Annotated in this window: 78 protein-coding genes and 3 pseudogenes; 37 read left to right on the top strand and 44 right to left on the bottom strand. The window is 41.1% G+C overall.

The features are described from left to right. Nucleotides 1–22 precede the first annotated feature (22 nt). Entirely contained in the window at nt 23–1,099 is a 1,077-nt protein-coding gene (locus tag OGM63_RS28605) for an aspartate carbamoyltransferase catalytic subunit (protein ID WP_263749129.1), read from the bottom strand. A 70-nt stretch (nt 1,100–1,169) separates the two neighbouring features. Here OGM63_RS28605 and OGM63_RS28600 point away from each other — a divergent pair, with 70 nt between their 5' ends. Continuing rightward, a complete protein-coding gene (locus tag OGM63_RS28600) occupies nt 1,170–1,937 on the top strand; it encodes an FkbM family methyltransferase (protein WP_263749128.1) in 768 nt (255 codons plus the stop codon). Between the two features lie 202 nt (nt 1,938–2,139). Here the strand turns inward: OGM63_RS28600 and mgtE are convergent, their stop codons facing one another. Then, entirely contained in the window at nt 2,140–3,498 is a 1,359-nt protein-coding gene (gene mgtE / locus OGM63_RS28595; RefSeq protein WP_263749126.1) for a magnesium transporter, read from the bottom strand. A 673-nt stretch (nt 3,499–4,171) separates the two neighbouring features. Beyond that, the gene (tnpA, locus tag OGM63_RS28590) at nt 4,172–4,576 is read right to left on the bottom strand and encodes an IS200/IS605 family transposase (protein ID WP_263749125.1); all 405 of its coding nucleotides are present in this window, start codon (nt 4,574–4,576) and stop codon (nt 4,172–4,174) included. A gap of 90 nt (nt 4,577–4,666) precedes the next feature. Here tnpA and OGM63_RS28585 point away from each other — a divergent pair. After that, nucleotides 4,667–5,101, top strand: a pseudogene (locus OGM63_RS28585) (nuclease/transposase family protein); the annotation flags it as partial. A gap of 889 nt (nt 5,102–5,990) precedes the next feature. Beyond that, entirely contained in the window at nt 5,991–9,212 is a 3,222-nt protein-coding gene (locus OGM63_RS28580; RefSeq protein ID WP_263749123.1) for a glycoside hydrolase family 15 protein, read from the top strand. Between the two features lie 134 nt (nt 9,213–9,346). On the opposite strand, the gene OGM63_RS28575 is transcribed toward OGM63_RS28580, so the two are convergent. The 3 genes from OGM63_RS28575 to OGM63_RS28565 all read right to left on the bottom strand — a co-directional run bounded on the left by OGM63_RS28575 (nt 9,347) and on the right by OGM63_RS28565 (nt 12,256). Next, nucleotides 9,347–10,129, bottom strand: a complete 783-nt coding sequence (locus OGM63_RS28575) for an ABC transporter ATP-binding protein (protein ID WP_263749122.1) — start codon at nt 10,127–10,129, stop codon at nt 9,347–9,349. Continuing rightward, a complete protein-coding gene (locus OGM63_RS28570) occupies nt 10,119–11,228 on the bottom strand; it encodes a branched-chain amino acid ABC transporter permease (protein WP_263749121.1) in 1,110 nt (369 codons plus the stop codon). Before OGM63_RS28570 ends, OGM63_RS28575 begins: the two co-directional genes overlap by 11 nt. An 83-nt stretch (nt 11,229–11,311) precedes the next feature. Continuing rightward, nucleotides 11,312–12,256: an NAD(P)-dependent alcohol dehydrogenase gene (locus OGM63_RS28565; protein ID WP_263749120.1), complete on the bottom strand. Its 945-nt coding sequence runs from the start codon at nt 12,254–12,256 to the stop codon at nt 11,312–11,314. A 1,105-nt stretch (nt 12,257–13,361) separates the two neighbouring features. On the opposite strand from OGM63_RS28565, the gene nifB reads away from it, so the two are divergent. The 7 genes from nifB (at nt 13,362) to nifD (ending at nt 21,239) form a co-directional block, all read left to right on the top strand. Next, nucleotides 13,362–14,798 (top strand): nitrogenase cofactor biosynthesis protein NifB, encoded by a 1,437-nt coding sequence (nifB, locus tag OGM63_RS28560; protein WP_318528563.1) that lies wholly within the window; start codon nt 13,362–13,364, stop codon nt 14,796–14,798. A gap of 178 nt (nt 14,799–14,976) precedes the next feature. Beyond that, the gene (locus OGM63_RS28555; protein ID WP_263749119.1) at nt 14,977–15,312 is read left to right on the top strand and encodes a DUF362 domain-containing protein; all 336 of its coding nucleotides are present in this window, start codon (nt 14,977–14,979) and stop codon (nt 15,310–15,312) included. Between the two features lie 296 nt (nt 15,313–15,608). After that, nucleotides 15,609–16,817, top strand: coding sequence for a cysteine desulfurase NifS (gene nifS, locus OGM63_RS28550; RefSeq protein ID WP_263749118.1), 1,209 nt, complete (start codon nt 15,609–15,611; stop codon nt 16,815–16,817). A 141-nt stretch (nt 16,818–16,958) separates the two neighbouring features. Next, entirely contained in the window at nt 16,959–17,867 is a 909-nt protein-coding gene (gene nifU / locus OGM63_RS28545; protein WP_263749117.1) for a Fe-S cluster assembly protein NifU, read from the top strand. Between the two features lie 141 nt (nt 17,868–18,008). Then, complete coding sequence (locus tag OGM63_RS28540) at nt 18,009–18,365, top strand: group I truncated hemoglobin (RefSeq protein WP_263749116.1); 357 nt, start codon at nt 18,009–18,011, stop codon at nt 18,363–18,365. 383 nt (nt 18,366–18,748) lie between these two features. After that, complete coding sequence (gene nifH, locus OGM63_RS28535; RefSeq protein WP_318528565.1) at nt 18,749–19,627, top strand: nitrogenase iron protein; 879 nt, start codon at nt 18,749–18,751, stop codon at nt 19,625–19,627. 169 nt (nt 19,628–19,796) lie between these two features. Beyond that, nucleotides 19,797–21,239 carry a nitrogenase molybdenum-iron protein alpha chain gene (gene nifD / locus OGM63_RS28530; RefSeq protein ID WP_263749113.1) on the top strand — a complete coding sequence of 481 codons (1,443 nt, stop codon included), beginning with the start codon at nt 19,797–19,799 and terminating at the stop codon, nt 21,237–21,239. Nucleotides 21,240–21,665: 426 nt separating this feature from the next. Here nifD and OGM63_RS28525 read toward each other — a convergent pair whose 3' ends face one another. After that, the gene (locus OGM63_RS28525; RefSeq protein WP_263749112.1) at nt 21,666–21,959 is read right to left on the bottom strand and encodes a BrnT family toxin; all 294 of its coding nucleotides are present in this window, start codon (nt 21,957–21,959) and stop codon (nt 21,666–21,668) included. Nucleotides 21,960–22,098: 139 nt separating this feature from the next. On the opposite strand from OGM63_RS28525, the pseudogene OGM63_RS30120 reads away from it, so the two are divergent. Then, nucleotides 22,099–22,284: pseudogene (locus OGM63_RS30120) on the top strand (hypothetical protein); the annotation flags it as partial. A 10-nt stretch (nt 22,285–22,294) separates the two neighbouring features. Here OGM63_RS30120 and OGM63_RS28520 read toward each other — a convergent pair. The 5 genes from OGM63_RS28520 to OGM63_RS28500 form a co-directional block, all read right to left on the bottom strand. Next, on the bottom strand, nt 22,295–22,759 hold the full coding sequence (locus tag OGM63_RS28520; protein WP_263749111.1) for a hypothetical protein: 465 nt from the start codon (nt 22,757–22,759) through the stop codon (nt 22,295–22,297). Next, a complete protein-coding gene (locus OGM63_RS28515) occupies nt 22,759–23,046 on the bottom strand; it encodes a type II toxin-antitoxin system HigB family toxin (RefSeq protein ID WP_263749110.1) in 288 nt (95 codons plus the stop codon). The genes OGM63_RS28520 and OGM63_RS28515 overlap by 1 nt, the downstream gene beginning before the upstream one ends. Nucleotides 23,047–23,177: 131 nt before the next feature. After that, nucleotides 23,178–23,777, bottom strand: coding sequence for a hypothetical protein (locus OGM63_RS28510; protein WP_263749109.1), 600 nt, complete (start codon nt 23,775–23,777; stop codon nt 23,178–23,180). A gap of 238 nt (nt 23,778–24,015) precedes the next feature. Beyond that, nucleotides 24,016–24,963: a M48 family metallopeptidase gene (locus OGM63_RS28505; protein WP_263749108.1), complete on the bottom strand. Its 948-nt coding sequence runs from the start codon at nt 24,961–24,963 to the stop codon at nt 24,016–24,018. Nucleotides 24,964–25,353: 390 nt separating this feature from the next. Then, a complete protein-coding gene (locus OGM63_RS28500) occupies nt 25,354–26,019 on the bottom strand; it encodes an Alr1449 family protein (protein ID WP_263749107.1) in 666 nt (221 codons plus the stop codon). A 69-nt stretch (nt 26,020–26,088) separates the two neighbouring features. Between OGM63_RS28500 and OGM63_RS28495 the strand changes: the two genes are divergently transcribed. Together OGM63_RS28495 and OGM63_RS28490 are read left to right on the top strand one after the other, a co-directional pair. Then, a complete protein-coding gene (locus tag OGM63_RS28495) occupies nt 26,089–26,259 on the top strand; it encodes a hypothetical protein (RefSeq protein ID WP_263749106.1) in 171 nt (56 codons plus the stop codon). A gap of 322 nt (nt 26,260–26,581) precedes the next feature. Next, nucleotides 26,582–27,013 carry a hypothetical protein gene (locus OGM63_RS28490; protein WP_263749105.1) on the top strand — a complete coding sequence of 144 codons (432 nt, stop codon included), beginning with the start codon at nt 26,582–26,584 and terminating at the stop codon, nt 27,011–27,013. A gap of 180 nt (nt 27,014–27,193) precedes the next feature. Here the strand turns inward: OGM63_RS28490 and OGM63_RS28485 are convergent, their stop codons facing one another. From OGM63_RS28485 to OGM63_RS28470, 4 genes are read right to left on the bottom strand one after another with little or no spacing between them, the layout of a single operon-like run. Further along, nucleotides 27,194–28,201, bottom strand: a complete 1,008-nt coding sequence (locus tag OGM63_RS28485; RefSeq protein ID WP_263749104.1) for an ATP-binding protein — start codon at nt 28,199–28,201, stop codon at nt 27,194–27,196. 54 nt (nt 28,202–28,255) lie between these two features. Beyond that, on the bottom strand, nt 28,256–28,828 hold the full coding sequence (locus OGM63_RS28480; RefSeq protein WP_263749103.1) for a hypothetical protein: 573 nt from the start codon (nt 28,826–28,828) through the stop codon (nt 28,256–28,258). 46 nt (nt 28,829–28,874) lie between these two features. Then, nucleotides 28,875–29,216, bottom strand: coding sequence for a hypothetical protein (locus OGM63_RS28475; protein ID WP_263749102.1), 342 nt, complete (start codon nt 29,214–29,216; stop codon nt 28,875–28,877). 28 nt (nt 29,217–29,244) lie between these two features. Beyond that, nucleotides 29,245–29,676 carry a hypothetical protein gene (locus tag OGM63_RS28470; protein ID WP_263749101.1) on the bottom strand — a complete coding sequence of 144 codons (432 nt, stop codon included), beginning with the start codon at nt 29,674–29,676 and terminating at the stop codon, nt 29,245–29,247. 192 nt (nt 29,677–29,868) lie between these two features. Here OGM63_RS28470 and OGM63_RS28465 point away from each other — a divergent pair, with 192 nt between their 5' ends. Continuing rightward, nucleotides 29,869–30,360: a helix-turn-helix domain-containing protein gene (locus OGM63_RS28465; RefSeq protein ID WP_263749100.1), complete on the top strand. Its 492-nt coding sequence runs from the start codon at nt 29,869–29,871 to the stop codon at nt 30,358–30,360. Between the two features lie 71 nt (nt 30,361–30,431). On the opposite strand, the gene OGM63_RS28460 is transcribed toward OGM63_RS28465, so the two are convergent. The 5 genes from OGM63_RS28460 to OGM63_RS28440 form a co-directional block, all read right to left on the bottom strand. Next, nucleotides 30,432–30,659: a type II toxin-antitoxin system RelE family toxin gene (locus tag OGM63_RS28460; RefSeq protein WP_263749099.1), complete on the bottom strand. Its 228-nt coding sequence runs from the start codon at nt 30,657–30,659 to the stop codon at nt 30,432–30,434. 32 nt (nt 30,660–30,691) lie between these two features. Beyond that, complete coding sequence (locus OGM63_RS28455; protein WP_263749098.1) at nt 30,692–30,838, bottom strand: hypothetical protein; 147 nt, start codon at nt 30,836–30,838, stop codon at nt 30,692–30,694. A 183-nt stretch (nt 30,839–31,021) separates the two neighbouring features. Continuing rightward, on the bottom strand, nt 31,022–31,390 hold the full coding sequence (locus OGM63_RS28450; protein ID WP_263749097.1) for a DUF5615 family PIN-like protein: 369 nt from the start codon (nt 31,388–31,390) through the stop codon (nt 31,022–31,024). Continuing rightward, complete coding sequence (locus OGM63_RS28445) at nt 31,387–31,671, bottom strand: DUF433 domain-containing protein (protein ID WP_263749096.1); 285 nt, start codon at nt 31,669–31,671, stop codon at nt 31,387–31,389. The genes OGM63_RS28450 and OGM63_RS28445 overlap by 4 nt, the downstream gene beginning before the upstream one ends. An 85-nt stretch (nt 31,672–31,756) precedes the next feature. Then, a complete protein-coding gene (locus tag OGM63_RS28440) occupies nt 31,757–33,175 on the bottom strand; it encodes a site-specific integrase (RefSeq protein WP_263749095.1) in 1,419 nt (472 codons plus the stop codon). A gap of 95 nt (nt 33,176–33,270) precedes the next feature. Between OGM63_RS28440 and OGM63_RS28435 the strand changes: the two genes are divergently transcribed. Together OGM63_RS28435 and nifK are read left to right on the top strand one after the other, a co-directional pair. Beyond that, nucleotides 33,271–33,444: a hypothetical protein gene (locus OGM63_RS28435; protein ID WP_263749094.1), complete on the top strand. Its 174-nt coding sequence runs from the start codon at nt 33,271–33,273 to the stop codon at nt 33,442–33,444. A 200-nt stretch (nt 33,445–33,644) separates the two neighbouring features. Continuing rightward, nucleotides 33,645–34,949 (top strand): nitrogenase molybdenum-iron protein subunit beta, encoded by a 1,305-nt coding sequence (gene nifK, locus OGM63_RS28430; protein WP_263749093.1) that lies wholly within the window; start codon nt 33,645–33,647, stop codon nt 34,947–34,949. Between the two features lie 167 nt (nt 34,950–35,116). On the opposite strand, the gene OGM63_RS28425 is transcribed toward nifK, so the two are convergent. Further along, complete coding sequence (locus tag OGM63_RS28425; RefSeq protein ID WP_263749092.1) at nt 35,117–36,334, bottom strand: macrolide family glycosyltransferase; 1,218 nt, start codon at nt 36,332–36,334, stop codon at nt 35,117–35,119. 89 nt (nt 36,335–36,423) lie between these two features. Beyond that, nucleotides 36,424–38,094, bottom strand: a complete 1,671-nt coding sequence (locus tag OGM63_RS28420; RefSeq protein WP_263749091.1) for an ABC transporter ATP-binding protein/permease — start codon at nt 38,092–38,094, stop codon at nt 36,424–36,426. A gap of 321 nt (nt 38,095–38,415) precedes the next feature. Between OGM63_RS28420 and OGM63_RS28415 the strand changes: the two genes are divergently transcribed. Continuing rightward, nucleotides 38,416–39,699: an MFS transporter gene (locus OGM63_RS28415; RefSeq protein ID WP_263749090.1), complete on the top strand. Its 1,284-nt coding sequence runs from the start codon at nt 38,416–38,418 to the stop codon at nt 39,697–39,699. 374 nt (nt 39,700–40,073) lie between these two features. Here OGM63_RS28415 and OGM63_RS28410 read toward each other — a convergent pair whose 3' ends face one another. Then, nucleotides 40,074–42,116, bottom strand: a complete 2,043-nt coding sequence (locus OGM63_RS28410) for an alpha-amylase family glycosyl hydrolase (protein WP_263749089.1) — start codon at nt 42,114–42,116, stop codon at nt 40,074–40,076. 481 nt (nt 42,117–42,597) lie between these two features. Here OGM63_RS28410 and OGM63_RS28405 point away from each other — a divergent pair, with 481 nt between their 5' ends. Beyond that, the gene (locus OGM63_RS28405; RefSeq protein ID WP_263749088.1) at nt 42,598–43,374 is read left to right on the top strand and encodes a class I SAM-dependent methyltransferase; all 777 of its coding nucleotides are present in this window, start codon (nt 42,598–42,600) and stop codon (nt 43,372–43,374) included. Between the two features lie 43 nt (nt 43,375–43,417). On the opposite strand, the gene OGM63_RS28400 is transcribed toward OGM63_RS28405, so the two are convergent. From OGM63_RS28400 to xisF, 20 genes and pseudogenes are all read right to left on the bottom strand, one after another. Further along, on the bottom strand, nt 43,418–44,800 hold the full coding sequence (locus tag OGM63_RS28400) for an MFS transporter (protein ID WP_263749087.1): 1,383 nt from the start codon (nt 44,798–44,800) through the stop codon (nt 43,418–43,420). Nucleotides 44,801–44,976: 176 nt separating this feature from the next. Continuing rightward, nucleotides 44,977–45,300, bottom strand: coding sequence for a cupin domain-containing protein (locus OGM63_RS28395; RefSeq protein ID WP_263749086.1), 324 nt, complete (start codon nt 45,298–45,300; stop codon nt 44,977–44,979). A 33-nt stretch (nt 45,301–45,333) separates the two neighbouring features. Further along, nucleotides 45,334–45,684 carry a Rossmann-fold NAD(P)-binding domain-containing protein gene (locus OGM63_RS28390; RefSeq protein ID WP_263749085.1) on the bottom strand — a complete coding sequence of 117 codons (351 nt, stop codon included), beginning with the start codon at nt 45,682–45,684 and terminating at the stop codon, nt 45,334–45,336. Between the two features lie 659 nt (nt 45,685–46,343). Continuing rightward, nucleotides 46,344–46,535, bottom strand: coding sequence for a hypothetical protein (locus tag OGM63_RS28385; protein WP_263749083.1), 192 nt, complete (start codon nt 46,533–46,535; stop codon nt 46,344–46,346). 441 nt (nt 46,536–46,976) lie between these two features. Further along, a complete protein-coding gene (locus tag OGM63_RS28380) occupies nt 46,977–47,210 on the bottom strand; it encodes a condensation domain-containing protein (RefSeq protein ID WP_263749132.1) in 234 nt (77 codons plus the stop codon). Next, a complete protein-coding gene (locus OGM63_RS28375; RefSeq protein ID WP_263749082.1) occupies nt 47,131–47,604 on the bottom strand; it encodes a condensation domain-containing protein in 474 nt (157 codons plus the stop codon). The genes OGM63_RS28380 and OGM63_RS28375 overlap by 80 nt, the downstream gene beginning before the upstream one ends. 81 nt (nt 47,605–47,685) lie before the next feature. Beyond that, nucleotides 47,686–48,552, bottom strand: coding sequence for a DUF4231 domain-containing protein (locus OGM63_RS28370; protein ID WP_263749081.1), 867 nt, complete (start codon nt 48,550–48,552; stop codon nt 47,686–47,688). Between the two features lie 195 nt (nt 48,553–48,747). After that, nucleotides 48,748–48,945, bottom strand: a pseudogene (locus OGM63_RS30000) (GtrA family protein); the annotation flags it as partial. 169 nt (nt 48,946–49,114) lie between these two features. Further along, nucleotides 49,115–49,588: an AMP-binding protein gene (locus OGM63_RS28365; protein WP_263749131.1), complete on the bottom strand. Its 474-nt coding sequence runs from the start codon at nt 49,586–49,588 to the stop codon at nt 49,115–49,117. 168 nt (nt 49,589–49,756) lie between these two features. After that, on the bottom strand, nt 49,757–50,302 hold the full coding sequence (locus OGM63_RS28360; protein WP_263749080.1) for a chorismate--pyruvate lyase family protein: 546 nt from the start codon (nt 50,300–50,302) through the stop codon (nt 49,757–49,759). A gap of 192 nt (nt 50,303–50,494) precedes the next feature. Next, nucleotides 50,495–51,529, bottom strand: coding sequence for a class I SAM-dependent methyltransferase (locus tag OGM63_RS28355; RefSeq protein WP_263749079.1), 1,035 nt, complete (start codon nt 51,527–51,529; stop codon nt 50,495–50,497). A gap of 84 nt (nt 51,530–51,613) precedes the next feature. After that, nucleotides 51,614–52,213: an acyltransferase gene (locus tag OGM63_RS28350; RefSeq protein ID WP_263749078.1), complete on the bottom strand. Its 600-nt coding sequence runs from the start codon at nt 52,211–52,213 to the stop codon at nt 51,614–51,616. Nucleotides 52,214–52,220: 7 nt separating this feature from the next. After that, a complete protein-coding gene (locus OGM63_RS28345) occupies nt 52,221–52,505 on the bottom strand; it encodes a hypothetical protein (RefSeq protein WP_263749077.1) in 285 nt (94 codons plus the stop codon). 189 nt (nt 52,506–52,694) lie between these two features. Continuing rightward, on the bottom strand, nt 52,695–54,335 hold the full coding sequence (locus tag OGM63_RS28340; RefSeq protein ID WP_263749076.1) for a glycosyltransferase family 39 protein: 1,641 nt from the start codon (nt 54,333–54,335) through the stop codon (nt 52,695–52,697). Continuing rightward, nucleotides 54,336–55,580, bottom strand: coding sequence for an SGNH/GDSL hydrolase family protein (locus tag OGM63_RS28335; protein WP_263749075.1), 1,245 nt, complete (start codon nt 55,578–55,580; stop codon nt 54,336–54,338). An 8-nt stretch (nt 55,581–55,588) separates the two neighbouring features. Beyond that, the gene (locus OGM63_RS28330) at nt 55,589–55,753 is read right to left on the bottom strand and encodes a DUF5989 family protein (protein WP_263749074.1); all 165 of its coding nucleotides are present in this window, start codon (nt 55,751–55,753) and stop codon (nt 55,589–55,591) included. Continuing rightward, nucleotides 55,753–56,157 (bottom strand): SxtJ family membrane protein, encoded by a 405-nt coding sequence (locus OGM63_RS28325; protein WP_263749073.1) that lies wholly within the window; start codon nt 56,155–56,157, stop codon nt 55,753–55,755. Before OGM63_RS28325 ends, OGM63_RS28330 begins: the two co-directional genes overlap by 1 nt. A gap of 18 nt (nt 56,158–56,175) precedes the next feature. Then, a complete protein-coding gene (locus tag OGM63_RS28320; protein WP_263749072.1) occupies nt 56,176–58,041 on the bottom strand; it encodes a carbamoyltransferase family protein in 1,866 nt (621 codons plus the stop codon). Between the two features lie 155 nt (nt 58,042–58,196). After that, nucleotides 58,197–59,225 carry a class I SAM-dependent methyltransferase gene (locus OGM63_RS28315; RefSeq protein WP_263749071.1) on the bottom strand — a complete coding sequence of 343 codons (1,029 nt, stop codon included), beginning with the start codon at nt 59,223–59,225 and terminating at the stop codon, nt 58,197–58,199. A gap of 1,044 nt (nt 59,226–60,269) precedes the next feature. Beyond that, nucleotides 60,270–61,838, bottom strand: a complete 1,569-nt coding sequence (gene xisF, locus OGM63_RS28310; protein ID WP_263749069.1) for a fdxN element excision recombinase XisF — start codon at nt 61,836–61,838, stop codon at nt 60,270–60,272. 47 nt (nt 61,839–61,885) lie between these two features. Between xisF and OGM63_RS28305 the strand changes: the two genes are divergently transcribed. The 19 genes from OGM63_RS28305 (at nt 61,886) to OGM63_RS28215 (ending at nt 87,094) form a co-directional block, all read left to right on the top strand. Then, entirely contained in the window at nt 61,886–62,149 is a 264-nt protein-coding gene (locus tag OGM63_RS28305; protein WP_375340534.1) for a nitrogenase component 1, read from the top strand. A gap of 206 nt (nt 62,150–62,355) precedes the next feature. Continuing rightward, nucleotides 62,356–62,706, top strand: coding sequence for a Mo-dependent nitrogenase C-terminal domain-containing protein (locus OGM63_RS28300; RefSeq protein ID WP_263749068.1), 351 nt, complete (start codon nt 62,356–62,358; stop codon nt 62,704–62,706). A gap of 147 nt (nt 62,707–62,853) precedes the next feature. Beyond that, nucleotides 62,854–63,444 (top strand): nitrogenase component 1, encoded by a 591-nt coding sequence (locus tag OGM63_RS28295; protein ID WP_263749067.1) that lies wholly within the window; start codon nt 62,854–62,856, stop codon nt 63,442–63,444. Between the two features lie 32 nt (nt 63,445–63,476). Continuing rightward, nucleotides 63,477–64,175, top strand: coding sequence for a recombinase family protein (locus OGM63_RS28290; RefSeq protein WP_263749066.1), 699 nt, complete (start codon nt 63,477–63,479; stop codon nt 64,173–64,175). Next, nucleotides 64,093–64,881 (top strand): recombinase zinc ribbon domain-containing protein, encoded by a 789-nt coding sequence (locus OGM63_RS28285; RefSeq protein ID WP_263749065.1) that lies wholly within the window; start codon nt 64,093–64,095, stop codon nt 64,879–64,881. Before OGM63_RS28290 ends, OGM63_RS28285 begins: the two co-directional genes overlap by 83 nt. A 975-nt stretch (nt 64,882–65,856) precedes the next feature. Then, nucleotides 65,857–68,385: a DUF7925 domain-containing protein gene (locus OGM63_RS28280; RefSeq protein WP_263749064.1), complete on the top strand. Its 2,529-nt coding sequence runs from the start codon at nt 65,857–65,859 to the stop codon at nt 68,383–68,385. A gap of 259 nt (nt 68,386–68,644) precedes the next feature. Next, the gene (locus OGM63_RS28275; RefSeq protein ID WP_263749063.1) at nt 68,645–69,211 is read left to right on the top strand and encodes a hypothetical protein; all 567 of its coding nucleotides are present in this window, start codon (nt 68,645–68,647) and stop codon (nt 69,209–69,211) included. Between the two features lie 233 nt (nt 69,212–69,444). After that, a complete protein-coding gene (locus OGM63_RS28270; RefSeq protein WP_263749062.1) occupies nt 69,445–70,995 on the top strand; it encodes a DUF11 domain-containing protein in 1,551 nt (516 codons plus the stop codon). Beyond that, complete coding sequence (locus OGM63_RS28265; protein WP_263749061.1) at nt 70,992–75,092, top strand: TonB-dependent receptor; 4,101 nt, start codon at nt 70,992–70,994, stop codon at nt 75,090–75,092. Before OGM63_RS28270 ends, OGM63_RS28265 begins: the two co-directional genes overlap by 4 nt. A gap of 164 nt (nt 75,093–75,256) precedes the next feature. Beyond that, nucleotides 75,257–77,410: an OmpA family protein gene (locus OGM63_RS28260; RefSeq protein ID WP_263749060.1), complete on the top strand. Its 2,154-nt coding sequence runs from the start codon at nt 75,257–75,259 to the stop codon at nt 77,408–77,410. Nucleotides 77,411–77,915: 505 nt separating this feature from the next. Continuing rightward, on the top strand, nt 77,916–78,578 hold the full coding sequence (locus tag OGM63_RS28255) for a transposase (RefSeq protein WP_263749059.1): 663 nt from the start codon (nt 77,916–77,918) through the stop codon (nt 78,576–78,578). Between the two features lie 210 nt (nt 78,579–78,788). Beyond that, the gene (locus tag OGM63_RS28250; RefSeq protein ID WP_263749058.1) at nt 78,789–82,139 is read left to right on the top strand and encodes a beta strand repeat-containing protein; all 3,351 of its coding nucleotides are present in this window, start codon (nt 78,789–78,791) and stop codon (nt 82,137–82,139) included. Between the two features lie 331 nt (nt 82,140–82,470). Continuing rightward, nucleotides 82,471–83,349, top strand: coding sequence for a nitrogenase component 1 (locus OGM63_RS28245; protein ID WP_375340533.1), 879 nt, complete (start codon nt 82,471–82,473; stop codon nt 83,347–83,349). Continuing rightward, the gene (gene nifN / locus OGM63_RS28240) at nt 83,349–84,656 is read left to right on the top strand and encodes a nitrogenase iron-molybdenum cofactor biosynthesis protein NifN (protein WP_263749056.1); all 1,308 of its coding nucleotides are present in this window, start codon (nt 83,349–83,351) and stop codon (nt 84,654–84,656) included. The genes OGM63_RS28245 and nifN overlap by 1 nt, the downstream gene beginning before the upstream one ends. A 58-nt stretch (nt 84,657–84,714) precedes the next feature. Further along, nucleotides 84,715–85,128, top strand: coding sequence for a nitrogen fixation protein NifX (gene nifX, locus OGM63_RS28235; protein ID WP_263749055.1), 414 nt, complete (start codon nt 84,715–84,717; stop codon nt 85,126–85,128). Beyond that, nucleotides 85,125–85,601: a NifX-associated nitrogen fixation protein gene (locus tag OGM63_RS28230; RefSeq protein ID WP_263749054.1), complete on the top strand. Its 477-nt coding sequence runs from the start codon at nt 85,125–85,127 to the stop codon at nt 85,599–85,601. Before nifX ends, OGM63_RS28230 begins: the two co-directional genes overlap by 4 nt. A gap of 146 nt (nt 85,602–85,747) precedes the next feature. Then, a complete protein-coding gene (locus OGM63_RS28225; RefSeq protein WP_039753371.1) occupies nt 85,748–85,966 on the top strand; it encodes a CCE_0567 family metalloprotein in 219 nt (72 codons plus the stop codon). Beyond that, nucleotides 85,963–86,280 (top strand): nitrogenase-stabilizing/protective protein NifW, encoded by a 318-nt coding sequence (nifW, locus tag OGM63_RS28220; protein ID WP_263749053.1) that lies wholly within the window; start codon nt 85,963–85,965, stop codon nt 86,278–86,280. The genes OGM63_RS28225 and nifW overlap by 4 nt, the downstream gene beginning before the upstream one ends. Before the next feature lie 10 nt (nt 86,281–86,290). Then, nucleotides 86,291–87,094 (top strand): HesA/MoeB/ThiF family protein, encoded by an 804-nt coding sequence (locus OGM63_RS28215; RefSeq protein ID WP_263749052.1) that lies wholly within the window; start codon nt 86,291–86,293, stop codon nt 87,092–87,094. Nucleotides 87,095–87,129: the final 35 nt, after the last annotated feature.

Below are 87,129 nucleotides of genomic sequence, written 5' to 3'. Positions count from 1 at the left end.
CCCCTTGTCCCCCTATCTCCCCCTAACTCTTCCCACTACCAATCAAATATAATAACGCCATGCGAACTGCAACACCGCTGGTTACTTGAGCTGGAATCAGGCTGAATTCTGGGTCATCCATTAAGTCAGAGCTAATTTCGACACCTCGGTTAACGGGACCGGGATGTAGGACTTTAACACTTGGTTGACATAATTGCAGCTTTGTGCGTGTAATGCCAAACATTTGATGATATTCTCGCAAACTTGGCAATAAATGACCTGTCATGCGTTCCTTTTGTAAACGCAACGTCATGACAAAATCAGCATCTTTCAAAGCGGGTTCTAATTGCCAATGTATAAATAGGTTGCGATTTTGAATATTCGATTCCGAATTGGGAATTTTCCCCCTCTCCCCCTCTCCCCCTCTCCCCCTCTCGTCTTCCCCCACTTCTTCATCCTTGACATAATCGGCAAATAATTGAGGTAATAAAGTAGGTGGTGCTGCTAGATGGACTTGGGCGCCACTTGCGGTTAAACTCCAGATATTCGATCGCGCGACACGAGAATGTAGAATATCACCAACAATAGCAATCTTTTTATTCTTCAACAGTTGGAGTCGGGGATTTTCTGGGTCAATCAGACTACAAATGGTAAATAAGTCAAGTAGTGCTTGGGAAGGATGCTCATGTTGACCATCACCAGCATTGAGGACACTAACTCTGACACCTAAACGATCCATTTCAGCAGCGATCGCCTGAGGTACTCCGGCTTCACGATGGCGAATTACCATAATATCAGTTCCCATCGCCAAATAAGTCTTCGCCGTGTCAAGAATTGTCTCTCCCTTGGTGATAGAAGAAGTTGCTGAGGCAAAATTTAGCGTATCTGCACTTAAGCGTTTTGCTGCAAGTTCAAAACTACTGCGAGTGCGGGTAGACGCTTCAAAAAATAAATTTGCCACCACTTGTCCTTGTAAACTTGGCACCTTTTTCGTCCGTCGTGATAACACCTCCTGAAAACTGGCAGCAGTTTGCAAAACGATATTGTATTCAGCTTTGGTGAAGTCAGCGAGTGTGAGAACGTGATGACGATTCCAAGTAGCAGTAGGCGTAGTAGGCATATATACTTTTTTCTTCAGCGTCAAAAGGCGATCGCTTCTCTACAGTTTTTGAATTTACAGAAATAAACAAATGATACCACCTGTTTTATCTCAAAATAGATATTTGTCAATGAAAAGTGAAATATTCGATTTAATCAAGCTTCTCTACTGTGGTGTAATGATGTTATTTTTTAACTTTAAAAATAACTTTTTTAGGTTAGACAATAAAAATTATAAATACCGAAAATTTCATTCTCAATTTGGAGAAGACAGGTATATTTGCGAAAATATACAATTACCGAAAAAAGGTATCTTTGTTGATATTGGAGCCGGACATCCAATTGCTTATTCAAATACTTACTTTTTTGAGAAAAACGATTGGCAAGGCATCTGTATTGATGCTGATATCAATCAAGTTAACTTATTAAAGACAGAAAGGTCAAAGGTAGAGTGGGCTGCTATTTCGTCAGCAGAAGGAGAAATAGAATTTTTTCCGGCTTTTTTGCCAGAACTATCAACGACTAAGCAAAAGGATGAATATGCAGGATTAATTAAGATTCCCTTCAAAGATAGTGTAAAAGTTCCGTCTTTTCGATTGGAAACTATATTAGAAAAACATGATATTGGTGTAATTGACATCTTAGATATAGATGTTGAAGGAACTGAATTAGAAGTATGGTTAACTTTTGATTATGAAAAGCATCGTCCCCAAATTGTGATTATTGAGTATTATGGATTGGGTTTAGGTGATAAGTCAGAAAAAATCAAAGACTTTTTTTCTAAGTTGCCTTATCAACTGGTTCATGTTACCTGTTCAAATTTGATTTTTGTGAATCGGGAAAGAGAAGTGATATCATGACAGATTTATTACATATGATGTAGAAACGTAGCTAGCTTACGTCTCTACAAGGATTTCGGATTTTTTTATCGGGATAAACTCCGTCTTTAAAGACGGGGTATCCGTTTAATTGACATTAAACGGATATGATATCGCTTTAATTGTATGTACTGTAGAGACGTTCCGACCGAACGTCTCTACGACGATTAGCAATTTTTTTCGGTTACTGTGGTAAATGCAAAACATTTAAAGCCACCCAAATCAGCGATAGGAAAGTTAAAAAGCCGATTGTATCGAGCATTGTTGTCACTAATGGACCACTGATTAACGCTGGATCGAGCTTCAACCGTTTTAAAGCCATTGGCAGCAAAGTTCCGAGAGCGACAGCAACAATTGTATTGCTTGCCATGACCATTCCAGCAATTAGCGCCACCCAGCGCTCTTGTGGACGTGCCCAAATCAATGAAAGCAACATCATAGTCGTGGCTAAAGCTAAAGCTGTACCCAAGCCTGCTAGAAGCTCTTTGCGGAGAATCTTTAAGGTGTCCTTGGGTGTAACTTCACCCACACCCAAGCTGCGGATTGTTACCGTTAATGCTTGAATACCAACAGTACCACCAGTGTTGGAGAATAGGGGCATAATTACGGCAAGCACTGGGACCATTGAAATTGTAGATTGAAAGGGCGCGATCGCACTTGATGCCCCGATATATAACAACATAATTCCCAGCAACCACGGTAAACGGTTGCGAATAGTGATTAGGGGAGATGATAAAGCAGTTTCATCACCACTTGCACCTGCTAGTTTTTGAATGTCTTCTGTGGCTTCTTCTTCTAAAATATCGATAACATCGTCAATGGTGACAATGCCAACTAATCGTTCTTCTCTATCAACTACTGGTATAGCAATTAAATCATAGCGCTTCATTACTTGCGCGACTTCTTCTTGGGGAGTTTCTGTTCTGACTTTGACGACGCGATCGCTAGAAATTTCGCGAATATAAACTTCCGGAAAAGTAAATAGCAACTGACGCAAAGAAACTACACTAACCAAGGTGCGGTTATCGTCTGTGACGTAAGCGTAGTAAATCGTCTCTTTATCTTCATCTTGACGCCGAATTTTACTCAACGCTTCCCCGACAGTCAAACCTTGACGCAACCTGACATATTCTGTTGTCATCAACCGTCCAGCGGTACCTTCTGGATAACCAAGAATTGTGGCTGTAGCTTGTCGTTCTTCGGGACTAAGTTCTTGTAAAAGCCGTTTAATTACCCCTGCCGGCAATTCGTCAAATAATTCTGCCCGTTCATCGGGACTCATTGCCTCGACAATTTGCGCTACTTGCACATCATGAAGCGAATTTATCAATTCTTCTTGGACATCTAGGGGTAGATATTCAAATACATCAATTGCCTGAGATTTGTTGAGTAAGCGGAATGCGATCGCTCGCTGTTTTTTCGGTAATTGTTCAATATATTCCCCGACATCAACCGGCTGTGAATGATTCAAATCCGATTTCAACTGGTTCAAGTCAGCAACATCAACGTCAACAACAGAATTGCGAACATCGTGTATAAGCATGATAAATACCTCCAAATGTCCCCCCCTCGCTGGGAGATGCTTCTCACCAGCTAGAGGAGGTTAATACTGCCATCTTGTGGACTGTAGTCCATAAAATCTCAAAAATTGAACATCGATATCCGATTCCCGGCATCGCTAAGTCATAATACTAACTCGGAAATTGGTTATCCGGTAAATGCTAAGATTCAGTGTGGTCAATCTGCGATCTTCCACACTCTTTTTGTGAAATGCCCTGATTATTGTTTACTTTGTGTTGATTTTACTACTGGGAGGATTTGTGTCAAGCACTTAGATGAATTAAATTTATAACTTCACAGAGTAATAATGTTTACAATACCAGAAGTAGTCTTTATTTTGCAAGAAAAGTATTCCTTGTGTAATCATACTTAAGATTGAAGATTATTCTACCGCTTTGATTAAAAACAGGCTGAACTCCGTATGATACTCTGACAGGAAAAAACTAACTACTAGACATCTCCAGAAATGAACTATACGTTGCCCGAAACCCTTGATTAGACGTAAGCTAGCTACGTCTCTACATCTTTTCTGAAGATGTCTACTGAAGAACCGTTTATAAGGTAGATGCCGAAAACCCCGGAAGAACAGGAACGTAGTTCTGCATTCTGTGCAACAGATGTGGGGATGAAGGCTGGTGGTAGGATTTATCCTACCGTCATGCCTTTTGTTGTTCAATATATCGCTTCACTGTTTCTGTGCAAACATTGCCTGCTGTGCTTACGAAATAGCTTGGTGTCCAGAGTGTTGGTAATTTCATTAACTCTGGAAAATCTTTTCTTAACACATGCGAGGCTCTACCTTTAATCAGTCGAATAATCTTACTTGGATCATCGCTTGGTTTTGCGTTTACAAACATGTGAACATGGTCTGGCATAATTTCCAGTGCAATAATTTTCCATCGGTTCTCAACACAAACCTCAAAAATAATCTCTTGTAGTTTTTCTGCAATAGCTCCTACTAGCACTTTTTTACGCCGCTTAGGTATAAACACGAAATGATAGTTTAGGAGCGAAACAGCATTACCCTCGTGCCGATACTCATCGGGAGAAAACTTAGCCATAACTTTACAATAATACTTGCTAATCTGTATATAGATATTGTATATTAGTAATAAGTCGAATACAAATAAGTTTAGCAAAAGGTTAACACGATGTTGGTTCTGGAGTACAACGTTAAAGGCAAAAAAGCTCAATATTCTGCTATTGATGATGCTATCCGTACCACCCAATTCATCCGCAATAAAGCGGTTAGATATTGGATGGATGCGGATAGAGAGTTGAAAGTTGACAAGTTTGCTCTTAACAAGTACTCTACCCAACTACGCAAAGAATTTGTCTTTGTTGCTGACCTAAATTCAATGGCTGTACAATCAGCCGCAGAGCGTGGATGGTCTGCTATATCAAGGTTTTACGATAATTGTAAATCTAAAAAATCGGGTAAGAAGGGATATCCACGCTTTCAAAAAGACTGTAGGAGCGTTGAATATAAAACATCAGGGTGGAAGTTGCATTCAACCAAAAGACGCATCACTTTTACTGATAAAAAGGGTATTGGTGAATTAAAGCTTTTAGGTAAGTGGGACATTCAATCTTACACAGAATCCCCGTCCATTTATGGCGGGGAGTGTCAATTTTGAGTATCTATTGTTTTGTGCTGTTAAACTGGTCAAAGTTTCAATCTCAAACATCCGCATTTTTTATTTCACGAGAGTTGATCGATACATGGGAGCATCTGTTGGGTATACTCGGCATCACCCAACTAAACTCTAAGAGCTTCTTACTTCACATGAAAGATTTGCCCTGTATAAAATAGACAAACGTCGTGAAAAAGAATGTAGAGACGTAAGCTAGCTACGTCTAATCAAGGGTTTTGGACAACGCATAATTAATTTTTACTCCTATGTCTAATATCTACTAAAAAAATCACATTTGCTGAATACAGATATTAAAAGGTTGATATACAGACATAAAATTTTACGTCTCTACTCATAGTTTTGGTTAGCATACTGCCAAATAAATAAATGTTTTTCTCCGTGTGTTTCCCTGATTGTGGGTATCCTTCGCGCCAAGGGTCTTCTCGAACCCTTGATATACTATACGCTTCACGGCTGGGCATTTATTTTTATGAATTACCCTTGTCAAACTAAGTAGGTGGACATAATTAAATATAAAATAAAATATGAGTTCGTAGTGAGCGATTTATCGCTCTGGAAAAGCATTTTAAGGACTAAAGTCCTTACTACGATCTGAAGTTTAATTTAGTTCTCCTACTTAATAACTTTCATTACTTAATTCAGCAACACCAAAATTCGCTAAACAAAACTGAGGAAGATTTGAAAAAAATTACAATTTCGGCTATAGTTCACTAAGAAGTTAAAAGCCAGAAGCCTCAGGCAAAAGTTATTCTGATATTTATAAGAAAATTCAATTCATCGCCATTAAATCGAATTTACACCCTTTGCGAAGAATCCGATTATGAAAACAATTAATGAATTACTAACTCGCCTTGAGTATTATTATGAGCAAATTAAGACAATTATCCTAGTACGTCAAAATGCAATTAGTGGCTTGCTTCCAGCGAGTACGGCAATAACGGCACATGGTGATTATACTGATGCTTGGGTGCGAGATAATGTATACAGTATTTTAGCTGTTTGGGGTTTAGGATTAGCATACCGCAAAGTGGATGAAGATAATGGACGCACCTATGAGTTAGAACACAGTGTTGTCAAACTGATGCGTGGGTTGCTGTTTGCCATGATGCGACAATCACACAAGGTAGAGAAATTTAAGCAGACTCAATCGCCATTAGATGCCTTACACGCGAAATATAATACCGAGACAGGAGATATTGTTGTCGGCGATGACGAATGGGGACATTTGCAACTTGATGCAACATCAATATTTATCTTGATGTTAGCACAAATGACCGCTTCGGGATTGCAGATTATTTTTACGATTGACGAGGTGAATTTCGTCCAAAATTTAGTTTACTATATAGGGCGAGCTTACCGCACTCCAGATTATGGCATTTGGGAACGTGGAAATAAAATTAATCACGGTAACGCCGAATTAAATGCTAGTTCCATCGGCATGGCAAAAGCCGCTTTAGAAGCGATTAATGGAGTGGATTTATTTGGTGTACGCGGTAGTCAAACATCGGTAATTCACGCGCTGCCAGATGAAATTGCCCGCGCTCGAATTACATTAGAATCATTATTGCCGAGAGAATCAGGCTCGAAAGAAATTGATGCAGCGCTGTTGAGTGTAATTAGCTTTCCTGCCTTTGCAGTGGAAGATGTGGAGTTACGCGATCGCACTTTTAATGATATCATCAATAAACTGGAAGGAAAATACGGTTGCAAACGCTTTTTACGCGATGGACACCAAACCGTTTTAGAAGACTCTCATCGCTTGCATTACGAACCTTGGGAACTCAAACAATTTGAGCATATTGAATGTGAATGGCCCTTATTTTTCACTTATTTACTTTTAGATGGATTATTTCGCGGCGATCAAGAACAAGTTAAGAAATATCAAGCAAGTTTAGAATCATTACTTTTTGAACGCGATGGATTACTATTATTACCAGAACTTTATTATGTCCCCGAAGCAAACGTAGAAGTCGAAAGATTAACACCCCAAAGTCAACCACGCTTACCTAACGAAAATATTCCCCTAGTTTGGGCACAGAGTTTATATTTTCTCGGTCAAATGTTAAGTGATGGATTATTAGCCGTTGGGGATATTGACCCTTTGGGAAGACATTTATGTATAGGTAAAGAACGTCAAGCTTTGGTACAAATAGCTTTGCTAGCCGAAGATCAAGAATTACAAGCAAAGCTAGAAGTTCGCGGAATTGAAACACAAACACCCGCACAAGTAGAACCGATTCAAGTTAGAGAAGCCGTAGATTTAATTGCTATTTATAAGCAAATTGGACGCTGTGATAAACTAGGTTTAACCGGACGTCCACCACGCAGTCCACGGAGTTTGACAACATCGAGAATTTTCCGTTTTGGAAACGAAACGGTCGTATTTTTACCTTCATTTTTAGATTCTGAACAGTTCTATTTAACTCTCGATTATCATTTTTTAGTCGATCAACTCAGAAGCGAACTTGGTTACATCCAAAAGTATTGGAGCGATTTAGGACGTCCAACTTTAACATTAATGTTGACTCACACCATGTTGGAAACAGGTTCAGAAGCTTTATTAGAACTGATGCAAGAATTAAAAGATGGTGTTTGTCAAGGTGTGCGCGTCAAATTAGGACGATTAAATCAGTTGATGTTGACTACAACCATAGAAAGAATTGATTTAGTCAAAGAAGAAGAATTTTTACTTTCCGCAGTAAAAAATGCCGGGTTACGTTGTCGTTATCTCGCTTATAATCCAGAGAAAAACTGGCATTTAGAACACACCCAAGAATTTCAAATGGAGTGTCAAACTAACCTGGGATTGTTGCTTTCATCATTGCGCTCATCAGAAAATCTTTACGAGCAAATAGAGTTATTGCAGACTTTAACTCGTTTGGAAGGATTGGAATTTGATACCGGCTTTGGTGGACCGGGACATCCTGCCACCGTAGCAGATTTACTTGACGAAGTATACACCAGAGCCGGAGAAATGGGGATTTGGGGGATAGTACGTCGCGCTGGGGGTTTGCAGAAGATGACTTATATTGCGCTGTCAGACGTGGTAACGAGTATTTTGGTCAGGGGTAAGCAAATCGCTGTGGGTAAAGCTTATAGCGAAGCGTCGCTGATAACTGTGCCATTATCTCATAACGAAATTGTCGAGAAAATAAATCACTTCTGTCGTGAGGATATAAGCGATCGCGTTCTCACTCAAGAAATTCTCATATATCTGGGTTTGTTAATCAAGTCAGAACCGGAATTATTTAAAGGGCTGCTGACATTGAGAGTCGGCTATTACATTTTATTGCTAACTAGCGAAATTGCTGGAGAAATGCATGTTACTCAAGACGAAGCTTATGAAAAATTGATGGAACTTTCACCTTTTGAAGTGAAAACGCGCTTGCAGAAAGTATTAACTGAATATGCCGGCATGAGTAACTTATTACGTAAACAAGAATCATTACACGTCAAACAAAAAGAAACTGATATTGAATGGGTAGTGCAACCAGCAATCGAAGCCGAAATAGATATACCAGCAGGTGGTTGGCGCCGATTTCGTCAAGCGGAAGGTGCTACAGGACGCGTCCCCAAAGACTTTTTTCAGCAAGTTTGGCTGGTGATGCATCATTGTAAAGGCTTAGTTATTGGGGATAAATTAGAGCGTCGCAATCGTTTGGATAGTGAAGTGATGATATCGGAGATGACAGCTGGTGAAAAAAACTTTGCTTTGCTAATCGAGCATTTATTAAATAAAATTGAGGCTCCAGAATACCGAGAACTTAATATTGAAGCATTAATGGAATTAGCAGCGATCGCTTCTAACAACCCAAGCTTACAAATTGAAGAATACATCGTTTTAGATGTGTTAATCGGTCATGCGGTGCGAGTCGCTTGGTTGGATGCACATCAAGAAAGAGGCGCAGAACGTTACGATGAAGATAAAGGTAGTGCGTGGAGGTCTTTTTACAATACTTCTCCCAGAGAATGCGCTAGTTATATTGTTAAGGCATTCCGCTTCTTAACTGAATTTGCTGAAGTTGAAGAAACAGCAGCTTAAAAGTCAAACGTTCATATAATATCATATCATGCAGCTTATTAAGACTAATGAAAAAATCGCAACCGTCGTAGAGACGTTCCGGCGGAACGTCTCTACAATATTATGTGATTAAAGGAACTGATTTGACTCTTTCTTCATTGCCCTAAATACGCTTGTAAAACTTTCGCATTGCTTTGAATTTCCGCTGGAGTACCGTCAGCGAGATTTTGTCCTTCAGCGAGAACCCAAACGCGATCGCACAACGACATGATTACATCCATATTGTGTTCGATAATCAGAAAGGTCATACCTTCCTCACGATTCCAAGTGATAATGCGATCGCATATATCATCAATCAATCTCGGATTCACTCCCGCTGCTGGTTCATCCAACAAAATCAACTTCGGATTGGTCATCAACGCTCTTGCCATTTCCAAGAGTTTGCGTTGTCCCCCAGATAACCCCCCAGCGTAATCTTGCGCTTTTGCAGCTAATCCTACCTTATCTAGCAAAAACATTGCCCTTTCCCGCAGTTGCTTTTCTTCCTTCGCAACTAACTGCGGTTGTAACTGTACCTGCCAAAAGTTCTCACCAGTTTGCTTTTGCCCTGCCAAAACCACGTTTTCTAACACCGATAACCGCGATAGAGTCCGCGCTACCTGAAAGGTGCGAATCAAGCCTTGCTGGGCAATTTTGTGCGGTTGTAGCTGCTGAATTTGTTCCCCATCAAAAACCACTCGTCCCTTATCTGGACGGATGAAGTTAGAAAGTAAGTTAAATAAAGTCGTTTTTCCCGCACCATTGGGACCAATCAACCCGGTAATGCTGCCTTTTTTAACTTGAATTTCTGCATCATTTACAGCTTTAATTCCACCGAAACTTTTTGCCAGACCACTTGCTGCTAATAGGGGTAATTCTGAAGATTGATTATTTGCCAAGGGTAAGTTCCTCCTTTTTCCCTAAAATACCTTGAGGACGCCAAACCATCAGTACAATCAAAATTAAACCAATTATCATGATGCGAAATGCACCTGCTTGTTCAGTGCTGAGACTGGGGAAAATATCATCTAAGTATTCACGGGTAAGAGCATCGTAAGCAAAGTAAATTACAGCACCTAAAATAGTACCGATATTATTACCAGAACCACCGAGAATGACCATAATCCAACAATCAAAGGTTAGCTGTGGTTGGAAATTATCCGGGTAAATAGCGCTGAGTTGCCATGCAAAAAAAGCACCAGCGATGCCTGCGATCGCACCACCCAACATTAAAGATTGTAGTTTATACCAAAAGACATTTTTACCCAAAGCCTTAGGAATTTCTTCATCTTCGCGGATAGCTTTGAGAATTCTACCCCAAGGCGATCGCACTAAAACTTGCAAGCGCCAAAATACCAAAGCTAATACTAGCAGCGACGACAGCATCAAACCTGCTTTGGGGTTGTAATCATATAACGCGATCGCTCCAGAAATATAAATTGCGATCGTCAACACTGCAAATAAAATTCCTACCCCTAAATGTGTAGCAAATTCTTGCTTGCTACCTAACTTTTTCGTCCTACGAATCCAACGCCATAACGAATATAAAGTTATACCACCCAACAGCGTCAGTAACCCAATCATGATTAATCTAACAATCAAATTAGGCGCTGTAGATAAAGGTATAGCATAACTTTGCACCCCAAACGCCCCAGATATCCAAGTCTCACCTACAGGTAGTTCTTGGTTATTCACCACCAACCGAACCAATTCCCCAACACCAATAGTCACGATTGATAGATAATCTTCCCGCAAGCGCAAAGTTGAGAAACCAATTACCAAACCTAACAAAGCCGCCAAAATTCCCCCAATTATCGCCGAAATCAACAGCGGAACCCCCTTTAAGCTCAACAACACAGTTGTATAAGCTCCCAAAGTCATAAAAGCAACATGTCCGAAGTTAATTAACCCCGTAAACCCCCACTGCAAATTCAGTCCCAAAGCGAACAAAGCAAAAATAGACGTAGAAATCGCCAAGAAAATAAGATAGTCAACCATAGTTATTAGTCAAGAGTCAAAAGTCATTAGTCATTAGTCAACAGTCAAGAGTTCCCCCCATCTCCCCCTCCTCCCCTTCTCTTCTAGCCGATCGCGATCGCAATTTTCCCGACGGTTCGACCACTTTCGCTGTATGTATGCGCTGCTGCTAATTCTTGTAAAGGAAATGTGCGATCAATTACTGTTCGCATTTTCCCAGCCTCAATTAAATCTTTAAGATAAGTCAAGTCCTGAGTATTGCAATTGAAAAGAATGAATTTAGCTTTTTTGCCAGGAATCAGCGCAGTCAAAGCACCTTGCACAAAAGCGTCAGGTGTAGGTAATGTAGTTATATAAATACCGTTGGGTTTAAGAACTTCTTTGCAGCTAGAAAACGATTCTTTCGCTACCGCATCAAAGATAATGTCATAGCGTGCAGCATCTTGAATGAAATTTTGTTGCTTGTAATCAATCAAGCGATCGGCTCCCAAAGACTTCACCAAATCAAAGTTTTTGCTACTGCAAACAGCCGTTACTTGAGCTCCAAAAATCTTTGCAAGTTGCACTGCAAAAATACCCACACCACCCGAAGCACCATTTACTAAGACGCTTTGTAACGGTTGGATGTTTCCCAAATCTCGCAAAGCTTGCAATGAAGTACCCGCAGCTACAGGTAAAGAAGCTGCTTCTTCATGGGTCATATTCGCCGGTTTCATTGCCGCAACTCTTTGGGGAACAGCAGCGTATTCTGCATAAGCTCCCCCCAAAGCAACACTTAAACAAGCATAAATCAAGTCTCCGGGTTTGAAGAGCGTCACATCAGAGCCAACCTCTACCACTTCACCCGACAAATCAAACCCCAAAATTTTCGGGAAAGAATAACCCGTAATCAATTGCAACATTCCTTGACGGATTTTCCAATCAACCGGATTAACACTAGAAGCGTGAACCTTGACCAGCAACTGATCTGATTTTATTTTCGGTGTTGGTAAATCCTCATACTGCAACACATCAACCGAACCGTAACCACGAATAGCGATCGCTTTCATAATTTCCCTTTTAACTACCGCAATTTTTTGACGTAACTAAGAAAACACTAGTTTGTTAATAACTATACGGACATAAATAAACACTCTTTAACGTAGTAACGGCTTCAGCCGTTAATTTGAGCGGTAAACCGCTCACTACGAACCAGGAGAGTATTTAACGTAGGTTATGCCTAGGATAACTTTTACAACATTCGCGGAACATTACAGATTTTATCTGGTAATCTATCATCTGGAATGGGATTATTACAAATACGGCAGCGCGATCGCCCAAAAAAATGCAAAATATCCGCATTGCTGCATCTCCCTACATAACCGGGTTTGCCCCATCAAAACCCACTTTTACGTGCAACTTAATCTCATTAACATTCCCCAAAACATTAAAAAAAAATAAACTGCATTTTTTCCCTCAAAAAAATGATATGTTGTATACAGAATTGATTTCGCAATAATCTGGAGTAGTCCAAATCAGTCTACTCCGGATTTTCGCTCCTTAAATATGCCAAAAATGGTATTTTTTGATGCATTTAAGGCTAGCTTGAGTACAACCTAAGAGAGATAAAAAAAAGGTAAAATTCTGCTTTAATCCTTATGAGGATTGAGTTAGAGTTGAGTACATCGAACCCCTGCACCCTACTCCCTAAATACTAGTACCCCGATCAGAAAATACTAGTACCTAACCCCGGAAAAATATTTTTTAATTCTTGAAACTCAGATGGAAAGTGGGTTTCATATTTTGAGTACAAGCTTAATTAATTCAATAAATTCTATCCATACTAGCCGCTTCAACGACCTTGAGAACGACTGATATAAATCTTATATCGCCAATCACTAAGCGCTCCGACAACGACAACAGCTTATTTTCCTCCCAGATAGAAGAGCGATTAGTGAGTGGAGGGATGAGATAGCAGCATATCCTGTAAATAGAAGTCGCGGGCTGTACAAACCAAGATTCAAACGTTGACACACACCAGCCGACGTCGCAAACCAGGGTTTTACGACCTGAGTCATCAGACAAAGTGAGTAGAAGACGCGACTTCGATTCTACAGGTAGTACTTCCATCTCCCATAGTGGCAGTCACAGTCCACCGATTTTTTGCGAGATTCAATGACACTACCGTCTACAGAAATTATCAACACCACCGTCATCACAGAACCAACCAAAGCAAAATCCGGTGGTTGCGGACGTAAGAGCGATACTAGCCACGTCGTCGAAATGGACGAAAAGACCAAAGAGCGCATTGCCAAACATCCTTGTTATAGTGAAGATGCACATCATCACTACGCTAGGCTGCACGTTGCAGTTGCGCCGGCTTGTAACATTCAATGCAACTATTGCAACCGGAAATATGATTGTGCGAACGAAAGTCGTCCCGGAGTAGTTAGCGAATTGCTAACACCCGAAGAAGCAGCACACAAAGCATTGGTAATTGCAGGCAAAATTCCTCAAATGACAGTTGTGGGAATCGCAGGTCCTGGAGATCCACTAGCGAATCCAGAAAAGACCTTCCGCACATTTGAGTTGATTGCCCAACAAGCACCAGATATCAAGCTTTGTCTGTCAACCAACGGATTGATGCTTCCCGAATACGTCGATCGCATTAAACAACTTAATATCGATCACGTCACCATCACCATCAACATGGTAGACCCAGAAATCGGGGTCAAGATTTATCCTTGGGTTCATTACAACCGCAAGCGCTACAGAGGCATTGAAGGAGTCAAGATTCTGCACGAAAAGCAGATGGAAGGACTCCAAGCTTTGAAAGAAGCTGACATCTTATGCAAAGTCAACTCCGTGATGATTCCGGGAATTAATGACGAGCATTTGGTAGAAGTAAATAAAGTCATTCGCTCCAAAGGTGCATTCTTGCACAACATTATGCCGTTGATTTCTGCACCAGAACACGGTACACACTTCGGCTTAACCGGACAGCGTGGTCCCACACCCAAAGAACTCAAAGCAGTTCAAGATGATTGCTCCGGCAACATGAAAATGATGCGCCATTGTCGTCAATGTCGTGCAGATGCGGTAGGATTATTAGGAGAAGACCGCAGCCAAGAATTTACCAAAGACAAATTCTTGGAAATAACACCAGAATACGACTTGGCTAAACGTCAAGAGGTTCACGCAGGAATTGAGAAATTCCAACAAGAAATCAAAGCAGCCAAAGAAAAAGCCAAAGCTGACAAGAAAATTGCTAACAGTCCGAAAATCTTAGTTGCAGTCGCAACCAAAGGTAGCGGATTAGTAAATCAACACTTCGGTCATGCCAAAGAATTCCAAATTTACGAAGTAGATGGTAACGAAGCTCGCTTTGTCAGCCATCGCAAAATAGACCACTTCTGCCAAAGTGGATATGGAGAAGAAGGCACACTAGAAAAAATTATAGAAGCGATCGCAGATTGCAAAGCAGTTTTAGTCTCCAAAATTGGCGAATCTCCCAAAGAAAAATTACAAGCAGTCGGAATACAGACTGTTGAAAGCTACGATGTCATCGAAAAAGTTGCATTAGAGTTTTACCAACAATGGAATAAGCAATAGTTAGTGGTTAGTGGTTAGTAGTTAGTAGATAGGCATAAATAAACGCTCCTTAACGTAGTAACAGCTTAAGCCGTTAAAATCCAAGAGCGACGAGCGGTAAACCGCTCACTACTAACTAACCACTAACACCCAACAACACTCCTACCACCATTCCCCTAATATAATAAGGAGAATAATCATGGCTTACAAAATTACCAGCCAATGTATTTCCTGCAATCTTTGTGAGACTGTATGTCCAGTTGGTGCAATAAAAATAATTGACGGAAAGCACTCAATTGACCCCGACCTTTGCACAAACTGCGTTGATAGTGTTTATAGCGTGCCTCAATGTCAAGCCGGTTGTCCCACTTGCAACGGTTGCGTTAAACAGCCAAACGATTATTGGGAATCATGGTTTGACACTTACAACAGTATAGTTAAAAATCTCAAAAAAGAACCAGATTATTGGGAAACTTGGTTTAACTCTTATTCCCAAAAATACTCCGAGCAATTGCAAAAAATCAACAGCAAATAACTAAAATTGAAGAAATCCCGACGATTAAAATCGCGGCTACACAAACGCTCGTTTGCCTTCGCGGACTAATCTGAAAATAGGGTTTCAAATTTAATCTGACGAGAGTAATAAAAGATCGCTAATTATTTGCTACTATTACACTTCATACACTACCAATCCTAAAAACTCTCTCCTTCCTCCTCCTTGGCGCTCTTGGCTTCTTGGCGGTTCGTTTCTCTTCAAATAGGATTGCTACACCTCTAAAAACCTTCAATATAAAGACAAATTTGCGCTATTCTTAAATTAAGTAAAAACCAATGCAAAAGAACTGCATTTATCTGGATAACAACGCCACAACCAAAGTAGATCCAGAAGTAGTAGAGGCAATGATGCCCTACATGACAGATTTTTACGGTAATCCTTCGAGTATGCACACCTTTGGTGGGCAAGTCGGTAAAGCCGTAAAGCAAGCGCGTCAACAAGTTGCAGCCTTACTGGGATGTGATGACTCAGAAATCATCTTCACCAGTTGCGGTACAGAAGGTGATAACGCTGCCATTCGTGCTGCATTGTTAGCGCAACCCGAAAAGCGTCACATCATCACCACCCAAGTTGAACATCCAGCAGTGCTAAATGTCTGCAAACAACTGGAAACTCAAGGTTACACCGTTACCTACTTATCAGTGAATGGTCAGGGACAGTTGGATCTAGATGAACTAGAAGCCTCCCTGACAGGTAACACCGCTTTAGTGACGATTATGTACGCTAATAACGAAACCGGTGTAATCTTCCCAATTGAGGAAATTGGCTTGCGCGTCAAAGAGTATGGTGCTATATTTCATGTAGATGCGGTGCAAGCGGTTGGTAAAATCCCGCTAAACATGAAGACCAGCACCATCGATATGCTTACGATGTCCGGTCATAAAATACATGCACCAAAAGGAATTGGTGTTTTGTATGTGAAACGCGGTGTAAGATTCCGTCCCTTCCTAATTGGTGGACAACAAGAACGCGGACGCCGTTCAGGGACAGAAAACGTTCCCGGAATTATCGCCTTGGGCAAAGCTGCGGAACTGGAAGCGTTACACTTAGAAGAAGCGACAAAACGAGAAAGAAAATTGCGCGATCGCCTCGAACAAGCCATACTCACCAAAATCCCCGATTGCGAAGTGAACGGCGATACAACGCAGAGATTACCCAACACTACCAACATCGGCTTCAAGTATATCGAAGGTGAAGCAATTCTCCTTTACTTAAACCAACACGGCATTTGTGCATCTTCCGGTTCAGCTTGTAGTTCTGGTTCTCTCGAACCCTCTCACGTTCTGCGAGCAATGGGCTTACCCTACACCATTTTACACGGCTCAATTCGCTTCAGCCTTTGCCGCTACACAACAGAAGCCGAAATTGACCAAGTTATCGCAGTAATGCCCGATATTATCCAACGTCTGCGCGATATGTCACCCTTCAAAAACGATCAAGCAGGTTGGTTGCAAGCACAAGAACAAACACTCGCTCATCGCTAATTATTAGGGAGTAGGGAATAGGGAGTAGGGAGTAGGGAAGAGTGAAGATTTTTCTTGTGTCTTGTCACCACTCCCCACTCCCCACTCCCCACTCACCACTCCCCAATCCAAAATCTAAAATCTAAAATCTAAAATCAACTTATGTGGGAATATACAGACAAAGTATTAGAACTCTTCTACAATCCCAAAAATCAGGGTGAAATTGAAGAAACTGCTGAACAAAATGTTAAAATTGCTACTGGCGAAGTCGGTAGTATTGCTTGCGGTGATGCTTTGAGATTGCATCTAAAAGTTCAAGTTGACACAGACAAGATTCTTGATGCACGCTTTCAAACCTTTGGTTGTACGAGTGCGATCGCTTCAAGTAGTGCTTTGACTGAGTTAGTTAAAGATTTAACTCTTGATGAAGCACTAAAAGTCACAAACAAAGACATCGCTAATTATTTAGGTGGACTTCCTGAAGCCAAAATGCATTGTTCGGTAATGGGACAAGAAGCTTTAGAAGCTGCTATCTTTAATTATCGCGGCATTGAGCGCGAAGTTCATGACGATGATGATGAAGGAGCGCTAATTTGTACCTGTTTTGGCATCAGCGATACAAAGATTCGCCGCGTAATCAGAGAGAATAGTCTTATCACCGCAGAGGAAGTAACAAATTACGTTAAAGCCGGTGGCGGATGCGGATCTTGTTTAGCGACTATTGATGATATAATTAGAGATGTGCAAAGGGAATCTGCACTGACCATCGCCGCTCCTGCAAGTCATAAAAGCGGGGTTGTTACAGAAATTGCTAAACCAGCGTTGACGACTGTCCAAAAAATCGCACTCATTCAAAAAGTATTGGATGAAGAAGTTAGACCTGTATTGCTAGCCGACGGTGGAGATGTCGAACTGTACGATGTCGAAGGCGATCGGGTCAAGGTTCTACTCCAAGGTGCATGTGGTTCTTGTTCTAGCAGTACTGCAACCTTGAAAATTGCGATTGAAGCGAGATTGCGCGATCGCATTTCTCAAAGCATAGTCGTTGAAGCAGTTGAGCCATTGTTTTAAGGTTTAAGTACTCTACAAATACGTCATAGTATAAGCCAAGTACAGAAAGTAGGATTTGACCCAAATAACTTGCGATCTTTCCGTCCTACTGACAAAAGACAGCACATATTAGTCATCCAACTCGCTTCAAAGGAGAAAGATATGGACAAGTTGTACGATAAACTTGGCGGAAAACCAACTCTGGATAAAGTAGTCCAGGACTTCCACAAACGTATTTTAGCAGATAACACCCTCCAACCGTTTTTTGCTAAAACAGATATGGAAAAGCAAGGCAAGCATCAAGTTGCTTTCTTCGCTCAAATTTTTGAAGGTCCCAACGAATACAAGGGACGCACAATGGAAGCAACCCACACAGGGATGAATCTACAGCAGTCACACTTCGATGCGATCGTTTCTCATCTGAAAGCATCAATGGCTTCTGTTGGTGCTTCACAAGAGGACACAAACGCCGCAGTTGCTCGTGTTGACAAATTGAAGGGTGCTATTTTAAACAAGTAGTCCCTGCTACCAACTCAAAATTCTAAATTCTAAAAGAAGATTGTAATTTTGAATTGGGGCAAAACGCGGGTCAAGTTCTACTTCTTATTAAGCACTGATACAGATTATGACGTATTTGTAAAGTGCCTAATTCTTAGGTTCATTGGTCATTAGTTAAAACTAATGACCAGTGATAAAAAATAATCATAAAACCAAAAGAAAACAAATTTAACGAGGAAACGACGATGCTTTCAATAATTTTAGTGGGAGAGCGATCGCCTCCAGGCACGTTCTTCAAAGCGGTCAGCGCTGTAAATCGGATAAGTGAACCCATCACACAAACGCTGCATACCCATTAATCAACCAATTGCAGGAGCAAAACAATCATGTCCGTTGATGAAAAAATTAGACAGATAGCTTTCTACGGTAAAGGCGGTATTGGTAAATCTACCACCTCTCAAAACACCCTTGCAGCTATGGCAGAAATGGGTCAGCGCATTTTGATTGTGGGTTGCGACCCCAAAGCTGACTCCACCCGTTTGATGCTGCACAGCAAAGCTCAAACAAGCGTTCTCCAATTGGCTGCTGAACGTGGTGCTGTTGAAGATATAGAACTTCATGAAGTCATGCTCACCGGCTTCCGCAACGTTCGTTGCGTAGAATCTGGTGGTCCAGAACCTGGTGTAGGTTGCGCTGGTCGTGGTATCATCACCGCTATTAACTTCTTAGAAGAAAACGGTGCTTACCAAGACGTTGACTTCGTATCTTACGACGTATTAGGTGACGTTGTATGTGGCGGTTTCGCAATGCCTATTCGTGAAGGCAAAGCACAAGAAATCTACATCGTTACATCTGGTGAAATGATGGCGATGTATGCGGCTAACAACATCGCTCGCGGTGTTTTGAAATATGCTCACACTGGTGGTGTGCGCTTGGGTGGATTGATTTGTAACAGCCGTAACGTTGACCGGGAAATCGAACTAATCGAAACCCTGGCAAAACGCTTGAACACCCAAATGATTCACTATGTACCTCGCGACAACATCGTTCAACACGCAGAATTGCGTCGGATGACTGTTAACGAGTACGCACCTGACAGCAATCAAAGTCAAGAATATCGTGCATTAGCTACAAAGATCATCGAAAACAAAAATCTAGCTATCCCCACACCCATCGAAATGGAAGAGCTAGAAGAATTGTTGATTGAATTTGGTGTTCTCGAAAGCGATGAAAATACAGAGAAGATGGTTGGCAAGAGTGCTATCGAAGCTCCTGTAGCATAAGTCGTTTTCAAAGAAAAAAGGAGTAAATTGCATAATTTCCCTTTTACTTTCTCCCTACCTTCTACCCCTTAGGGGACTACAAGTCCCCAACCCCTCAGGGGAAGATCAGCAATAAAATGTGCCCTTCCCTTCCTTATTCCCAGATCCTTAAGACCTACTGAGGCAGAATATGACACCTCCAGAAAACAAGAACATCATCGAAGAAAGAAAAGAACTAATTAAAGAAGTTCTCGAAGCTTACCCCGACAAAGCCAAGAAAAAACGGGAAAAGCACTTAAACGTATTTGAAGAAGGCAAAGCTGACTGCGGCGTTAAGTCTAACATCAAATCTCTTCCTGGTGTAATGACCGCTCGTGGTTGTGCTTATGCAGGTTCTAAGGGTGTGGTTTGGGGTCCCATCAAAGACATGATCCACATCAGCCACGGTCCTGTAGGTTGTGGTTACTGGTCTTGGTCTGGTCGTCGTAACTATTATATAGGCACCACAGGTATAGATAGCTTTGGCACCATGAACTTCACCTCCGACTTCCAAGAACGAGATATCGTTTTCGGTGGTGACAAAAAACTCTTAAAGCTAATCGAAGAACTCGATGTACTTTTCCCTCTCAACCGTGGTGTTTCCATTCAATCTGAATGTCCCATCGGTCTAATTGGGGATGACATCGAAGCTGTTGCTAAAAAAGCAGCAAAAGCGATTGAAAAGCCTGTTGTTCCTGTGCGTTGCGAAGGCTTCCGGGGTGTTTCTCAGTCTTTGGGACACCACATTGCTAACGACGCAGTGCGCGATTGGGTCTTTACTAAGGCAGATAAAGACAAGAAAGACGGCAAACTGCAATTAGAGTCTACCCCCTACGATGTCGCAATCATCGGTGATTATAACATCGGTGGTGATGCTTGGGCTAGCCGCATTTTGTTAGAAGAACTCGGCTTGCGCGTAGTCGCTCAGTGGTCTGGTGATGGCACCATCAATGAAATGATGATGACACCGAACGTGAAGATGAATTTGATTCACTGCTACCGTTCGATGAACTACATCAGCCGTCACATGGAAGAAACCTACGGTATTCCCTGGTTAGAATACAACTTCTTTGGTCCTACCAAGATTGCTGAATCTTTACGCGAAATTGCTTCTAAATTTGACGAGAAGATTCAAGCAAACGCTGAGAAGGTCATCGCTAAATATCAGCCAACGATGGATGCGATCCTGGCAAAATATCGTCCAGGTTTGGAAGGTAAGACTGTCGCGATGATGGTTGGTGGTCTGCGTCCCCGTCACGTTGTACCCGCATTCCAAGATTTGGGAATGAAGATGATTGGTACAGGTTATGAGTTCGGTCATAACGACGATTACAAACGTACCACTGGCTACATCGAAAACGGCACCATCGTTTATGACGACGTTACCGCATATGAGTTTGAAGAGTTTATCAAAGCGCTGAAGCCTGACCTCGTAGCTTCTGGTGTGAAAGAGAAGTATGTCTTCCAAAAGATGGGTCTTCCTTTCCGTCAAATGCACTCTTGGGATTACTCCGAGCTTGGCGATCGCTCTTCAACATCATATAATGCAAGGTTTTTTAGCGGTGGCAGAAAAAAGAGCCTATTTCTAGCCTAAATTTAGGTTGCAGGATTATCTAGGAACAATCTGTTTTGATGCTTTAGACAGTATAACTCTTATGGAGTATGGTTTTTAGATTTGAATTGCATTTTGCTTAAAGAAAAACTGTCAAATAAAAGACTATTTTTAATGACGATTTTTTAGATTAAATAGTGCGATCGGCTAGACCGTTGGTGCGATCGCGTTCATCTAGTAACTTTTTACTTTTGCCCCATTTGGTGAGCTTCTGCATAGATTCGCAATGCTGCTGCCATTCTCTTTCCATAATCTTCACCTTGAGACTGGAACCAAGCCAATGTTTCAGGATCTATCTCAACAAGAACATGACTTGACGCAACAGGCTTCCACCATCGAGACTTGCTAAAAAACTCTTCAGTTAAGGGAGGAATATCGGATGTATCAATCTCTTCTTCTGTCAGCGAATCAACTTTCTCCCAGTTCGTTCTTGAGATATTGTTCATAGCGTTTTCGTTCATAAGGTAAAGCTTTACGAAGTGAGATAATTCGGATTGTTTTCTCGTCTAGTTCTGTGAAAACCACAACTACAATACGTCCATCAAGCATTCCCAGCCCAATTAATCGATCTTCTCCATAATCTTGACGGTCATCGAGAGAAATCCGAAGTGGTAGTCTGAAAATCCGATACGCATCTGCAAAATCCAGTTCATGTTTTGCAATGTTAACCTCGTTTTTTTGCTGATCCCATTCAAACTTCATACACTAATTCTATCGAATTATGACAATTAATATGAAAACTGTAATGTGACTACATAGGGCTTGCTGAGGTAGCGATCGCACTTTAACATCATAATATAATGCAAGCCTTTTTTGCGGTGGCAGAAAAAGTAGCACCAACCGGACAGCAACCCGAAACATTTTGCATACGATTTATGTAAGTATTGAAAGAACCGCAGATTTCCAGATGACTCGTGGAATTTGCAATATTTTGGCGATCGCAGGTAATAAAGATGATTTAATTGCCTTTATGAGCGATCGCATCACAGAGATTTTGTGTGATATGCACTTATATCTTAAGCTCTAATAGAGAAGGGTTAAACAATGAAGCCATACTTTTCTTGGAGCATTGCTTTAGTGCTCTTGTCAGGTTCTTGCTCATAACAGGAGGCAACGACTTTTCCATAATCCTCAATATTAATGCTCTTATTAGACTCAAGTGCTTGCAGAAATGCCTGTTCTAACTCACTTTCTACTAAAACGAAATAATAAGCCCAACGTCCTGTGGAGTCTTTGGCTTTGAGTTTGTGAATTAAATGTTCGCGTTTTGAAATATATTCACTTAACTCCGGAATGTGTTCAGTTTCGTAGTTTTCAATTAAAACACCGATAACTTCCATTAAAGACGCAAGCGGATGCGTCTCGTCTTCACCAACTTGATCGATGAGACAATCAAGGATCTCAATCAAGCGTTCATATTCCTGTTCTGTGTGAGGAACAAAGACGTTTTCGGCAATGGATGACCAAGCAGTGATGGTTTTATCTAGGTTTAAGCTTTGCATTATTCCTTCCACTTTCCTTCATCATATTCTGAATGCGTTAACACAGCCCGAATGTAGACTTTTTGGCGGTTGTAGTGAATTGCGGCAATGAGTCGAACTTTGTTACCACCAATATTAAACACTGTCAATTTACCGACTTGATCTGCTGAGGCAAACATTTCGCGGAGTTCCACAAATGAGGCAAACTCATTTCCCTTGACCAATCGATACCACTGAACTAAGGCGTTATTTGTATCTGGATGAAGTTTAGCAAATTCATTCAGCCGTTTACGAGTAATAACGTGCATCTAAAAACCCCTGATGTCTTAATAATTCTGTCATCCATATAACTCACCTGCGATCGCTAATTTTATATTTTAATCATTGCCCCAACTCAAAAGTAAATTCATCCACTCGCGAGAACAAAGTGTTACACAAATTAACTACTGAATTGTTGAACAATTCTCTGTACAATTGCCAAAATAGCTCCTACGTTATCCAAGTAAAATCTTTGCTTATCAAGCAAAGCCACTTTTTGCGAAAGTTGCAGAAACTGCCATACTTCTCCTGTTGTCACACATCCATACACAGCTATTTCTGCTTGTCCAGATGAACGATTGAATAAATCCGCTGCCACCATTTGCGCGATGCACTGTCCTAACCCAGCTTCAACATCATTTTTCTTCGCTTCCACAATAGTGAGAATTGGCGATCGCAACGGTGGTAAAGGTGGAGCTATTGCTAAAATAAAATCACATTCCCCAATCAAACCTTGTGCAGGATCAACGTCAAGTCTTTGTCCAGAGAAAATAGCCAAGCTATGTTGGCTGAGATCGCGACAGGCTAGTAAAATCGGGACAATAATAAATTCGCTCCGAGCCTTTTCACTAATCAGAGCTAATTGGGTTCGCTTTCCTAAAGTTTCATTTAACCACGAAGGAATAGAAAGAGGTACAAGCTTGGGAAACAGATCGGCTTCTTGGGTGGTGATTCCCAAAACAGCCGCAGCTTTTTCTAGAGTAAAATCGCTGTACGCCATAGTTTTGCACAGAATGAGTATATGACGTTTTTAATAAAAGGGAATTGCTTGTATTTTACCCCTGTTGTAGAGTTGTCCTATGTGTAAAATGCGAAGCGCGATCGCGGTTAATTTGGGAAAGCGATTATGGTTGGGTTGAAAGTGCGATCGCTACCCATTTCCTGTATATCCTATAATTTAAAGTTTTTCATCTTCATTTTCGATGTAAACCCATGAACCTGAGACCATGTTACTTGATTTACCAATTCGTCAAGAAATTCCAATCCTTCTCGTTTTCGGCTTTATCCTCTTTTTCTAATTGATCTTCTTTCTCTAATTGGTCGTCTGTGTCTGACTGGTTAATTTCTGATATCTTTAGGTTAGGCTGGCTTTTCACCGCTTCGTACTCACCTGAATTGACCCATTTTAATAGTTCAGCTGCCCGGAGAATGATCCAGGAACTGTTCGATTCGCTAAAACTTAGCAGTTTCATCAGCTTATCCGGATTATCCAAATCCTTGCTTGTAAATTCCTCTACCTGATTGAGAAATTCGGTTTTCACCACTGGTGTCAAATGTTCGTTTGGCAGTCCCCCCAGTTTCATCAATGTGGTTACAGCTATATTCACATCCTGACAAGCCAGTAACCCCGCTCGATCGGAGGTAAACCTTGCCATCATCAACCAATTCCAGAATGCAACTTCCATCCCACTAGCTGCCAAGCCACCCAAGCCCAATGTTGCGGAGTTGATTAAGCCTTTTATGGTTGGCATCACTAATGCCATTTGGTGATAAAGCATATGCTGGCTTTTTATGTGAGCAATTTCATGCCCCATAACGTATACTAGTTCCTCTGGTGAGAGCCATTCGTATGTTTCTAAATTGACGTTGACGATCGGATTTTCCACCCCGATTGTGATAGTGCGGATATGTCCCGTACCGCGACACAGATACAGTTCCGGTAAAGGTGTCTCCAAAACGCGGCAAGCTTCTACCAACGATAAATGCAACACCGGAAAATTCTTGGATGTGACTCGAAAATCAGCACCCAAGCATCGAAGTCGAAGCAAGCGATCAATGCCATACTCGTTGACTTTTTTCATCAGCAAAGGCACTCCGGGCATTTTCTCCAAAGATGCCAGCGCTTTGCGGTCGAAGGGATGTTCATAAACGTCTGACTTTAATCCAGTTAGTACTTTTCTTGTCATAGAAGTTGCGCGCATTTGTAACTGTCTTTGGAGCCAATCAAAACTAAGTATAAAGTGCTTTCGTGTGGATGCGATCGCTAACTGAATTGAGCGATAACTCTGTTAATTAGAAAACGAAGGAATTTTTTACTTCTCTTGCTTCCACAAAAGTGTAAATTAAAAAACTTTTTTGCTTTATATTTTATTAAACTAAATACAGCGATCGCCTATTACTTAAATTACACTTGCTTTATTTGATACACAATTCAAACAAAAAGACACAAGAAGTGGAAAAAATGTAGAGACGTAGCATTGCTACGTCTTTAGGGGGTCTGGGTAACGCATAATTAATTTCCACATCGGTTGTCTAATGGATGACCAAGTAATGAATCATCTGTATTACCTTGTTGTTCAGTCTGGGAAAGCTACACCAGTCATTGGATCGCGGATATACAGCCCTAGGGTGAGACTACGCATTACTTCATCCCAAACAGGTATTAGTTGCTCTGCTTGATCTGCCCAATAATCGAATGTAATCAAGCACTGAACATTTGACCCCAAACCAATGCAAGTCCGCGAAAAAGCTTCCCGTGGTTCTGCTTGGGTGTCGATAAACTTAATTTCTGTCCAGACAATCCGGGCAGTTTGCCGCTTGATGGTGAATATTTCTCCCCGCTCAATGACATCACGACTGTCATCTTCCATCGCTTTTTTCAAGGCTGATTTTAGCGGAAACTGGCTCCAGTCGTTGGGTGGCAAGCGATTGAAAGATACTTCCAAACAGCAATCATCGTCTGGCGATTTTTTATCGAGAAACTTGAACGATTTTTCTTGTGGCTCCAAAACCCAATTTTGGGGAACATTGAAGCGAACAGATCCTCGATCTAGCACAAAAATATTATAGCCTGATGGAGATTCCCAACGATGGTCGGGTTTTAGTTCAAGCGTTTCTTTAATCCACTGGAGATTGCTTTTTTTACGCTTTGCCATAGTGTTTTTGCTTTCTTTGCCTAGATCGGTGCGATCGCTCACTTCGTTAATAATATCAAATTGGTAGTGTGTTGTCGCTCTTCGCAACGCACCATACCTCCTACTACTGCTGAGTGCAGCGCAAAAAGATAGATAAAGTCTAATTTAGTTAGCAAAATGGCATTTGACTTACTCAAAATGCCTTTTGACTTACTCAAAATGGTGTTTTACCCAAGCAAAATGGCATTTGACTTACTCAAAATGCCTTTTGACTTACTCAAAATGGTGTTTTCCCCAAGCAAAATGACATTTGACTTACTCAAAATGGCATTTGACTTACTCATTTAAGTAATTTGCACACTTAATAGACATCGACCGAATTTAATTATGCGTTACCCGAAACCTTTGTAGAGACGTAAGCTAGCTACGTCTCTACGTATGACTCTGGAGATGCCTAATAGACATAGGAGTGAAAATTAAATATGCGTCAACAAACCCCAAGAGACGCGAAATTTCGCGTCTCTACGTATGATTCTGGAAATGCCTAATGATAACTATCGCGCTTGTATCAAAAATCATTGCATATTTGCCGAAATTCTCTCAAGCCGATCTATACGGAAGTCTTTTAAAGTAAAGAATATTAATCGTACTGTATTACAAGGTGTATATCATGGCTCGTAGAAAAAGAACCTCTATAGTGTTAGAAAAAGCAGTGCGTCGTGCGGCTGGCATCAACTCAATTGATCCGAGTTTAGATTTAGGCAATGGACTCACCCTGACTGCTTTCTCAACCCTGATTGAGACGATGCGAACTAGAGAAAATGCGTACAACAGTGCTCTTTCCCATCTGGATAAATTATATCGTGAAATGCTGGAAACAGAAAGCGAGTTGGGAGATATCGCAGAGCATATGCTAATGGCAGTTGCTACTCGATATGGCAAAAGCAGTGTAGAGTACGGCATGGCAGGAGGAGTTCCCAAGAACCACCGTCGCAAGGCACTGCGAGGTGAATTGCCAACTCCTACACAGCAACCGTCATTGGTTGCCAGTGTGGACGGCAACGGCAGCAAAAATGGCAACAAAGCAACAACCACAAAGTAGGGTGGGTTATCGCACAGCGCAACGCACCACATTCTACTGCCCGATCACTTTCACACCCTATGGACTTTACCTGAAGGAGATAGCAATTTATCGATGCGAATGCTTTTAATCAAACGCTTTGGGACAAAATACTACACTCTAGGGATGCGATCGCGATCGCGTGAAAAACTCATCTAACAATTAATTAGCGATCGCGTTCAGCCTCTCTGGAGGTAAGTCTACTTGACCATTCACAGGAGTTACTTTAAATTCTGGTTTTACAGATGCCTGATTAGCGGCTATTATGTCAGTTATTGCCTCTATAAAATGAGATTGTGTAACTCGCTTTTGCTTTGTAGTTTCGTCTCCTTTGGCAGCAGAAACAACAGCCCTTAAAACTGCATTTTTAATATCTCTACCTGATACTTGATCAAATTTGGATGCAAGTTCGACAAAATCTACTGATTCAGCTAAAGGAAGTTGCGGAGGAATTTGAACTTGCCAAATTTTAGCTCTTGCGTCTTTATCAGGTAAATCAATCTGAATTTTCCAGCGAATTCTGCTAATAAAAGCCGGGTCATAGTTTTGGATTAAATTAGTTGCAAATATTACAATTCCTTCGTATGCCGAAAGCTGTAATATCATGACACTACGAGTTAAATTAACTGCTGTATCAGTTGACTGACTAACATTTTCTAGACGTTTACCTAAAAATGAATCAGCTTCATCAAAGAATAAAACTGCATTATGACTAGCAGCAAAATCAAAGGCTTTAGCAATATTTTTAGGAGTTTCCCCAACGTATTTGGATTCAAGCTGTTGGTAGGGAACAACTAAAATTTTCTGCTTCACTGCATGAGCAAATGCTTCAGCAGTAAGTGTTTTTCCTGTACCGGGTGGTCCAGATAAGTTGATAGAAAGGGCTTTATCCAACTTGTGTTTTTCACCCATTCCCCAGTCTTTGTAAATTAAATCTTGATATTGGAGTTCAGCTATGGTTAATTCGATTTGATTTTTGCTCTTTTGTGGCAGTATGACATCTTCAAGAGTATATTTTGGGTCTCTCAAATAAGGTGTGAAATCTATTGTTGATTCTGGTGATTTGCTCGATTCATCCAACTCTTTTTCATTCTTGCCTCTCTCATTTTGAGGAAGAGGTATTTCGCCAGATTCTCGACGAACTACGGGATATTTATCATATCTTGGCATTGCAATTTCTCCAATAAATATTCTAAATCAGGAATTAGAGTTAATGGGATTTTATCAATCGATCTGAATAATCAAAGAATTAAACAAAATCTTTTGTTTCATTTTTCCATAAGGATCTAAAGGCTCAAATAAAGAGCCAATAGTCTTGACGATAGGATTTTCAGCAATGATTTCTGGTGCTTCTGGAGGAGCTACAAATCCCAAAAATAAGGGTGTAAAAAGTTCTTCAGCAATACTCCGCCATTCCTGATATTCATCGCCTTTTAAATTATTATCAAGAACGTAAATTTGTTCTAAATTTGAATAAGGAACGTTTGAGCGTATTACTAAATCATGCTCGTCAATCTTAGGCAGATCATAACTCCTGTCTTTATTCATAATTTTAGTATCATAAAGCCATATTTTGAGACTTTTAAAGTCACATTTTCTGATGCGGCAACTTTGACGAAAAATTTTTCTAACTATTAAATCATCAAAAAAAGTTTGCGTCTTGGGGGTGACAACGACTTGATTATCGTTAATTCTTTGACCAGATAAGCCAAATATTTCAATTATTTTTAAACTTCCATCCGGTTCAGAGGAACGAAAACCAACTGCTGTGTAAATGTTCTCAGAATAGCCTGTCATAAATAATCCTGATTATATGTAAATGGTTGATAAATATCTAAAAACTTCACGCCCAATTTTCCAAAGCTACTTTTTTGGATTCAGATCGCTGAGTGGGTAAAGGAGAGTCTTGAGGTGCTTGCTTAATAGTAAAAACTTGCGAAGGTTTGCTGTCGTGGTATCTGGGGTCCCAAATCTCCATTAAAGTTTCGCCTGCTATTTCTCCTCTTATAAAGATTGCATATAAGACAGCATCTGCACCAAATACTGAAATTAAAACACTAGCAATTGCTACATCCCATACTGCTTGGATGGCATATAGCAAACCTTCTAGAAAATCAGCAACTTCTTTTCCTAGCCATGAAATCAACTCATCTAGGATGCTACCCAACCATGTAAATAAGCCCATTTTAAGATACCTTCAATATGATGTGAAATTATACAGTTAGTGCGGTTACAATTGGATTCTGAATTGTAGGTAGTTGTACCTCAGCTTGTTGCTTACTATCTAAAGCCGTGATAGAAATAACAACTGGATTTTTATGTTGCTGATTCGGATCAGCGATCGCAATTAAGATATCCAAACCATCTCGAAAAATTCCGATTAGCCACTCACTTCGATAACCAAACTCTTGTCGAAGATATGATTCAATCTCTGACCAGTTATTGTCTAAAAACTGAGCCACTAATGCCAAGTAATATTTAGTAGCTTCTCTGAGATATCCAAAAATTTCCTGAGATGCTATGACAAGATTTTCCCACAGCTTAGAAAAAGCTCTTGATAAAGCTTCAACTATGGTTGCAAACCCATAACTCACAGTTGCGCCGACGACAAATGCTGCTGCGGCTTGCAATAGAATATCCCACATAATTTCTTTCGATTTACTTGTTTTAGAACATACTGATTTTTCTTTTATTTTTTTCTATACTAAACCGATCGCAATAAACATGAAAAGCGGAAAATAGCGGATTGTAAAAAAAAATATTAAAAGGACGGAAAAAGTGTGAAAAATACGGATAAAGTCTGCTAAAATATTTTGTGATACTTTACATACCTAAGTATGCAAGTTCACGAACTATTACAATTTGTGGATGACGCTGTTTATCTTAAAACAGGTAAGCATCTCAATGATTTGCAGCGTGGAGTTATTGAGGGAACACTAAAGCATCAAACGTATTCTGATATTGCAGACATTTGTGGTTGTAGCGCAGGTCATGCAAAAGATATAGGTTACGAACTTTTGCAAATGTTATCTAATATTTTTGATGAGCCAGTTGATAAAGGTAATCTTAAATCAGTTCTAGAACGTCAAGGAAATGTCAATATTTCTTTGGGTGATAATAGTAGAATTAATAGTAATATAGTTGGCTGTATAAACGTTAGCTCCAAACAACCTAAAATTAAATCAAATAAAAATAATTCTGATATTTATAACTCCCTGCAACGTAGCAACAATCAAGCTAAAATTGATAAGTTACGGCAGTTTGGTTTAAATGACGAGCAAATTGCAGAAGCGTTAGATTTACCCTTAGAGGTCGTTAAGCAATTTTAATTGCAAGCATAATTATTCTATTTTGCTGCGGTGATAAGGTCAGATAATATCTAAACTTGCTAAAACAGTCCTTATTTATAAACATCTCCTCTCATGCCAATGGTATAAATTTCAATTTCACCCGAATCAATATTAACTGTAAAGATAATTCTCATTTTACCAATCCGCAGTCTATAAAATCCTTCCCAATCTCCCTTCATTTTTTTAATGTCAAGGTCTGTGAAGGGAATAATCCCCTGTTCCTCAACAAAAAGCAGAAGTTGGTTGAGTTGAAGAATGAATTTTCGCAGTATCTTCAATATTTGCCTTTTCTAAAAACTTAATCGCATTTTTACGAAATTTGATTGCCATATCTGACCCACTCTGTCATATCAACTGATTCCTCTTCTTCATAGTCTGATGGTGAACCAAAGATTTCATTCAGTTCTGCTTGTTCTTCATCACTCACATAGGGTATGAGAACTTGACAGAGCAACATTCGCTCTTCTCGCAAAACGGACCGTATGCTCTCTTTAATTAATGCTTTAAGTTCATGAATTTCCATTGTTACCTCTGTGATAGGAGTGCGATTCGTTATTCGATTATTCGTGCGTAAGTCCTAAATAAATAATAGTATAAGGCTTAAAATACAATCACATTTTACGTATATTATGAACTATATTTATATTTCTCCAGAGTAATTACTGAGAAATACCAATTGATTTATCATCTCTTCGGCTGACTTAGCTGCCATCAGCTTGAGTACTCTTCGCATTTGTTCACCAATCGAGTAATCCTGCGATGAAATTATAATCCCTGCATGACTTCGTTTCTCTTGTATGTGGATGCTGTGTAACTGGCAAAAATCACCAACATTGAATGTGTATAAAACTCTTTGCAGTTCAGTTGCTAAAGTCAGTTGTTCCTTATCGCTAGAACTGATCGTTTCAACCTCACCAACACTTGTAACGTCTACTCCCCTCGCTCTCAATGCTTTAATAAATCGCTGATCCATTGAGTCTTCATCAATAAATAATCGAATTGGACTCATATTGCTTGCTCCATTTCTGTAGCTAACCGCTTGTAATCTGCTTTTTCAGCAGAAATATACGCCTCAATTTCCTCTCGATTAGCGTGATAATAAGTTAGAGCAGCATAAACCTGTGTAAGATTTACATTTCCCATGCGTTCAGCAATTTCTTCTGCATTCAGCCCAAGTTTGTACCAAGCTGTGATGCGTTGAACAGAAACTCTAGTACCAGCAATGCGGGGACGACCCCCTAGAGTTTCAGGTGACTTAACAATCAGTGTTCCAATGTCAGTAGCCGGCATAAATATCTTAATGAGTTTATTTTGATGAGTTTTCACCCATAAATCATAGCAAATTATCTAAAATTGGTATGATTTATCAGTAAACTTAACTCCGCTTATAAACCATCTCCATTTTCAACTTCTCAATCTCCATTTTCAACCTTTCATTCTCCATCCTCAACTTAGCATTCTCCTCCCTCATCAACTCAACTTCATCCCTCTTACTCAAAGCTTGATTAATCGCTAACTTCCGCATATCTAACGAGAACCAACGTTGATAAGTTTGGGTGTGAACTTGCACACTATGTCCTAAATTATCTGCTGCTGCTTTAATTGGAATTCCTAAAATATGTGCCCTAATTGCCCACGCATGACGTAAATCATACGGCTTAAAATCCAATCCAATTTTCCGAAACCACCAACTAACTCGTTGTGTTAATGCCGTTATCTCTGCATGATTATTTTTATCTTTTTTACTAATTGTTATTGCCAGCATTTCTAAATATTTAGGATTTCTTAAATTAAAGTCTGCAATCCATTCTTTATGTAAAGGTAATGCTTGTCTTTCGCCAGTTTTACACTCTTTATTTACCTTCCATGTCATGTCTGCATTTTCTTCGTTTAACCACCAATCGATATCAGGATTAATGAAAAGTTCTCGTGGACGTAAACCAAAAGTTGCTAACATTCCATAAGTCCATCGCCAAAGCTGCCAACTATCTTTCACATCTGGATTAACTTGATTACCTCTGTTATTCAGATAATCTGCAAACTTGATAATTCCGGCGGATATTTCCACATCACTTGGTATATTCCGGGAATTATTCTCAGGCATTTTGGAAAACCTAGATAAATCAACTTCGATTTTGAATGTTATGCAAAATGCAGAAATAGCTCTCATTGCATTATATCTAGCCCATTCTTTCTCAATTTTTTCAATTGAATTTATCAGATTTTCTGGAGTAGCTAAATCTTGATTATTAGTAAATCGCTTAGTTCGAGAAAAATAATAAAAGAAAGTATGTTCGCTTTTTGTGGTGCGTTTATGAGTTTTGAAATACTCATTTTCAAATTCTTCTAATAACTCTCCTATTGTTTTAAAGTCTTTTTTAAGTGCTTCATTACCTAAATATTTCTCATTCCATTCAAATGTATGCCTTGCAATTAACTTTCCTAATTCGTATGCTTCTTCCTCAGCCGTTTTTAATCCATCCAAATTAGCAGGAATATTCAAGCTGATATTGTATTGTTTTCTTCCAGTGCCGTTTGTGTCTTTATCTCCCGGTTTAATGGGTAAGGTAGCTCGTAATTGCAGACTTCCATTTGATTCCCTGATTGTCACCTTTGCCTTTGCAGACTTCAAACGTTGATTAACTTTCTCTAACTCTAATAGTACTTTTGTTCTCATATGCTCTCTTTGCTGCTGTGCTTGCAGACTGGAACCAAGAAAACTGCCATCGGTAGATGAAAATGGCTCCAAGTCTGCAAAAGCTTGTTGATATTTGTCAAAATCCTGGTTATGCATCGCTGTATTTTTAGCCTATATTTAGCCTAAAAATAAATGTGTTATCAGCGAACAATGCTTAAAACTCACACTGCTTACTGTAAACATTAGGCTATTTGAAGCTATTAAATCATCAAAAGGATTACTCCGGTCCTTATCACGGTTATGATGGCTTTGCTATCTTCGCTCGCGATATGGATCTAGCATTGAACAGCCCAACCTGGGGATTAATTGGTGCTCCTTGGAGCAAAAAAGCAGAAGCTAAAACAGCAGAACCGGCGATCGCCTAAAAAAATCGCAAAAGGGATAGCCTGGGGCTAAAACCCCAGGAGAAAGTTGGGAATACAAAATTCAAAATTCAAAATTCAAAGTTCTGAGTTTTGCATTCTGACTTTTGAATCATATTCCCGCTTTCCATCCCTTGTAAGATGCGGGAAATCCCACCGCTCCTCCCCTCACGTAACGACTACAGCAGCTTGGAGAACTAGAAATGCCTCAGAATCCGGAAAATATTCAAGATCACGTCGAACTATTCCACCAACCGGAATACCAACAGTTATTTGAAAACAAAAAGCAATTTGAAAACGGACACAGCGCCGAAGAAGTTGCGCGTGTTGCAGAATGGACGAAGGGTTGGGACTATCGTGAAAAGAACTTCGCTCGTGAAGCATTGACCGTCAACCCCGCTAAAGGTTGCCAACCATTGGGTGCAATCTTCGCTGCTGTTGGTTTTGAAGGCACTCTACCTTTTGTCCAAGGTTCTCAAGGTTGCGTTGCTTACTTCCGCACCCACTTAACCCGTCACTACAAAGAACCGTTTTCTGGTGTCAGTTCTTCAATGACAGAAGACGCAGCGGTGTTTGGTGGTCTGCAAAACATGATTGATGGCTTGGCAAACTCTTACCAACTCTACAAGCCAAAGATGATTGCTGTCTGCACTACCTGTATGGCAGAAGTTATCGGTGATGACTTGCAAGCTTTCATCAACAGCTCTAAGAGTGCTGGTTCAGTTCCTCAAGACTTCCCAGTACCTTATGCTCACACTCCTAGCTTTGTTGGTTCCCACATCACTGGCTATGATAACATGATGAAGGGTATTCTTTCTAACTTGACCGCAGGTCAGAAGAAAGAAACCAGCAATGGCAAAATCAACTTTATTCCTGGCTTTGATACCTACGTTGGTAACAACCGGGAAATCAAGCGGATTTGCGACATGATGGGCATCGATTACACCATCTTGGCAGATAACAGCGATTATCTGGATTCACCCAACACAGGTGAATTTGATATGTACCCAGGTGGTACAAAACTGGAAGATGCAGCAGATTCGATTAATGGTAAAGCCACAATCGCTCTGCAAGCGCACTCTACCGCCAAAACCCGCGAATACATTGAAAAAGAGTGGAAGCAACCAACTGTTGTTTCTCGTCCTTGGGGTATCAAAGGTACTGATGAGTTCTTGATGAAACTCAGCGAACTGACTGGTAAACCCATTCCCAAAGAACTAGAAATCGAACGTGGTCGCGCAGTTGATGCGATGACTGACTCCCATTCATGGTTACACGGCAAGCGCTTCGCTATCTACGGCGATCCAGATTTAGTTTACAGCGTAGTTGGCTTCATGCTGGAAATGGGTGCTGAACCCGTGCATATCCTTGTCCACAACAGCAATGAAAACTTTGATAAAGAACTCAAAGAGTTGCTAGCTTCTTACTCTAACGGTAAGAGTGCTACTCTGTGGGCTGGTAAAGATTTGTGGCACATGCGGTCTTTAATGTGTTTGCTATCAGGTTAATTAAATATAGAACTATTCCTGACAGACGATTATATCTGCAAAGCCCAGGAGACGTTACATGTAACGTCTCTACATTAGACATCTGGTATAAATTAATTATGCGTTGCCCGAAATCCTTGTAGAGACTACCAAGTGCTACGTCTTTACATCTTTTCTGGAGATGTCTATTAGACATCTTTTGAGAATGTACTAGTGTTATGAACATATCGCAGAATTTCATCCACCGCTCGTTTTGCTCCTCCAGCAGAGCGACAAGCGTCACCTAAACGATCGCTGTTTGTGACAAAAGAGCGATCGCCTAGAATTTGCTCTGCCGTATGTCGCAAACGTTCGGCTGTCACATCTTCTGGTAAAATCATAATTCCCGCACCCTGCTCCTCAATGCGGTGTGAAATGATCTCCTGCTCATAAGTTTGGGGAACTGCAATCATCGGCACCGAGTACCAGACAGCCTCTCGCGCTCCCCCTCCCGCTCCGTGCATAATGAACAGACTAGCACGCTCTAATATCTTTAGTTGGGGAACAGTACCCGTAGGTCGAATTATAAAGTTTTCTGGGATATCTCCCAAAAGCGCAGCATCCATTCCCGGACTCAACAGCATTATCACCTGAGCATCAATGCTGCCAAAAGCCTGAATGCAGCTTTGATAAAATGCCAAACCTGGATCGTGAATGTTGCCAAATGAAATCAGAATTAGCTTGGATGAATGCAATTGCTCCATTGGGAAATCATATTCCATCGCCCGCACCGGATTGCACGGACCGACAAAATGAAACCGCTCGTCGAATTTATCGCTATGAGGCTGAAGTTCTGGTGGTAAATAACAAATATTTAGAGGTTCAATATTAGTGAAGGTATCAATAAATTTAATCGGGGACACACCGTAAGTTTTTCGTAGCTCTCGTTGATGTTGACGATAGTGCTTCATGCTGCCTGCTGCCTCTTTTAAGAATCGCGGAAGTTTCTTTCTTAGTCTGGGACATTCATAAAAACTTTGCGGAGTGAAAGCAGCGGTAGCAATGGAATTGACAGCGGGAATATTCAGCAACTGCGCTACTAATCTTCCCCAAAGACACAGAGAGTCATGAATGATGTAATCTGGCTTTTCTTCACGGACTGATTCTAAAAGTGCAGGCAGCATCTGGTGAGCGCACCAAGTTAAAGAGGACACCAGAGACATTTCGTTTTCGGCTGGTGGTGCTGTCTCAGGATTTAGCTGAGGATAGCAACGGAAAGAAGCTCCAAATATCTCGATTTCTTTCTGAAAACGGTCAACCTCGTAATAAATTACCTCTTCACCTCTGTTAATTAGCTCCGTCACCAATCCAAAGGTTGGGATAATGTGTCCGGCAGCCGAAACATTCATGAATATAATACGACTCATAGAAAAATAACTTGATTTGAAAATGAGGCATTGGGCATTGGGCAATGGGGAAGAAGAGATTTTTATGCTCTTTGAGTGTTTATCATAAATTACGAAGACACTGGCAACGAAACAGAGATAATAAGCTGATGAAATTTATTGAGAGTGGGGCGATGACCTACACTAATAAAGGTTGTCCCTGTCTCTAACAAAAGATTATAAAGATTTTCTTCATTGTTAACATCTAAAGCGCTCGTTGCTTCGTCTAAAATGGCATATTTTGGTTTTGTCACCAGTATCCGGGCAAAAGCGAGTCTTTGTTGTTCTCCTAAAGAAAGAACATCACTCCAATCTTTCTCTGCCTCAAAACCACCGAATCGTTTTGCTAAGTCTGACAGATTTACTCTGTGGAGGATTTGATAAAGTTCTTCATCACTCACATCAACTTTGGCGTTAGGATAAATTAACTGATCGCGTAAAGTCCCCAAAATCATGTAAGGACGCTGGGGTAAAAATAGCATTTCTTCTAATTCTGGGCGAAAAATCACACCTGTTCCCGAATTCCACAAACCAGCGATCGCACGCAACAGAGAAGTTTTCCCACTACCACTTTCTCCCATAATTAATAATCCTTGCCCTGGTTGCAGCGCTACCGAGAGATTTCTAAATAAGGTTTTTTGATAATTAGGTGTCTCTAAAGTTAGGTTTTCAACTGCTAAACGATTGTCTTTTACTATATCAAAAGTCCTTTGATTAGCGATTTCTTTTCTTGGATGTTTGAGATATTCATAAAAGATGTATAGACGATCAATTGAAGCCGCAAATTTAGTGAAGATTTCAAACTGATACATAATCAAATTCACCGAAAAAGCAACACTTCCAAACGCTCCCATAGCTTCTGTGACTTTTCCCACTTCCAATTCACCGATGAGAATCTGGCGTCCGAGAATTACTCCTGGTAATATTAAGGTGAGATTGCCAAACGGATATTTAAATATATTTAAATACAACTCTGACCATAAAATTAATCGTTTAAAGTTATTAAATACTTCATTGAATAGAAGTTTAATTTTGTTGGCTTCCTGAGAAGTGCCGTTATAGAAGGCAATAGACTCGGCATTTTCGCGAATGCGAACTAAACCAAAGCGAAAATTAGCTTCTTTTCTCAGTTGACTTAAATGTAGTTGAGTTAATTTTCTGCCGTAAAAACCAATAGTGAGGGAGTAAGCTAATATCGAATAAATTAATAAAGTAAAAACTAAATATTTGGAAATAGACCAGAGAATGAGGCTAAAAGCAATGACGATAAAAATCGATTCAATAATATTTACAAAAAGCTGAATAGATTGCTGGCAAAAACTGGCGACATTTTCGGCAATACGTTGGTCTGGGTTGTCAATGTCTTGGTTGGAATTACTCAACTCATAAAAAGCGCGATCGCTAAAATATTGATTGAGAAAGCGATCAGTTAACCAGCGGCGCCAATAAATTCCTATTGTCTCTCGCAGATAGCCATAGCCAGAATTAAGCAAACCATAAATGATTATCCCCCCTAATGCAATGATTACACCTTGCCAGAATCGAGGGCTATCACGAGCTGAAAGGGCAGAAATTAACTCTCCCTGTATGGTATTTAAGAACACCTTCACTTGAGTGGTGGCTAATAATAACACTCCGAGAAGCGCAAGTAGAGCATTAGCACCTTTTTTTTCATTACCTAGCCAATAGAGTTTAGCGATCGCCCAAAACCGCTTGACCACCTTGAAGTTGAATCGATTCATTTGTATAATTTCTAGATGTTTCTAATGATGAAGACAAACATAAAGCAAGCGATCGCTTGTGGATTTTCATACTATACCCTATAGTCACTTCGCTATAATTAATCGGGGTCTAGAAGAGGCAGCCTTAGCGCTAGTTTGGTCTTCTCGATTCGGGGAGACCCTAAAAGCGATAGCGCATTAGCGAGTCCTTTGAGCGTCTGGGGTTTCCACTCATTGGAGCATCTGGCTTGGCAGGGAGAAGGGAGCAGGAGGACAACCCCATGCCGCGCATAACACTTTTATTGCAGGATTATTGCCTAACTTCTAAATTTAGAGATAAATATGCGTATTTTCACACTAATTTGGTTGGGACAACTAGTTTCTCTGATTGGCACCTGGATGGCTGTATTTGCTCTGGATATCTGGGTTTTTCAGAAAACAGGCTCCGCCACCCAGTTCGCTTTAGTTACCTTGACTTGTACGATACCACCAATCATCATTTCGCCATTAGCAGGCACATTAGTAGATCGTTGGGATCGTCGCTGGACAATGATTATTAGTCATTTGTGTATAGGGCTGTCTACCCTAGTTATTGTGGCGCTATTAACTATCGGTCAACTAGAAATTTGGCACATTTACTTAAGAAATGTCTTCATTTCAACCTTCGGTGCTTTTCATTCGTCGGCTTATAAAGCTTCCATCAGATCCTTAGTTTCTGAAGAGGATTTAACACGCGTCAGCGGTATGATGCAACTTTCAATGGGCATTCAGCAAATTGTCTCGCCTTTACTAGCAGGTATTCTGTTGAATATTGTCCAGCTAAAGGGCATTCTCCTCATCAATTTAGCAACTTTACTAGTTGCCCTTGTTCCCCTTTTGTTAGTGCCATTTCCGAAAATTAGTCAGCCTGCTGATGAGAAGCAAGAGCCTTTATCATTTTGGGGAGAAACAGCCTACGGTTGGACTTATCTGACTGAGCGTCCTGGATTACTAAAGTTTTTGATTGTCTTCAGCATTTACCAATTTTTGCTGGGGTTCGTTGCTGTACTAATGTATCCCCTGATTCTTTCTTTAGCTACCCCAGCTAGCTTGGGACAAATTGCATTCGTTGGGGGTATTGGTACCCTCGTGGGTGCTTTGATAATGAGCGCTCAGAAAAATAGTTGGAAAAACTTGATAATCCCAATCCTGAGCGCGATGTCCTTAAGTGGACTGTGGATTGCTCTTGCTGGTTTGCGTCCCTCTACCATACAGATTGCGATCGCAACTTCACTTTTCTTTTTGACTGCTCCTTTCATTAACGGCTCAGTGCAGGTTATTTTTCAGAAACAAGTTGCCGAGCGGGTACAGGGAAGAGTCTTTGCTTTAATCGGATCGATATCTGGGATTGCTATACCGCTAGCTGCCCTTATTGCTGGTCCTTTGGCTGACGATGTTTTCGAGCCACTAATGGCATTTGATGGACCTTGGTCTAGAAACCTTATCGGTCAAGTAATTGGTTCTGGTCCAGGTCGCGGCATCGGACTGATATTTGTCCTCGTCGGGTGTTGTATATTGGTGGCAGCACTTCTTGGCTATCAATACCCTGGCATCAGAGAATTGGAAGAAAATTTACCTGATGCGTGAATCTTCATCAGACAAACAGAACTTAGGCAAAAACTCTTTTTAACCTATAAGTAGGAAATTTACAGCAGATTGCGTTGTGATGAAATACACGTAGAGACTACCAAGTGCTACGTCTTGGAGCGGGTGAGCGGGTTTTACGCATGTACCTCATCTACCTGAAATTTGCTGTATTACTCCCGAACCGCTCTAAAATTACCTATCTTTTCTTTCTCTGTGCCGGGAGCGTCTGGAGCGTGAGATCAAAAATATTTTGGTATTCTTCCACCGGGAAAGGAGTAGTTGTACAACCAAAACTTTTGTAGAGACGTAAAATTTTACGTCTCTACATCAAAAATTCATACCTGTATTTAGCAACGCCTCATTGCTTCCACTTTTTAACTTTTGTTATCATCCCGTAAGAGTCGCCCTAAGACAAATGTGAATGGTGCAAGTCGAATTCGCATACCACCTTCCACAAGATGCAATGCTCCACCGGAGGTAGCGATCGGCAGATCAACTCCGGAGAACTCACCATACAAATTAGGAATCTTTAAAGCCTGCTCAAATACTGGTCTAGGTCCAAGGTTCATAGCAATGAAGAGTGGCTGATCAACAGCCATATTATGAATAAGTACACACCAAAGACCATTCTTCCTAGAGCATAATAAAGTGCGGGTTCCACTTTGAATTAGTTTGTTTTGAAGCCTAATTTCGGCAAGCTGTTGAATCAGTATAAAGGTTGGGTGGTTTCTGTTATGGGGTTTGAAAGATTTTCGGTTAATCGGACCAAACTGCCAAGCACACGCAGGGTTCTCAAACATGTCCTCCCGCACATAGCAATCATGACCAATCCATTCTCCTGTATCCTCTGGTTGATGCATCCCTAAAGCACCAGAAAACTCTTGCTCGGTTCCTTGATAGATAGAAGGTATTTGAGGTCCAAGAATCAAGCAGGCAAGAGCAAAGTGCAGATGGACTCTAGCATCGTCTTGGCTTGGGATGCGACTTAAGAACTCATGAAAGATTCTAGTTGTGTCTTGGTTTTCGAGGAACATAATATTGTTCCTCCAACCTGCATAATATGAGTGTGATGGAGCAAGAAAACCACAAAAATAATCTGCTAAACCCCCTAGTAGCCAACTTCCATCAGCAAGAGAGTACTTGACGGCGGTATAATAAGTCGGGTAATCTATGATATTGGAGAATTTTGCATCGTTGTATTCAATCAATTCTTCGTGAGTACTTCCAGCGTGTTCCGCTATCTGAAGAAACTGCTTTTTCCCAAGATAGCTGGCATATTTTGATATCTCTTCAACGCAAGGCTTCCAAAAGTCAAGACCAACGTGACGTGCGGAATCGTATCGAAAGCCATCAATGTCCGTTTCTGCAATCCAGTATTTGAGATGCCCAATTAGCAATTCGCGGACGTAGCTTGTCTCTGTTCGCCAATCTTCCAAGAAGCCAAACAGTCTTTGATTCACCATATCAGTGTATTCCGGACCGTGGAAGAGTGATGTGTTACGTACTTCTACGGGAAAAGGCATGACTGTAGTATCATCACCTTGCAAGTATTTAAATTCCCCTCCAGCCGGACCACCATACTGCTCCCAGTTAATACTATCTGTGATGTGATTGTTGACGACATCTAAAATCACAGCGATGTCAGCTTCATGAGCTTTCGCGACAAGCTCACGCAGACACATAAGTGTACCCAGACGTGGATCGACCATCAATAAGTGAATCGGATGATAGCCATGATAGCCGTCAGCAGCGTTGACATACACGGGGCTGAGGATAATTGCTTTTATTCCCAATGACTTCAGATATTCTATCTGCTCAGTCACGCCACGAATTGTCCCACCGTGGCTTGCGTATGGGTCAGAAGGATTATACCTGACTGCGCCTAAATTGGTGCGATCGCTGTTGGGACTACGAGCAAAGCGATCGATGATTATAGAGTAAAACAGACGTGCGTCCCAATTTTGGGGGCTGGATGTCATTTGAACGCGTGGTATTGGTCCATACACAGGTTGGTTGTCAACAAACCCAAGAAAGACTGATTGAATCTCAGCCATTGATCGAGGTGATGTATCGCAGACAAGAAGAAAACGCGATCGCACACTTGTATGCTCCGAACCCGACATATCAACATAAGCCAGGCTATATCGATATCCTCCCCCACTACTGATAGGTGGTAAGATAGCCGAAAACATAAGATAGCCATTTTCGACAATGCCTTCAGTATGTGCCGTAATTCTACCTGAATCGCAATATCCTTGTCCATCATTCAACTCATAAGCTATTTGCCCATAATCTGGATCTTTTGATAAGCTAATCCCAAACTTTATACTGATTTTCTCATCACTTCTAAACACCCAAGTAAATGGTGCAATGTTCGGTTCAAGATGTACTTCACAGTATTCTTCAAAATAGCGCATATGATTTTTCTCCCACGAAGAAGGATAATCAGTTGACAATCAGGTTATCAGTAATGGAATTAGCGATTTATGAATCACAATTCATTTGTAGTGATTCTACTAATAGAGGGAAGCAATAGCAAGAGATTAAATTGTATTTCAGTCGAAAACGATGATAAAAAGTAACAAAATACCAGGGCTATTTCATTCTAAAATGTCACTTTTTATGTATGGCAATGGGTTAATTATCTCAAAATGGGCATTTTTCCGGAGTGGTTTCGGTTGTTAAATTTTTGCTTTTCACGAATATTTTTCGGAAACCCACGTTTAAAAATAGAATGAAATAGCCCTATACAAAATACGCTTTAGTGTTTAAGCCTATCCGCAACAATAAACCAGTTCTAAGTTATGCTGAGTAAATTACATCGTGTGGCAGCATTCGCGACAGTAAAGAACTAAAGCGTTCACAAAATTTCAACATAATTACATCAAGGAGAACCGCATGACTACCGGAGCTACCACAATACTTGTTGAGCAGATAATGCGAAATGCGACAAATTTAGCCGAGCAAGAATTTACTGAGGTTGCACCTGCCGCAGAATTACCAAAAGAATCCAATATCTTAGAGTCAGCTCCGCAAATCGTACATAAATTAGGAGAAAACCTCATAAAATGGACAATACCCGAAGAGCTATCTGTAGTTGAAAACTCCCCCTCACTAATGCCCTTGGCTCAGAGACTTTTTCTCTGGTCTTTTGTCTACGGTATTGGACCCAAACGCTATTTGGAAATAGGAACAGATGCAGGCGGATCGGCTATGATCGTCAAGAGTGCGATCGCAGCCCTGGGGTTGGACGATTTTCGTGGCGTTTGCATCGATCCTGAATTTAAGCTGGTTCAAACAACGCGCGACTATTTGGGTGAACAATTTACCTACATCGAACAGAAGAATTCGCCAGAGGCAATGATTGAAGCGGCTCGGCTGGCAGGGTCTTTCGACTTCATTCTGGTTGATGGAGACCATACCTACGATCATGCCCTGATTGATATTATGCTCGCCATACCTTATCTTAGTCGCGGTGGGTACATTTTGATTGACGATGCGGCACACCCCCAAGTTCGTGATGCCATCAGCTATGTAATTGATAATTGCCGATTGATCGACTGTGGCTTTATGTGTCGTCACACAATATCATACGAAGTATTAGTCCCATCTGGTGTATGGCAAGGAGAAAATATGCGTTCAGCAGGGCTATATCTGCTGCGTAAGCCTTTGTAATTCTAGGTGGGGTGCTGCACCCCACCCAAAAATCAAGAACTAATTAATTTCTCAGTTTATCAGGTTCATAATCTAAGATATTAATTGTTTTATTTTCTAGTATTTCTCCATCAGTAGCTAACAATTCTCCACCTATTTGTTTAAATCCAAAATAAGTGTAAAAGCTGAGTGATGCGAATACAACAAAGAATCCTGCCATAACCATTAAAAAACCAATTCCACGTCCTTCACCAGTTTCAAGCAACCGTCCCACAGTGTTCGCAAGTAGTCCATCAGGAGATAGCATTGGTTCTAAAAGTTTGTCCGCTAGTGGACTAGCACTAAGATTACCTAAAGACAATCCTAAGCCTGCCACAGTATAGAACAATGAAAGAACACGTCCTTGAAGTTTCGGGTGTACGCTAGTTTGCCAAATTGTAAAGTTAGTACCTAGAATAATCGGCAAGGTAAAAAACGAAAGAGTAATCCCAAAAGTTATTGTAGGGATAAAAGGTTTCATGCCAGCAATTATCAAACCTATTCCATTGACAACAGAAAACAGAAACAGAGTAGAAATGGATTTTTTTCCTCCTCCCCAGATACTCATAAAAAAACTGCCAGCAACCATACCACATCCAGCGACTGCCATAACATTACCAAATGTTGTAGCAGAAGAAAATGATAATATTAGAGGATCAATCAAGACAGTGGTCATCCCACTAATAAAAAAATGAATTGTCATGAATGCCAGTAATAGCACCAAAAAAGGGCGAGATGAAATATTTTCCCAGCCTGCAATAATTTCATCAATAATTGTTGTAATTCGTTTTTCAGATTTAGTGCTGCTTTCCGGTTGAGGAATTTTGATAAAGAGTAGTGTGAACAAGGCAATGACATAGGTAGAAAAATCTATCAGCAGCAAGCTCTGAAGTTGTAATTTGGCAATAAGTATACCTGCTAAAATTGGCGTTGTCAGTTGTGCTACTGCTGTGCTGAACTGAGTCAACCCGTTGGCTCTCCCAATTTGATTGCTCTTAATCATCATGGGTATGGCTGCTGATTTAGCAGTCATTTGAAAAGAACCACACAATGAAGTTAAAAATGCAGTAACATAAGTATGCCAAAGTTGCAGATTATGAGTTATTAGCAATAAAGCCAGTGTTAGTGTTATTATAGCCGCAAGTATATCACTAATAATAATTGTCCACCGCCGATTCCAGCGATCTACTAATGCACCGACTAAGGGAGTGATTAAGACACCGGGTAATGTAGTGAAAAATATTACTAAACTTAGTTGTGTTACAGCATGAGTGTTTTGATAGACCCAAATACTCAAGCCAAATCCTGTCAGACGAGTGCCAATTTCTGACAAAGACTGACCAAACCAGAAGAGAAGAAAATTCCTAAGTTCACGAGTTACTTCAATTAATTGATTGATTGGTTTCATATCTTCAAAGCGCTCTTCAAAATCTTGGGTATTTGTGCTAGCGATCGCCGTCCGTTAGCAGTAAACAATTGGCTAATAGGTGGCTGAGACCAAAAAATTACCGAAATATTTAGCTTCTTATTTAAATTTTCCAGTGAGTATACTTGATGCCACCAAAAAACCGTAAGAAATAAAATTTAACCAGCTTCGATAATACAGTCAAAAAATTTAGCTTTGGGAAAGATGAACTCGATGAAGTTGATTTTTTGTCTCCATTTAGCAAATCCATTATCTAAATTGCCAGTGAATAGACTGTTTTGGGAAACACTAATATCAACTTGTGTATTGCCGACGACGGTCTTCAGATAATCAGTTGTCCACAAATAGAGCGCATTCCAACTCATTGCCCCAGTGATAATGACGGGTTTTCTAAAAGAGAGAAAATTCCGTTGAAATACTTCTCTCGTCGGTTGTTCAATCCGTTCAATTTGCCTCACTGTGGTTAAGTCATTTTTTGTCATAAAATATTTTTAATTTTAATTTTTTGGAATTAGTCAGACTAAGTTAATAATACGCTTATAAAGATTCAGCGTCCCTACAGCATGGATATCAAAATCATCAAAGGGAATCGCTGCTGCAACGTCGTGGGTGGGTTGTGTTTCTGTATGGGCGATCGCATCAGGTCTAATATCGATTAAGTTTAGTATACCTGAGCGATCGCCTACATCTATCTGGTGATGGACAAAATCTTTAATTTGAGTTTCTAAGGGTTTTTGTTGAGAGCGAGTATCTCCTTGAGAGCCAAAGAAAATTGCTCTTTGATTATTATCGCTTTCCGTGAATTGCCCAACCTTGATTGATTGGCAAAATATAGGCAAACTTCGCAACCAATTAATCCTGACCATCCTGTTAGATCGAGGAGTGCATGATTAATTATAATACCCATTTAACCTCAACCTCACCCCCATCAGCTCTCCTTTTTAAGGAGAGCTGATGGGGAGCCACGTCAAAGGTGCGGGGGTGGAGGAGTTTGAGCAAGGTGGCGTGGTGAGGTAGTTTTTTGACACCTAATTAACCAGACATGATATTATATCATGATAGGCTGATAACCCATAATATTATGTCCGTTTAATTGACATTAATAAAAAAATCCCAAATCCTTGTAGAGACGTAGCAATGCGACTTTAGATCATATGTAATAAGCGCGGACGTGATATAATATGTCCGCCTTCACTCATTAGGGGAAAGGGGAAAGAATTTGGATTCGGGAATTGTGACCTCCCTCCAAATAAAACCTCCTTTATGAGGGGGCTTTAAACCCCTACAAGGGGTAAAGCTCGCTCCCACGAAGTTTCTGTCCGGCAGACTTGACGTCATATAAGAAAAAAAGTTTATGCGTTTTTAAATAACTTTTTCACATGCACCCCTTTTTTCATGAACCCCTTTCACCCAAACAGATTGGTGAGTGGAACGAGGCAAGCGAATTGCGTTTTTGAGATTGCTTCGCGACCATGGCAATGAGGGTTATTTAAACGAACTTGATATTACAAGTAATTTCTTCATCTTATTTGCCCTTTTCTTGGAGCAGTCTGGCTTTTTCTTCTGGTGTCATCTGTTTTAAGCGTAAAAATGCTTTGGCTATCTTCAGAGTGCGTCCTTCTAAAGTTTCTCGCTTCACTAGAAGTTGTGCCATTTTCTCAGCAGACAACCGCAATAGAATTAGGATTTTTTGCTGCTTGTTCGGCGAAAATTTCATGCACCCATTCATTAGGTTGCCAAGACGATTCTTCCTCAAAGAAAATTTCCTCAATGGGGGTAGAGGAACAAAAGCAACTTCGAGATTTTCCCGTTTAGTTTCCGGTGCGGGAAGCTCTTTGCCATCAATTTTGCCGTTGGGTGTTAAGGGACGCAGACTTGGCAGATTCAGCGCTTCCCCGCCAAAAATGATGTAGCGTAGGGAAGTTATATCATTTGCCCTTGGGTCGGAGTCCTCATTCGATATTTTCCCCTGAAAAACTCTGCGACCCTTTGCGTCAGCCTTTGCGCTTCTCTGCGTTTCAAAAATAGATAATTCCGATGCTAACGGATTTAATATTACCCCACCCCTACCCGTTTCTGCGGCTAATAGACATCTTTAGAAAAATACTAATACCGCTCTGTGACTGAATTTCACTCTTGCGATCGCCAATTGCAAACGTCAGCCAGTCTTAGAGGATGTTTTTAAAGGTAAAGAAATCGGCACTTTAGCGATCGCCTGTTGGTAAGCTTGGTGTAAATCTGCAATCAGAATCCGCCAAGATACGCCGTCTACAACTAAATGATGTCCGAAGAGATACAAAACGTTTCCGTATTCACTCAGGTTTTTGGCATACAAAAGCCGCAACAATGGGGCATGAGCAAGTTGGAAAGACCCATGTTCTTCTTCGACAATTGCTGTTAAAGCATGTTCTTGCGATGAAAGCTGTTAAAGCATGTTCTTGCGATGAAAGCGGATAGTTGCTAAAGTCTTCGATTCGCAAAGAGGGACTTTCCAGAGTCCCAGCAGAAAATTGCTCCCAGTTGCCCTGATTTTCGCAGAATCCCAAGCGAAAGACATCATGATGAGCAACCAAAGCGTTTAATGCAACCAAGAGCGCATTGATGTTCAACGGTTCGCTTAAACTAACTGCTACTGCTTGGTTCCAATAATGTGGATGCGGCAAATTTTGGGCAAAAAACCAATGCTGAATCGGAGCAAGGGAAACGTTTCCAGTTAACGGTTGGAGTTCAGACGCAAGCGATCGCGTCTCTACCAAACCTAATGGACAAGGGGGACAAGGGGACAAGGGGACAAGGGGGAATTACCAATTAGCAATTCCCCATTACCCATTTTCAAGGCAAATTTATTTTAGTGACTATTAACTTTGTTAACTTTGCTGAGATTTTGACTCGTTAGATGCAGTTGATTCTGTCTTCTGTGACTGCTTTTCTTCCATTGGTTGCAGTTGCTGGAGATGAATGTTATTCACTTGAACAATAAACTGTTCTATTGCCTGACTTGCCTTTTGTTGCCGTTCAGTTTCGTCAGATACATCATAGCAACGATAAGACGGAGTTACTCCTAATATAAACTTCTCTTGTTCAGCCTCTAACAATTCAATGGCTGTGTTAGCAGCAAGCGAATTCTTCTGAAAAGGAAAGGAGGTAACTATACTGGCAACTATAGAAGCAATAGCCGGACAGATTACGGGGAGCCACTTGAGCCAAGCTTGTCCGGCTTCCAATTTGTCTACCAAAACTAAAATTGGTGTGACTCCTGATAAAATAACAGTTGCAATTTGCAAAACATAGTAAAGGTTTCTCGATAGATTGCGAGTTTTTTTATAATCGTCAATCATATCTTGGCAATACTGTAAAGCCTTTGCCCTTGCTGGAATGAAGGTATTTTTTTCCAAGGAGTTATTATTGGTCAATAGAGAAGTATATAGTTCAGCTTTTTGGGCAATACCATACTGGTTAGCGGCATTCTTAGATTCTTCAAATGCTTGTTTGTTGATGAGTAACAAAAAAATCGAAATAGTCAGAGAAATTGCTCCAGCAATTACAGCACTTTTATTATCTGACAAAAAAATAACAATTATGCCAGAGCAGATAATAGCAGCTAGTAATAAATACTCAAGCGCCTTCAAGGTAAATAAGATTTTTTGACCTGATGAAGAGTATGAGTTTTCTCCCGTAGAGGAATTTCCTCTCTGGTTTTTCTGATCAACAGTAGTTATTTCAGAAGTAGTCATTACCTTTTACTCAATTTGTTAACGGTTGAAATGCTCGCCTCTATTAATAAAGGCGTATATATATGATATCGACATTTCAAAAATCCGCGTCCTGAGTATTATATTATAAGAATATCTGTCAAGATAAATATTATTTATCAATTATACTTATGTCTCCGTTATTTGCCAGTTTACCTTCCAGTTGAGCGAAAAATTCTAGAGGGTAACACAAATAATTGCTATCAATTTTGCCATGTATTCATTCATCTCGAACTTATAAAACAGCAAATTCACAATTAAACTATTGAAAATAAGTCCAAAAAAACAAATTAGGTTGAACTTGAAAAAACGCTGCAACCGCTGAGTGCCTAATTTTTGCTGAACAGACATATTACGAAAAGTCCATACATCATTCCAGAAAAAATAATTTGATTAAAAAATGCGGTTTAGATGCAGTTTTTCTGAAAATTCCGCTAATCAATCAATCAATTACTAATTTGCTAATAACAAAGGACTTAATAGTATTAACTGTTTCAAAATTCTCTGGTAAGACTTCTTCTGGGTTTATCGTTAAATTAAACTTTTATTCAAGAAAGGCTTGTAGTTGTAAGATGCTCATTGAATCTAATATTCTACTCTGGAGCCGGAGCAAATCTTTCGACAAAACTACTTTCATAATTACGCATTGTACATAGCTAAAAACTTTGTCTATAACTTCTTCTGTATAGAACTTCGTAATTGTTTGCCCAGTAGTAACCAGAGCTTTAATTCCGCAATTTTCAATCATAAAAGCTACTCGCTGGACAGGAGTATAGGAATCCATAGGGACGTAAGCCGCACCAGCTTTCAGGATGCCGTAAATGGCTACGACTTCCTCAATTGATGGGTCTAAGCAAATACCCACGCGATCGCCACGAATTACACCGTTGCTTTTGAGGACGTAGGCTAGCCGATTTGAAAGTTCATCTAGCTCCCGATAAGTAATGCTGCTGTTTTTATCGATTACAGCTTCATTATCTGGGTAATTCTTGGCGCAGACTTCTAAAAGCTGGTGCAGTAGATAGGGTATAATTTTTCTTCATCTATCTTTGTAATTGAACTTGTTTCTCTGCCCATAAAAAATTCATAACTCTGTCCACAAATAGTTTAAGAAAGAAGTGGTAGTCGATATCATTGAATCAGGCACTTATATCCAAGCTTTTTGATTGACTCAAAAGTGAATATTTCAGATAAAGTAGCTTTGCGGAAATTTTTCTGTAATCATCATGATAGGTTTCCGATTAGAAAAAACACGGTAAGTACGAAAAAGCAATTGGTCTTTTGGTTCCGTATCTAGAAAATAAGCAGACAGTTCATTAACAGGTTCTTTGCCGGAATCAATAATCTCTTTAAAAGTTTCCAATCGGAATTTTAACCAAAGATGACCTATCGGTGTTTGAGATTTCAATAATCCATTTTTGAAATCTTCATCTAGTCTTCCAAGAACAATTTTTGATTCGGCATAAAGGTAATTTTTTTTACTATTTTTTCCTTGTAAAAATATTCTTCTATCAATGATTTCGCTACCGGCTTCTAACTCTAATATCGGAATCTCTTTGGTAGTAACTTCTACTTTTTCGGAAACCTTTAAGACTTCAATATGTTCTAATAAATACGCTTCTAATATGTCTGTCAAGGTTCCATCGGTGATCAAGATAATTCTTTGTAAATAGCTAAGATTAGACAAATCTATATGATTGTGTTTTAACGTTTTCTGCAAATCGTTTTTCATTTGGTTCGCTTCAATTTATATTTTTGGCATTGCTATGTAGCTTGAAATACTTTGGAGATTTTAGATTAAAAAAGATTTTGTCTCACTTTTATGGATTTTAATAGACATCTCCAAAAATTAAATATGTCTTATCTAAAACCTTTCTAGAGACGTAGCACAGAATAGTCTCTACATTCTTTTTCACACCTATGTCTAATCACCATTTTTTTTCTTAGCAACCACGACCATATCATTCAAATACATCTTCTTTAACATTTCATTTTGATTGACTTGGTGTTCAAGTTCTAATATCTCCGCAACACTCTCTATTGGTTTGATTGGTCGATAGAGACGGGCTTGAATTTGCGGGACTTCGATATATGTGCCGACTTGCATGGTTTTATGAGTATAAAACTCAGAATGGTATGCCTCCCATTGCTTGATGGTAAATAGCGGTGAAGTTGGAAGTTGATAAGATTTTGATTGAGATTTAAACTCATCTCCAAATGTCTCTTGCAATGTGGGATTAAACGGGTTGGCAAGAAGGGTTGGGAACAGATCAAATGGCATGTATCGAATCCCCAACCCTGCGGAATGTCCATTTTTACAAATATCGAAAAATTCTTCCCGTGTAATCAGAATAAGTTGATTATTAAACTCTTTATCGTCACGGAAGTGATAGAGAATGGGAGACTTGCAAGCAAATATCACTAAAGAGCCGTTTGGTTTCAGAAAGTTATAAAAAGCAGCAATACTTTCTTGGATAACGTCCAAAGAAATATGTTCATAAATGTGTGAACAAACGATCAAATCAAAAGTCCCATATTGCGATATTGCTTTGCTTTGCATTACATCATTGAGCAGATGGACTTTCTCACTTTTTAGTGGTGATGAATTGATTTCTTGGAGCAAAAGATCGTATTCATCGGTTTGTAGAAAGTCATTATACTGTAATAATTTTTTTAGTAGTTCTTCGTCTTCCTTGATTAGACACTTGGCTACCACTGAAGCGTGCAAAAATCTCTTGATATCTGGTTCAACCAAGACAATCTTTTTAGCTGACCAGAGACGAGGAAGTAGTCTTCCTAGTCCACATCCAGCATCAAGAATAACTCCATCATCGGTGATCAAATCCTGAACGTTATTAACCCAGACTTCTTCATCTCTAGCTTTCCAAGCTTCATCAGCCAGAGATGCAACCCCTTTTGAAAAATTTGTTTCGTAGGTAGTAGCAGTAATTTTATTCATTTAAAGATACCTCAATGGTGTTGAAACAGAATCTAAATTGAGAAGCTTTAGTCAATACTTAGTATAGAACCGACGGGTACACCACTATATCGATTCGACCAACCAGGTGATGTTTGTCCGCACTACCTTGGCAGGAATGCCTATGGCAAGTGCATTAGATGGAACTTTTTTAGTAATAATTGATCTCGGACCAATCACCGTATCAGAACCGATGTCCGCACCTTTTAACACCATCACCTCGCGGGTGATCCAAACGCGATCGCCTATTTCGATACTCTCATCAGGGTTAATGCGATCGCCTTCCGCATTCAAAATCGAATGGCTATCTGTTGTACGGATCTCAGTCGAATCAGCTATCATACACCTCTCACCAATTTTGATTCGTTTTCCTCCATGTGCAAGCAGACGCACATTCTCGGAAATCTCTGTTCGACTGCCGAGTATAATTTCATTACCATTACCCGACATTTCCATAAACCCATTGATATCGCAATTTTTCCCGATGGAAAGTAGATTGTCGTTCCCATGAATGACAATTTTGAGATTGCGAAGCTTTGTCCCACTTGCAATGATAATGCGGTTGTTAGTTCCTTTAATATCGATCCGTCGATTAACCCCCACTTTGTCATACCACTGACGCTTGCTTTGCCGCCAATTCATAAATTCACTAAAACTCTTATTCATGGTTGTATTAATATCCTTCATCCCACATTGTCAAGGATACATGATTGCCATTAACAACGCAATCGCTTTCAATCTCTAGGCTATTACCGCTGCCTTTGATCACAATGTCGTAATTCAATATCCTTGCATTTTCCGCAATATTCAGATTGTTATCGACTCCTTGAATTGCGATTCTTGTTCTTAATATATATCCCGCGCAGTGGAAGACAGATTCTTTTGCAACCTCAATTTTGTTCGACCAGTGATAGTAATTTTTCATCCTATCCAGAAAAACTTGCAATTTTGAATTCATGCTTACTTTTACCCTTTTGTTAGAATTTTATCTAGATAAGTCGGCGAGAAAATTCAATGTATGTGAATAATTTTAAATTCGAGGTACATAAAACCTCACCCCTTCCCCTCTCCTTATAAAGGAGAGGGGTGTCCGGAAACGGACGGGGTGAGGTTCTGTATTGTATCCAAGTGCAACCCGTTATAGTGTTCACAATTTTTCAACTTTGTCGAATTGCCACAAACCTCCAGGTGGCGGATTAAGTACTTTAATTACTTTGAAGTGATAGCTTTTATCCTGCTCCAGTTGATGAAATAGACTGCTATTATTTTGCATAAAGAAAATCTGGTTATATTCATTAGAAATCGGCAGCAGTTCACTATCTGCTATTGGCAGTAGGCGAACTTTTGGTAAATAATGACGACTTAAGGTTAGAATTCCTCCTAAATTAACAGGAGAGTCATTAATTACCAGTAAAGCTTTCTCTGATTTACTGATAACTTGAGATGTTTCTTTGATAAATTGACTTTCTGATTGCGTCCACCAATTCTCAGCTTGAAAAAACGTGACATCAGAAACCAACCCGGCGATTAATAATCCCGTTATCATAAATTGACCGATTTTTTGCCGCCAAGTCTGTTCTTGGAAAATATAGAAAGCTAAAACATAAGCTACAAGAATTTCTAGGCTGAGATATAAAGGCAACTGGTAGCGAACTTGAAGGGAGCGACTTCCTCCAAAAAGCAGGTCATATATCACTAACAATAGACTAGGAAATCCTCCCAATAAAAACATTAATAAACTTGTTTTATTTTGAACAAATTTTACGAAAAATAATATCAAGTAAACAATCAAAAATAAACTGAATATTAATGCAGTAATACTATAAAATAAATCACCTTCCACAGCCAAACTATTAAACGCAAATATATCTGAAGTTAAATTAAGATCGAAAAATGTTCGGGTAACTCGAATCAGAAAAATAGCGATTAGCTCGAAAGGATTATCTATTCTTTTTATTGCCCACCCTGAAGTTAGCTCTAGTGCTGTGCGAATGTGGGTGATGAGCACAATCAGCCAGGGTGAAAGCATTAAGAAGGCAGCAATCGTACCAAGTAAATAATTGAGGAAGGTTTTGGTAAAGCGAAACTGTTGTTGAATAACTACATAAATCCCATGAGCTATCATTACTAAAACTGTGAATAAATGGGTGTATAATCCTAAGGCTAAGGTGAGGGTATACACAGCCCAATTTACTTTATTTTCTTGTCTGATAGCTCGTAATAAAGCAGCACTCGAACCTAAAATTTCTACCATCCACAAACTGTATTGACGTGCTTCTTGAGCAAAGAAGAGATGCAAGGGAGAAACGGCAATTAATGCCATCGCAACCCACCCCACAACTGGTGACTCAAACAACTCTAAACACAGCCAATACACGCTGGGAAATATCAACAGACTGATGAGTGCTGATAAACTCCTCACCCCGGTAGGCGAATCTCCAAATACTTGCGCCCACAATCTGACCATTACATAATACAATGGGGGATGCTGTGGGTCTGAGGTGATTAAGTAATTGACTGTATCAGCCACACCATGCTCTGGATTAATGTGTTGATATTTGTCGAAGGTGGTAATAGGAATTGTGCCTTGATGATGAGAAACTTCCTGTCTTAGCTCGGCTACCGTGTGCCCAGAAATTGCTACGGATGTCCAAGATTCATCACAGCAGTATATTTTTTGCCCTAGATGGGCAAAGCGAAAGAAAATGCCTAACCCGATGATGATTATTACTAAGATTTTTAACCAAGTTGGGGGATTTGATGAAGCTAGTAATTGCGGCTTATCCATTTATTGCACCTGATTGCTAGCTATAGAAGTAAGTTTTTCACACAGCTTAGAAGCAATCATTTTTCCTGCCAGTTCATGTCCCACGGCATTCCAATGCCCTCCACAGAGACCAGTCTTGGCAAATCCGCTTACGCAAACTTTATTCTGATCGGCATAAGCCTGAAAAGGTTCTCCCAGATTAAGCACACTGAACCCGGATTTCTCACCCAAATCTGTAATCCGCTTCTCTGGATAAAACAAATCAGTCACACCAAATGCTTGCATATATTGTTGGCGCACTGAAGGATCGGGATAAACTGGAGCAAACCCGCTCAAGGTAACAACTGTAAAATCTGCTCCCTTGGCAATTACCTCATGGTGCATTAAGCTAATTAATCCCTCTGTGACTTGCCACGCTTGCTGCCAGTCAGGGTCAGTAGGTTGTTTGTAGACATCGTGACCCCAAGATAAAAGTTTAACCCGTTCTTCGACACCAATTGACTGCAAGTCCCTGACTGTCGATTTTTTGACCGTAGGAAGACCCCTAAAATCAGTTCGTAGCTGGTTAAAAAGCTGTAAAATCCGCAAGTGACTTTTTATTTTGGCATAATTTTTGTTCCACCATGAATTCTTTGAGCGATCGTTCTCTGTGGTATCAAAGACTAGATTACCGTTCTTCATGATAAAATACGGTCTGAGTGAAAATAATTGATCAAACTCCAGTTTCTGGCTCAGACTATGGGAGTTGTCAATAACATCGTTTAAAGTTAAAAAAGCCAGCAATACTATATCAGGTGAATAGTTCCAGACTTTCTCCCGTAGGGTAATTAGTTCTTGGGCTGTTCCATAACCACTAATCCCAAAGTTAATCACTTCTACCTTCTGCCCAGCCAAAGTTGGGCAAGTACTTAATTCGCGTTCCGTTATTGCCCCAAAACCTTGTGAGAATGGCACTTGTAAAGCCTCTACCATCGAGTCTCCCAGCAGCGCTATTCTGAGGGTATTTTCTGGTTTAACTTTGGTGTGTTTTCCATCGCGAAAGCCATCAGAGTTAAACTGGGCATAGGATTCACCTTCAGTGCGATACCACCCAGAAACATTCGGTTGCCCTACCCAACCTCTATGTTCATCAACAACATAAAATGCCGGGTATTCAATCCCCGCAATGCGTAAGCCAATTTCTATGATTCCCAAACCAACAAGCAACCCGGTGAGAATTAATACTGCTGTTAACGCTACGGTTGCCCAGCGATTCAATTTAGTCATCTGGCTCCTCAAAATAGCGTGTAAATAAATGGTGCGATCGCTGAAGATTGAGCGAAGACAATCAACGCACCCAAGGATACCAGAGTGATAATCAGGGGAATCAACAAGTAGTTTTGCCGCTCTTTGACAAATCCACCCAGGTCTTTAAGAAAATCCACAGTGTCTTTTAGCATTAGAATGTTTTCTCCATACTTTCTTTAGTTCTTAGCTGACTCAATTGACGATAACTAGGCAAGTTTGCCTCAAACCGCTGCATCATTGGGTCTCGATTCCACAACCGACGGATCAGTCCCATTGGGGTAAGCATTGCATAAAATAAAACCCCTAAAATAATTCGTGTTTGTATCCAGCCTAAAACCAGTCCAATCCTCATCCAGATTTGGTAAACAACATTTAAAGTCGCTGGTGCAACTATTGCCCAAACCCAGAGTACGAGAGCGATGATCCACGGCACAATTGACAGCGAATGATGGCGTAATATTGGTAATACAAAACCGAATACAACCGCTACAATGGCACCACCAATGAGTCCAAATTCACGCAAACCTTTTTTATCAAGTTCTATTATCTCGTGCATAGGTGAATTTTTCGCCAGCTAATCTAATTCAAATTCTGTTTTCCACGACTCATCAAAATTGCCTTTTGGTTGTTCTGATTTGGCTAACAATAAATTCTCAATCACCAAATAGTCCATCTCCGTTCTCATAAAACATCGATAGGCATCTTCTGGAGTACAAACAATGGGTTCACCACGCACATTAAAGGAAGTATTCACGAGTACCGCACAGCCAGTTTGAGCCTCAAAATGACGAATTAATTCGTAGTAGCGAGAATTAGTTTCTTTGTGAACAGTTTGAATGCGAGCAGAGTAATCGACGTGTGTTACCGCTGGAATTTGGGAACGAGGAATGTTCAATTTGTCAATCCCAAATAGTTGCTCCTGCTCCTGGGTCATTTTAATATGGAGTTTTTCTTTGACTGGCGCTACCAACAGCATATAGGGGCTAGGACGGTCAATGTCAAAGTAGTCCGAGACTCTTTCGGCTAACACCGAAGGGGCAAATGGACGGAAGGACTCGCGATATTTAATTTTCAGGTTCATGACCGATTGCATTTTGGGACTGCGGGGATCGCCAATAATAGAACGTCCTCCCAAAGCACGCGGTCCAAACTCCATCCGTCCAGAGAACCAACCGACGACGTTACCATGTTCTAAAATTTCTGCTAGACGAGGCATGAGTTCGCGATCGTCGAGTTGCTGGTAACGGGCATCAAGGGTGTTGAGAGACTCAATAATCTCTGCGGTGGTAAAGCTTGGACCGAGATAACTACCCTTCATGCGATCGCCCTTGGCGGCTCCTTTAGGAGCATCGCCTGTTCCTGGGGTGCGTGGTTTTTCGTGGTACTGATGCCAAATAGCTAAGGCTGCTCCTACCGCACCACCAGCGTCTCCGGCTGCCGGTTGAATCCAAATATCTTTGAACTCGCTTTCTCTGACAATCCTTCCATTGGCTACGCAGTTGAGGGCGACACCACCAGCTAAACATAAATAGTCTACATTCAGCTCTTTTTTGACAGTTTTTGCCAAACGCAGTACTACTTCTTCCGTGACCTTTTGGATGGAACTTGCCAGATCCATGTCTTTTTGAGTAAGATTTCCTTCTCCTTGGCGTGGTGGACCTCCAAACAAAGCATGGAATTTTTGGTTGGTCATGGTTAACCCCACACTGTAGTTAAAGTAGTCCATGTTCAACCGAAAAGTGCCATCTTCTTTGAGATCCAATAGATGGTTGAGAATTTGGTCTACATATTTGGGTTCGCCGTAAGGAGCTAAACCCATGAGTTTGTACTCACCGGAGTTAACTTTGAACCCGATGTAGTAGGTGAAGGCAGAATACAGCAGACCGAGGGAGTGGGGAAAATCAATCTCCCATTGGGGTGTGAGTTGATGTCCCAATCCTAGCCAGACGGAAGTGGTTGCCCACTCTCCTACCCCATCTAAGCACAAAACGGCAGCCCGCTCGAAAGGGCTGGGAAAAAAGGCAGAAGCCGCATGGGCTTGGTGATGTTCGGTAAATAATACAGGGGGCAATTGGGAAGTTTTGCACTCTGCGAGTTTTGCCAGTTCTTTTCTTAAGAGTGTCTTGAGGTAAAGCTTTTCTTTGAGCCAGATGGGCATGGCTGTGATAAACGAGCTTAATCCCTTTGGCGCATAGGCTAAATAAGTTTCCAGCAGACGCTCAAATTTGACTAATGGTTTGTCGTAAAAAACAATTTGATCGATATCTTGTAAGGTGGTGGCTGCCTCTTTTAAACAGTAAGCGATCGCCCCAATGGGAAATTTCGCATCGTGTTTTTTCCTAGAAAAACGTTCTTCCTGGGCTGCGGCAACAATTTCACCATCAACAACTAAAGCGGCGGCGCTATCGTGATAGTAGGCTGAAATTCCGAGAATCTGCATTTTCACAAATCATGGGTAATTGACACCTGCTCAAATGATCAGTAGTTCGGCGTAAATAATTATCGCCCTTGTTAAGGCAGCGCGTGCTGGGGCAAAAAGGATTTGAGCCTTGTTTACTTTTCTTCACACAGTTTCGTTTTATTGTGCCGACTTACTTAACAATTTTTTTTGGCAACCACGACTATATCATTCAAATACATCTTCTTTAACGTCTCATTTTGATTGACTTGCTGTTCAAGGTCTAATATCTCAGCAACACTCTGGATTGGTTTGATTGGTAGATATAAACGGGCTTGAATTTGCGGGACTTCGATATATGTACCGACCTGCATGTTTTCATGAGTATAAAATTCAGAATGATATGCCTCCCATTGCTTGATGGTAAATAGGGGTGTAGCCGGAAGTTGATAAAATTCTGATTGAGATTTAAACTCATCTCCAAAAGTCTCTTGCAATGTCGGATTAAACGGATTGGCAAGGAGACTTTGCAACATATCAAAGGGCATGTATCGAATTCCTAACCCTTTGGAATGCCCATTTTTACAAATATCGAAAAATTCTTCTCGTGTAATCAGAGTATATCCTTGAGCAAACTCTTTTGTGGCACCTAAGTGATAGAGAATGGCAGACTTACAAGCAAATATCACTAAAGAGCCGTTCGGTTTCAGAAAGTTATAAAAAGCAGCAAGACTCTCTTGGATAATGTCCAAAGAAATATGTTCCCAAATGTGCGAACAAACGATCAAATCAAAAGTCTCATATTGCGATATTGCTTTGCTTTGCATTACATCATTGAGGAGATGGACTTTCTCACTTTTTAGTGGTGATGAATTGATTTCTTGGAGCAAGCGATCGTATTCATCGGTTTGTACAAAGCCATCATCCTGTAATTTTTCTAGTAGCTCTTGGTCTTCGTTGATTAGACACTTGGCTACCACTGAAGCGTGTAAGAATCTCTTGCGATCTGGTTCAACCATAACAATCTTTTTAGCTGACCAAAAACGAGGAAGTAATCTTCCTAGTCCACATCCAGCATCAAGAATGACTGTATCAGGTGTAATCAAATCCTGAATGTTGTTAGTCCAGACTTCTTTATCTCTAGCTTTCCAAGCTTCATGAACCACATCTGTAACCCTCTGGTATGGGTCAACTGTGTCGTAGACTGTAGCAGTGATTTTCTTCATTTAAAGATACCTCAGAACTGAATGGAGCATAAATCAAGGAGATTAGCCCTGTCAAGCTATTAGTGTTCCAAAATTCAAGGTGGGGTTATATAAGCTGTTTAAATATTTGAAAATTTTTCAAATATTTAAACAGCGTTGCTAAGACAATCGTCAGAAAAAACACTAATAAAACTTGAGCATTAGTTGAAAATGGAAAAATTTTAATCACCAATAGGTACAAAAAGCCATGTAAGCAATTTTTGCTCATAGTTTTCTGAAAATATTGCCCGGTAATGCTTCCAAACAATAATTAAGTTTGGTTTTCACACTAAATATACTATTAAAGCGGGCGCGTAAATAAACCACTCATTCAAAATCGACAAAAAGTCTGCCCTATAAGCTTTTTTACTTTTTACTTTTGAATGCATGACTTCTGCCTTGCGATACTAGAACATTCCAAATCTCAGAGAAAGATAACTTTTATACCTCATCAGAGAATTTAGTATTTTGTCAACCCCCCTTGGGCTGCTAGTTTATACTTATTCATCAAACATAAGTTATGGTTATAGTTTTTTACATAATATTCAGAAAATAAAAATTGATTATGTATCTAAAATTATTTAATGTATGTATCGCACCCTGGAACAAATAGCTCATTAGACATCTATGAAATTAAAAAATGTCGTAGAGACGTAGCACTTGGTAGTATCTACCTGTATTTGATTAGAGCGCAATCTGCAAATATGTAGCAATCAAAAAAGCTCATAGCTAACAGAAGTTTTTGACTTCGTAGTTATCGTGAAAGAAGCGATAAACATCAACTATGAAACGTGAAACCCTAGCAGAATTAGTTGCTCGTACTGTAATTGAGTTTGAGAAACGCGAGGCACTGCTACAAAAAAAACAAGTTCCAATACAACAACAAAAATAGGACAAACCTAAACCCCGCAAGTCGAAAGCTGCGTAGTAAACAAGGCAAAAGTAAAAAGTAAAAATAAAGAAAACTTATGCTGCAACTTTTTTACCTTTAAGATGGTAGCTTTATTTACGCCAAAGTATACTAGCTTAATATAAATGCAGCAATTTTACCGCAATGACTTTGTTACCATCTACCGTTATTTTTCTTATACATCCTTTAAGTAAAGCTTGTTTATCTTGCGGTTCTAGACTTTGCCAATACCTCTGGTTTGAAAATGCGAAAACAATCCGTTCTTTGGCAATTAGGTATTGTTTGGAGGTTTCGCTTGTGGTAGCGATGCCTGCGGCGGGCAATGCCAACGCATCCGCAATCTGGCTCAAAATATCTTCCTTCGCTTTTTCAATCGCTGGATTTGATGGTAAAGCATCGAGGGTATTCAAAGATGCTCGCAGGGTTTTAACTTCTGCGGGTTCTTCTGTAACCTGAACTTCTTGCTCTACTAGTGCTGCTAACCTTTCAGATTCCCGTACCAACCATTCGATGACTTGCTTTTCTAGTTCATCATTAGAAATCATCCGCTTGTTCTGGCAAGCTCCAGTGCGGTAAAAACTGCATTGGTAATGATGGCGAATTAATCCGGTGCGTTTTACCAATTTCTTCGATTGGCGACTGTAAGCAGCCCCACAATGAGCGCATTTAACTAGATTAGCAAATACGTTGGTGTATTTTTGTTCGTTTGCCCAGCGATTATTGCGATTTTCGCGAATCATCCTTTTTACCCGCTCGTGTTCCTCACGGGTAATAATAATTTCATCGTGAGTTTCCCAGGCAACTTTCCACTCATCAAAGGGCTTGCGATGCCCACCGCTGTACTGCACTGTATCATATGCTGTTCCCCCTGCATAGATGGGATTTACCAGCTGCGATCGCAAACCAGAAATTGACCATTTCAATCCCGTGTGCGGATAACGCAGATTTAGTCCAGAACCACGAGTTTTATTAATATTTTCAATGGCTATTTCTTCGATTTCTCCAAGTACATTATTTCTGTTATTTTTTGATTTGGAAACTGCCTGAGCCTGAATTCCAAAAATATCATGCAATTGTCTAGCAGTCTCTGACACTGTACCCACACTAAAAAAAATATCAAATACAAATCGCGCCAATTGGGAAACATTCATTTCTGACTTATTCGCAATTAAGCAAATGCACGGACGATTATCTTTGACGTACTTCTGTCCATCTGTTATGTACCCTAATGGTGCGTTCCAGTGGGGCTTTTTATTCGTCTTGCGAGTTTCGCGTTCCTTTTTTACCCGCATCGCTAACATTTTCACCTCATACTTCGCTGCTGCTAACCGCACATCAATTGTTAATTCTCCACCAATACTCGACATCTCAAACGGCTCATCAATTGCTGTCGGTTGAATACCCTTTTTCTTTAAAGCATCCATCAACCGATAAAACATTATTGATGACGACGTTAAACGGTCGATGCGGATAAATAACAACTTTGAGACTTTACCAAATGCCTTAGCGTCCACATCCTCAATTAACTGCAAAAGACCTTTGCGCTTATCGCTAGTACGACTCTCGACATCGTAATATATTTTCGTGGCTCCAGCACTCCGCAAACGACGCATCTGTTTAATTAACGCTCCTTCATCCTCCGCTTGTTCGTCAGTCGATACCCTCGCATAAGCCCAAACTTCCATATACCGCACCTCACAGCAATATCTAAATATTACCTGATAGTGAGCACATGCGGTCTCTGCTGTTCACCGAACCCGTAGACTTGCTCATCGGTAACTCCTACGGTAAGTACCTGTGGCGCGATTGCAAAGTTCCCCTGGTTCGCATCGGCTATCCCATCATGGATCGTCACCACATGCACCGTTACGCCACCGTCGGTTATCAAGGTGTGATCAACTTGCTCAGTTGGGTTGTTAATACCGTGTTCGAGGACATCGATCAGAACACCAACATTCCTTCTAAAACTGATATTTCTTACGACTTAATTCGTTAGAAATTTCATCTTCGCGTGCCACAAAAGGAAAAGGAGTAAGGTGACTGGGTAGTGGGTAGTGGGAGCGTAGTTAGTGGATAAATGTTGATTGTTAACCGTCAACGAGCAAATAACAATTAACAACTAACCACTATCCACTATCCACTAACAACTCCCCAGCACCTACTTTTCCTTTTTCCTTTTAACTATTTCTTGAGGTTTCTATTATGAAATCTATAACTCCCGCTCACGAACACAATCACAGTCACACTCATCCCCACCCTAACTTACGTCCACCCAAGTATAAGAAACCTGGCTCATTTGATATTTTATATCCTTTGCGCCGACTGGTGGATAACGCTGAAGTTAAAAATGCTCGCATCGCTCATTTAATCTGCCAAATCATTCCTTGCGGTTGCCCCTTTGAGCGAAGCATAAACTTATTTGGACGGACTTTACACATCCCGCCACTGTGCAAACTTAATCCCTTATACGATGAGTTTATCGGATTGCGTTTCCGTGCCTTATCTTATCTTACTGATGTTTGTGGCGAAGATGTCACAAAATATATTTGTTAATAGTTGAAGAGACGTTCCGCCGGAACGTCTGTACGGAAGTTAAGAGTTAGTTGTTTTTGACAACGCTCCACCCAACAACGCTCCAACGCTCCAACGCTCCACTCAACAATTAACTACTCACAACTTCCATCCAGCGCGAGGAATGAAATGAAAATTACCCAAGGCAAAATTAACGAGCTGCTCAGTGAAACCGGATGCGAACATAATAGCCAGAAACATGGAGAAAAGAAAAATAAATCTTGCACACAACAAGCACAACCAGGAGCTGCTCAAGGGGGATGCGCTTTTGATGGTGCAATGATTGCCCTAGTGCCAATTACTGATGCTGCTCATTTAGTCCACGGTCCGATCGCCTGCGCTGGTAATTCTTGGGGAAGTCGTGGTAGTCTGTCTAGTGGTCCTCAACTTTACAAAATGGGTTTCACCACCGATTTAACCGAAAATGATGTCATCTTCGGTGGCGAAAAAAAGCTCTACAAAGCCATTTTAGAATTGCAACAACGCTACAACCCGACGGCGATATTTGTCTATACTACTTGTGTCCCCGCTTTAACTGGCGATGATATCGATGCAGTTTGCAAAGCTGCGGCTGAGAAAACAGGAAAGCCTGTTGTCCCCGTAGTTTCCCCAGGATTTATTGGTAGCAAAAATCTCGGTAATCGCTTTGGCGGTGAAGCTTTATTAGAATACGTTGTTGGTACAGGTGAACCAGAGCACTCATTACTACACCTTTTGTGATATGATTTTGAGACTAATTCTAACGGATTCCCATGAGAGTTTACGGTTACGCCCGCGTTAGCACACAAGAACAAGCTGAGGAGTTTGACGCACTAAATCAACAAATAGCTCGATTAAAAACGGCAGGTGCAACGGAAGTATTGATAGATATTGAGTCGGGACGCAACGATGGGAGGAAACAGTATAACGAGTTGCTTAAGTTGGCACAACAAAACCAAGTTGACGAAATTATCATAACTCGCATCGATCGCCTGGGTAGGAGTGTTATTAGCATTCATAAGGCGATCGACATTTTCGTTAAGCATAATGTCAATCTACGGGTATTGGATGCACCTGTTGACCCCAATTCCCCTTTTGGCTGGTTTAGTATCAATCAAATGTCCGGGTTGGCAGAATTTGAATCAAGGCTGTTATCCCAGAGGATTAGGCATGGAAATAATTATTTTCGTCAACAACTAAAGTTTTGCGTTCCTCCATTTGGATATGGCAAAGACGAGAATCATCGGTTAACTCCTAATAAAAATATTCACGAAAAATCGGGGAAAACTTACTTTGAACTAGCCAAGATTATTATCGATTTAACGCTGTCGATGCGATCGCTTAAGGATGTTTGCGATTATATTTACAGCGAATATGAAGTAGTTTTTAGTGTCGCAGGCTTGCGAGATTGGGTCAAAAACCTGGCATTGCAAGGGCATACAGCTTATTTTATCAAAAAAAAAAGGTATTAATCGGGAACCAATCATAAATTTTAACACCCACGAAGCTTTAATTACCTCAGCAACAGTAGACGCAATCCAACGTAAGTTGTCAGCGAATAGGAAGTATCGGAGTTCTGCAAAATCAACCCGTGGAGATTATCCACTCGCAGGCTTAATTAAATGTGCCCATTGTGGAGGAGGTATGTATCGTAACTTTTCCCGACACAAAACAAGAACTGAGTACATGCGCTGCGTTAATTACAACAAACCTGGAAAGTATCACTGCGAAAATTCCAAATGTACCCGACTGCGGGAAATAATAGCCAAGACGATCGCTGCTTTATCTGAAAATGCACCGAATTTAATCGAGCATCTAGAAACTCAGTCAACAACAATGCAGGTCATTAATACCAAAGAAATTGAGAACTTAACCAATGAATTGTCCGTTCTGCGGGGACTTCGCAGCACCAACCCAGACATAATTCAAGCGATCGCCAAAATAGAGGTAACGATTAGTACCCTATCAACCCCCGTGAGAATTGTTGACAGGGATGCCTTTGAGAATGCCAAGAGAAAAATAACGATTGCCTCTCAAGCTACGTTTTGGGAATCATTGCATGACTCGGAACTGCAATCAGCGTTAGCTGAGTTCCTAGAGAAGGTTGAGGTGGATTCGTCGGGGACTATAACTCCTACTTTTAAATTGCCATTAACCCTATCCTCGATGCGTCCGTAGGTTTTGATGAATTCTTCGGGAGACATATTCCCAACCTTCAAGTCTCCGTAGTATCTTTCATAAGCTTCGAGTAACCTTTCGTTGAGCATTTTTAGCACTTTTTGAGAATGTGTTGAAGTCATAAAACATTCTGTAGCGATGTTTTTAGGTTATTTGTTGGCTGAAATTTTTCTGTTAGCAGCGAACGAATCAGCAGGAGCGCTTTTTTTCTCTACGAACTCAGCCAAGGTATTTGTTTTTAATTCAGCAATGCTCTGAGAGCGGCTAATAATAGAGATTGACAAAAACGTTAATTATGTGCTTACTGGCGAAATGCTGATTTATGGCTAAATATTCAGGTCTGGTTTTGGGCGATCGCATTCCAGCTATCATAGGCGATCGTATCCTTGATTCCCCTGGCGACATATTTAGTTCAAAGGTACTATAAATTCCCTCCTCAAGTTTTGGCTGGGTGCGCTTATATTTAACCTATATCAATCGCTGTAAAGGTTTGGAGTTTTGCACTCCTGACTCTAAACTCCAGTTGTCCTAATTGTGGTACAACAAGCCATAAATTAACTTTTTTTTAGTATTCCTACTGAGGGCAGATGCCAGAAATTTGTCTTAGATTTAATTAGTACAATGGCGTTCCTAAATGATAAATAAAGAAAAGTAAAAGCTTCATTTTTTTCAAATTATCGAATGTGAGAATATCTTCCAAAATAGAGTTTTTATAACTCTCAAATAAATCAAGATATGTCTTCAGCAAATTCATTAAAAATAGCTTCCAAGTAGGATATATCAACTTAAGTCAATAGCTTTGCTTGTCTTTTTCCCAGCAAGCTTCAGCTTCTCGCTGTGAAAATTATTTCACAGATATTAGATGAACTGAACAGAGCAGTATTGCATCAACTCCTGCTGCGAAAGTAGGAGATCGTTCTCATCAGTAAGTTAACAAAAAACATGAACGACTCTAGAAAAAAAGCCAATCCAAACGTGAATAAAAAACGATCAAAATCCTATCGCTCATTAGTCACAGCAGTATTAGTTGCTAACAGCTTATTCCAATTTGTAGCGCCAGTACTAGCAGAAGGAACCAAAGCGGGTGAATCTATTAGCAACACCGCGACTGCAACCTACGAAGACCCATTAGACCCAGGTACAAAAATAAATACTACCTCTAACACTGTTGTGGTGACAGTGGCAGAGGTAGCAGGTATCACCGTTACTGCATCGGGCGTTACAGATTCCACTCCAGCAACTCCAGTGTCAGTCGGCGATATAGTTAATTATAGTTACACAATTACAAACGTTGGTAACGACCCCAGCAAATTCCGTATTCCCAACTTGGCAAAAGTCACAGGTCCCGGTGTTGCTGGCACTTTGGAAGTCAGCACAGATGGTGGTACAACCTTCACACCAATCTCTGGAAGTGAATTAATTACGCTTTCTATTCCTGCTGGTGGCTCAGTTCAAGTTCGCGTACCAGTCACTGTCCAAGCTGGCGCACAAGCTAACGATATCATCAACGTTACCCTTGGTGATACCCCAGGTGACGCGCAAAACCAAGCTAGAGACCCGAATGGTGGTGACGTTTACACCGTTGATAACCCCAACGGAGGAGCTCCTGGAGAAGTTGATGGTATACCTGTAAACGGAGTCCGTGAAGCAAGTGCAACTCAGAAAGCAACCGTTAACCAGTCAGTGAAAACCTACGCACTCGCAACAGTTCTGAAAACCCGTAGCGACTACAACAACGCTGGAACCCCACTTATTGACGACGATAAATTAACCTACGGTTTAAGTCTGCGAGTTGAGTTAAATGACCCCACCGGAAATGGCATCACTCCCGCACCATTAGCTGGTACACTAGTCAAAGGCTTGGGTACGCGTATCTTAGTATCTGACGCGATTCCCGCAGGTACAGAACTTGCAGTCGCACCTACACCTCCTCCAGGTTGGCAAGCTGTATACACAATTAATCCAGTTGGAACCAACGCGAATGCTGCAACTTGGAGTTTGACACCACCTGCAAACCTCAACACAGTTACCCGCATCGGTTTTGTCAACGATCCAAGCGTTGTCACCTCCGTTGCACCTGGACAAACAGTCAATGGCTTTAATGTTCAAGTCAAAGTCAGGGCTGGAACAGCAGCACCATTAACAGTTAACAATATCGCTCAGTTATTCGGTCAAACATCTGGAGTACCACCCGTGGATACCAACGGTGATGGTGTCGCCGATAACCCGGTTTATGATGAATCCGGTGACCAAAACCCAAGTAACTACGATGGTAGGACAATTCCACCTGGTTCAACTGATACCAACACTGATGGTATTCCCGATACACCTTCAACAATTGCCGACGGCTTGATTGACACCCCTGCCGAGTTAGGCACAACAGGTACAGATACAGGTAACAATAACAGTGGTACAGGACCTGGAGGTGAAGCCAACAGCTTTGATCTCACAACACCAGTTCCATCTGCGGTTTTAAACGGTCCCGATCGCGCACCGGATGCAATTGGTCTTACAGGCAACAACGACGACTTCACCAACAAATCTTCATTCGTACCTGCCGACAAGAAACCAGGTGATACCATTGACCCATCAGGAGTAGCATTCACTAACACAGTTAAAAATAGCGGCACTGACCCCAGCAGTATTTCGCTTGTTCCCACACCACCCGCAACAGCTACTGATTTACCGGTGGATACCGTAGTCACGATTACCAACGGATCAGAATCTAAGAAGTATGTCTGGGATGGAACGACCTTTGTGTTTGACGCTGATGGCAATCCAGCAACAAAAGGCGATCAATCGCCAATCGATGCAACTACTGAATACATCACCGTTCCCAATGTTGCACCAGGTGCAACTGTGAACTACGGTGTGGAAGTTAATTTACCGACAGGTACACCATTATCTACCGACACAGCAAAAGGCTTCCCCGTACCCATTACAGCATTCATAGATGATGCAACACCTGGTCTGAGCGCTGAAACTGCGAAGAACATCACCATCGATCGCGTATACACTGGATTCTTGAAATTGCTCAAAGAATCTCGCGTACTTCCAGGAACTGGTCCTGCTGTTCAAGGAACTGACGGTACATTTAGTGTCGATCCGAAGAAACCTGCACCTGGAAACATTATTGAGTACCGCATCAGCTACAGCAATATTTCCGAAGCCCAATCCGGTACTGGTAACGTCACCCTGAAAGCTGACAAAGTAGTGATTGTGGAAGATGGAACCCTCAGCACTACTGCTGGTGATGGTAAGAATAACTGGGCAAAAGACAACGACATTAGCGGTCAAATCGATACCAGCAACATTGTTGGCACAGCGAAAGATACAGGTGCTTCAACAATTCAATTCTATAGTGGTGCGAGCGGTGCAAACTCTGCGATCGACCAAACTGGTACAACCGCAGATACCGATGTCTCCAAGTACGTGAACACTGTAACTGGTTCTGTCGCACCTGGTGAGAAGCGCGAATTTATCTTCCAACGTAAGGTTAATTAGCGATGTGCCCAATTGTAGAGACGTAGCATTGCTACGTCTCTACAACTGTTCTATCGTTCCCATAAAGAGAGACTATACCGTTTAGTTCCAAATCCTCGCAGAGACGTAGCATTGCTACGTCTCTACAAAAGACGATTTTTTACCACCAATTCCTGAACTGTATTGTTCTCTATGCAACTTCAAGACACATCACCTTATTAGCTCTAGTAAGTCTGCAATCAATCAATTAAGTATTTTCCAAATTCAAAAGGTCTTTTCTATGAAACGTAGTTATCTATTAGGATTAGGAGCAGTTGCATTAATCGCTAGTGCCCCTTTAGTTGCCCAAATACCCACAGCGAAGAATTTCTTTCAGTCGAGTGTAAACGCGCAAAACGTCCAAAAGCAACAACAAGTTAAGCTACAACTTGATGCAGAAAAACAAGTAATTGCTCAAGACCAACAAGGAAAGCAAACTAAATCCTGGCAAGCACTGAAAGGTCAAGTGACTGTACAGCCCGGAGATGTATTGCGTTACACAATTAGCGGCGAAAATATCAGCGACAAACAAGTTAAGAATTTAACTATTAATCAACCTATTCCTAAAGGCATGGAATTTGTGTTGAAGTCCACAAGTGCAGATGCTAAGAGCAATTCCAAAGTGACTTATAGCATTGATGGTGGACGCAGTTTTGTCGAAAATCCAACTGTTAAAGTAACTCTCCCCAACGGGAAAGTTGAAACCAAACCCGCACCTGCAAGTGTTTACACACACGTTCGGATGCTAATTCCTTCAGTAGAAGCGAAGAGTGTTGTTAAAGGTAGCTATCAGGTACAGGTTAAATAGGTTAACAAGATGTAGAGACGTAGCACTGCTACGTCTCTACATTCTTTTCCAACAGATGTCTAATACACGTAGAGACGTTCCGCCGGAACGTCTTTACAGGGTTTTGGGTTTTACTGCTTTTCTGAAAAACCTAAATCTGAACAACCCATATTTGAAAATATTTAACAAAAATATTTTGTTTTTTAAGTACATTTGCTAATCAAAAAAGTGGCATTTTCAAGGAGAAATATTAAGTGAATCGTCCGCAACGTCAAAAGCGAAGATATTTAGAAAGATATCTCGGCAGAAAATGGTTGCGAAGAGTGACTGCAACGATATTAATTGGTAGTATTTTGCATAGTTCTACAGGCATCACAAATGCCCAACAGACAGAAAATAAAAGTGCCCGTCCAGCAATTAATAACCAAGCAAGTTACTCTTACACCGACCCTGCCAGTAAATTAAAGTTTCAAAGTACATCGAGCCAGTTAAATGCTGTTAGTCAGCCATTACTTGACCCTCTAGGACGAATTTTAGGATGTGGTGGTGAACTTTTACCTGATTACACTGGATTTTCTGTGGGGTTATACGAACCTAATCCCAATGATCCGACGGGAACTGAGTTAGGTAATTTGGTTTCTCTGACGCGATCTGAGTTACCCGATATTCAAAATAATGGTATTCCTGGTGGACTCAAACCAAATACTGAAAACAGTAATCCGTATTTCTTAACCAACCAAGAACCACGGGGTACTTATAACTTTTTATTCGACCCAGGTAAAGGTCAAACTGCTCCAGGTAAAAGTTATATTTTGGTGATTAATCCACCACGAAATTCGATTTATATTCAACGACGCATCAAACTACAAATTATTGATAGTACGGGTGGAATTGGAAATAATATCGTTCGCTATACGGCAACATCGCTTGACGGGCAACCAATTACTACTACTGGTGGTATAAACTTTACCGATACTGTAGCTTTTGTCCCGAATGCGGAAACTGTCGGACTTGATTTATTAGCGTTGCAGTTTACGACGGGAATGTGTCAACCCAACCAAGTACAAATTATTAAATCAGGGGACAGGGCAACAGCTGAACCTGGAGATACGGCAATTTACCGTCTGTCGGTCAAAAATCTTTCCGATGTTGGTTTAAATGGCATTGTTGCTACTGATAACCTACCCTTGGGATTCAATTTTCTATCGAAGTCGGTGCGGGGTGAAATCAACGGTCAAGCTGTAAATGTTACGGCTGAACGTCAAGGTTCAACGGTAACATTCCGTACTGATACCATAGTTCCACGAGGCTTGGTTCTAAATATTGCCTATGCGGCACAACTTACCAGCGATGCTGTACGTGGTAATGGTCGGAATACGGCAATTGTCAATGTGAAACGTGTTGATAATGGTTTTGCTGCGAAGGATGGTCCGGCGATACACGAGTTAAAAATTAGACCGGGAATTACGTCGGATTGCGGTACTATTATCGGTCGCGTTTTTGTCGATAAGAACTTTGATGGGGAGCAACAATCAGGGGAACCAGGTGTGCCAAATGCGGTAGTTTTTATGCATGATGGCAATCGTGTTACTACTGATCCAAATGGTTTGTATTCTGTAGTGAATGTTCAGCCGGGAAGTCATACGGGGGTTTTAGATTTAAGTAGTCTTCCTGGTTATACTCTTGCACCTAATACCAAATTTAAAGAGCGTAATAGCCAATCGCGTTTGGTGCGGTTGGAGCCAGGTGGTACGGTACGCATGAATTTTGCAGTCACCCCCACTTTTCAGGAGGAAGGAAAATGATACATAGACTGCATATTTCATCGGAAGAACCTAATAGGGAAACAAAGTGTAGCGATCGCATTAACGAAGCCTCTCAAACAGAAGAATCTCAACCTCACGCAGAGACGCAAAGACGCAAAGAAGAGGGGAGTTTGCCTCTGTTTCGTTATGAGGTTGTGAGTGTTGCTGCTCCTGTTGAGGTGAGAGCTAAAAGCAAGCGATTCTTCTTTGGAGACGCAAAGCGATGTTCCCAAGGGGAAAAAAGCAAAGCGCGATTCTCCAAAGGAGACGCTACGCGATCGCAACTTGTGTTTATGAGTGTATTAGCTGGTGCGTTTAGTTTGGTTTTGGGTCCTAATTTTGCTAAGGCACAATCTCTCGATTCTGCTGAATCTAATCAAATATTAAAAGATAATTTATTAACGAACCACACAGACGCAGAGTACAAGGAGGAGAAGAAAGAGAAGGAGGTAATTTTAGAGGAGAAAGCTGACACAAGCTTATTTACAAATTATCAAACCAAGGATTTGTCTACTCTTGATGTTTCTCCTGAGGTTGAGTTTACACCTGTAATCACTAATTCCAGCAGTAAGTCAACGACTGAAAGACTGGAAAATGCACTCAATCGATCAAAACAAGCTATTAAACCTTTTCAACCTGCTGAGGATGTCAAGCTACCTGCTGGTTTGCAGAGATTAGCTGAGAATATAAAAGAAGAAGGTATTCCGCAGAGGAAAGAGGAAAAACAAATTTCTCCTCCTCCTTCCTCAACTCCCCTAACTTCACCTATTCCCCAAATTAAAATCCTTTCTCCTACTCCTGATTCGGTTGCTGATATTCCCGCAGCTACGGTTGTTTTACAATTCCCTGGGAATGCGAATATTGAGTTGCGGGTAAATGGTGAGTTGGTAAATCGCGACTTGATCGGACGGACGGAAACTGACCCTAGTACTAATTTGGTGACGCAGACTTGGTATGGTGTTTCCCTGAAGGAAGGCGAAAATACTATTACGGCTCAACCTGTAGGTGCCACAGAACCTGTATCTACTGTAAAGGTTGAAGTCCGGGGTGCACCAATAACTTTAACTTTGGATACTGTTGAGGCTCGTATTCCTGCGGATGGTCGTTCGGTTGCAACGGTTAAAGGACAATTGGTTGATGCTAATGGCAATCGCTCGAATAGAGATGCAATTATTACTTTAACTGCGACTTCTGGAGAGTTTGTCGGGGTTGATTTTAAACCGGATCAACCTGGTTTTCAGGTGGAAGCGAAAAATGGACAGTTTACTGCAACGCTGAAATCTGATTTGAAAGCGCAAACTGTGCGGATTCGGGCAACTACGAATGATTTGGAAGCTTATACGCAATTGCAATTTGAAACAGCTTTGCGTCCCAGTTTGGTGACTGGTGTTGTCGATTTTCGTTTAGGTGCGAGGGGAACTGATTATTTTGGCAGTTACCGCGATTTTCTGCGTCCCGATAACGATAAGAAGACTCAGTTAGATTTCAATTCATCAATTTTTGCCACTGGTGCGATTGGTGAATGGTTGTTTACTGGTGCTTTGAATACTTCACGTTCTTTAAATGAGGATTGTAATTGCGATAATCGTTTGTTTAGAACCTATCAATCTAATGAACAGAATTATCCAGTTTATGGAGATAGCTCTAAAACTGATGTTGTTGCACCTTCAACAGATAGTGTGTTCCTGCGGTTTGAACGTTCTGCAAGGATTCCTGGTGCAGCACCTGACTATGCGATGTGGGGTGATTACAATACTGAAGAATTTGCTCGCAGTTCGCAACAGTTTACTGCTGTAACCCGTCAGTTGCATGGTTTTAAGGCAAATTACAATTTAGGAAACTTCCAAATTACAGGTTTCTACGGTAATAATGTTCAAGGATTCCAACGTGACACGATCGCACCTGATGGAACGAGTGGTTTTTACTTCCTTTCTCGTCGGATTTTAGTTCCTGGTAGTGAAAATGTTTTCTTGGAGTTGGAAGAACTCAACCGTCCGGGGACTGTATTAGACCGCAAGCAATTAAATCGTGGTGCTGATTATGATATTGATTACGACAGAGGAACCGTTTTATTCCGGGAACCGATTCTGCGAACTGATATTGGTAAGAATGGTGAAGTCTTAGTCCGTCGGATTGTCACTAGCTATCAATATGATAGTCAGGATTCTAATAGCAATATTTATGCGGGACGTTTGCAATATAATTTTGCACGGGGTTTAAGGAATGAAAGTTGGTTAGCTGGAACTTATTTAAGAGAAAACCAAGGTGTACGCGATTTTGAGCTAATTGGTGCAGATGCTTTAATTTCCTTCGGTTCTCAAGGTAAATTCATTGCCGAATTTGCGCGATCGCGTAACAATTCCGAATTGATGGGGGATGTTAGCGGTGATGCGTACCGTTTGGAAGCAGAAGGAGAAATTTTCACAGGTTTACAAGGACGTGCATATTACCGTTTTGCCGATACCGGATTTGCAAATAATGCGACAATTAGTTTTGTTCCCGGACAGACTCGCTACGGTGCACAATTAACTGGTAAACTCTCGGCAAGTACGAATTTACGCTTGCAATACGACCACGAAGACAACTTTGGCATTGCACCGCAACCATTAAATACCTTTGAAGACTTATTTACACCCCGCATCGAAGCAGTTCCTGGTAGCAAAGTCGATAATTCCCTGACAACCATATCTGCGGGTGTGCAACAAAGATTTGGTGGTAGCATCTTTGATTTTGATTGGATTCATCGAGATAGAAAAGACAATATTCCCAACAGTGCATTAAGCAGTAAATCAGACCAACTGCGATCGCGTCTCACTGTCCCAATTGTTAATAATCTCACCTTCCAAGCACAAAACGAACTTACCCTATCTTCCGAAAAAGACACCGTTTACCCCGACAGAACCGTCTTAGGTTTAAACTGGGCAGTACTTCCGGGAATTAATCTTTCTCTAGCGCAACAGTTTTACAGCGGGGGACAGTTTGCAGGTAACTCCATCACCTCCTTCAGCGTTAACGGAGAACACAAACTCGGTAGTGACACCACAATTACGGGACGCTATTCGATATTGGGAGGAGCAAACGAACTCACAACCCAAGGTGCGATCGGTCTCAACAATAAATGGACAATTTCCCCAGGTTTGCGTCTCAACCTCGCTTACGAACACGTTTTTGGTAACTTCCAAGCACGTAACGCAACCGGACAGCAATTTGCCCAACCCTTCACCGTCGGACAAGCAGCTTCCTCCATCGGCTTTAATGGTGGCGATAGTTACAGTGTTGGCTTAGAATATTCTGACAATCCCAACTTCCAAGCAAGCGCTAAATACGAACATCGTAGCTCTTCAGCAGGTGGAAATACCGTAATTACCGCAGGGATAACAGGCAAAATATCACCCGCGCTCACCGCATTAGCTCGTTACCAACAAGCAAATGCATCAAACCAGAGATTAACAGGATTAGGCGATATTGCCAACCTCAGATTTGGTTTAGCATATCGTGACCCCAATAATGATAAATTTAACGCTTTATTACGGTACGAATATCGCAAAAATCCCGCCATCATCCCCGATACAATTTTCCTCGGTAGTGGCACGGGTTCCGAAGACCACACATTTGCTGCTGAAGCCATTTATGCACCCAATTGGCAATGGGAATTCTATGGTAAATATGCCCTCCGCAACAGCACCTCATACTTAGCAAGCGATTTAATCGGTAGCACCAGCGTTAATTTAGCACAAATGCGACTTACGTATCGTCTAGGATACAGCATGGATTTAGTTGGTGAGGCAAGGTGGATTGGTCAATCAGACAACACCGAAACCGGATTTGTTGTGGAAACAGGTTACTACCTCACCCCAAACCTGCGACTTTCTGCTGGTTACGTCTTTGGTAAAGTCGATGACCGGGACTTCTCAGGTACCCGATCTGCCGGAGGTGCATATTTAGGACTAACGGTTAAGCTGAACGAACTATTTGACGGATTTGGACTCCAAAAACGTCCACCCAGGCAGCAAAAAGAATCACTAGTCCAAGCTCTGCTAAAACACAAAAATCAAACTAGTTCGCAGCAACCCAAAAGTGAGGGTATAGGGATATGAAGCACCAGGAAAATAAGGAACCTCTCCCTGACTTTGACACAAGTCAAAGTCGTCCCTCCCCTACGAGGGGAGGGAAAAAGACATCTGACAGCGTAGCTCTTGTGAGGGGAGGGAGTAATACAAAAATATTATATTCCCCCTTCCTTACGAGGGAAGGGGATGCGATGACGCAAGTCAGCGCTGGGGTTAGGTCTGTATTCAGTGGCAAAATGAAAGAACGACTTACTTTATTTGTTCTTCCTTACTTCTTATTCGCTTTCATCCCCAACGTTGCTACAGCACAAACTCAAAATTCTTTAAAAATCACAGTTAACAGCAACGCAGACGAAATAAAACCCGACGATCGCTTAACATTCCGAGAAGCGATCGCACTCACCAACAATACCCTAGCGCTAGATAAACTCACCCCCAGCGAAAAAGCGCAAATTCAACCAGCAACGGTCAATTCCCGCATTGAATTTAACCTACCCCCAGAACAAACAACAATCCAACTAACCGAGATATTACCTGCTTTAAAATCAGAAGGTACTATCATCGATGGAACAACCCAACCAGGATACGACACCACACAACCCGCAAACGCAAAAGATTTCGTCCCCGCATTACCCACACGTCCAGTCGTCGCAATTACCCCCGCACCTGGAAAAGAAGTATTTCGGGGATTATCTATAGTTGCAGATAACATTACCATTCGCGGATTAAGTTTATACGGCTTTACTTCAAAACATCAAATCACTGCAAGTCTCCCACCTGCTGATATATTCATCGCATCCAGCGACATCAAAAACCACACCAACCCACCCAAAAACGTAGTTATCGAAAACAACTGGTTGGGAATAACACCCGACGAAAAAATGCCGGAAACCCCATCTGCATTTGGGGTATCGGTATTTAATGCAGTGGGGACAGTTATTAAAAATAATCGCATATCATACCACGATGGAAGCGGAATTATTACCGGGTTTCGTGGGGAAGAAACGCAAATTATCGAAAACGTGATTATTGGTAACGGTTTAGCGGGAATGCCAGATGCTATCCGCTTGGATGGCAAAGTCAATAAATCGGAAATTCGTGCAAACTTGCTTTGTGCAAATGATGGTAGTGGTGTATTTCTATTCAAACCGGAAGGTGCAGTAGAAATTAAAGATAACGATATCAGATACAACGGAAGACGCTTGCGACGTGCAGCAGTTTATTTGATGGGAAGCGACCACAAAGTCAGCAATAATCAAATCACCAACCAAGCAGGTTCAGGTGTAGTTGTCACAGCATTTCCTCCCGGTGGTTCCTTTCATCAGGGTGCATCAGTTCGCAACTTGATTGAAAACAACCGCTTTGCCAAATTAGAAGGACTCAGCATCGATTTAAACACAGTTGGAAATGTTGACGTCCAAGACTTTCAAAGAGGAGACGGAAAAAATCCCAAAAGAAACTCAGAAAATCGTCGCTTAGATACAGGAAATGCAGCGATTAATTCACCAGAATTTCTCTCAACAGAATTTTTTAACATCAACGGCAAAATTCATATTGATGGAACTGCCGAACCTGGTTCAGAAGTACAAATTTATCAAGTCGCTGAAGGTGCATTAAATAAAGTTATCGCAACCGTGAAAGCAGACGAAAAAGGTAAATTTGCAGCGACATTAGAAAACCTGCAACCAGGAGATATGGTGAGTGCGATCGCAACTAACCCCAAATATGGCACCTCCGAACCAGCATACTCGGCTTTGGTGACATCAACCAACCCCGAAGAAACGGCTCAAGTTCGCAAAAATGCCGAACTTCTAGAAAACCCAAATGTACTAACAAACCCCACAGGAGAAGTTCCCAACTGTACAACACCCAAACCACCCGAACCAACTCCCGAACCAACTCCCGAACCGACCCCAGAACCGACCCCAGAACCAACTCCCGAACCCATCCGTTTGCGTGTTCCCAATAATATTCACTATGCGCTAGATAAAGACTTTATTAGCGCTGAAAGTGGAAAAGTTCTCGATAAAATCGTTGCAGTTATGCAGCAATATCCAACAATTGTCATTGAACTGCAAGGACATACAGATTCTCGCGCTAGCGATGCTTACAACCAAAATTTAGCATTCCGACGCGCTATAAATGCGAGGAATTATCTAATTAAAAAAGGCATTGCACCGGAGAGAATGACACTTCGTTCTTTTGGGGAAAGAAAATTAAAAACACCTGGTAGAGATAGAGTTGAACATGCTTACAACCGTCGTGTTGAAGTGATGTTCTTCGATATTCGCGGTGTAGAAATTATTTTGGAAAGTCAGGATGAGGATTTGCAAATAGAACGGTAAAAAATGTAGAGACGTAGCAAAAATAATGTAGAGACGCGAAATTTCGCGTCTCTACAGAACACGACACAACACGAACAATTCCAACCATGAGACGTAGCACAAAAATAATCTAGAGACCTAGCAAAAATAATGTAGAGACGCGAAATTTCGCGTCTCTACAGAACACGACACAACACGAACAATTCCAACCATGAGACGTAGCACAAAAATAATCTAGAGACCTAGCAAAAAATAATCTAGAGACGCGAAATTTCGCGTCTCTACAGAACACGACACAACACGAACAATTCCAACCATGAGACGTAGCACAAAAATAATCTAGAGACCTAACAAAAAATAATCTAGAGACGCGAAATTTCGCGTCTCTACAGAACACGACACAACACGAACAATTCCAACCATGAGACGTAGCACAAAAATAATCTAGAGACCTAACAAAAAATAATCTAGAGACGCGAAATTTCGCGTCTCTACAGAACACGACACAACACGAACAATTCCAACCATGACCAAACCAAAATTTAAGGGCAAATATCGAATAGAATCCACCCGTCTCCCGAACCGGGACTATGCAGCCAATGGTTGGTATTTTGTAACAATCTGCACTAAAGATTGCTTTGATTATTTCGGTCAGGTCATGTCAGGTGAGGTAAAAGTTTCGGAAATAGGAGAAATTGCCCAAAAATATTGGGTAGAAATTACCAATCATTTTGAATATACCCAAATTAATGCATACGTAATTATGCCCAATCACGTCCACGGTATTGTCGTTATTGATAAACCCACAGATGTAGAGACGCGAAATTTCACAGATGTAGAGACGCGAAATTTCACAGATGTAGAGACGCGAAATTTCACAGATGTAGAGACGCGAAATTTCACAGATGTAGAGACGCGAAATTTCGCGTCTCTACAAAAACCAGTGGATGAATCGAATAAATTTGGACCCTTAAAATCAGGTTCCTTACAAGCAATCATTCATGCCTACAAATCTGCTGTAACCCGTCATTGTCGTCACAACAATTATGACCATTTTGCATGGCAATCCCGGTTTTACGAACATATTATTCGTGCTGATGGTTCATTAGACAGGATTCGAGAATATATCATCAATAATCCTGCCAAATGGGAACATGAAAAAAATAATTCTGCAAATTTATGGATGTAATGTTCACGTCTAGATGTAGAGACGCGAAATTTCGCGTCTCTACAAAGCGAAAGAATGACATTTAAATTAAGTGAATTTACTGGCAATTTTTCCCCTTTCGTGTGGGAATACTATTGTCGTAAACATTTTTTATCCGCTTTGAATCTTCTGTAAATTTAGGAAACTCAGCATTATTACTTGCAAGTTATGTATTTTTATTGGAACTAAATCATGAAATCTTTATTTAAAAATTTAAAAGCGATCGCTCAACCTGCTGGCAAAAGTATTCCAGGCATGAGTGTTTCCCTGTGTACCTCCTTACTAACTATTAGTGCTAGTGTTGGAATTGGCGTTACTTTTAATCCAGAACGCAGTTTGGCAGGTGCTTGTGCGGGTGTCTATTCCAGTAGATCTGGTGTACCGACAACAAGTCAAAGTCAAATTGGTTACTACAACTCCATCTCAAAAAGTTATGTAAACGTCGCTACTTACAATGGTGGTGGCAACATTAATGCGATCGCCTCCCAACCATCAACCGGCAATCTATTTTTCGTGAATCGGCTTACAGGCAAAACAGTTGTTTACGATGTAAATACAGGCAGTCAAACCACTCTAACAGGAACTCTTCCTGCTCCCACAACAACTATTATTGGTGCCACGTTTGATTCCAGTGGCAAATTATATGTTTATTACTCAAACAGAACATTAATTGAAGTCAATCCAGCTACAGGCAGCCAGACAGGCTCCACAATAGCTATTAGTGGTATTCCTGGGAATAATGATAGTGCCAGCAGAACTACTAATGGAGATATTGCGATCGGCACTGACGGTGTTCTTTATGCGGTTGGTGACACCAGCAGCAATGCTGGCAGCTACACTTCCCAGCTTTATTCAATTGCTGTTTCTGGTACTACAGCCACAGCAACACCAGTTAATGGAAGCAATCTGATTACAGGAGTTAGTGGTGCTGCGGTTAATGGTCTAGCGATCGACCCATCTACAAATAAATTTTACATCAGTACTAACAACGGAACTTATGAGTTGGACTTCGCTACCAAAGCTGGAACTCTACTCACTAATGCTGTCGGTACGAATGACTTAGCTGCTTGTGGTTCCCCAAAACCGGATTTACCCACCATTAATAAGGCATTTAGTCCAGACACCGTAACAGGTATACCAGCGACTAGTACTCTAACGTTGACTTTGGGTAATACAAACTCAGTTCCCATTTACCTAATACAAGCATTAACTGATAACTTTCAATCTGGTTTAACTGTTAGTACTCCTAACGGGTTAAGCGGTACTTGCACAACTATTCCGGGAAATACAGTCACAGCAACCGCAGGAAGTGGTTTAATTAGCTTAAATGATGGGTTCAAAATTCCTGCTGGTGGTTGCACCGTTTCTGTCAATGTCACAGCTAATAGTGCAGCTACTTATACGAACAACATTCCTGCTGGAGCTTTGAAGACTTTCGTCGGTGACAACGCTAATGCTGCTAGTTCTACTCTTCTAGTGGCTACTATTACTACTAGCACTGTTTCCGGTACACTCTACCAAGACACCAACCCCCAAGACGATACCTTCAATAATGGTGAACCCACCCTACCTGCAAATGTTACTGTTACCCTTTATCAAGATACGAACAACAACAATGTCATAAATACTGGTGAGCAAATTGCAACCACTACAACTAACGCTAGTGGTCAATATACTTTCACCAATGTCACCAACGGCAATTACAAAATCAAAGTCGATACCAGCGATACTGATATTCCTGCTGGTTACACCTTGGGTACACCTAATGATACTGCTATTACAGTGAGTGGAGCAAATGTCAGCAATATCAACTTTGGATTTGACTCACCTCCACCCACACCAATCAGTAGCGGCTATTGTGAATCACCATACAATGAAGTCTATTCAGGACAAACAGGTAACAAAATATTTGCAGTTCATGGACTTACAGGTGCAACGATACAGCTGACTGGCAGTGCGATCGCAAGTACAGTAAATTCCCTAGCTGCCGACCACAATAATCACTTAGTCTACTATGCAGAGGGGACATCTGTTTACGCATGGGATGCAATTAATAACACGCATATCACCATTACCAACAACATTCGCTCATTCAACTCATCACTACCCACAAATAGCACCCTATTGAGTGCGGGTGGTGCAGCATTCTACAATGGCTCATTATATCTCGGCGTTGATCCACCACAAGCAGGGGTCTTTGAGATTTACAAAGTAAATTTCGTCCCTGGTAGTAATGGACGTACCATCCAAAGTGTGACTCCCTTAAATATTAATGGAGCAGGGAAGGCAAACGGACAACTCAACGATGGTGACTGGGGCGATTTTATTATCAGTGATAATGGCGTGATTTTAGGTTCCAGTGGTGGTACGGCAAAATACTGGAGTTTTGACCTCAACAGCAATACCTTTACTGACCTGGTAGACAATATTCCTCAGTCTTCCCAATTAGCAAAAGATGGCACAGGAAGACTTTGGGCATTCCGTAATGGTACTAGTAGTGTCGTGGAAATCCAAATTGTTGGCAATGCGATTCAAACTGTAGGCACTCCAAATTCTACTAGTCCTCACAGTAGTGCTGATGCCGGGGAATGTGTGACGGGATTATCTAGCATTGGCGATCGCGTTTTCAATGACACTGATGGTGATGGAGTTGAAGATGCTGGTGAAGGAGGCTTTGCTAATGTCACGGTTGCTCTCTACCGTGATATTAATGGCAATGGTGTGATTGATGCAACTGATCCACAACTTGCTATTCAAACTACCGATGCCAATGGTAATTATGATTTTACAGGTTTGATTTTTGGTAATTACATCGTCAAGGTAACAGATACTAATCAGGTGTTGACGGGTAAAACTATCACCACTGGTACGAATACCAAAGCTGTTAACTTACCCACTGGCATTCAAGACTTTAACAATGCTGACTTTGGATTTAACCAACCTGTTGCCAGTAACCCGAATGTAGTGTTGGTGAAGCGGATCACCACCATTAATGGGTCATCCTTTACCGACCTGATCGATGGGGTGAAAGATGCCAACTCTCCCAACTATGTACCAGAACCTCACGATATTGATGATAATAACACCAACTGGGCAAGTAATTACTTGCAAGGTCTACTCAATGGTGGCACAGTTCGTCCTAAAGATGAAGTTGAGTATACCATCTACTACTTGTCCGCAGGTGACACAACGGCTAACAATGTTTTGATATGCGATCGCGTTCCTGATAATGCCACTTTCATCCCGACTGCATTTAATAGTTTCCCCACCAAAAATACAACTGGTCTTCCAGGTGGCGATCGCGGTATCATTTGGCAAAACAATGGTGCAACTGAATCCCTCACCAATACCAGCGATGACGATACAGCAGAATATTTATCCCCAGGTGTTGACCCCACGATTAAGTATCCTGGTATCAAATGCGATGGTTCCAATACCAACGGTGTTGTCGTTGTCAAGTTGGGAAATCTACCAAATGCAACTGCACCAGGTACACCAATTGGTTCTTACGGGTTTATCCGCTTCCGGGGCAAGGTGAAATAGAGTCTGCAACAATTAATTGCATAATAACCATTAGACATCTCCGAAAATTAAATATGCGTTATCCAAACCCCAAGAGACGCGAAATTTCGCGTCTCTACATTGTTTTCCAACAGATGTCTATTAGACATCTCCATAAAAAATGTAGAGACGTAGCACTGCTACGTCTCTACAAGGGTTTCGGGCAACGCATAATTAAATTCTGGAGATGTCTATTAACGATAGGACTCATCAACCATTGCATTTATGATGTAGCACTAAGCGCTAACCTGAACCGGAGTATACAACACCATTAGACATTAATCTCATCGGTGAATACAACATCGCTGGGGAAATGTGGACAGTTCTGAAATTATTTGAAAAACTCGGCATCCGCGTTTTGTCAAAAATCACTGGTGATGCTCGCTACGAAGAAGTTTGTCACGCTCACCGTGCCAAACTGAATGTAATGATTTGCTCGAAAGCGCTGCTCAACATGGCAAGAAAAATGGAGGAGCGTTACGGCATTCCTTACATTGAAGAGTCTTTCTACGGTGTAGATGACATGAACCGCTGCCTGCGGAACGTTGCCGAAAAGCTGGGGGATGAAGATTTAAAACAACGCACCGAAAAGCTGATTGCCGAAGAAACTGCCGCTTTAGATTTGGCACTAGCTCCTTACCGCGCTCGACTCAAAGGCAAGCGAGTTGTACTTTATACCGGAGGCGTAAAGAGTTGGTCAATTATCTCCGCAGCTAAGGACTTGGGGATCGAAGTTGTTGCTACCAGTACTAGAAAGAGTACGGAAGAAGACAAAGCCCGAATCAGAAAGTTGATCGGTAACGATGGCATCATGATGGAAAAGGGCAACGCTAAAGAACTGTTGCAATTAGTTAAAGATACGAAAGCTGATATGTTAATTGCCGGCGGTCGCAACCAATACACCGCTTTGAAAGCGCGAATTCCTTTCTTAGATATTAACCAAGAACGCCATCATCCTTACGCTGGTTATACAGGGATGGTAGAGATGGCAAGAGAACTGTATGAGGCTCTCTACAGCCCTGTGTGGGAGCAAATCCGCAAACCTGCACCGTGGGAGACTGGAGACATGGGGACAAGGGGACAAGGAGGACAAGGGGGACTGCGTGATCAAGGGGGAATTTCTTCCTTGTCTTCCCCCTCTCCCCCTCTCCCACTCTCCCCCTCCTCCCCTGCTTTATTGGAGGGATTGTAATGGCGATCGTTACTGTTCCTAACAAATCACTGACTGTTAATCCCCTGAAGCAAAGCCAAGCTTTGGGTGCATCTTTAGCCTTTTTGGGATTAAAGGGGACAATACCTTTATTCCACGGTTCCCAAGGCTGTACTGCTTTTGCGAAAGTTGTTTTGGTGCGACATTTCCGAGAAGCGATTCCCCTTGCGACGACAGCGATGACGGAAGTCACTACCATTTTGGGTGGTGAGGAGAATGTCGAACAGGCAATTTTGACGCTGGTGGAGAAGTCAAACCCAGAAATCATCGGTTTATGTAGCACTGGTTTGACGGAAACTAGAGGGGATGATATTGAGGGTTTCCTGAAGGATATCCGCAAACGTCATCCAGAATTGGATCGTCTTGCGATCGTTTTTGCCCCGACACCAGATTTTAAAGGTGCGCTACAAGACGGTTTTGCTGCCGCAGTTGAAAGTATAGTAAGAGAAGTTCCCACTGAAGGTATCACCAAACCAGACCAAATCACGATTTTGGCGGGTTCTGCTTTCACTCCAGGGGATGTACAGGAAGTAAAAGAGATTGTCACTGCCTTTGGACTAAAGCCGATCTTTGTACCCGATCTTTCCGCTTCATTAGATGGTCACTTAGATGATTCTTATAGTGCCATCACAGGTGGTGGTACGACTCTGGCAGAATTGCGACAAATAGGTAGTTCGGCGTTTACTTTAGCGCTGGGTGAGAGTATGAGGGGTGCCGCAGAGATTTTACAACAACGGTTTGCTATACCTTATGAGTTGTTTAGTGAACTGACTGGTTTGGAAGCGATGGACGAGTTTTTACAAGCTTTGTCAGACCTTAGTGGTGTTAGTGTACCAGAAAAATATCGCCGCCAACGCCGTCAGTTACAAGATGCAATGTTAGATACGCACTTTTATTTTGGTGCGAAGCGTGTTTCTTTGGCGTTAGAACCGGATTTACTTTGGTCTATAGTGCGTTTTCTGCAATCGATGGGGACGCAAGTACATGCTACGGTGACGACAACGCGATCGCCTTTATTAGAAAAAATGCCGGTAAAAAATGTAACTATCGGTGATTTGGAAGATTTTGAGGAGTTAGCGGTAGGTTCTGATTTGCTGATGGGTAACTCGAATGTGAAAGCGATCGCGCTTCGTCTCGATATTCCTCTTTATCGTTTGGGTATCCCCATTTATGACCGCTTGGGTAATGGTCAGTTTACCAAAGTTGGTTATCGAGGCACTATGCAGCTTTTGTTTGATATTGGCAATCTGTTTTTGGAGCAGGAAGAGTCAAGGGTTATTGGTCATTAGACAAGGTGCATAAATCTTAGTTTCTCACGCAAAGGCGCAGAGGCGCAAAGAAGACAAAATGAAAATTGCTTTCACGACTAGTGATAGGGTTCATATTAATGCTCACTTTGGTTCGACAAAGGAAATCGATGTTTATGAAATCTCTGATGAGGGATATCATTTTGTCGAAACTCTGAAGTTTGCGGGTGATTTGAAGGAGGATGGGAATGAGGATAAGTTAGCACCAAAGCTTGAGGCTTTAGCTGATTGTACGATTGTTTATGTGACGGCGATCGGTGGTAGTGCAGCAGCTCGATTAATCAAGAAAAATGTGACACCAATTAAAGCGCGATCAGAAGAAGAAGAGATTGCTGAGGTGTTGAATAAGTTGGTGACAACTCTCAAAGGAAATCCCCCACCTTGGCTGCGTAAAGCCTTACAACAAAAAACCTCTAATTTTGAAGATGAATTGGAAGAGGAAGCAAAGGTATGACTGTAAATAATAGTCTTAATGGAACCGCTCAAAGCGAGATTTTAAACGCACCTTTCCTGAAGACATTAATCAGCCAAATCCGTGGTCAAGATAGCTATGGATTTTACCGTAATTGGACTGATGAATTGATTTTGAAACCTTTTGTTGTTACTAAACAAAAGAAACGCGAAATCTCTCTTGAGGGTGAAGTCGATCCGGCAACTCAGGCACGGATTATGGTATTTTTTCGAGCTATAGCTGCCAGTATTGAAAAAGAAACAAATCTCATTTCTCAAGTTGTGGTTGATTTGAACCATGAAGGATTTGGCTGGGTGCTAGTATTTTCTGGTCGTCTTTTGTTAGTTAAAAGAACTTTGCGTGATGCTCACCGCTTTGGCTTTGACTCTTTAGAGAAGTTAGCAGAAGAAGGAGAACAACTAGTAGCAAAAGGGCTGGAATTAGCGAAAACTTTTCCCGAAGCTAGCAACCTGTAACAAATTAGGTAGAGACGTTCCGGTGGAACGTCTGTACGGGAATTAGGAGTAGAGACGTTCCACCGGAACGTCTGTACGGGAATTAGGATTAGAGACGTTCCACCGGAACGTCTCTACGGGAGGCTTTTGTATAAATGGAGATGCTTATGGCGCAAGTGGAAGAAACAAGTGTTGAGGAGCTAAAAACTCAAATTAAACGCCTCAATAGTAAAGCAGGTCAAATGAAGATGGATCTGCACGATTTAGCTGAGGGTTTACCCACAGATTACAAAACACTTATGGATGTTGCTGCGAGTACTTATGAAATATATCGTCAGTTAGATGAACTGAAGCAACAAGTAAAGAAATTGGAGCAGCAAAAATGAACACCAATCTTGAACAATTCAATAAAATTGTTGATGCTGAGGAGTATTTTGAATTTTTTCAACTCCCTTACGACCAACAATTTGTAAATGTGAATCGTTTGCATATTTTAAAAAAGTTCTCTCAATACATGAAGGAAATTGATAGCAATTCTCCTGATTTAAGTGTAGAAGATAAACTAAAGCAATATTGTGAGGCTTTGCAAAAAGCTTATCAGCTATTTGAGGAATCAACACCCCAAGAACAAAAGTTGTTCAAGGTGTTTAACGATAAGCCGAAAAATGTAGTCACGCTGACAGAAATCACGTCTGATTAGGAGGTAAAAATTGGTTAACCTGACGCCTACCGAGTTAGAACGTTACAGCCGCCAAATGATGCTCCCTAATTTTGGCGAACTGGCTCAGAAGCGCCTTAAGTCAGCGACTGTTCTGGTTACAGGTGTGGGGGGATTGGGTGGTACGGCAGCGCTTTATTTAGCAGTAGCGGGTGTCGGACGGCTAATCCTAGTCCGGGGTGGCGATCTGCGACTTGATGATATGAATCGTCAGGTTCTCATGACGGATGATTGGGTAGGTAAGCCAAGGGTATTCAAAGCACAGGAGACTTTGCAAGCCGTTAATCCTGATGTCCAAGTGGAAGTAGTTCATGATTATATCACCCCAGAAAATGTGGATTCGCTGGTGCAATCGGCAGATATGGCTCTCGATTGCGCTCATAATTTTACGGAGCGCAATTTGCTAAATGAAGCTTGCGTGCGCTGGCGCAAACCGATGGTAGAAGCGGCTATGGACGGGATGGAGGCTTATCTGACGACGATTATTCCTGGTGTGACTCCTTGTTTGTCTTGTCTGTTCCCGGAAAAACCTGACTGGGATCGCCGTGGTTTTTCTGTTTTGGGTGCTGTTTCTGGGACATTGGCTTGTCTGACAGCACTGGAAGCTGTCAAGTTGATCACTGGGTTTAGTCAGCCTTTGTTGTCCCAATTGCTGACAATCGATTTTACCAGGATGGAATTTGCCAAGCGCCGTTCTCACCGCGATCGCTCTTGTCCGGTGTGTGGTAACAATGCACCTTGGCGATATGTGCAGTCCCAAGATATGGAAACTACCAGTATCGGGACTAGGGACTAGGGAAAGGGGGACAGGGGGGACAGGGGGGACAAGGG

This window comes from Plectonema radiosum NIES-515 (assembly GCF_025753815.1).
GTDB lineage: Bacteria > Cyanobacteriota > Cyanobacteriia > Cyanobacteriales > Nostocaceae > Hassallia > Hassallia radiosum_A.
Note: the sequence above shows the minus strand (reverse complement) of the source record. Positions and strands in the feature narration are given on the sequence as shown.

Coding starts and splice junctions, on each gene's coding strand:
- OGM63_RS28425 (WP_263749092.1), bottom strand. CDS start 36,334: ATGAGTCGTATTATATTCATGAATGTTTCGGCTGCCGGACACATTATC.
- OGM63_RS28385 (WP_263749083.1), bottom strand. CDS start 46,535: ATGAAATTTTCGCCGAACAAGCAGCAAAAAATCCTAATTCTATTGCGG.
- OGM63_RS28340 (WP_263749076.1), bottom strand. CDS start 54,335: ATGGATAAGCCGCAATTACTAGCTTCATCAAATCCCCCAACTTGGTTA.
- OGM63_RS28570 (WP_263749121.1), bottom strand. CDS start 11,228: ATGGTTGACTATCTTATTTTCTTGGCGATTTCTACGTCTATTTTTGCT.
- OGM63_RS28390 (WP_263749085.1), bottom strand. CDS start 45,684: ATGGTCAGGATTAATTGGTTGCGAAGTTTGCCTATATTTTGCCAATCA.
- OGM63_RS28415 (WP_263749090.1), top strand. CDS start 38,416: ATGCGTATTTTCACACTAATTTGGTTGGGACAACTAGTTTCTCTGATT.
- nifD (WP_263749113.1), top strand. CDS start 19,797: ATGACACCTCCAGAAAACAAGAACATCATCGAAGAAAGAAAAGAACTA.
- OGM63_RS28370 (WP_263749081.1), bottom strand. CDS start 48,552: ATGACTACTTCTGAAATAACTACTGTTGATCAGAAAAACCAGAGAGGA.
- OGM63_RS28290 (WP_263749066.1), top strand. CDS start 63,477: ATGAGAGTTTACGGTTACGCCCGCGTTAGCACACAAGAACAAGCTGAG.
- OGM63_RS28260 (WP_263749060.1), top strand. CDS start 75,257: ATGACGCAAGTCAGCGCTGGGGTTAGGTCTGTATTCAGTGGCAAAATG.
- OGM63_RS28540 (WP_263749116.1), top strand. CDS start 18,009: ATGGACAAGTTGTACGATAAACTTGGCGGAAAACCAACTCTGGATAAA.
- OGM63_RS28305 (WP_375340534.1), top strand. CDS start 61,886: ATGCGGTCTCTGCTGTTCACCGAACCCGTAGACTTGCTCATCGGTAAC.
- OGM63_RS28465 (WP_263749100.1), top strand. CDS start 29,869: ATGCAAGTTCACGAACTATTACAATTTGTGGATGACGCTGTTTATCTT.
- OGM63_RS28355 (WP_263749079.1), bottom strand. CDS start 51,529: ATGAATAAAATTACTGCTACTACCTACGAAACAAATTTTTCAAAAGGG.
- nifN (WP_263749056.1), top strand. CDS start 83,349: ATGGCGATCGTTACTGTTCCTAACAAATCACTGACTGTTAATCCCCTG.
- nifX (WP_263749055.1), top strand. CDS start 84,715: ATGAAAATTGCTTTCACGACTAGTGATAGGGTTCATATTAATGCTCAC.
- OGM63_RS28605 (WP_263749129.1), bottom strand. CDS start 1,099: ATGCCTACTACGCCTACTGCTACTTGGAATCGTCATCACGTTCTCACA.
- OGM63_RS28225 (WP_039753371.1), top strand. CDS start 85,748: ATGGCGCAAGTGGAAGAAACAAGTGTTGAGGAGCTAAAAACTCAAATT.
- OGM63_RS28455 (WP_263749098.1), bottom strand. CDS start 30,838: ATGTTGCTCTGTCAAGTTCTCATACCCTATGTGAGTGATGAAGAACAA.
- OGM63_RS28405 (WP_263749088.1), top strand. CDS start 42,598: ATGACTACCGGAGCTACCACAATACTTGTTGAGCAGATAATGCGAAAT.
- OGM63_RS28335 (WP_263749075.1), bottom strand. CDS start 55,580: ATGACTAAATTGAATCGCTGGGCAACCGTAGCGTTAACAGCAGTATTA.
- OGM63_RS28580 (WP_263749123.1), top strand. CDS start 5,991: ATGAAAACAATTAATGAATTACTAACTCGCCTTGAGTATTATTATGAG.
- nifS (WP_263749118.1), top strand. CDS start 15,609: ATGCAAAAGAACTGCATTTATCTGGATAACAACGCCACAACCAAAGTA.
- xisF (WP_263749069.1), bottom strand. CDS start 61,838: ATGGAAGTTTGGGCTTATGCGAGGGTATCGACTGACGAACAAGCGGAG.
- OGM63_RS28255 (WP_263749059.1), top strand. CDS start 77,916: ATGACCAAACCAAAATTTAAGGGCAAATATCGAATAGAATCCACCCGT.
- OGM63_RS28345 (WP_263749077.1), bottom strand. CDS start 52,505: ATGAATTCAAAATTGCAAGTTTTTCTGGATAGGATGAAAAATTACTAT.
- OGM63_RS28495 (WP_263749106.1), top strand. CDS start 26,089: ATGGCATTTGACTTACTCAAAATGCCTTTTGACTTACTCAAAATGGTG.
- OGM63_RS28250 (WP_263749058.1), top strand. CDS start 78,789: ATGAAATCTTTATTTAAAAATTTAAAAGCGATCGCTCAACCTGCTGGC.
- OGM63_RS28475 (WP_263749102.1), bottom strand. CDS start 29,216: ATGGGCTTATTTACATGGTTGGGTAGCATCCTAGATGAGTTGATTTCA.
- OGM63_RS28450 (WP_263749097.1), bottom strand. CDS start 31,390: ATGAGTCCAATTCGATTATTTATTGATGAAGACTCAATGGATCAGCGA.
- nifK (WP_263749093.1), top strand. CDS start 33,645: ATGCCTCAGAATCCGGAAAATATTCAAGATCACGTCGAACTATTCCAC.
- OGM63_RS28600 (WP_263749128.1), top strand. CDS start 1,170: ATGATACCACCTGTTTTATCTCAAAATAGATATTTGTCAATGAAAAGT.
- OGM63_RS28315 (WP_263749071.1), bottom strand. CDS start 59,225: ATGAAGAAAATCACTGCTACAGTCTACGACACAGTTGACCCATACCAG.
- OGM63_RS28300 (WP_263749068.1), top strand. CDS start 62,356: ATGAAATCTATAACTCCCGCTCACGAACACAATCACAGTCACACTCAT.
- OGM63_RS28265 (WP_263749061.1), top strand. CDS start 70,992: ATGATACATAGACTGCATATTTCATCGGAAGAACCTAATAGGGAAACA.
- OGM63_RS28360 (WP_263749080.1), bottom strand. CDS start 50,302: ATGAAAAACGATTTGCAGAAAACGTTAAAACACAATCATATAGATTTG.
- OGM63_RS28295 (WP_263749067.1), top strand. CDS start 62,854: ATGAAAATTACCCAAGGCAAAATTAACGAGCTGCTCAGTGAAACCGGA.
- nifB (WP_318528563.1), top strand. CDS start 13,362: ATGACACTACCGTCTACAGAAATTATCAACACCACCGTCATCACAGAA.
- OGM63_RS28440 (WP_263749095.1), bottom strand. CDS start 33,175: ATGCATAACCAGGATTTTGACAAATATCAACAAGCTTTTGCAGACTTG.
- OGM63_RS28275 (WP_263749063.1), top strand. CDS start 68,645: ATGAAACGTAGTTATCTATTAGGATTAGGAGCAGTTGCATTAATCGCT.
- OGM63_RS28510 (WP_263749109.1), bottom strand. CDS start 23,777: ATGGCGTACAGCGATTTTACTCTAGAAAAAGCTGCGGCTGTTTTGGGA.
- OGM63_RS28245 (WP_375340533.1), top strand. CDS start 82,471: ATGTGGACAGTTCTGAAATTATTTGAAAAACTCGGCATCCGCGTTTTG.
- OGM63_RS28490 (WP_263749105.1), top strand. CDS start 26,582: ATGGCTCGTAGAAAAAGAACCTCTATAGTGTTAGAAAAAGCAGTGCGT.
- OGM63_RS28325 (WP_263749073.1), bottom strand. CDS start 56,157: ATGCACGAGATAATAGAACTTGATAAAAAAGGTTTGCGTGAATTTGGA.
- OGM63_RS28330 (WP_263749074.1), bottom strand. CDS start 55,753: ATGCTAAAAGACACTGTGGATTTTCTTAAAGACCTGGGTGGATTTGTC.
- nifW (WP_263749053.1), top strand. CDS start 85,963: ATGAACACCAATCTTGAACAATTCAATAAAATTGTTGATGCTGAGGAG.
- nifU (WP_263749117.1), top strand. CDS start 16,959: ATGTGGGAATATACAGACAAAGTATTAGAACTCTTCTACAATCCCAAA.
- OGM63_RS28480 (WP_263749103.1), bottom strand. CDS start 28,828: ATGACAGGCTATTCTGAGAACATTTACACAGCAGTTGGTTTTCGTTCC.
- OGM63_RS28555 (WP_263749119.1), top strand. CDS start 14,977: ATGGCTTACAAAATTACCAGCCAATGTATTTCCTGCAATCTTTGTGAG.
- OGM63_RS28350 (WP_263749078.1), bottom strand. CDS start 52,213: ATGAATAAGAGTTTTAGTGAATTTATGAATTGGCGGCAAAGCAAGCGT.
- OGM63_RS28395 (WP_263749086.1), bottom strand. CDS start 45,300: ATGACAAAAAATGACTTAACCACAGTGAGGCAAATTGAACGGATTGAA.
- mgtE (WP_263749126.1), bottom strand. CDS start 3,498: ATGCTTATACACGATGTTCGCAATTCTGTTGTTGACGTTGATGTTGCT.
- OGM63_RS28230 (WP_263749054.1), top strand. CDS start 85,125: ATGACTGTAAATAATAGTCTTAATGGAACCGCTCAAAGCGAGATTTTA.
- OGM63_RS28485 (WP_263749104.1), bottom strand. CDS start 28,201: ATGCCAAGATATGATAAATATCCCGTAGTTCGTCGAGAATCTGGCGAA.
- OGM63_RS28565 (WP_263749120.1), bottom strand. CDS start 12,256: ATGAAAGCGATCGCTATTCGTGGTTACGGTTCGGTTGATGTGTTGCAG.
- OGM63_RS28320 (WP_263749072.1), bottom strand. CDS start 58,041: ATGCAGATTCTCGGAATTTCAGCCTACTATCACGATAGCGCCGCCGCT.
- OGM63_RS28505 (WP_263749108.1), bottom strand. CDS start 24,963: ATGACAAGAAAAGTACTAACTGGATTAAAGTCAGACGTTTATGAACAT.
- OGM63_RS28420 (WP_263749091.1), bottom strand. CDS start 38,094: ATGAATCGATTCAACTTCAAGGTGGTCAAGCGGTTTTGGGCGATCGCT.
- OGM63_RS28470 (WP_263749101.1), bottom strand. CDS start 29,676: ATGTGGGATATTCTATTGCAAGCCGCAGCAGCATTTGTCGTCGGCGCA.
- OGM63_RS28520 (WP_263749111.1), bottom strand. CDS start 22,759: ATGCAAAGCTTAAACCTAGATAAAACCATCACTGCTTGGTCATCCATT.
- OGM63_RS28445 (WP_263749096.1), bottom strand. CDS start 31,671: ATGCCGGCTACTGACATTGGAACACTGATTGTTAAGTCACCTGAAACT.
- OGM63_RS28525 (WP_263749112.1), bottom strand. CDS start 21,959: ATGAAGTTTGAATGGGATCAGCAAAAAAACGAGGTTAACATTGCAAAA.
- OGM63_RS28400 (WP_263749087.1), bottom strand. CDS start 44,800: ATGAAACCAATCAATCAATTAATTGAAGTAACTCGTGAACTTAGGAAT.
- OGM63_RS28515 (WP_263749110.1), bottom strand. CDS start 23,046: ATGCACGTTATTACTCGTAAACGGCTGAATGAATTTGCTAAACTTCAT.
- OGM63_RS28410 (WP_263749089.1), bottom strand. CDS start 42,116: ATGCGCTATTTTGAAGAATACTGTGAAGTACATCTTGAACCGAACATT.
- tnpA (WP_263749125.1), bottom strand. CDS start 4,576: ATGGCTAAGTTTTCTCCCGATGAGTATCGGCACGAGGGTAATGCTGTT.